Source organism: Pseudomonas sp. DR 5-09, assembly GCF_001655595.1.
GTDB lineage: Bacteria > Pseudomonadota > Gammaproteobacteria > Pseudomonadales > Pseudomonadaceae > Aquipseudomonas > Aquipseudomonas pharyngis.
On record NZ_CP011566.1, the window covers coordinates 4,281,750 to 4,397,092 of the forward strand.

General features: G+C 59.3%; 95 protein-coding genes, 2 tRNA genes and 3 rRNA genes (2 of these 100 cut by a window edge). 33 read left to right on the top strand and 67 right to left on the bottom strand.

What is annotated here, in order from left to right:
• Window positions 1-666 carry the 3' portion of a hypothetical protein gene (locus tag PDR5_RS19155; protein WP_064598053.1) on the top strand. 264 nt of this gene lie to the left of the window's left edge, so the window shows 666 of its 930 coding nt (coding positions 265-930); its start codon lies off the left edge, out of view; it ends in the stop codon at window positions 664-666.
• 765 nt (window positions 667-1,431) lie between these two features.
• A complete protein-coding gene (locus PDR5_RS19160; RefSeq protein WP_064598055.1) occupies window positions 1,432-2,997 on the top strand; it encodes an SIR2 family protein in 1,566 nt (521 codons plus the stop codon).
• A 194-nt stretch (window positions 2,998-3,191) separates the two neighbouring features.
• Here the strand turns inward: PDR5_RS19160 and PDR5_RS19165 are convergent, their stop codons facing one another.
• Entirely contained in the window at window positions 3,192-3,755 is a 564-nt protein-coding gene (locus tag PDR5_RS19165) for a hypothetical protein (RefSeq protein WP_064598060.1), read from the bottom strand.
• Window positions 3,756-4,172: 417 nt separating this feature from the next.
• Window positions 4,173-4,832, bottom strand: coding sequence for a hypothetical protein (locus PDR5_RS19170; RefSeq protein ID WP_082934429.1), 660 nt, complete (start codon window positions 4,830-4,832; stop codon window positions 4,173-4,175).
• 171 nt (window positions 4,833-5,003) lie between these two features.
• On the opposite strand from PDR5_RS19170, the gene dusA reads away from it, so the two are divergent.
• Window positions 5,004-5,999, top strand: coding sequence for a tRNA dihydrouridine(20/20a) synthase DusA (gene dusA / locus PDR5_RS19175; RefSeq protein ID WP_082934430.1), 996 nt, complete (start codon window positions 5,004-5,006; stop codon window positions 5,997-5,999).
• Window positions 6,000-6,074: 75 nt separating this feature from the next.
• Window positions 6,075-6,455 carry a DUF2388 domain-containing protein gene (locus PDR5_RS19180; protein WP_064598064.1) on the top strand — a complete coding sequence of 127 codons (381 nt, stop codon included), beginning with the start codon at window positions 6,075-6,077 and terminating at the stop codon, window positions 6,453-6,455.
• Here the strand turns inward: PDR5_RS19180 and PDR5_RS19185 are convergent, their stop codons facing one another.
• Entirely contained in the window at window positions 6,456-7,289 is an 834-nt protein-coding gene (locus PDR5_RS19185) for an undecaprenyl-diphosphate phosphatase (protein ID WP_064381048.1), read from the bottom strand.
• Window positions 7,290-7,795: 506 nt separating this feature from the next.
• On the opposite strand from PDR5_RS19185, the gene PDR5_RS19190 reads away from it, so the two are divergent.
• From PDR5_RS19190 to PDR5_RS19200, 3 genes are all read left to right on the top strand, one after another.
• Complete coding sequence (locus PDR5_RS19190) at window positions 7,796-8,536, top strand: winged helix-turn-helix domain-containing protein (protein WP_039772760.1); 741 nt, start codon at window positions 7,796-7,798, stop codon at window positions 8,534-8,536.
• 290 nt (window positions 8,537-8,826) lie between these two features.
• Window positions 8,827-9,486: a winged helix-turn-helix domain-containing protein gene (locus PDR5_RS19195; protein ID WP_039772761.1), complete on the top strand. Its 660-nt coding sequence runs from the start codon at window positions 8,827-8,829 to the stop codon at window positions 9,484-9,486.
• Between the two features lie 382 nt (window positions 9,487-9,868).
• Entirely contained in the window at window positions 9,869-11,263 is a 1,395-nt protein-coding gene (locus tag PDR5_RS19200) for an undecaprenyl-phosphate glucose phosphotransferase (protein ID WP_064598067.1), read from the top strand.
• A 361-nt stretch (window positions 11,264-11,624) separates the two neighbouring features.
• Here PDR5_RS19200 and PDR5_RS19205 read toward each other — a convergent pair whose 3' ends face one another.
• The 6 genes from PDR5_RS19205 to galE form a co-directional block, all read right to left on the bottom strand.
• Window positions 11,625-13,703 (bottom strand): YjbH domain-containing protein, encoded by a 2,079-nt coding sequence (locus tag PDR5_RS19205; protein ID WP_064598071.1) that lies wholly within the window; start codon window positions 13,701-13,703, stop codon window positions 11,625-11,627.
• A complete protein-coding gene (locus PDR5_RS19210; RefSeq protein WP_371855520.1) occupies window positions 13,700-14,464 on the bottom strand; it encodes a capsule biosynthesis GfcC family protein in 765 nt (254 codons plus the stop codon). Before PDR5_RS19210 ends, PDR5_RS19205 begins: the two co-directional genes overlap by 4 nt.
• The gene (locus PDR5_RS19215) at window positions 14,461-15,126 is read right to left on the bottom strand and encodes a YjbF family lipoprotein (protein ID WP_080770671.1); all 666 of its coding nucleotides are present in this window, start codon (window positions 15,124-15,126) and stop codon (window positions 14,461-14,463) included. The genes PDR5_RS19210 and PDR5_RS19215 overlap by 4 nt, the downstream gene beginning before the upstream one ends.
• A gap of 11 nt (window positions 15,127-15,137) precedes the next feature.
• Window positions 15,138-16,253 carry a polysaccharide biosynthesis/export family protein gene (locus PDR5_RS19220; RefSeq protein ID WP_172829496.1) on the bottom strand — a complete coding sequence of 372 codons (1,116 nt, stop codon included), beginning with the start codon at window positions 16,251-16,253 and terminating at the stop codon, window positions 15,138-15,140.
• A gap of 90 nt (window positions 16,254-16,343) precedes the next feature.
• Window positions 16,344-16,580, bottom strand: coding sequence for a hypothetical protein (locus PDR5_RS19225; protein ID WP_003226528.1), 237 nt, complete (start codon window positions 16,578-16,580; stop codon window positions 16,344-16,346).
• A gap of 227 nt (window positions 16,581-16,807) precedes the next feature.
• Window positions 16,808-17,824, bottom strand: a complete 1,017-nt coding sequence (gene galE / locus PDR5_RS19230; protein WP_064598080.1) for a UDP-glucose 4-epimerase GalE — start codon at window positions 17,822-17,824, stop codon at window positions 16,808-16,810.
• Window positions 17,825-18,203: 379 nt separating this feature from the next.
• Between galE and galU the strand changes: the two genes are divergently transcribed.
• Both galU and PDR5_RS19240 read left to right on the top strand, forming a co-directional pair.
• Window positions 18,204-19,037 carry a UTP--glucose-1-phosphate uridylyltransferase GalU gene (galU, locus tag PDR5_RS19235; protein WP_007951629.1) on the top strand — a complete coding sequence of 278 codons (834 nt, stop codon included), beginning with the start codon at window positions 18,204-18,206 and terminating at the stop codon, window positions 19,035-19,037.
• 47 nt (window positions 19,038-19,084) lie between these two features.
• Window positions 19,085-19,492, top strand: coding sequence for a mannose-1-phosphate guanylyltransferase (locus PDR5_RS19240; RefSeq protein WP_039772767.1), 408 nt, complete (start codon window positions 19,085-19,087; stop codon window positions 19,490-19,492).
• Between the two features lie 3 nt (window positions 19,493-19,495).
• On the opposite strand, the gene PDR5_RS19245 is transcribed toward PDR5_RS19240, so the two are convergent.
• From PDR5_RS19245 to PDR5_RS19280, 8 genes are read right to left on the bottom strand one after another with little or no spacing between them, the layout of a single operon-like run.
• On the bottom strand, window positions 19,496-20,644 hold the full coding sequence (locus PDR5_RS19245; RefSeq protein ID WP_064598084.1) for an SGNH/GDSL hydrolase family protein: 1,149 nt from the start codon (window positions 20,642-20,644) through the stop codon (window positions 19,496-19,498).
• Window positions 20,645-20,656: 12 nt separating this feature from the next.
• Entirely contained in the window at window positions 20,657-21,700 is a 1,044-nt protein-coding gene (locus PDR5_RS19250) for an acyltransferase family protein (protein ID WP_064598086.1), read from the bottom strand.
• A gap of 12 nt (window positions 21,701-21,712) precedes the next feature.
• Entirely contained in the window at window positions 21,713-22,816 is a 1,104-nt protein-coding gene (locus PDR5_RS19255; RefSeq protein WP_039772770.1) for a hypothetical protein, read from the bottom strand.
• Window positions 22,807-24,039 carry a polysaccharide biosynthesis C-terminal domain-containing protein gene (locus PDR5_RS19260; protein ID WP_064598088.1) on the bottom strand — a complete coding sequence of 411 codons (1,233 nt, stop codon included), beginning with the start codon at window positions 24,037-24,039 and terminating at the stop codon, window positions 22,807-22,809. The genes PDR5_RS19255 and PDR5_RS19260 overlap by 10 nt, the downstream gene beginning before the upstream one ends.
• Entirely contained in the window at window positions 24,036-25,148 is a 1,113-nt protein-coding gene (locus PDR5_RS19265; protein ID WP_039772772.1) for a polysaccharide pyruvyl transferase family protein, read from the bottom strand. The genes PDR5_RS19260 and PDR5_RS19265 overlap by 4 nt, the downstream gene beginning before the upstream one ends.
• Window positions 25,149-25,162: 14 nt before the next feature.
• Window positions 25,163-26,239 (bottom strand): glycosyltransferase, encoded by a 1,077-nt coding sequence (locus PDR5_RS19270; protein ID WP_064598090.1) that lies wholly within the window; start codon window positions 26,237-26,239, stop codon window positions 25,163-25,165.
• Window positions 26,240-26,280: 41 nt separating this feature from the next.
• A complete protein-coding gene (locus tag PDR5_RS19275; protein WP_064598092.1) occupies window positions 26,281-28,503 on the bottom strand; it encodes a polysaccharide biosynthesis tyrosine autokinase in 2,223 nt (740 codons plus the stop codon).
• Window positions 28,504-28,541: 38 nt separating this feature from the next.
• Window positions 28,542-28,982, bottom strand: a complete 441-nt coding sequence (locus PDR5_RS19280; protein ID WP_064598094.1) for a low molecular weight protein-tyrosine-phosphatase — start codon at window positions 28,980-28,982, stop codon at window positions 28,542-28,544.
• 290 nt (window positions 28,983-29,272) lie between these two features.
• On the opposite strand from PDR5_RS19280, the gene PDR5_RS19285 reads away from it, so the two are divergent.
• Both PDR5_RS19285 and tal read left to right on the top strand, forming a co-directional pair.
• Window positions 29,273-30,217 carry a hypothetical protein gene (locus tag PDR5_RS19285; RefSeq protein ID WP_064598096.1) on the top strand — a complete coding sequence of 315 codons (945 nt, stop codon included), beginning with the start codon at window positions 29,273-29,275 and terminating at the stop codon, window positions 30,215-30,217.
• 188 nt (window positions 30,218-30,405) lie between these two features.
• The gene (gene tal / locus PDR5_RS19290) at window positions 30,406-31,332 is read left to right on the top strand and encodes a transaldolase (protein ID WP_039772777.1); all 927 of its coding nucleotides are present in this window, start codon (window positions 30,406-30,408) and stop codon (window positions 31,330-31,332) included.
• Between the two features lie 73 nt (window positions 31,333-31,405).
• On the opposite strand, the gene rssC is transcribed toward tal, so the two are convergent.
• The 3 genes from rssC to PDR5_RS19305 form a co-directional block, all read right to left on the bottom strand.
• Entirely contained in the window at window positions 31,406-31,888 is a 483-nt protein-coding gene (rssC, locus tag PDR5_RS19295) for an anti-sigma factor antagonist RssC (protein ID WP_003226553.1), read from the bottom strand.
• On the bottom strand, window positions 31,888-33,069 hold the full coding sequence (gene rssB, locus PDR5_RS19300; RefSeq protein WP_041475374.1) for a two-component system response regulator RssB: 1,182 nt from the start codon (window positions 33,067-33,069) through the stop codon (window positions 31,888-31,890). Before rssB ends, rssC begins: the two co-directional genes overlap by 1 nt.
• A gap of 322 nt (window positions 33,070-33,391) precedes the next feature.
• Entirely contained in the window at window positions 33,392-34,081 is a 690-nt protein-coding gene (locus tag PDR5_RS19305) for an MlaA family lipoprotein (protein WP_011335174.1), read from the bottom strand.
• Window positions 34,082-34,267: 186 nt separating this feature from the next.
• On the opposite strand from PDR5_RS19305, the gene PDR5_RS19310 reads away from it, so the two are divergent.
• Together PDR5_RS19310 and PDR5_RS19315 are read left to right on the top strand one after the other, a co-directional pair.
• Window positions 34,268-34,888, top strand: coding sequence for a hypothetical protein (locus PDR5_RS19310; protein WP_064598098.1), 621 nt, complete (start codon window positions 34,268-34,270; stop codon window positions 34,886-34,888).
• Window positions 34,889-34,996: 108 nt separating this feature from the next.
• The gene (locus PDR5_RS19315; protein WP_039772780.1) at window positions 34,997-35,260 is read left to right on the top strand and encodes a DUF4404 family protein; all 264 of its coding nucleotides are present in this window, start codon (window positions 34,997-34,999) and stop codon (window positions 35,258-35,260) included.
• 64 nt (window positions 35,261-35,324) lie between these two features.
• Here the strand turns inward: PDR5_RS19315 and queF are convergent, their stop codons facing one another.
• Window positions 35,325-36,155 (bottom strand): NADPH-dependent 7-cyano-7-deazaguanine reductase QueF, encoded by an 831-nt coding sequence (gene queF / locus PDR5_RS19320; RefSeq protein ID WP_064598100.1) that lies wholly within the window; start codon window positions 36,153-36,155, stop codon window positions 35,325-35,327.
• Window positions 36,156-36,216: 61 nt separating this feature from the next.
• Entirely contained in the window at window positions 36,217-36,750 is a 534-nt protein-coding gene (gene copI / locus PDR5_RS19325) for a copper-resistant cuproprotein CopI (protein ID WP_007951609.1), read from the bottom strand.
• 154 nt (window positions 36,751-36,904) lie between these two features.
• Here copI and PDR5_RS19330 point away from each other — a divergent pair, with 154 nt between their 5' ends.
• The gene (locus tag PDR5_RS19330; RefSeq protein WP_011335179.1) at window positions 36,905-37,585 is read left to right on the top strand and encodes a heavy metal response regulator transcription factor; all 681 of its coding nucleotides are present in this window, start codon (window positions 36,905-36,907) and stop codon (window positions 37,583-37,585) included.
• Window positions 37,585-38,967 (top strand): heavy metal sensor histidine kinase, encoded by a 1,383-nt coding sequence (locus tag PDR5_RS19335; protein ID WP_064598102.1) that lies wholly within the window; start codon window positions 37,585-37,587, stop codon window positions 38,965-38,967. The genes PDR5_RS19330 and PDR5_RS19335 overlap by 1 nt, the downstream gene beginning before the upstream one ends.
• Here the strand turns inward: PDR5_RS19335 and PDR5_RS19340 are convergent.
• The 3 genes from PDR5_RS19340 to PDR5_RS19350 form a co-directional block, all read right to left on the bottom strand.
• Window positions 38,958-40,202 carry a lipoprotein-releasing ABC transporter permease subunit gene (locus PDR5_RS19340; RefSeq protein ID WP_064598104.1) on the bottom strand — a complete coding sequence of 415 codons (1,245 nt, stop codon included), beginning with the start codon at window positions 40,200-40,202 and terminating at the stop codon, window positions 38,958-38,960. The genes PDR5_RS19335 and PDR5_RS19340 overlap by 10 nt on opposite strands.
• A 63-nt stretch (window positions 40,203-40,265) precedes the next feature.
• The gene (gene lolD / locus PDR5_RS19345; protein ID WP_162831788.1) at window positions 40,266-40,949 is read right to left on the bottom strand and encodes a lipoprotein-releasing ABC transporter ATP-binding protein LolD; all 684 of its coding nucleotides are present in this window, start codon (window positions 40,947-40,949) and stop codon (window positions 40,266-40,268) included.
• 7 nt (window positions 40,950-40,956) lie between these two features.
• Window positions 40,957-42,207, bottom strand: coding sequence for a lipoprotein-releasing ABC transporter permease subunit (locus tag PDR5_RS19350; protein ID WP_039772786.1), 1,251 nt, complete (start codon window positions 42,205-42,207; stop codon window positions 40,957-40,959).
• Window positions 42,208-42,301: 94 nt separating this feature from the next.
• Between PDR5_RS19350 and PDR5_RS19355 the strand changes: the two genes are divergently transcribed.
• Window positions 42,302-42,883, top strand: a complete 582-nt coding sequence (locus PDR5_RS19355; RefSeq protein ID WP_064598106.1) for a PilZ domain-containing protein — start codon at window positions 42,302-42,304, stop codon at window positions 42,881-42,883.
• A 14-nt stretch (window positions 42,884-42,897) separates the two neighbouring features.
• Window positions 42,898-43,620: a glycerophosphodiester phosphodiesterase gene (locus PDR5_RS19360; protein ID WP_064381085.1), complete on the top strand. Its 723-nt coding sequence runs from the start codon at window positions 42,898-42,900 to the stop codon at window positions 43,618-43,620.
• Between the two features lie 42 nt (window positions 43,621-43,662).
• On the opposite strand, the gene sthA is transcribed toward PDR5_RS19360, so the two are convergent.
• Both sthA and PDR5_RS19370 read right to left on the bottom strand, forming a co-directional pair.
• Complete coding sequence (gene sthA, locus PDR5_RS19365) at window positions 43,663-45,057, bottom strand: Si-specific NAD(P)(+) transhydrogenase (protein WP_007953019.1); 1,395 nt, start codon at window positions 45,055-45,057, stop codon at window positions 43,663-43,665.
• Between the two features lie 197 nt (window positions 45,058-45,254).
• The gene (locus PDR5_RS19370; RefSeq protein WP_172829497.1) at window positions 45,255-46,304 is read right to left on the bottom strand and encodes an FAD:protein FMN transferase; all 1,050 of its coding nucleotides are present in this window, start codon (window positions 46,302-46,304) and stop codon (window positions 45,255-45,257) included.
• Window positions 46,305-46,357: 53 nt separating this feature from the next.
• Here PDR5_RS19370 and PDR5_RS19375 point away from each other — a divergent pair, with 53 nt between their 5' ends.
• Complete coding sequence (locus PDR5_RS19375) at window positions 46,358-47,650, top strand: MFS transporter (RefSeq protein ID WP_039772790.1); 1,293 nt, start codon at window positions 46,358-46,360, stop codon at window positions 47,648-47,650.
• A gap of 65 nt (window positions 47,651-47,715) precedes the next feature.
• Here PDR5_RS19375 and PDR5_RS19380 read toward each other — a convergent pair whose 3' ends face one another.
• Window positions 47,716-49,179 (bottom strand): glyceraldehyde-3-phosphate dehydrogenase, encoded by a 1,464-nt coding sequence (locus PDR5_RS19380; protein ID WP_039772791.1) that lies wholly within the window; start codon window positions 49,177-49,179, stop codon window positions 47,716-47,718.
• Between the two features lie 354 nt (window positions 49,180-49,533).
• Between PDR5_RS19380 and mfd the strand changes: the two genes are divergently transcribed.
• From mfd to PDR5_RS19395, 3 genes are read left to right on the top strand one after another with little or no spacing between them, the layout of a single operon-like run.
• Window positions 49,534-52,983: a transcription-repair coupling factor gene (mfd, locus tag PDR5_RS19385; protein WP_064598107.1), complete on the top strand. Its 3,450-nt coding sequence runs from the start codon at window positions 49,534-49,536 to the stop codon at window positions 52,981-52,983.
• Between the two features lie 10 nt (window positions 52,984-52,993).
• On the top strand, window positions 52,994-53,560 hold the full coding sequence (locus PDR5_RS19390) for a CsiV family protein (protein WP_064598109.1): 567 nt from the start codon (window positions 52,994-52,996) through the stop codon (window positions 53,558-53,560).
• Between the two features lie 11 nt (window positions 53,561-53,571).
• On the top strand, window positions 53,572-56,262 hold the full coding sequence (locus tag PDR5_RS19395) for a DEAD/DEAH box helicase (RefSeq protein ID WP_064598111.1): 2,691 nt from the start codon (window positions 53,572-53,574) through the stop codon (window positions 56,260-56,262).
• Window positions 56,263-56,376: 114 nt separating this feature from the next.
• On the opposite strand, the gene PDR5_RS19400 is transcribed toward PDR5_RS19395, so the two are convergent.
• The 3 genes from PDR5_RS19400 to psrA form a co-directional block, all read right to left on the bottom strand.
• Window positions 56,377-57,114 carry an S-methyl-5'-thioinosine phosphorylase gene (locus PDR5_RS19400; RefSeq protein WP_064598112.1) on the bottom strand — a complete coding sequence of 246 codons (738 nt, stop codon included), beginning with the start codon at window positions 57,112-57,114 and terminating at the stop codon, window positions 56,377-56,379.
• A 13-nt stretch (window positions 57,115-57,127) separates the two neighbouring features.
• Window positions 57,128-58,126 carry a beta-N-acetylhexosaminidase gene (nagZ, locus tag PDR5_RS19405; RefSeq protein ID WP_172829541.1) on the bottom strand — a complete coding sequence of 333 codons (999 nt, stop codon included), beginning with the start codon at window positions 58,124-58,126 and terminating at the stop codon, window positions 57,128-57,130.
• A 170-nt stretch (window positions 58,127-58,296) separates the two neighbouring features.
• Complete coding sequence (gene psrA / locus PDR5_RS19410) at window positions 58,297-59,004, bottom strand: transcriptional regulator PsrA (protein WP_064598116.1); 708 nt, start codon at window positions 59,002-59,004, stop codon at window positions 58,297-58,299.
• Between the two features lie 230 nt (window positions 59,005-59,234).
• Here psrA and lexA point away from each other — a divergent pair, with 230 nt between their 5' ends.
• Window positions 59,235-59,843 carry a transcriptional repressor LexA gene (gene lexA, locus PDR5_RS19415; RefSeq protein ID WP_007953044.1) on the top strand — a complete coding sequence of 203 codons (609 nt, stop codon included), beginning with the start codon at window positions 59,235-59,237 and terminating at the stop codon, window positions 59,841-59,843.
• A gap of 10 nt (window positions 59,844-59,853) precedes the next feature.
• Window positions 59,854-60,327 (top strand): SOS-induced cell division inhibitor SulA, encoded by a 474-nt coding sequence (gene sulA, locus PDR5_RS19420; RefSeq protein ID WP_007953046.1) that lies wholly within the window; start codon window positions 59,854-59,856, stop codon window positions 60,325-60,327.
• 86 nt (window positions 60,328-60,413) lie between these two features.
• Here the strand turns inward: sulA and PDR5_RS19425 are convergent, their stop codons facing one another.
• The 7 genes from PDR5_RS19425 to PDR5_RS19455 all read right to left on the bottom strand — a co-directional run bounded on the left by PDR5_RS19425 (window position 60,414) and on the right by PDR5_RS19455 (window position 68,861).
• Entirely contained in the window at window positions 60,414-60,647 is a 234-nt protein-coding gene (locus PDR5_RS19425; RefSeq protein WP_007953047.1) for a hypothetical protein, read from the bottom strand.
• A 105-nt stretch (window positions 60,648-60,752) separates the two neighbouring features.
• The gene (locus PDR5_RS19430; protein WP_064598118.1) at window positions 60,753-61,277 is read right to left on the bottom strand and encodes a DUF6586 family protein; all 525 of its coding nucleotides are present in this window, start codon (window positions 61,275-61,277) and stop codon (window positions 60,753-60,755) included.
• A 174-nt stretch (window positions 61,278-61,451) separates the two neighbouring features.
• Window positions 61,452-64,082, bottom strand: coding sequence for a type I DNA topoisomerase (gene topA, locus PDR5_RS19435; RefSeq protein ID WP_064598120.1), 2,631 nt, complete (start codon window positions 64,080-64,082; stop codon window positions 61,452-61,454).
• Between the two features lie 114 nt (window positions 64,083-64,196).
• Window positions 64,197-64,433, bottom strand: a complete 237-nt coding sequence (locus tag PDR5_RS19440) for a DUF1653 domain-containing protein (RefSeq protein ID WP_007953059.1) — start codon at window positions 64,431-64,433, stop codon at window positions 64,197-64,199.
• Window positions 64,434-64,531: 98 nt separating this feature from the next.
• Window positions 64,532-65,707 (bottom strand): acetyl-CoA C-acyltransferase FadA, encoded by a 1,176-nt coding sequence (fadA, locus tag PDR5_RS19445; protein WP_064598122.1) that lies wholly within the window; start codon window positions 65,705-65,707, stop codon window positions 64,532-64,534.
• Between the two features lie 29 nt (window positions 65,708-65,736).
• On the bottom strand, window positions 65,737-67,884 hold the full coding sequence (gene fadB / locus PDR5_RS19450; protein ID WP_064598124.1) for a fatty acid oxidation complex subunit alpha FadB: 2,148 nt from the start codon (window positions 67,882-67,884) through the stop codon (window positions 65,737-65,739).
• A gap of 539 nt (window positions 67,885-68,423) precedes the next feature.
• Window positions 68,424-68,861, bottom strand: a complete 438-nt coding sequence (locus PDR5_RS19455) for a hypothetical protein (protein WP_064598126.1) — start codon at window positions 68,859-68,861, stop codon at window positions 68,424-68,426.
• Between the two features lie 103 nt (window positions 68,862-68,964).
• On the opposite strand from PDR5_RS19455, the gene PDR5_RS19460 reads away from it, so the two are divergent.
• A complete protein-coding gene (locus PDR5_RS19460) occupies window positions 68,965-69,402 on the top strand; it encodes a universal stress protein (RefSeq protein ID WP_011335197.1) in 438 nt (145 codons plus the stop codon).
• A 75-nt stretch (window positions 69,403-69,477) separates the two neighbouring features.
• On the opposite strand, the gene PDR5_RS19465 is transcribed toward PDR5_RS19460, so the two are convergent.
• Window positions 69,478-71,400, bottom strand: coding sequence for an ATP-binding cassette domain-containing protein (locus PDR5_RS19465; protein ID WP_064598129.1), 1,923 nt, complete (start codon window positions 71,398-71,400; stop codon window positions 69,478-69,480).
• A 215-nt stretch (window positions 71,401-71,615) separates the two neighbouring features.
• Between PDR5_RS19465 and PDR5_RS19470 the strand changes: the two genes are divergently transcribed.
• A complete protein-coding gene (locus tag PDR5_RS19470; protein WP_064598131.1) occupies window positions 71,616-73,544 on the top strand; it encodes a transglycosylase SLT domain-containing protein in 1,929 nt (642 codons plus the stop codon).
• A 93-nt stretch (window positions 73,545-73,637) separates the two neighbouring features.
• Here PDR5_RS19470 and PDR5_RS19475 read toward each other — a convergent pair whose 3' ends face one another.
• Complete coding sequence (locus tag PDR5_RS19475) at window positions 73,638-75,431, bottom strand: ABC transporter transmembrane domain-containing protein (RefSeq protein ID WP_172829498.1); 1,794 nt, start codon at window positions 75,429-75,431, stop codon at window positions 73,638-73,640.
• A gap of 259 nt (window positions 75,432-75,690) precedes the next feature.
• Here PDR5_RS19475 and PDR5_RS19480 point away from each other — a divergent pair, with 259 nt between their 5' ends.
• Window positions 75,691-75,870 carry a PA1571 family protein gene (locus tag PDR5_RS19480; protein WP_064598133.1) on the top strand — a complete coding sequence of 60 codons (180 nt, stop codon included), beginning with the start codon at window positions 75,691-75,693 and terminating at the stop codon, window positions 75,868-75,870.
• Window positions 75,871-75,927: 57 nt separating this feature from the next.
• On the opposite strand, the gene pdxB is transcribed toward PDR5_RS19480, so the two are convergent.
• Window positions 75,928-77,070, bottom strand: coding sequence for a 4-phosphoerythronate dehydrogenase PdxB (gene pdxB, locus PDR5_RS19485; protein ID WP_064598135.1), 1,143 nt, complete (start codon window positions 77,068-77,070; stop codon window positions 75,928-75,930).
• Between the two features lie 179 nt (window positions 77,071-77,249).
• Between pdxB and PDR5_RS19490 the strand changes: the two genes are divergently transcribed.
• The gene (locus tag PDR5_RS19490; protein WP_064598137.1) at window positions 77,250-78,659 is read left to right on the top strand and encodes an MATE family efflux transporter; all 1,410 of its coding nucleotides are present in this window, start codon (window positions 77,250-77,252) and stop codon (window positions 78,657-78,659) included.
• A gap of 50 nt (window positions 78,660-78,709) precedes the next feature.
• On the opposite strand, the gene tusA is transcribed toward PDR5_RS19490, so the two are convergent.
• Both tusA and rlmM read right to left on the bottom strand, forming a co-directional pair.
• Entirely contained in the window at window positions 78,710-78,961 is a 252-nt protein-coding gene (gene tusA / locus PDR5_RS19495; protein ID WP_007953079.1) for a sulfurtransferase TusA, read from the bottom strand.
• A 65-nt stretch (window positions 78,962-79,026) separates the two neighbouring features.
• Window positions 79,027-80,100, bottom strand: a complete 1,074-nt coding sequence (gene rlmM, locus PDR5_RS19500; RefSeq protein WP_064598139.1) for a 23S rRNA (cytidine(2498)-2'-O)-methyltransferase RlmM — start codon at window positions 80,098-80,100, stop codon at window positions 79,027-79,029.
• 222 nt (window positions 80,101-80,322) lie between these two features.
• Here rlmM and acnA point away from each other — a divergent pair, with 222 nt between their 5' ends.
• Window positions 80,323-83,064 carry an aconitate hydratase AcnA gene (gene acnA, locus PDR5_RS19505; RefSeq protein WP_064598142.1) on the top strand — a complete coding sequence of 914 codons (2,742 nt, stop codon included), beginning with the start codon at window positions 80,323-80,325 and terminating at the stop codon, window positions 83,062-83,064.
• Between the two features lie 290 nt (window positions 83,065-83,354).
• Here acnA and PDR5_RS19510 read toward each other — a convergent pair whose 3' ends face one another.
• Window positions 83,355-84,170: an aminoglycoside phosphotransferase family protein gene (locus PDR5_RS19510; protein ID WP_082934432.1), complete on the bottom strand. Its 816-nt coding sequence runs from the start codon at window positions 84,168-84,170 to the stop codon at window positions 83,355-83,357.
• Window positions 84,163-84,651: an SRPBCC family protein gene (locus PDR5_RS19515; protein ID WP_064598144.1), complete on the bottom strand. Its 489-nt coding sequence runs from the start codon at window positions 84,649-84,651 to the stop codon at window positions 84,163-84,165. Before PDR5_RS19515 ends, PDR5_RS19510 begins: the two co-directional genes overlap by 8 nt.
• Before the next feature lie 196 nt (window positions 84,652-84,847).
• Between PDR5_RS19515 and PDR5_RS19520 the strand changes: the two genes are divergently transcribed.
• Entirely contained in the window at window positions 84,848-85,768 is a 921-nt protein-coding gene (locus PDR5_RS19520; protein WP_064598146.1) for an ADP-ribosylglycohydrolase family protein, read from the top strand.
• Window positions 85,769-85,823: 55 nt separating this feature from the next.
• Window positions 85,824-86,228, top strand: a complete 405-nt coding sequence (locus tag PDR5_RS19525) for a lysozyme inhibitor LprI family protein (protein WP_064598148.1) — start codon at window positions 85,824-85,826, stop codon at window positions 86,226-86,228.
• A 78-nt stretch (window positions 86,229-86,306) separates the two neighbouring features.
• On the opposite strand, the gene PDR5_RS19530 is transcribed toward PDR5_RS19525, so the two are convergent.
• The 6 genes from PDR5_RS19530 to PDR5_RS19555 form a co-directional block, all read right to left on the bottom strand.
• A complete protein-coding gene (locus PDR5_RS19530; protein WP_064592530.1) occupies window positions 86,307-87,269 on the bottom strand; it encodes an IS110 family transposase in 963 nt (320 codons plus the stop codon).
• A 242-nt stretch (window positions 87,270-87,511) separates the two neighbouring features.
• On the bottom strand, window positions 87,512-88,633 hold the full coding sequence (gene peaD, locus PDR5_RS19535; RefSeq protein ID WP_064598149.1) for a quinohemoprotein amine dehydrogenase subunit beta: 1,122 nt from the start codon (window positions 88,631-88,633) through the stop codon (window positions 87,512-87,514).
• A 23-nt stretch (window positions 88,634-88,656) separates the two neighbouring features.
• Window positions 88,657-88,980, bottom strand: coding sequence for a quinohemoprotein amine dehydrogenase subunit gamma (gene qhpC, locus PDR5_RS19540; protein WP_008016081.1), 324 nt, complete (start codon window positions 88,978-88,980; stop codon window positions 88,657-88,659).
• A 1-nt stretch (window position 88,981) separates the two neighbouring features.
• Complete coding sequence (gene peaB, locus PDR5_RS19545) at window positions 88,982-90,412, bottom strand: quinohemoprotein amine dehydrogenase maturation protein (RefSeq protein WP_064598151.1); 1,431 nt, start codon at window positions 90,410-90,412, stop codon at window positions 88,982-88,984.
• Window positions 90,413-90,492: 80 nt separating this feature from the next.
• Window positions 90,493-92,073 carry a quinohemoprotein amine dehydrogenase subunit alpha gene (gene peaA / locus PDR5_RS19550; RefSeq protein ID WP_064598153.1) on the bottom strand — a complete coding sequence of 527 codons (1,581 nt, stop codon included), beginning with the start codon at window positions 92,071-92,073 and terminating at the stop codon, window positions 90,493-90,495.
• Between the two features lie 603 nt (window positions 92,074-92,676).
• On the bottom strand, window positions 92,677-92,874 hold the full coding sequence (locus PDR5_RS19555; RefSeq protein ID WP_007953098.1) for a hypothetical protein: 198 nt from the start codon (window positions 92,872-92,874) through the stop codon (window positions 92,677-92,679).
• Between the two features lie 356 nt (window positions 92,875-93,230).
• On the opposite strand from PDR5_RS19555, the gene PDR5_RS19560 reads away from it, so the two are divergent.
• Window positions 93,231-94,721, top strand: a complete 1,491-nt coding sequence (locus PDR5_RS19560; protein WP_064598156.1) for an aldehyde dehydrogenase family protein — start codon at window positions 93,231-93,233, stop codon at window positions 94,719-94,721.
• Between the two features lie 185 nt (window positions 94,722-94,906).
• Here PDR5_RS19560 and qhpG read toward each other — a convergent pair whose 3' ends face one another.
• The 7 genes from qhpG to PDR5_RS19595 form a co-directional block, all read right to left on the bottom strand.
• Window positions 94,907-96,208: a flavin-dependent monooxygenase QhpG gene (qhpG, locus tag PDR5_RS19565; protein ID WP_064598158.1), complete on the bottom strand. Its 1,302-nt coding sequence runs from the start codon at window positions 96,206-96,208 to the stop codon at window positions 94,907-94,909.
• On the bottom strand, window positions 96,205-96,882 hold the full coding sequence (gene qhpE, locus PDR5_RS19570) for a subtilisin-like serine protease QhpE (protein ID WP_064598160.1): 678 nt from the start codon (window positions 96,880-96,882) through the stop codon (window positions 96,205-96,207). The genes qhpG and qhpE overlap by 4 nt, the downstream gene beginning before the upstream one ends.
• Window positions 96,872-98,590, bottom strand: a complete 1,719-nt coding sequence (locus tag PDR5_RS19575) for an ABC transporter ATP-binding protein (RefSeq protein ID WP_064598162.1) — start codon at window positions 98,588-98,590, stop codon at window positions 96,872-96,874. Before PDR5_RS19575 ends, qhpE begins: the two co-directional genes overlap by 11 nt.
• Window positions 98,590-100,494 carry a sigma-54-dependent Fis family transcriptional regulator gene (locus PDR5_RS19580; protein ID WP_064598164.1) on the bottom strand — a complete coding sequence of 635 codons (1,905 nt, stop codon included), beginning with the start codon at window positions 100,492-100,494 and terminating at the stop codon, window positions 98,590-98,592. Before PDR5_RS19580 ends, PDR5_RS19575 begins: the two co-directional genes overlap by 1 nt.
• 123 nt (window positions 100,495-100,617) lie before the next feature.
• Window positions 100,618-101,643 (bottom strand): histone deacetylase family protein, encoded by a 1,026-nt coding sequence (locus PDR5_RS19585; RefSeq protein WP_064598166.1) that lies wholly within the window; start codon window positions 101,641-101,643, stop codon window positions 100,618-100,620.
• A gap of 3 nt (window positions 101,644-101,646) precedes the next feature.
• Window positions 101,647-102,885 carry a Zn-dependent hydrolase gene (locus PDR5_RS19590; protein WP_064598169.1) on the bottom strand — a complete coding sequence of 413 codons (1,239 nt, stop codon included), beginning with the start codon at window positions 102,883-102,885 and terminating at the stop codon, window positions 101,647-101,649.
• A gap of 22 nt (window positions 102,886-102,907) precedes the next feature.
• Window positions 102,908-104,218 carry an MFS transporter gene (locus tag PDR5_RS19595; RefSeq protein WP_064598171.1) on the bottom strand — a complete coding sequence of 437 codons (1,311 nt, stop codon included), beginning with the start codon at window positions 104,216-104,218 and terminating at the stop codon, window positions 102,908-102,910.
• Window positions 104,219-104,380: 162 nt separating this feature from the next.
• Here PDR5_RS19595 and PDR5_RS19600 point away from each other — a divergent pair, with 162 nt between their 5' ends.
• Window positions 104,381-105,316: a LysR family transcriptional regulator gene (locus tag PDR5_RS19600; protein ID WP_064598173.1), complete on the top strand. Its 936-nt coding sequence runs from the start codon at window positions 104,381-104,383 to the stop codon at window positions 105,314-105,316.
• Here the strand turns inward: PDR5_RS19600 and PDR5_RS19605 are convergent.
• Genes PDR5_RS19605 through PDR5_RS19615 form a run of 3 tightly spaced genes read right to left on the bottom strand, consistent with a single transcriptional unit; the run spans window position 105,310 to window position 108,289 of the window.
• A complete protein-coding gene (locus tag PDR5_RS19605) occupies window positions 105,310-106,239 on the bottom strand; it encodes a 2-hydroxyacid dehydrogenase (RefSeq protein ID WP_064598175.1) in 930 nt (309 codons plus the stop codon). The two genes, PDR5_RS19600 and PDR5_RS19605, sit on opposite strands and share 7 nt — an antisense overlap.
• Entirely contained in the window at window positions 106,236-106,991 is a 756-nt protein-coding gene (locus PDR5_RS19610) for a class II aldolase/adducin family protein (protein ID WP_064598177.1), read from the bottom strand. The genes PDR5_RS19605 and PDR5_RS19610 overlap by 4 nt, the downstream gene beginning before the upstream one ends.
• The gene (locus PDR5_RS19615; RefSeq protein WP_064598179.1) at window positions 106,988-108,289 is read right to left on the bottom strand and encodes an MFS transporter; all 1,302 of its coding nucleotides are present in this window, start codon (window positions 108,287-108,289) and stop codon (window positions 106,988-106,990) included. Before PDR5_RS19615 ends, PDR5_RS19610 begins: the two co-directional genes overlap by 4 nt.
• A 144-nt stretch (window positions 108,290-108,433) precedes the next feature.
• Here PDR5_RS19615 and PDR5_RS19620 point away from each other — a divergent pair, with 144 nt between their 5' ends.
• A complete protein-coding gene (locus tag PDR5_RS19620; protein WP_039772832.1) occupies window positions 108,434-109,393 on the top strand; it encodes a LysR family transcriptional regulator in 960 nt (319 codons plus the stop codon).
• Between the two features lie 12 nt (window positions 109,394-109,405).
• Here PDR5_RS19620 and mrdA read toward each other — a convergent pair whose 3' ends face one another.
• From mrdA to PDR5_RS19650, 6 genes are all read right to left on the bottom strand, one after another.
• Complete coding sequence (gene mrdA / locus PDR5_RS19625) at window positions 109,406-111,298, bottom strand: penicillin-binding protein 2 (RefSeq protein ID WP_064598181.1); 1,893 nt, start codon at window positions 111,296-111,298, stop codon at window positions 109,406-109,408.
• Window positions 111,299-111,520: 222 nt separating this feature from the next.
• Window positions 111,521-111,636: ribosomal RNA gene (gene rrf, locus PDR5_RS19630) — 5S ribosomal RNA — on the bottom strand.
• Window positions 111,637-111,790: 154 nt separating this feature from the next.
• Window positions 111,791-114,681 (bottom strand): 23S ribosomal RNA (locus PDR5_RS19635).
• A gap of 244 nt (window positions 114,682-114,925) precedes the next feature.
• Window positions 114,926-115,001: transfer RNA gene (locus PDR5_RS19640), tRNA-Ala, on the bottom strand.
• Between the two features lie 30 nt (window positions 115,002-115,031).
• Window positions 115,032-115,108, bottom strand: a tRNA-Ile gene (locus PDR5_RS19645).
• Window positions 115,109-115,189: 81 nt separating this feature from the next.
• Window positions 115,190-115,343, bottom strand: a 16S ribosomal RNA gene (locus tag PDR5_RS19650); it runs 1,383 nt beyond the window's last position.
• The 16S, 23S and 5S rRNA genes sit together here with 2 tRNA genes alongside, the layout of an rRNA operon.

The following is a 115,343-nucleotide window of genomic DNA, read 5'->3' on the forward strand; positions in this document are numbered from 1 at the left end:
TCTGCATACTTACTCAGCATTCGACTGGCACAGAACTCAATATTAAACATTCTGGGAAAGAAACTTGGCCTATCAATACCTCAAAGCATGAATGGTATTGCTGAATGGAAAAGGAAGAACAAAATCCCCAAGAGAACTCTTGACCTTATCATTTTGTATTGGGAACAATCCGGCTTCGAAATTAAGCAGTATCGAGATCTAGATCAGCACTACGGACTCGTAGCACGTGATGCTTGGATTGTGAGATCCAGTCAAGGCGTAGATCTGAAAGTATATTTGCCTGATGATCCAGCAATTCAATCTGAATCTAAGTTCACCTTCACTCTAAAGCGTGACGCATTCGATTATGCCGACAAGTCATTCGAGCTTTTTCACAGTTTCGTAAATGAGTTGAGCGCGAGCTTAGGGTATACCAGCGAGCGTGATTTTGATTACAATATGAGCCTACCAATTAATTATGGAGTTTCAGTTCATATCACTTCAGACCCATACCAGAAAAAACTTTGCGCCACAGAGTTAAATGTATCTACCAAAGAATTTGAGATTCATGAAAGCTTAGAGCGATTTGATAGCTATACCTACATCAAAATTAATAAACACTTTCCAATTAAACATAGCTTCCTTAAAGAAACACCACAATCAGGCAAAACCGTTTCATTAGACTAGCTTCATCAACTTCCCCCCCCGGAAAGTTTCCCACATCTTTTAGATAAAGGGTGTGGGACCGACGAAATCACGCTCACCACAAGCTATCCCGCAAGTGACTACAGCCATGAGGGCTAGCCATCCCGGTGCGAACCAAGGGCTGATGAGCTCAGTCGTGGTCAATCCGCCTTGCCTCCAGCCGCGTTCGCCCCATATTGACTTCAGTCCAGGTAAAAAAGGGCCCATTGTCAGCTCGTAAGCAGTCCCTAAAGAGCATCCATTAGGCTGATAGTAGGTTTTAGCCATAACGGTTAAGATCACAGCTCTCATGGCTCCAACCTGAACCTAGGAGGCAGTACCCATTTGGTGTGCATAAGGATGAAGGTTGATGGTTCAGATAGGAAAAAGATGGTGGAAACTCGACTTTCATACGCATACGCCAGCCTCGATGGACTATGGGCGCCATGAGCCTCATCTACGGACTAACAATGGGGACAGATTTATTTAACTCTACAAAATAACGAATGAATCCGTCACCTTTCTTTGGTCGCCTTTCTTTTGCGGTGAAGCCTCAATGCTCCTCAGATCCCCGCTGGCTTTGGCGACGTCTTGATCCGCAATGCCACCGCCCTTTGCACCAGAAAAGGATGCGAAGCTCGTCGGGAGAGGGAGACAAGTGTTTTTTTCACTTTTCTGTTGACACTATTTTTTTAAGCTGGTGATATTCAGAGCAAGAAAACCTCCAATACTAAATGAAACACCTAAATACCAGCTAAGGAAAAGCGCATGGAATTCAAAGCGTCCCTTAAGGAGCATTTCAAAAAATTTGAAGCATCTCCTATGCTATTCATTGGGTCAGGTATGTCTAGACGTTACCTTGGCACGGAAAACTGGGAGCAACTGCTTCTAAAGTTTTGTAATGAAATAGGTGAAAACCCGCTCAGACTGAGAACAAGTTCTGGGGGAGATCTTACAAAGTACGCCCACTTATTGGCAAAAAGCTACGAAGAGCGGTGGTGGGAGCGACCAGACTCAAAAGAAGTATCAGAACAGTTTTCTGAACACTTCCTCAACGACAGTTCAATTCTGAAAATTGAAATCTCTCGATACCTACAAAAAGCTCATACAAACGTAAAAACCGAAACTGCTGAAGAATTAAATCTACTAAAAAAAGCCAACATCGATGGAATCATTACAACGAATTGGGACTGTCTTCTCGAAGATACATTTCCCAACTTCACTACATTTATAGGCCAAGACGGCCTCATAGCCGGAAGAAGTCATGGCATAGCTGAAATTTATAAAATTCACGGGTGTTCGACTCAGCCGAACTCTTTGATTCTTACTGAAGGAGACTACACCGAATACAGAAGAAAGAACCCATACCTTTCCTCAAAACTTCTGACAATTTTCATTGAGCGCCCAGTAATTTTTTTGGGTTACTCACTTGCCGACCCGCATATCGCAGAAATCTTAGAAGATATTATTGGTTGTTTCCCGGAGAAGAGTCTAGATTTCCTTCGTGACAAACTCGTTTTTGTAGAATGGCATAACAACCTCGAAGCACCTTCAATTACTGATTCAGTTATTCACAAACGAATACCAGTTAAGCTTGTAAGAGCCAGCAACTTCATTGACCTATTCGAAGTCCTTGCTGAAACAAAGAAAAGGATCCCAGCTCATATATTCAGAAAAATAAAAGACCAACTTTATGAACTCGTCATTACCGACGACCCTAAGGGACAACTCTATGTTAGAAATGAAAGCGACCTAGAAAAAAGCGACTCGTTAACTGAATTTGTCGTGGGCTATGGAGCCATTTCTACATTAAAGAAAGGCGAAGCCATTTCAAAACAAGGTTTAATTGGGCTTGAGCGATCCGATCTTGTTCGAGATATTATTTTTGAGACTGAAAAGTATGATGCATCTGATGTCGTGGCTACGGTATTCCCCAAATTAGCCAAAGGCAACCAAAAGCTTCCAATCTTTCACTACTTGAAGAAAGCAGGATACCTTCTATCAGATGGGAGCCTGAACCCGGTTTCGCCTCCACTTTGCCCTGGCGCAAGATCTCGATTTGACGGCAATTTATTTGACGAAACAAACGACGGCGAATTGAGGAGATCAAAAACTGTCCCGGAAGTCGTTATCGGCATCAATGAACTGTATCAACGACAGGGGTTTGAGCTTTTCGTGAGAATGGTACCTTACATGGCGCCAGCCCTTATAAAAGATGGGCTTGAGGACTTGTGCGAAATCCTAAAAAAGCATATTGACACTTCTTCCAAGCACAGCGGCTTTTTCAAACTTGTCTGTTTTTATGACTTAGTAAAAAACAGCGAGCGATACTGAAGCAGAAAAAAGGGGCAGATTTATTTAAAGCCAAAAGACAAAAAATAAATCAAGCCCCTTCTCATTTTTTAAATCAGAAATATTAAGCCATTACGTTTCCATTAGAACAACCCCGCAACAACCATGATAGTTTTGGCTGGGGTAATATGCAGAAAGGATCCTTTCCTTCGACATTGAAGAATTCAAGAACCCCATCAGAGCAAATATTCAATTGCCTTCTTGAGGAGTGCACTGAAGGCCCCGGCAGTGACAAACTTCCCTCCCACTTTTAGCCACTTTATCGCGATGTAGCGGCCCCCACTACCGCTTTTGCTGGAGGACAAATACTCCTCCACAACCCCAGCAAGCTCTCTAAACCCATGGACAAGATCAGCACTATCGAGCTGAGCAACGTTTACCTCAGCAACATTTCCAGCGTCTACTTTGAAAAACACAACGCAAGGAAGATCTGCTTTACCCTCAACACCCAGCACACTGAGAAAGTTCTGATTGAAACTTTCTACTTCACCACGACCACCACCATGGAGGTAAAAAAGGCTTAACTGCTTCCCTGAAATTCTATCTAACGCAGCAAAAACCCCTTGATCTCTCAGTATTTTCCTTAACGCTTTGTTATTGAAATCATAGAACACAAAAGCGAAAGAACGAGCCCTCTTTTTTTCGAGATGCTCAGCGCATATTTCGTCAAAACGTTTTATGAACTGCTCACGGCCATGACCTATTCCCTGACCACTTCCCTGCTCGTAAATTGGAATCATATAAGTCCCTTACGCCACTAATAATTTACAACTATTAAAACTAGGCCAGTTCCCATGGCAGATCTGTCCTACCATGCACAGCCTTTAAAATTCCAGCCTTCCTCAAGGTAGTGGCAGCCCACCGTGCATCGTACTGCCAAGTGTAAAGCAGAGAGCCTGAACGCCTTATCTCAACTTCATAATTATCCCAAATATACTTCGCCACATCCTTAGGCCAAGCTGTTCCACCTAAGGACTTCAGTGCCGCAACAACCCATTTCTTCATATCCGTTCTGGTTGCCATCGCCATCCATCTCCACAATTCGCCGATCGCGTGGCCCGAAGAACTGGAAATCTTTGGAATATCCCAGTTCATTTCTAAAAGCCGACTGCCCCCTCTTATCACTTGCGCATGCTACGAAGCACTCATCCAGCTTACTAAAACGACTCAACCGGCTTCTTAGCCTCAGCCAAAATCTTATTCGCCTCTAACCGCGGAAACGTAAACCGAATAATCATCCCCGAATCCGCACCTTGCCCCGCCATCACCAATTCCGCAGACCGAATATTCTCCGGCGCAGCAGCCAACGCACTAACAGCATTGGTCTGCCCTTTAGCGTTCAACCCTTCAAGAAACGTGTAAGTCAGATTCCCAGACGCCAGACCAACCTGTTCAAAATTGGAAATCTTCGTCGTCAGCTCTTCAGTGCTTCTCGATTTTCTCGCGGTATCAAACATATCCAGGATGGATTTCTCATCGCTCATGGAAACCAGCGTGAATGATTTGGAAAGCCCCGCGATGGCTTTGACGTACAGGTTCTGATCGAACGGGCTGATGAGTGACACCATCATCAGCTTGTCACCGGAGAAGATCAGCGCGACGGTGAATTTCTCTTCCAGGAAATCCACATCGTCGATGCACCTCGCGGTTCCGCCGACGTCCTCGGAGCAATCGTAGTAACCGGCGGCTTCGGTGAATTTTGCGAGTGGGGTTTGGTAGACGTAGTTCTTGAACAGCTTTTCTTCGGCGAAAGCCCCTTGGGCGGAGGCAAGCAGGGTGCCGGCGACGAGAACAGATGATGCGAGTTTTTTCAGCATGGGATCCCTTCCTCACTCTTATTGATAGCCCGATGCTATCAGTCCATTTCATGGCTGTCTTGCTTAATCCCACACTTGATGAGGTTGTATTTCCGCCGGATATCACTGAGCCCGACCGGTCATTCCTGATAAACTCCCCCACCTCCCAGCCACACCGATTCCGTACCCCCAATGCCCCCAATCTCCGCTACACCCGCCCCACTCTCCCGCCGTTTCTCCGTCGCGCCGATGATGGATTGGACTGACCGTCACTGCCGGTACTTCCTACGCATCCTGTCGAAAAACGCCCTGCTCTACACCGAGATGGTCACCACCGGCGCGCTGCTCAACGGCGATCACGAGCGTTTCCTCCGTCACAACGAAGCCGAGCACCCTCTGGCGTTGCAGTTGGGCGGTAGTGTTCCGCTGGACCTGGCTGCCTGCGCCCGCATGGCGCAGGAGCATGGTTACGACGAGGTGAATCTGAACGTTGGCTGCCCGAGTGATCGAGTGCAGAACAATATGATCGGGGCGTGCCTGATGGGGCATCCGCAGTTGGTGGCGGATTGTGTGAAGGCGATGCGTGATGCGGTGTCGATTCCGGTGACGGTGAAGCATCGGATCGGGATCAATGGGCGGGACAGTTATGAGGAGCTGTGCGATTTCGTCGGCACGGTGCGGGATGCCGGGTGCACCAGTTTTACGGTGCATGCGCGGATCGCGATTCTGGAGGGGTTGTCGCCGAAGGAGAACCGGGACATTCCGCCGTTGCGTTATGACGTGGCGGCGCGGTTGAAGGCGGATTTTCCGGAGCTGGAGTTCATTCTGAACGGCGGGATCAAGACAATGGAGGCCTGCCATGAGCATTTGCAGACCTTTGACGGGGTGATGCTGGGGCGCGAGGCGTATCACAATCCTTATCTGCTGGCCGAGGTGGATCAGCAGTTGTTCGGCAGTACCGCGCCGGTGATCAGCCGGGCCGAGGCGCTGGCGCAGTTGCGGCCTTATATAGCCGAGCATTTGCTGGCCGGCGGCGCGATGCATCACATCACCCGGCATGTGCTGGGCCTGGGCACCGGTTTCCCGGGGGCGCGCAAGTTTCGTCAGTTGTTGTCGGTGGATATCCACAAAGCCAAGGATCCGCTGGCGTTGCTGGATCAGGCGGCGGAGTTGCTGGCCGGGCGTTGATCGACGCGTTGAGCGTGTGGGCAACGAATGAGCGTTGCCCGGAGTTTTGTTGTACTGACAGGATGTCTTTTGGTTATGCCCGCGTTCAGCTGTGTTTTATTCAAGCGTTTCACCCTCCTCGCTTTACTCTCGACTCTCTATGCAAGCGCCTACGCATCCTGTGATTTTTTGAAGGGGTGCGGTAATGGGGAAGATGGCCCTTTTCAATCTACCCAAATGTCTGGTTTTCTGGTTTTCACGACGACGATGGCCACAGTCGACGGGATGTCGGACATTTCCGGACTGAAAAAACGTGTGTATTCGGTAGAGGAAATTGAAGCGGCACGTTATTTCCTCGCCAGTGACGGCATGCTGCAAGCCGCGTATTTCACCTCGGCGTTGCAGCGGTTTCGTCAGGATTCGCCCGACTCTGAATTGAATGACCTCGCCGTCGCTGCGCAGCTCAGCAGCCAGTAATCAGCTTGCCGCCGCAGCCGTCCAGTTAACCCAGCCGAACTGCCAGGTGGCAAGGATCAGCAAGCCGAAGCCGATCCGATACCAGGCGAAAGTGGCGTAGCTGTGGTTCGCAATGAACTTCAGCAGGCCGCGCACGGCGATCATCGCGAAGATGAACGCTACGACGAAGCCCAGGGCGAAGACCGGCAGGTCGCTGCTCTGGAACAGTTCGCGGTACTTGTAGCCGGAATACACCGCGGCACCGACCATGGTCGGCATCGCCAGGAAGAACGAGAACTCCGTGGCGGCTTTGCGTGACAGGCCGAACAGCAGACCGCCGATGATGGTGGACCCGGAGCGCGACGTGCCTGGAATCATCGCCAGGCACTGTACGCAACCGATCTTCAGCGCGTCGGCCCACTTCATGTCGTCCACATGGTCGACACTCACTACATGATCGCGCTGCTCGGCCCACAACATCACGATGCCGCCCACGACCAATGCAACGGCAACGGTGATCGGGTTGAACAGGTATTCATGAATCGTGTCGGCGAATAACACGCCGAGAATGACCGCCGGGAAAAAGGCGATCAGCAGATTGCGGGTAAAACGCTGGGCATTGCTTTGGGTCGGCAGGCCTTTGACGATCTCGAAGATCTTCGGGCGAAACTCCCAGACCACGGCCAGAATGGCGCCCAGTTGAATAATGATGTTGAACGCCATGGCGCGTTCACCGCCGAATTCCAGCAAGTCGGCAACAATAATCTGGTGGCCCGTACTGGAAATGGGCAGGAACTCGGTCAGGCCTTCTACCGCCCCAAGAATCAGCACCTTGAACAAGGTCAGTAAATCCATTAATCCTCCGTCAGAGCGCTCTTTGCGGGCGCCCTGTTAAATGCATTCAGGCATTGAGTATCTGAAGTAAAACAATTGGCAGATGAACACCCATTGCCCGACTCGGGGACGGAGAATATGTCTTATCAAAAGCCACACTCAAGGCATGTTAATAAACGTCCGTGTGTGAACTTGTCGACGTTATAGCCAAAACACAGGCCTCCCCATAAAATGTGACCCACCTCACAGTGCTCTGATACGTATGCAGTTGAGTGATGGCCAAGGGACATAAAAACAGCTCGCGATAATTACAAAATAGTGGCACCATTCCATATTGCCATCATCTAACGGCCTCTATTCCGTTAGTTCACAGCCCCGAAAAAATCAACTAAAAGCTTGAATCGCTTAATTATTGTTAGAAAACTCGGGAGCCACGTCTAAAATTCGTCCAAATGTTACCAATTGTCAGTCACAGATGAGAACCGGTGCTTTAACATCCCGATGTCAGCACCTTTTCGAGTCAATGCATGATGCTCACAGGTAACTTAGCGACTAGAAGCCCGCGCCGCACAAGCGACGAACCAGGTGTTCTCACCCTGGGTCGTACCCGTGGCGTGGCTGAACACTTTAGCGCGCTAATCGCAAAGCATGTGCAGAGCGGTGTGGCTGTTGAAGCCGACGCCTACATTAGTTCATATCAGCACAACGAATATCACGGCCTGTATCGGGCGATCTTCATTATCATCGACAGCCCTCAGGCACTCGAAGATAACCTTGCGCTGGTGGAAAACCTGCGCAACGACAACTTGAAGCCGATTATTTGTGCAGTGATCACAGGTCGCGGCGCCCACAACAAGATCAAGTACTTTCTGGCCGGTGCCGACTTCTGTATCAAACTCAATACCTTGTCCGATGAAAGCGCGGAACTGCTGGGTGAGTTCTTCGACAGCGAAGAATGGCAGCGGGATATCAGCCTGGTGCTGGACCCCACCCGCATCTGCCTCTCGGACACCAGCAAGAAACTCGATATCTCCTTTGCCGAAATGAAGATCCTGCAAGCCTTTGCGCAGACCGGCAATCACATTCTCAGCCATGATGAAATCGCCAGCATCATGGGCCTGAACACCCAATTCTACGACCCTCGGGCGCTGGAAAAATCCATCAGCCGCTTGCGTGGGAAAATCAAGGACGTGTACGGTACGAACGCCATACAGAGCATTCGCGGGTATGGCTATCGTCTGATGAGGGGGTTGATCTCAACCCCCTGATTCAGGGAAACACTCTTTTGCAGCATACGAGGGAACGTCTGATGCAACGCTTCAAACATCCGCTTTCTCATAGTTTTAACCGCGTCACATATCTAATAAAAAGCTGTCAATTGCATGAGCGCTGCAACACTTAAACATAACAATAAACCATTACTCTAACGCAGACCGAGTGGAACTTATCGAGGCCATCTTTGGGCCCAGACCCTGCCTGATCGATTAATTCCGAGGAAAACATTGCTCGCCTGCCATTATTTTTTCGCCAAATTTGGTGTGTACTTTAGGAGAGAGACATGGAAACCAGCACGACCCTCCCAAGAAAATACTTTGTTGTCGTGACTAACAGCTCAGCGTCGCAACGCGAACTCGAGAGCATTCTCTCCAGTGAGCGTTTCAATTCGTTTGGCACGTCTCAGGCACAAATGTTTATTGAAGGTGTTGCTTCGCCCTCTTCCACTCCGATGCTGATGGAGTTCACTTACCCACGCGGCACAAGGAAGCATGTCGCACGTAGCATCGAACATGATACCCAGCGCATATTGGCCACCCTCGAATCGGAATGGCTGGCAGCACAATCGGCGCATTCATTCCACAATTCCACGGCCATGTCCGAAAACCCCGCTGATACTTCCCGAACGATCGAATCCGACGCGCCCTGCACCCAAGCCTGGCATCTGGACAATGATCAGGGTGCATTGACGAAAGAAGGCGTCGAAATCAGTCTCACCGGGCTTGAAACCGCACTGGTCCGCAAGATGCTGCACCATGAAGATCGCGTTGTCAGTCGCGACGATCTGATTCTCAGCATCGGCCGCGAGCCGGAGCAATACCGGGGACTGGAAATGTGCCTGAGCCGTCTTCAAGACAAATTCAAGAACGCCAGCAACGGTGAACGATTGTTTCGTGCCGTGCGCAATCGCGGTTATTGCCTGATCCAGGAAGTTGTTGCCTAAACAACATCCCCCACTACAAGACAAACAGATACAAGTGCGATTACAAAAATAAAAAAGCACTCTGTTTGGTTTCACCCCTCCCTGGTTATACCCGCCTCCTGACCCCACCTACGATAGCAAACACAATATTGATTATTCACCCCCTGCCTTTCGACCTTTTCTAACGTTTGCATATTGGAAATTTAAACAAGTTGGCACTGTGCCATCTTGTTAGAACTCGTCAGACAGCATCCCCAGCAATAACTTAGTCTATTGACTGACGACAGTTCCGCATTCCGGCGTTGTTACCTCAGGACACTGGCTCAAACAACAATAACAAGTCTGCTTAACAACTCGGTTTTCTACTGTCGAAACCTGAATGGACGTCTTTTGGGGATATCGTATGGATCTTTCTCTTCGTATCAATCGAAACACCGGCCTCAAGGGACTGACCTTTTGGGGCCAATGGGCGCTGGCACAGAGTTTCATTGTTTCCCTGTTGTTCATACTGGCCGAACAGCACACGGGCACCGTCGAGTTCTACTATCGGATGTGCACGATCCTGGCCGTACTGGCCTCGGTGCCGGCTTATACCTTCAGCGGCGCGTATCGAAAGCGAGACAATTACCTGACCGGGCTGGGTCGACTGTTCATGGGCTGGTTCATGACCATGGCCGGGCTGGCGTTCATCGCCTTCATCTGCAAGGCCGATGCGCTGTTCTCCCGCCAGGTCATTCTTGAATGGGCGGTGTACGGTTTCCTCGGTCAGGCGCTGTTGTACGCACCGCTGCATGCGTTCTCGAAGTTCTACCAGCGGTCGCGCAAAAGCGAACACAAGACCCTGATCGTCGGCACTGGCGAACTGGCGTTGGGTCTGGCGAAGAAGCTGAGCCAGCATGAAAACCTGCCGCTGGTCGGCCTCGTCAGCAACGGCGATACCCCGTCGCTGGAAGCGGACGCCCCGCGCGTTGTCGGCGCTCAGGACGAACTGCTCGAGCTGATCCAGAACCACGACATCCGCCGCCTGTACATCACGCTGCCGCTGTCGGAAGCCGCCAAGATCGAGGCGATGTATGTGGACTTGCTGGATGCCAACGTTGACGTGGTCTGGGTGCCGGATCTGAACAGCCTGACGCTGCTCAACCACTCGGTGAAAGTCGTGGACGGCCTGCCGGCGATCTACCTCAACGAAAGTCCGCTGACCAGCCGCCCGACCGCTGCGCTAAGCAAGAGCCTGGTGGAGAAAGCCGTCGCCCTGCTGGCCATCATCCTGTTGAGCCCGGTGCTGCTGGCCGTGGCCCTGGCGGTGAAGCTCAACTCGCCGGGCCCGGTGTTCTTCAAGCAAGATCGCCACGGCTGGAACGGCAAGGTGATCAAGGTCTGGAAATTCCGCTCGATGCGCGTTCACGATGACCGTGACGTCAAGCAGGCCAGCCGCAACGATTCGCGCATTACCGCGGTCGGTCGCTTCATCCGTCGCACTTCGCTGGATGAGCTGCCGCAACTGTTCAACGTGCTGCAAGGGCACATGGCACTGGTCGGCCCACGTCCGCACGCCGTGGCGCACAACAACTACTACTCTGGCAAGATCCTCGCCTACATGGCCCGCCACCGAATCAAACCGGGTATCACTGGCCTGGCGCAGATCAGCGGTTGCCGGGGTGAGACAGACACCCTCGACAAGATGGAAAAGCGTGTTGAGATCGACCTGAAGTACATCAACAACTGGTCGCTGTGGCTGGATCTGAAAATTCTGGTGAAGACGCCGTTCACCCTGTTGTCGAAGGATATTTACTGAGACGCAGCGCTTGAGAAGGCAACACCGCAAGGGGACGAAAGTCCCCTTTTTTGTGGGCGGGATTTGGGGTTGGCCGGGGCTCTGCGGACAAGGTGTGTCAGATGTTTTGATGTCGGCTGAGCAGACGCTTTCGCGGGCAAGCCCGCTCCCACAGGGATTAGGGAAATGCTGAAGATTGCGACCTCACCCACTAACCTGTGGGAGCGGGCTTGCCCGCGAAGGCGCCGGATCATTCACCATCAGGTATGAACCTGGAACACACCGACTCCCCCAGCAATCACGGCTGCATCAAGATCCCCCTTCACCACAAACCAAAACGGGAGCCATCAGGCTCCCGCTTTAACTCCCCGCTCCCCCGAACCTACTCGGTAATCTTCCCGAAGTTCCGATAGAACATGTCCCCTTCCCGACTGTCCGTCATCGAATGCAGCTGGAAGCTGCGATTGAGCCGCGCGCCACCGTCACGGGTCAGCGGTGCCCACACCAGGTTGGCGCGGCGCATGGTCGACATGCTCATCATTTCGTCGAACGGGATCGACAGGTACAGCCCCTTGTCGAAACTACCCTCGCCATACTCGGCGCTGCCGGCGGTGGTGATGGTCGCCCAGGCGCCAAAGCGCACGCCGTTGAAGAACTCGCGGGAGATATCCACCGTGCCGCCAAAGTCGCCCGCCAGGTAACGCCCGACACTGACCGCGGCCAGCGTGTCGAACGGCAGGTCGGTGTAGCCGGTGATGTGGCCGGTCCAGACCGAGTAATCCTGCAGGCCGAAACCCTGGTCGAACTCACGCTGACGCACGTAGTTCAGGTCCGCACCGATCGACCAGCGCTTGCCGGTCGGACGAAACAGCACCTCGCCCCCGACCCCGGCGAACATCGACTCCAGATAACCGCCGTAGACCATGCCGTACAAATCCTTGTCCAGTTGCTCGGCGTGGCTGACCTGGAACAGCGGCATGGTGGTGTCCGACGTGGTCAGGTACTGACGCAAGTCGGTGCGCACACGCGGCAGGCCGCTCGGTGCGTCGTAGGTGAATTTGTCGAAGTTGTTGATCAGGTTCTGACTGAGCAGACCGTTCCACCAGGTGTTGCGGTTGAAGCGGTACTCGGCATCCAGATCCGCCGTGAACTGATAGAGCAAACCATCGGGGCCGCCGACGTTCTGTTTGAAGCCCAGGCCGACGCCGTAATTGAAGTGCTGCGGAGCTTCGGTGTAGAGGGTTTTCTCGTTGCGCGGCATCGCCGGGTTGATCTCGGTGGTGCGGTGCAGCGATTCCAGCGGCTCTTCGTTGTTGATCACTTCGCGGAAGGTCTGCCGGGGCACGCTGGTTTCTTCCAGCGGCAGGTCGTAGCGCTTGTTGACCACGGTAAACCAGTCGATGTCGTCGTTGACGCTGTTGTCGAGGATCCGGCTCGCGCGGCCGACAGCCTTGGGCGAATGGAAATAGCGCTGCTGCTCGCCGTACACGATCAGTTCGGAATCGCGCTGGGTGATGCGCTCGACCTTGTAGCCGGCGTTCTGCTGCAAGCGGCGGGATACGTCGGCCCAGTTGACCTCCTCCATCGTCGTGCTCGGCGCCTTCGCCGGCAGCGGTTCGGCCGGTGGGTCGAAGGTCTTGGCCGGGGCCTTGCGACTGACGAAATTGGTGTGGAACGTGATGCCGAACATCGCCGTGTTGCCGCGCTCCCAGGCCGCGCTCAGATCGACGGAATCGGTCACCTTGAACACCGCGCCAAGGTTGATCGGCGAGTCCTGCTTGATGATGTTGTCCTTGGGCTCGTGCTTGTAGTCGTTGCCTTCGTATTCGAGTTTCAGGCTGAGGCGGTCCCAGGGCGTCTGGTAACTCACACCGCCGAAAAACGATGGCTTGCCGCGAAAGTACGAGCCGGCGTTGACGTCACCGGTGCCTTCCAGATCCGGGCGGGTGTTGAAGCGGTCACTGATCGAACCCAACGGGTTGTCGACATCGCCGCGATTACCGATGTAACCCCAGGCGATGCCGGCACTGAAATCGAAATTGTCGTAGCGCTTGTTTGCGACGAAGAATTCACTGGCAAACAAACCGGTACCACCGATGTCTCGAAAGCCCAGCGCCACTTCCGGCGCCCAGTGGCTTTCCTGCCACAGCCGGACCTTGGCGTCGACCGCCTTGTCCTTATAGCTCTGGCTGCCGCTCAGCGCTTCGGAACCGTACGGACGGTTGGTGATGGCGGTGTAGCGAAACGAACCTTCCAGCCAGTCGAGCGGCTGCAACGAAACGCTGTATCGGCTGTACGGCTCGGTACGGTTGGCGTTGACGCTCAACTCACCGGCGGGCGACATGCGCGCGGTCGGGGTCTGCAACAGACCGACGCCGCCGAAGTCATTCTGGGTAATCCGTGGCTCGGCATGCACCAGGCCACATGGCAATAACAACACAGCTGCAAAACGCAAATTCAACGAACCACCTCAGCCAACTGCGTGGCAATCAATTCGGCCAACTGCTGATTCAGTTCAGGGACAGGCGGATCCAGATCATCGTTTTTCACCGGCACCAGAATCTTGCTGCCGGCCACGGGCATCTGCCCGCTCTCGCGGTTCCAGTGGGCGATGCCGACCCGCCGCGATTCGCCGTTGGGCTGGATCAGCCACAGATAATCGGCATCGGCGTCCGCCGTCAGCAACGTGCAGCCCTGCAGGTATTCGCGGGCCTCCTGCAACGGCTGATAAGGCAAACGGCACGGCTCGGCGACGGCGCCCAGCACTTCGACTTCGTCGACCCGTTTCGGGTAGATCAACTGATCGCCATCGTCGAGGCGGATGTTGCGGGCGAAACCGACTTCCACCGCCACCGGATCGAGATCGGCGATCTGCCGCCCGGTCACCGGCATCTGCCGGACCTGCTCGGCCAGGCGCTGTGCCAGCGCCGCACGACTCGGCTTGTCGAACAGCATGGCCATGCGCTGCAGCACATCCAGATCGAACAGCACGCCGACCTTGAGCCGCGTCTGTTCCTCCAGCAGCGACTGACGCAACAGAACGCCCGCCAGCCAATAACCTTCGGCATTCGGTACAGCCTCGCCGATCACATCGCGCAAACGTCCGCCCGCCGGCAATTCGATCGGGCCCGGATTGGCGACATCACCGCTGACGATGACCGCGGCCTCGCTGGCACCGGCAAGCAACATCAGGCACGCCGAGAGCGCTCTTAGCCGCTTCACGGGACATGCCTGCGGTCAGGGGTCAGCTGCACGATCCTGACCCGCAACTGCGAGGTCAGTTGCTGTTCACTCTGCACAATGAAACCGTCCACCGGATCGACCCAGTAACGGTTGGTCGCGCGCAGGCCGATGGCCGGCGCGTCAATCTGCTCATCGACGCGCAGCACGGAGTATTCCTTGTCGAGAATGTCGAGGGTTTCCAGGGATTTTCGGGAGAAGCGGCTGTTGACGATGATCCCGACTTCCTGGCCCTTGTAGAGGTCGATCCAGCGGCGGCTGGTGTAGCCGTCGGTGATGCGATGCAGGCCCTGTTTGAACGGCGAGTCATCGGACAGACGCGTGCCGTCCAGATCACCCTCCACACCCAGGCCGACAGTGCGCATGGCCAGGCCGTCGCGCATCAGCAGCACCTGCTTGCCGGAGGCGACCCAGAACTGTAGGTCCTCGCGCTCGCGCACCAGCGCCAGCACCCCGGAACCGGACGGCGTGGTCAGTTTGAGTTGGGGATACTTGACCCCCGCGACCTGCTCCGCCGACACGTCCAGTTCATCCGGCCCGATGACGGCGGACTTGAGGTTGTTCAACGAAGCGCTCATCAACGGATTGCAGCCACTCAACAACACGGCCGCCATCAGGCACACGCCCACTTTCAACGTTTTCACAGTCGGCGGCCTTATTTGCTGTTGTTACTGTATTCGCTCCAGTTCTTCGCAGCGGAAGCCCCGGTCCCGACAATCGATGCCGACGGCACCAACTGGCTGATCAGGCGATTCCAGCGAGTCACGTTGGCAGGCCCGACGTAGACCACGTCCTGAGGCCGCACTTCGAAGTGCGAGGCGAGCGCCATGGCGGTCGGCGATTCGGCTTCCAGCTGATAGATTTTCGCCGGCTCCACGTCGAGGTTTTCCACCCCGCGAATCACGTACACAGCGTTGCCGTTGGAGGTGGTCTGGCTCAGGCCGCCGACCGAGCCGAGCACGTCGGACAGGTTCATGGTGGCGGTCTTGAAGCTCAGCGCACGGGGCTGGTTGACCTCGCCCATCACGTAGATGCGCTTGTTGTCGTTGTACGGCAGATACAGCTGATCGCCTCCCTTGAGGTAGACGTTCTGCAATTCGGAATCCTGCTGATTCAGCGCGTCGAGATTGAGCGGATAAACCCGCCCGTTGCGCGTCAGCATCAGCCCCGACAAGTCGGCATTGTTGGTATCGACACCGGCCGAACCGAGGGCCTCGACCACGCTCAGCGGGTTGGTCGAAATCGCCTGGGGGCCGGCCTTGGTGACAGCGCCCGAGACCACGACTTTCTGGCTGGCGAAACGCAGCACCGCGACATCCACTTGCGGCTCGGCAATGAACGCCGAGAGACGTTGCTCGATGTCCGAACGCAGTTGCTGGATGGTTTTGCCGGCGGCCTGGACTTCCTTGATGTACGGGTAATACAAGGTGCCGTCGGAGCGCACCAGACGGCCGTTGGCGTCGATCTGCTGTTGCGCACCCGAAGGGGCGGTCAGCTCGGGGTGATCCCAGACCGTGATGTACAGCACATCGTTGCTGCCGATGCGGTATTCGGCCGGGGTCGCCAACAACTCCGCCGGCACCGACTCACGTTTGTACGTGGCGCGGTTCATGGCGATGAGCTTGGGGGTGATCGGAATGAGCTCGACCCGGCTGCTTTCGCTGGCGCCCTGGCGCGTGATGCTACTGGTGCTCAGGTACTGGCCGGGGGAGAACATGCAACCTTGCAAAGCGATACTTGCCAACAATAAAAGAGAAAAACGACGGGTCATAATGGCACTACGCTATTCAAGGGCGAATCCAAAAACAAAGTCACCCGACTTTCGTCGGGCGACCCTGTACTGCACCAACAGATACTTCAGTTAGTTGTGCGTGCCGGTTGTACCCGTGGTACCGGTGGTACCCGTTGTACCGCCGTTGGCACTTCCACCACTGTTGGACGCCGCTACAGCACTGGCGACCATGGCAGTACTGGCAGCAGGCGCTGTAGAAGCCGCGACACTGCCAGATACATTGGTCACTGCTGTAAGCGGCGCTTCAGCTGCGGAGGCCCAGTTGCTCAACATCGTCAACAGGGCGATCGCCATCACTTTCTTCATATCAACTCCTTTCTAACATCGCACCTGAACATCGGGTGTTGGTTAGAGGTGGTAGAGTTCAAGTCGCAAAAAGCGCGAACAAGATCCGTTGTTCTTTCACAGTCTTACGCAACTGATAAAAGTCGAACGGCAGGTTTATATCTACGGACTTGCAAAAGGCATTGCCAGTCTAATTTCCCGACGATATCTAACAACCTGACTGAAACTAACATTGCACTAAAACGCCATCATCCCTGATAACCCCGGGGATGATTCGATTGCCAGCGCCAGGTGTCGGTGACCATGTCCTGCAAGTTGCGTGTGGCTTTCCAGCCGAGTTCCTTGGCGGCCTTGGAGGCGTCGGCCCAGCTCTCGGCAATGTCCCCGGAACGCCGTGGCATTACCCGGTAAGGCACCGGCTGCCCGCAGGCCTGCTCGAAGGCCCGCAGCACCTGCAACACGCTGTAGCCGTCGCCGGTGCCGAGGTTCCAGGTATGAATGCCGGTACGGTCGGCGATGGTTTGCAGGGCTTTCAAGTGCCCGTCCGCCAGATCGACGACGTGGATGTAATCACGCACGCCGGTGCCGTCGACCGTCGGGTAATCGTCGCCGAAGATCGACAATTCCTTGAGGCTGCCAACCGCCACCTGGCTGATGTAAGGCACCAGATTGTTGGGAATGCCGTTGGGGTCTTCGCCCATCTGGCCGCTGTGATGCGCGCCGATCGGGTTGAAGTAGCGCAGCAGCGCGATGCTCCAGCGCGGTTCGGACTGGCACAGGTCGCGCAGCACGTTCTCGACGATCAGCTTGGACTGGCCGTAGGGATTGGTCGGAGTGCCGGTCGGGAAATCCTCGCGGATCGGCATCTGCGCCGGCTCGCCGTACACCGTGGCGGACGAGCTGAACACCAGCCGGAACACCCCCGCCGCTGCCATCGCCTGGCACAGCGTGATGCTGCCGCTGACGTTGGTTTCGTAGTATTCGAGCGGCTTGCGCACGCTCTCGCCGACAGCCTTGAGCCCGGCGAAGTGCAGTACGGCATCAATGGCGTGCTGCTGGAAAATCCGGTCCAGCAGGGCCCGGTCACAGACATCCCCGCGAATCATCAGCGCACTTTTGCCGCAAATGGCTTCCACCGCGTGCAAGGCGGCGTCGCTGCTGTTGCAAAGATTATCCAGAACTACAACTTCATAACCTGCTTCAAGTAGTGCAAGTGTGGTGTGCGAGCCGATATAGCCGGCGCCACCCGTTAACAGAATCTTCATAGCGCGGTCCATAAGTGGGAAAAGTGCCAACTCGCGTGTCAAGCGCTGCTTGTTTAATGTGTGTCTTGATTCACACAAACAGCGCGACAACAACCAGAAACAAAAACAGTTCAATCACTGGCTATAAATATTTTTACAAGCCAAACTGTATTGCCTGGTACTTATTAGCACTCCCGCGCATTCATCACTATCAACGGATGCCGACTAAAAATAACCAATAACTGTCAAACCGACATCTCATAACATTGTCGTGTTTTACACTCATTGCTATTTGCCACTCATCTCCCGAGTCAGGTATTAAAGTACAGCTTCAATAACTTGCAACCTTCGTTATTGCAATAAACGATGGCAGTGCGCCATGAATGACCAGGAAACTTTTATGATCCGTAAATGTTTGTTCCCCGCTGCCGGTTATGGCACGCGTTTCTTGCCGGCCACCAAAGCCATGCCCAAGGAAATGCTGCCGATCGTCAACAAGCCGTTGATCGAATACGCCGTTGAAGAAGCACGGGACGCCGGCCTGCAACACATGGCCATCGTCACCGGCCGGGGCAAGCGCGCACTGGAAGACCACTTCGACATCAGCTACGAACTCGAACACCAGATTCGCGGCACCGAGAAAGAGAAATTCCTGGCCGGCACTCGCGAGCTGATCGACACCTGCACGTTCTCCTACACCCGTCAGGTGGAAATGAAAGGCCTCGGCCACGCGATTCTCAGCGGCCGCCCGTTGATCGGCGACGAGCCTTTCGCCGTGGTACTGGCGGACGACCTGTGCCTGAACCTCGAAGGCGACGGCGTACTGACGCAGATGATCGAGCTGTACAAGAAATTCCGCTGCTCGATCGTCGCCATCCAGGAAGTCCCGCGCGACCAGACCCACAAGTACGGCGTGATCGCCGGCGAAGCGATTTCCGAGGGCATCTACCGGGTCAACCACATGGTGGAAAAACCGGCCCCGCAAGACGCACCGTCGAACCTGGCGATCATCGGCCGCTACATCCTCACGCCGGACATCTTCGACCTGATCGCCGACACCGAGCCGGGCAAGGGCGGCGAAATCCAGATCACCGACGCCCTGATGAAACAGGCGCAGAACGGTTGCGTGCTGGCCTACAAGTTCAAGGGTCTGCGCTTCGACTGCGGCGACGCCGAGGGTTACCTGCAGGCGACCAACTTCTGCTACGACAACGTTTACCTGAAGGGTCGCTGAGCGGCCCCCACTGATTCATCGCAGCACGCACATCCAACGAGGCAACCATGAACATTGCACAACATTCCGCAGAGATTGAACGTGAGGTGGACAACCTCGGGGTGATGAGCTGGTTATCCCGCCATCAGCCATTGCCCAGCGCCAATGGCCCGTGGCTGGGCACCCTGCTGCTGGTCGACCGCCTCGGCGTGTTTCCCTCGTCCGGGGACATACGCCGACCGATGCGCGATCCCTATCCTCTGCTCGCCCACCTGAAACGGATTTACGGCGAGCAGGCGCTGGAGGTCGATGACCGCGACGGCCTGAAGATGATCTTCAGCGACTGGCGTTTTCGGGTGCGGATCTGCTGCAACGACCCGGCGATCATCGTCAATGTGGAAACCCGCTGCGTGACGCAGTTGATGCCGCAGAAAACCGCAGAGCTGCTGAGCCATCTGGATCTGTTCGACAACTGACGGCTACTTCGAAGTCTCGCCACAGTTGTCCTGTGGCGAGACTTTTTGTTGCCCGCCCACGACCCAACGATAGAAGTAATCGGCAATCACCCGCCCGCCCGTGGCCGGCAGCGGATGAATCTTGTCCGGTCCGATCATGGCCGCCGCGTAGCGTTTGACGTCGGTGCCAAACGCACATTGCAGGTTGGCATAACCCAGACGCTGCTCACGGGCCCAAGGCTCGATGACCTGCGCATAAGCCGACATCGGATAGGCGCTGGAGCGGGTGGTGTCCTGACGCAGGATCAGGTTGATGCTCGCCGCCGGTTGAATCTCGCGGAGCATGCCGACCAGACCCTGAACGTTATGCAGATACTGCTCGGGCTTCACGCCGAAACCCTGATCGTTGCCACCGAGCATGATCAGGTAAATGTCTGCGGGAATCTTCGAAACCACGGCTTTCCACTGCGCCTGCCAGCGGGCATCGTCGTGGTAGAAATCAGCGGACGCCGCGCCGGACGCCGCCAGTTTCGAGACCCGAACCCCGTTCTGATCGTTGCTCAGCCACAGACCGAACAGGGTCGGCGCGCCTTTCACCACTTCCAGCCTGAAGGCCCAATCGGTCGCGGCCGACGTACCGGGTAGCGGGACTTCCTGTACGCCCTCGCCCGCGAGTTTCAACGGCTGCCAGTCGGCGGAGGGTGACCAGCGATAACGCAACTCACTGGACTCGCCGTTGCCGAGGTAGAGCAGTTTCGCCTGAGTGACTGCGGTGTTGATGGCAGGCGTCGGGCTGGCCTCGACTTGCAGCCAGGCGCCGGGGTGGCCGGTCACCGTGCGGCTGTCGGGGCTGGCCTGGCCGAGGCCGGAGACCTGCCAGTCGCCGCCGAAGTATTTTTCGCTGCTGCGGGTGTACTTGAAATGCGTGCCGCCGAGGGCTGCGCCGTGGTTGAACCCGACATACCCCGGCCCGGCAAACCCGACCTCCCCGGCCACGCGCTGCACCAGTTTGTTCAGGTAGAAATCCTGCCCCGCGCTGTAGCTGTCGCCGATCACCGAGATCGACAACACCTTGCCGGCCTTGCCTTCGCGCCACTGGCCAAACCGCTCGCGAGCGTCGCCGACCTGCACCACCGACGCCGCCACCGGCGGCACATCATCAACAGCCAGCATGAATCGCTTCCTTCATCGGGTCTGCGCCACCGGTGCGATGGTCGCCGCCGGTTTCTTTTTCGTCGCCGCACGTTCGCCGAGAAACAGCACGGAAGTGAAGTTGAACCGACTGAAAATCATCGACAACACCACCGGCCCGAGCAAACCACACGTCAAACCGCAGAACACCAGCACGCTTTCGTCTTTCACACCCAGGCGGCCGAGGATCGAACGCGACGTAGCGGCGAACAATACGTGAAAGAGGAAAATCGCGTAGGAGTAACCGCCAAGCCAGGTCAGCGTCTTCGAGCGCATGTCACTCGACAGTAACGCGATGCAGGATACGCAGCCCACGGTCAGGCCGATCAGGCTGCGGCGGTCGACAATCAGCTCGCGATCCACCGCCGCCACGTACAGCAGCGTCAGCGAGATCAGCACAAATACCAGCGGGCCGATCACCTTGAACGTCTGCTTCAGCTCGCTGACTTTCTCCTGGCCGATCATGCCCGCCACGAAGAACGGCAGCAGATAAATCGCCCCGTTGATGCCGAACACGTCCACGGGAAACGGCGGCAACAGGAACACCGCCGCCGCGAAGGCAAACAACAGGTACAGGCGCGTCGGTGTACGCAACAAACCGCGCCACTCCAGCAGGCCGACGAACATGAAAATGATGAACACCGCCTGCAGAAACCAGAAGTGGTTGATCGGCACGTAGAACGACAACAGCGCATCCATCACGCTGACGTCCTTGTTCACGCCCGGCCCCACCGCCTGCAATACCGAGAACGGCACCCCCACGCAAAACAGCGGCACGATCAGGCGCCGCACCTTGCCGCTGAAGAACGCGGAAAAGTCATTGCCGCGAATCTTGTAGAGGGAATAGATGTAGCCGGAGATGAAGGTGAACAGCGGCATGCGCACGTACACCATCGAATCGGCGATCACCCGGAACGGCGAGCCGATGTCGATTTTCAAACCACCGCCCAACGGCCCGATCACGTGATAGAGCACCAGCAACAGGCACGCCAGGCCGCGCAGGGTTTCGATCTCCAGGGACTTTTTCTTGCTCGACATAAAGCACCCGCCTCAATTCAGAATTCTTGATTCAACCTTCGCCGGTTTGTTCGCCCGCAGCATCAACCCCAGGCCCACGAACAGCACCGGCACCACCATCGAAAAGTGCCGGGCGAACGAACCGAAGTCCGGTTCGAACAAGCCCTGAACCAGCAGAAACGCCAGCGGAATCGCGATCAGTTCCTTGGGTTTGGTCTGGATCGGTGCGCCCTTGTAATCGGTCGAGGTAATGACTTTGAACAGCAGCAGCGCGGTCATGATCATCAACGCCACGAAGATCACCTGGCCCGGCCCCGACAGCAGGATCAGCTCAACGGGGAACGACAAGCGGAAGAAAATGATCATCGAATCCAGGGCCTGCGAGACGAAGTCGCTGCCGCTGAGCCACGAGACGATCAGCGATTTGGAACCCTCCTCGCCCGCCGTGCGCAGTTCGTTGTTGCTGGCGCGAATCGACGACACCGGAAAGCCCAGCGCCAATTGGATCGCCATTGCAACCGCGAGATAGAACAGGAACAGCATCAGGAAGAAGGTGGTGCGCGAGACGTATTTCTTCATCACGCAGACGCCGACCCAGGACAGCGAAAACAAAATCCAGTAGGGCCGGATCAGCACGCCGTAGATCACCGCCGAAAGGAAAAATCCGCCGCGATATTTGCGCGTCAGCGAGCTGAACAGAATGCTCAGCACCGCCACCGACACGATGATTTCCTTGGTCAGGTTTTCCAGGAAAAACGAACGCACGATGCCCCACAGGCACAGGGTTCCGAAGATGGTCAGCGGCATGCGCCGGAACACCACCACGGGAATGGCCGTGAGGAAAAAGTTGCAGAACATCCCGTAGGCCCAGGCGTTGGTCAGGTTGATCCCGGTGGGCCGCAGCAGGAACGCCGAACATTCGTAGGACGAGCGATCCGGCGAGAACGGGTTCCAGAAATTACAGTTGTCGGCCCGGGCATAGGACGACCACAGGGTCATCGCGTCCGGGCCCGGATCGCGCGGCACCAAGAGCGGCATCGCCACCGACAGAAACAGCCCGGTGAACAGGATCAGGAACGACAGCGAGGAGTCGAGACGGCGACCACGAAACTCGATGCACGGCAGTTTCAGGCCCATGACACGACAGCCTTTTTCGCGCGCGTGGCGCGAGTCAGCAGCGCAATCACGCCGAGCTGCACGGTGATCGCGAAGACGTTGCCCCAGGCCGCGCCGTAGATCGAATAATGCTTGATCAGCAGGTAACTGACCGGCACTGAAACCAACAGGCAAATGGCCGCACTGGCAAGGGACACCCGACTGTTTTTCGACGCGATCAAGCCGCCCCAGACGATGTCGCCAATGGCGCGCAGGGCGAAGGAGAAAATCAGCACGCCGAGAATGCCGTTGTCCGGACGCGGAACGCTGGTGGCGACGTAATCGAGCACCACGTTGAAGAACAGATAAATGCCCACCGCGACCGCCGCCGACACCACCAGCGAACGCGCGACCCATTTGTTCACGAACAACTGCCGGACCGTGAACGGTTGCTGATCGGCCTGATAACGCTTGGCGAGCAGCGGAATGCCGACCACCGCCACCACCGCGTAAGACAACGCCTGCAAGGTGTTGGCCGCCGACCACGCGTACACGTATTTACCGAGGCTGGCGTAGGGTTCGAGGTCGATGATCAGAAAGCGCTCGGCGTACTGACTCAGGGCGATCAGACCCGTGCCGAGGTAAAACGGCAACCCGGCTTTCCACACGGCGGCGGTGGCCAGCGTTCCCTCTTCCCGCCCGCGATGAACATTCACCACGATCAGGTAACCGGCGACGATCACCAGCACGTTGGCGATGACCCACAGCCACAGCACGCTGGCGATTGCGGACACCCAGCCGAGCGCCATGCCGCCCACGGCCAGCAGCGCCCAGAGCCCGGTCTTGATGAAGAACAGCAACGCACCCGCCGTGGCTTTCTGCGCGGAAAACACGAACGAGTTGATCTCGAACGACAGGTGTTCGGTGAGCAGTACCAGCGTCACGCAGGCGATCAGCGCAGCCGTCGCTTCCACCGACTGGAACAGCGAATAAATCACCACCGTCAGCACCGACAACGCCAGCCCTACGGCCAGGTACAGCAGCAGCACCTTGTCCACGACCCGGCGCGAACTGCCGCCCACGCTGATCAGCCGGTTGATCTCGGAACTGAAACCGACGCTGTAGAACTTCGACGCGATCAACGACGCCGCGACCACCACGCCGTAAAAACCCAGCGCCTCGTAACCGAGGTAATGGGTGATGGCGAGCACCAGCAGGAACTTCGCGCCCAGTGCCCCGCCACGCAGCAACAGCCGGAATATCATCGAATGACGCCCTTGATGATGTCGTCCATGGCCACGGTTTTCGCCTCGATCTCGCGGCAGGTGTCGGTCAGGCGTTTGCCGAAATTCGACAGCGCGTCAGGCGCGTAAACCGTGTCGATGATGGTGTCGACATTGATATCGCCGCCGTTGATGACCCAGTCCTCGACGCCCATGTCCTGATAGGCGCCGAAGCCTTTGCGTTCGTAGCTGATGTGGTACGCCGGCACACCCGAGAGCAGTGATTCGATCGCGCCGTGCAGGCGCACGGAAATCACCAGGTCCGGTTGGTATTTGGCCAGCGTTGCCTTCAGCGGCAACAGGTCTTCGGTGATGCCCAGTTCGCGATAGAACGCGCCGTCATCGTTACCACGCACGGCGCTCTGTACGGCGCAGACCACTTTGCTTTTGTTCTTCAAGCGCTGCAGCAGCACCTTCAGGTTGGCCACGTAGGCGAGCTTCTTTTCCTTGCTCCATGCCGGCGGTTTACGCAGCACCACGCACACCGTGGCCGGCGTCGAAGCGCAGCGGGTGAACTTGGGTTGCTGGAGGATCTTGCCGGCCAGGGCCTGCACCGCGAGGTCCGGCGCGCGGTAGACATTTTCACAAGCATCGAACAGCGCCGAGGACCGGTTATCGCGCACGAACACCGCGTCGGCGCTGGCGTAGTGGCCGACGATCTTGTCGCTGTCGCCGTGGAACGGCCCGATGCTTTGCGGCAGGTACACCGACGGCACTTTGCTGAGGATCGCGGTTTCCAGCTGCTTGGCGTGGCCGAGTTTCAGCTTGATGTGCTCGAAGGCGCTCTTCGAACGCATGTAGCCGCCGCCGACGCCGACGATCAGATCGGTTTTCTTCAACAGATCCGCCAGCCCCGCGTAGGACTGATTGAGGAACACCGCCTGCTTGACCCGGCCCAAGCCCTTGGCCGCCATGACTGGCGCATCGAAGCGCGGGTGCGGCAGGTACTTGAAAGAGTCCGGATCGGAAGCCACCACACTGATCGCGGTGTCTTCGCCAAAGTTGCGCTGCACCAGCGCAATGGCCAGATCGACCAGCAGACCATCGCCGGAGTTGGAGGCACTGTAGCCGTGCAAAATCGTTACGTTCATGAGCGGAGTTCTACTTAATAAGAGGGAGCGGAATACACGTCGTAGGTCTGGCGGATCATCAACGCGGCGCTGAAACGCTCGCGGACGATGCGCCGACCTTCGATGCCGAGGGCCGACAACGCAGGCTTCTGGATTTTCTTCAGGCGATCGGCCAGCGCCTGGTGATCACCGGCAGGGAACACGTAACCGGACACACCATGGGTGACCAGTTCGGGCAACGACGTGCAGTCGCTGGCAATCACCGGCAGGCCCAGCGCCATGCCTTCCAGCGGCACCATGGCAAAGCCTTCCCAGCGGCTCGGCACGATCAGGGCATCGGCTTTCTGATACAGCGCGTGTACTTCGGTTGGCGTCACCCAGGGCAGGTATTCCACCCCGTCCAGCGGCGGACATTCGACCACGTCCTCGTTCACCGCACTGCCCACTACCGTCAGTTTCAGGTCGCTGCGCTTTGCTTCGCTGTAAGCCTTGAGCAATACGTCGAAGCCTTTCTGGTAGTCGAGGCGACCGACGAACAGCAGATGAATCGGTGCCGGATCGTTGGCCTTGCGTTCTTCATGCTTGTGATCGATGCCGTTGTAGATCAGCGTCATGCGCTTGCGCTCGATGCCAAACTTCGCGGCCTTGTCCAGCTCGAACTGGCTGACGCAGATGATCGTGTCCGTGACCTTCTGCAGCACCCGTTCGATCCCCGCATAGACTTTCTGCTTGATCGGCGAGCTTTCCATCAGGAACGAGAACGCATGGGGGCAGTAGACGATTTTCGGCTTGCGCCACGGCCGCAGGAGCACGCACACGCAACGGCCGATCACCCCGGAAAAGGTGCTGTGCAAATGCACCACGTCGGGTTTTTCCTTGAGCAGGACCCGCGCCAGTTGCCAGGCAAAACGCAGCAGCGACGGCACATTCCGCCCGCTTCGGGCAAAGGTGCGGATCTGCTGTGGATCGATGCCGTGCAGTTCTTTCTTCTGGTCGAGCGGGACCAGATACACCAGCTCATAGCGCCCGTCTTCGGGAGCCGCCGAAATTGTGCGGATGACCGTCGCCACCCCACCTTTGATCGTTTCCGCCACGTGCAGTATTTTTTTCACAACTCACCCACTTTCATGCCTGTAAGAACCGTCGCTGAATTTCAGGACTGGTCGGACGCGTATTCGTAGTTGTAATAGCTGCCGTTGCCGTAATAGCTGGCCGCGCGCTTCTCGACGCCGTTGAACACCGCGCCTTTCAACTCGATACCGTTCTGGGCGAAACGCCGGATCGTCATTTCGATTTCCTTGGCCGGGTTTACCCCGAACCGCGCGACGATCAGGCTGATGCCGGCTTCGCGACCGACAATCGCCGCATCGGTCACGGCCAGCAGCGGTGGCGTGTCGATGATCACCACGTCATAGCGCTCGCTGAGTTGCGCCAGCAGGTCGCGGAAATTGGCGTGCATCAACAGCTCGGAAGGGTTGGGCGGGACCTGGCCACGGCTGATGAAGTGCAGGTTGTCGACTTCGACCTTGTTGATCGCCTGTTCGAGGGTGCAGCGCTTGACCAGCAGATCGGACAAGCCGTTGGTGATCGGCGTGTTCAGCGTTTTGTGCAGATGCCCCTTGCGCATGTCGGCGTCGATCAGCACCACGCGCTGCCCGCTCTGCGCCATGACCGCCGCGAGGTTGGAAGAGACGAAGGTCTTGCCGACCTGCGGGCTCGGGCCGGAAATCATGATGCGGTTGTTGGTCGAATCCAGTGCGGCGAAGTGCAGGCAGGTACGCAGGCTGCGGATCGATTCGATAGACAGGTCCGTCGGGTTGCGCAGGGCCAGCAGATACGCCGGCGTGTCCGCCGCGACTTTGGCCCGGACTTTTTTGCTGTCCTCTTCCTGTTGCAGAGCGCTGTAGGGAATCGACGCGTAGACCGGCAAGCCGAGCTGCTCGATGCCTTCCGGCCCTTCCAGGCCCTTGCTCAGGGATTTGCGCAACAGCACCAGCGCCACGCCGACGAAGGCGCCGAGGAAGGTGGCGATCAACACGATCAGGGCTTTTTTCGGTTTGACCGGGCTGGTCAGGTCGACATCCGCCGTATCCACCAGACGCACGTTACCCACAGCGCCCGCGCGAACGATGTCCAGCTCCTGGGATTTGTTCAGCAACTGGGTGTAGATCTGCGAGGCGACTTCGACATCGCGGGTCAGGTTGAGCAGTTCCTGCTGCGTGGCTGGCAGGTCCTGAACCTTGCCTTCCAGCGAGCGCTGTTGCTGGGTCAGTTCACCGATCTGGGTCATCAGCGCGCGGTAGGCCGGGTGCTGTTTGGTGAATTTGCGGTCCATCTCCGCCTGTTGCAGCTTCAGCTCGGAAATCCGCGTTTCGAGCGCCACGGACTGGCCGAGCACCGATTGGGTTTCCATGGAGATGTTCACGGTCTTGCCGTGGGTCTGGTAGGCGTTGAGCGCATCGCTGGCCTTGGCCAGGTCACGCTTGACCTGCGGCAACTGGCTTTGCAGGAAGGCCAGGCTTTGCGCCGCTTCGGCGGAGGTGCGGCGCACGTTCTGATCGACGTACAGCGCGGCGATCTTGTTGAGGATCTTCACCGCTTCGGCGGCGTCGCTGCTGGCCAGGGCCAGACGGATGATGCCGGACTCCTTGCCTTGCTCGGAGATGTCCAGCGCGTCCTGATAACCCTGGATGGTCACGATTCGTGGGTTGCGCACCACTTCGAAACGGGTTCCGGGATTGGCCAACAGTTGCGCGACCTGCCCTTCTACACCGTCCTGGGCGAAGGCTTCGCCCGCCACGCCGTCGACCAGCAGGTTGTCGTTGTCGTCCAACAGCTGAAAGCGATGTTGTTCGCCGGCAATCAGGGTGAGTTTCTTGCCCAGCAGTTCCTTGGGCAGATTGAGCTTGGCAAACTCCAGGCGTTCACCGCCCCAGGCGTAGCTGCTCAGGCCGAAACGCGGCGGCGCGACGCTGAGTTCTGTCTCACCGCGATAGCGCCGGGAAAGAAAGCCGCCGATCAGCGGGAAGGTGTTGGGGGTGACGTCGATGTCCAGGCGCAGATCGTCGACCGTTTTGCCGATCACCGCGCGGGATTTGATGATGCCGATTTCGGTCACCGACGGCGATTGCCCGCCGAGCATGCTGTTGAGGTCGGAAAAACCGAGCATGTCGTTCTTTTTCGGTTCGACCTGCACCAGCGCGTTGGCCAGGTACACCGGCGTGGCCAAAATCGCATAGGCCACACCGGTCATCATGAACGCGCCGGTGAACGCCCCGATCAACCATTTCTGATCGATCAGGCTGCCGAAGATGCCGAGAAGATCAATACTGTCTTGATCGTTGTCGCGGGTGCCGATTACTGACGGTAACTGCATAAGTCTTTCTTACCATTCACTGAACTGAAGAATATTCATCAACGCGCCAGGCGTTGTGCCCATGAGCTAACAGCATCTTCAATCAATGCATGGGCATGAATAAAAGCGGCTTGCCCCTGACGATACGGGTCCTGTATTTCTCGTTCGCTCTGCCACTTGCCCAGCAGAAACACTTTGCCCCTGGCGTGAGAGGCAATCTTCAGTACTTGATTAACATGTTGTTTTTCCATCACCAGAATCAGGTCTGATTCATTGACGATGTCCGCTGTCAGTTGCCGCGCCTTGAACCCTTCGGCACTGTGTCCGCGGTCTTCCAGCACCCGGCGCGCGGTCGACTCCATGCCTTCGCCGACCCGTGCAGACAGGCCTGCGGAGGTCACGCTGATCGCCGAGGGTGTCAGTGCATTGCGCAACAGAAGTTCCGCTGTCGGACTTCGGCAGATATTGCCTACGCAAACGACAAGAATCTTTTTGAACAAGGTTTACTTTCCCGTGTAATGTCAATCGGCCAACATGCCTTGCAAATTCGAATGAACCCGCAAGACCTTCCTTCACTCGGAAATAGATTCACCCTTAATACCGATGCATTAAGTACCACGGCCTCTAAAAGTCCCCCAACCAGAATTACCGGACTAAAAATAACTGTGATTTTCAGGCGAAAGTTTTCCGACAAAAAATAACATTCGTGCACTTAGCATCCTTATTGCCCTCGAAACCTGTGTAACGAGATAACCCTTCGCTAGATGTCATTCTCATCAGGAGAGCCGACATGAAATCAGCACATCTCAAACATCTGGGTGCCGCCGCCCTGTTGACGCTCAGTGCCACCGCGCAGGTTCAGGCCAGTACGCTGTTCCCGTCATTGCCCACCCGAACCATTGGCGTTCAGGTCAAGATCCAGAACTTCACCCCGGCGGACGCCGAGCAGATCAAAGCGGCCGGATTCAGCTTTGTGCGCTTCGGCGTCTGGAGCGACAGCCTCGGCGGCAAGACCTATCAGAAACAGATCAGCGATGCGTTTGCGACGGCGCGGTCCGCCGGGTTGCCGGTCTTGATGACCGTTCGCGCCACCAAACCGTTGACCGGTGATCTGACGACCGCCGGTGAAGCCTTTGCCAACGCGGTGAGCGGGCTTGAGCAAGCCTGGAGCGCGCAACTGGTGGGGATCGAAATCTGGAATGAGCCGGACCTCGACACCTACTGGCCCACCGGAGACTTCAAAAACACCTTCGTGCCTTTCATGACGGCCATGTGCAAGACGCTGCAGGGCAAACCGCAATCGACGCCTTTGGTGGGCTTCGGTTTTGCCCGTCCGCCGACGGCCGGCTCCGCCTCGACCGTGGCCCTCAACAGCATCCTCGGCACTTATCCTGAGTGCCTGGACGCCATTTCCTATCACCCCTACGGCATGACCGCGACGCAGATCAGTAACGCGCAGACCTTCATCCAGCAAAACTTCCGTCTGCCGGGCGTTATCAGTGAATGGGGCGTCTCGGCGCTCGCCTCCAACGGCGGACCGGAAGGGCAAGCCAGTAAAATCGCTGCGTTCATCGCCGATGTTAAAAAACTCAACATTCCGCTGACGTCGATTTACGAATGGAAGAACAGCGAGTCGGGCAGCAACGACCGGGAGAAGAATTTCGGTCTGCTGACCTCCGACGGCCAGCCGAAACCGGCACAGACGGCGGTCTCGACTCATTTGAACGCCGATTAAGCGGTACAGCGGGTCAGTTGCTTTGAACCTGTGGTTCTTTTTGGCATCGTATTGATCGATAACGCGCCCCGCCTTTCAAACAGCCGTTTTCAGGTTGTTGCCGCCGGGGCGCTCGATACGCCGACATGCCCTTGAGTGGCTGTCGGTGCTCGGGTAATGTCACCAGACCCATAGGACAGAGCACGCTCATGACTTCCAAGCTGGAACAACTCAAACAGTTCACCACCGTCGTGGCCGACACCGGCGACTTCGAAGCGATTGCCCGGGTCAAACCGGTCGACGCCACCACCAACCCTTCCCTGCTGCTCAAGGCAGCGGCCATCCCGGCTTACGCCGAACTGCTGAACGCCAGCGTCGGCGACTGCAAGGGCGATGTCGGCCTGGCCAGCGACCGTTTCGGCGTGGCGGTCGGTCAGGAAATCCTCAAAGTGATCCCGGGCCGTATTTCCACTGAAGTGGATGCACGCCTGTCGTTCGACAAGGACGCAGTGCTCAAACGGGCCCACCGCCTGATCGAGCTGTACGACAAGGCCGGCGTTGGCCGTGACCGCGTACTGATCAAGATCGCCTCGACCTGGGAAGGCATCCGCGCCGCCGAGATCCTGGAAAAGGAAGGCATCCAGACCAACCTGACCCTGCTGTTCTCCTTCGCTCAGGCCGCTGCCTGCGCCGATGCCGGCGTCTTTCTGATCTCGCCGTTCGTGGGCCGCATCTACGACTGGTACAAGAAGGCCAACGGCAACGACTACACCGGTGCCGACGATCCGGGCGTGCAGTCCGTGACGCGCATCTACAACTACTACAAGGCCAATGACTACAAGACAGTGGTCATGGGCGCGAGCTTCCGCAATCTGAGTCAGATCGAGCAACTGGCCGGCTGCGACCGCCTGACCATCAGCCCGGATCTGATCGAGAAACTGGCGGCCGACACCGGCAAGCTGGAACGCAAACTCGCTCCGGGCCATGCTGGCGAAGCGCGCCTGAGCCTCAACGAAGCGCAATTCCGCTGGTTGTCCAACGAAGACGCGATGGCCACCGAGAAACTGGCCGAAGGCATCCGTCAGTTTGCCCGCGACCAGGAAAAACTCGAGGCGCTGCTGCAAGCCAAGCTGTAATCAGCCGAGCGCAAACGCAAAAAGGGCGAACCCTCACAGGTTCGCCCTTTTTTGTGCCTTGCGGTCTGGCTGATCAGTGCCGTTCGAGGGCATTCACCAGGTCATGGAAGGCTTCGCGGTTGGAGTCGTTCAGGCCCATGAGGATCTTGTGCGCTTCGAGCACCTTGATCCGCACCACCTCTTCCGACTGATCCTGATCCGGCAGGTCATCAAGGCATTCCGGGCACGGCACGGGATGGTTGACGATATTGAACACCTGCTCGAAACCCATCGACTGCAACAGACGGGTGATGTCCTCGTGGGTGGTGACCACGGTCGGCAGCAGGCCGACCTTCTGCCGCGACAGGATCGACAGCTTGGCCAGCAGGCCCAACGTGGTGCTGTCGATGCTGCGGGTTTCGGTCAAATCGATCACGATCGCGTTGAAATTCAGCGCGGTGAAGATTTTTTCAATAGTCGCATCCAACGCCGAACACAGGGTCAGGCGAACTTCACCGACGAACTTCAGGACGAAGGTGCCGTCCTGCTCGGCGAACTGGATTCTACCGGTACTCATCAAAGATTCCTGCTCAACACCAACAGGGCGATATCATCCGGCATCTCCCCTAGCGTGGCCAATCCAAAAACCTGCCGCAGACCATCCAGGCTGCCGCCCGCCGACTTCACCTTTTGCGGTAAAGCGGCTTCTTTCTCTTTGAGTGTGGGCTCTGGCAAAAGATCCAGAATGCCATCAGACATCAGCGTCAGGCTGAACGTCGGTGGCAGCTCGAGCACGTGGTCTTCGTAGGTAGCTTCGTTGAAAAGCCCCACCGGCAGACCGCGCCCCTCGAGGTAGCGAACACTGTCAGGCGTGTACAACACAGGCAACGGCAGATGGCCGCCGATGCTATAGGTCAACAAACCGGTCTCCTCGTCGATGACTCCACCGACCATTGTGACGTGTTTACCCAGCTTACAACTGATCAGCCCCCGGTTGATATGACCGAGGACTTCCGAAGGCTTGAATTCCGGCAGCGTGCCGTTGCGCTTGGATTCGAACAGCAAGCGCGTGGTCATGAACTTCAACAGCACGGTGACGAACGCCGAAGAGGCGCCATGACCGGACACATCCGCCAGATAGAACGCCACCCGGCGCTCGTCGACCCGGAAGTAGTCGACAAAATCACCCGACAGGTACAGCGACGGGATGATCTGGTGCGCGAACCTGAATTCGTCGATGGCCCACGGACTTTCCGGCAGCATGTTCATCTGCACCTGGCGACCGGCGTTCTGGTCTTCCTGGAGCAGGTTCAGGCTGGCTTCGAGTTCGCGGTTGGCCTTTTCCAGTTTCTCGCGGTAGCGCTGGTTTTCCAGCAGCAGACGTGCACGATCCAGGGCCCGGCGCACGGAGTGCTCGAGCACAGCCAGATCTTCGAGAGGCTTGATCAGATAATCCGCCGCGCCCAGGCGCAGGGCCTCGACCGCATCGTTCATCACGCCGGCACCCGAGACCACGATCACCGGTGTCTGCGGCGACCGCTCAGTGACCTGACGGATGAGTTCGAGACCGCCCATCTGCGGCATGCGCAGATCGCAGATGACCAAGTCGGGCGTGTCTTGCTCGAATACCTGAAGACCCTGCTGGCCGTTACTGGCCTGCAAGACGCTGAAACCACTGTCTTCCAAATAGGCCGCGAGGCTCGCGCGCACTACTTCGTCATCATCGATTATCAGCAGCGTGGCACTGGTTTTTGGCATGTGGGCAAACGGCGCCAGAATTAGGTTGGCGTAGCAGGCGGGGCAATGGCCCGGCGCAGACTACTGGATTCGCTTTCTAGCCTCTCTGCTGCACCGCTTCGGAGCATTCGCGCCGCACACGGTTGCACCAGAGGTGCCCTTCTAAGGCGCAGACGGTACTCCCATCCTTCGAGCGTTTCAAGCATGCGCCGATGGTCGCTTGGAGACTTTGTTTGTCAAATCACTCGCAGTTATAAGAACGGCTTCAACCGTAACCCAATCATTGGACGCGCCCACAAAAAAGGCGACCTCGCGGTCGCCCTTTCATACCGATCAATCGAGATCAGAAATCGTCTTCAACCTGCCCGTCCTTGACCTTGAACTCGCGGTTCTGCAGGTAGGCGTTGCGGATGAAGGTGTACTTGTCGCCGCTGATCAGCTTCTCGCTGGACAACAGGCTGGCGCGGGTGTCGACGATGTTCAGGCCGAAAATCGAGTTACGCACTGGCACGTCGTTGATGTAGCGATACGGGCCGGTGAAGCTGTCGACGTACTTGGACGGCGCGTCACGCAGCGTGCTCGGGCCCATCAGCGGCAGCATCACGTAAGGACCGCTGCCGACGCCCCAGTAGCCGAGAGTCTGGCCGAAGTCTTCGTCGCTGCGGTTCAGGCCCATTTTGGTGCCGACGTCGAAGAAACCGAGCAGGCCGAAGGTGGTGTTGAAGATCAGGCGAGCGGTGTCGACGCCAGCGGCGGCCGGTTTGGCCTGAAGAATATTGTTCGCCAGGTTGGTGACATCACCGACGTTGCGGAACATGTTGTGGATGCCGTCTTCCAGGAATTGCGGAGTAACAAATTCGTAACCCTGCGCCAGCGGCTTCAGCGCATAGGTATCAACGAAATCGTTGAACTGGAAAATCGGACGATTGACGCTTTCCCAAGGATCTTCTTCCGTTGCGGCCTGAGCGGCGAACGGCACCAGCATTACGCTGGCACATACACAAAGCTGAGCAAGAGGATGGCTCCAGCGCATAGAAAACTCCTTGGATAGTACGGACGCAGCACCTGGGCCGCGGCGATTAGTGCGTCAGTATAAGACGGAAACGGCGCTTTAGGCAGTTCCCCGGTGAAACCCGCTGTAGGACGCTTCGTCATTCACCTGTCACGTAACTGTCACCGCTGACGCTTAGCCTGATCGCTATTTCAGGGACGTTTTTCCATGCCTCAAGCCGAAGCCTTGCCCCTCGCGGCACCGACGCTGACCGCCGTGCTGTTCGGACTCAGCGGCTGTCTGGTGGACTTCGGCGCCCGCGCCCGCCATCAGACCAGCATCGGCCCGGAACACGCCGACGTGACACCCGGCGCCCTCGACAGCCTGCGCAGCCTGCAGCGCCAGCAAATTCCCTGCGCCTGGCTGGATGAGTTGTCCACCGCGAGCACTCAGGTACTGGCATCGGCGCTGCCAGACTGGATCAAACCATCGCAATATTCGGCAACAATCAATCCTTGGCCGGCGCCCAACGCCTGCTGGCAAGCGTTGATGGGCTTGAATGTCGATCGCCTCGACGGTTGCGTACTGGTCAGCGGCGAACCGCGCTTGCTGCAATCGGGCCTCAATGCCGGGTTGTGGACCATCGGCCTGGCGTCCTGCGGTTCACTGTGCGGCCTGGCGCCGAGCGAATGGCAGGCCCTGAGCCAGAAGGAACGCGAACAACTGCGCGGCAAGGCGACCGTGCAACTGTTCGGCCTGGGCGTGCACTCGGTGATCGATCATCTGGGCGAGCTCGACACCTGTCTGGCGGACATCAGCCTGCGTCGCCTCAAAGGCGAAAAGCCCTGACCGGGATCATGCAGGTTGGACAAGAGTGGATTAGTCTTAAGGAGAGCCATAGACCTTTGGCGCGCGGCTGCGGTCTATGCCAGTGCCTCTCGATAAAAGGAAACAACCATGCCCGCTCAAGAACTGCAGAAACAGCTCAATGCCCTGCGCGAGCAACTGGATCAAAATCCTCCGCTGACCGAAGCCGAGCGCGCTGATCTACATGCCCTGATGGAACAGATCGAACTGGAACTTGAACTGGAAACCAAAACCAAGGACTCCAACATTGCCGATGGCGTGAACCTGGCCGTTGAGCGCTTTGAAGTTGATCACCCCACCATCGCCGGCACACTGCGCAACATCATGAATTCCCTGGTCAGCATGGGCATCTGAGACCCCGCGAATGCAAAAAAGCCCTGCCATCACTGGCAGGGCTTTTTCATGTCCGCGAGGCGGGTTACTGACGAACCAGACGGTGGTTCGGCAGTTGCACGCTTTCAGTGCTGCGGTACGGGTTGATGTCCAGCCCACCCCGGCGTACATAACGCGCAAACACCGTGAGTTTTTCCGGTTTCAGCAGGCGCTGCAGATCAAGGAAGATCCGCTCCACGCACTGCTCGTGGAAGTCCGAGTGCTGACGGAAGCTGACGATGTATTCCAGCAGGCTGGCGTGATCCAGCGCCGCGCCACGGTATTCCACCACCACGCTGCCCCAGTCGGGCTGGCTGGTCACCGGGCAGTTGGATTTGAGCAGATGGCTGTGCACGCTCTCCTCCACCACGCGCGAATCGTCGCAGCGCAGCAGTTCAGGACGCGGATGTTCGTAGTTGGTGACGCTGATGTCCAGATCGTCGATGCACACACCCGGTAACGCCACGACGCCTTCAGCTTCGACGTCTTTCAGGCTGCGAACCCGCACGCCCACCGGTTTACCGGCAGCAGCGGACAGATCCTTGACCAGCGTCGCTTCCAGGCTCGCGATATCGGCGAATGGCGTCTGGTTCAGCGAGTTCAGGTACAGCTTGAACGACTTGGATTCGATGATGTTCGGCGAATCCGCCGGAATGCTGAACTCACCGATCGCCACCACCGGTTTGCCCGACGGCAGCAGCCACGACAGCTCGAAGCAGTTCCAGAAATCCACGCCTTTATACGGCAGGGTTTCGGCGGTCAGGCCCAGCTCGGCCCATTTCGCGGTGCGCGGAATCGGGAACAGCAGGGACGGCGTGTACGTGGCGATGTATTCGCTGGATTTGCCCAGCGGCGAATGTTCGGCTGCGGGATGCATGGCGGAAACCTGACTGAAGAATCAGCGGATTCTACCAGCCTTTGCTCCCGCCTTTGAGTGCTTACTGACTGACAGTCAGTTTGCCGACCATTCCGGCCTGGTAATGCCCGGGAATGTTGCAGGCAAATTCCAGGTTCACCGCTTTGCTGAAGGTCCAGGTCAGTTCGGCGGTCTTGCCCGGCTCCACCAGCACGCTGTTGGGGTCGTCGTGCTTCATGCCATGCCCCATCGAGCCGTGATCCATGCCCGCCATGTCGTGGGACATTTCCTTCATGCCGGTCGGCGTGAGCATGCCGCTTTGCTGCATCTGTAACATTTCCTGCTGATGTTTTGCATGCATCGCCGCGTCGCCGAGGTTGAATTCGTGCAGCAACTGGCCTTTATTCACCAGCACAAAACGAACGGTCTCACCGGCCTTGATCTCGATCGCCTTCGGATCGAAGCTCATGTCGCCCATCACCACTTCAATGCTGCGGGTGGCCTTGGCCGCCGGGGCCGGCTGGCCGAAGTCATAGGTGTGCGCCGGCGACGCCCACAGCGGCGAACTCAGCGCCAGCAAACACGCGGCAAGGGCCAGACGGTTGCGCAAAAACATAGTCGTACTCCAACAATTCAAGGTTCAGCCTGTGGGAAACTCTAGCCCGCCTGCGCTGGCAGCGACCTGACAGGCAGATTACAACTTTGTCAGGTTGGCGCCCGCCGCGTTCGCCCACGGTATAACGTCCTCGTTCCCGCTACCCGAGTTGCCCATGAAACTGCTGATCGTCGAAGACCAACCCAAAACCGGCCAGTACCTGCGCCAGGGCCTGACCGAGGCCGGCTTCAACACCGAACTGGTGGCCGACGGCACCACCGGCCAGCAATTGGCGTTGAGTGGCGACTATGCGCTGCTGATCCTCGACGTGATGCTGCCCGGACGCAACGGCTGGCAAATCCTGCAAGCAGTGCGCAGCGCCGGTCTGGAAACGCCGATCCTGTTTTTGACCGCAAAGGACACCGTTGAAGACCGTGTGCATGGTCTCGAACTGGGCGCCGACGATTATCTGGTCAAACCGTTCGCCTTCTCCGAATTACTGGCCCGGGTGCGCAGCCTGTTGCGCCGCGGCAGTTCCACACCTCAGGAAACCAGCCTGCGTCTGGCCGATTTGAGCCTGGACCTGATCCGCCGCCGGGTCGAACGCAGCGGCCAACGCATCGACCTCACCGCCAAGGAGTTTGCCCTGCTGGAAATGCTCCTGCGCCGCCAGGGCGAAGTGCTTCCCAAATCGCTGATCGCCTCGCAGGTCTGGGACATGAACTTCGACAGCGACACCAATGTGATCGAAGTGGCGATTCGTCGACTGCGCCTGAAGATCGACGACGACTTCCCCAACAAGCTGATTCACACCGTGCGCGGCATGGGTTACGTCCTTGAAGAGCGTGCCGACTGATGCGCCGACTGTCCTTGAGCGGTCGGCTGGCGCTGTTGTTTGCAGGCTGCACCGCAGTGGTTTCGCTGGTGGCCGGGGTCGTTTTCAATCGGGCCAGCGAGGGCCACTTCGTCGAGCTCGACCAGCAACTGCTCGAAGGAAAACTGCTCAGCGTGCGTCAGACACTGCTGAGTGGCAGCGACGCCGCGCACATCACCGATGAGTTGAGCCAACAGGGCGACGTCTCGCTGCGCATCAGCGGCCCTGAGGGCCAGCGCTGGTTTGGGCGCTCGTTGCATACCCCCGCGAACCTGCCGCAGCAACCCGGCCTGGCCACCATCAACGACAACGGCACCGACTATCGCCTGCTCAACGCCGCGCTTGAACCGGGAAAACCCGATTCACCGCAGTTGACCTTGCTGCTGGACATCACCCACCACCAGCACTTCCTGCAACGCATGCAGCATTTGATCTGGCTGACCGTCGGCCTCTCGGCGCTGGCCACCGCGCTGCTCGGTGCTTGGGCTGCCCGCAGCGGTCTTCGTCCGCTACGCCGCATGAGTGCCGTGGCCCGTGGGATTTCGGCGCAATCGCTGAATGCCCGACTGCCGGAAGCGCGGATGCCTGCAGAGCTCGCGGAATTGGCCCACAGCTTCAACGCCATGCTCGGACGCCTCGATGACTCTTTTCAGCGGCTGTCAGCGTTCTCCGCCGACATCGCCCATGAGCTACGCACACCACTTTCCAATCTGCTGACCCACACCCAGGTCACCCTGACCCGCCCTCGCCCCCTCGAAGACTATCGCGAGGCATTGCACAGCAACCTTGAAGAGCTGCAATGGATGGCGCAACTGGTCAACGACATGCTTTATCTGGCCAAGGCTGACCACGGCTTGCTGGTGCCCAAGCGTGAACCACTGGAGCTGGCGGAAGAAGCCGACGCGTTGCTGGAGTTTTTTGCGCCGCTGGCCGAAGACGCTCAGGTCAACCTGAGTCGTGACGGTGCGGGGCAGCTCGAGGGGGATCGCCCGATGTTGCGCCGGGCGCTATCGAATCTGCTGGATAACGCGTTGCGCTTTACCCCTGCAAACGGCGAGGTGCGCATTCGGGTCACCGAGCAGGCTAAATCCTTGAGGGTGACCGTGGAGAACAGTGGCGAAGGGATTTCTGCGGACTTGTTGCCGCGTTTGTTTGACCGTTTCTACCGTGCGGACCCGGCGCGCCAGGAAGGCAGCAGCGAGCATGCGGGATTGGGGCTGGCGATTACTCAGTCGATCATCCGGGCCCATGGCGGGCAGATTCATTGCGAATCGGCTCAGGGCTGGACTCGGTTTGTGATTGAGTTGCCGAAAAGGATTGAGGCCGGCAATGCCGGCCTCAATGGGGGGGGAACTTACGAATAGCGCAACGCGTGCGCCGGTTCGATCTTTGCCGCCCGCCATGCCGGGTAAACCGTGGCCAGGAAGCTGAGGATGAAGCCCGCCGAGCAGATCAGCAGCACGTCGCCGCCCTGCAATTCCGATGGCAGGTTGCTGACGAAGTACACGTCCGAACTGAAGATGTGCTGCCCGGTCACCCGCTCGACCCAGCCCACCATTTCACTGACGTTCAGCGCCGCAATCACGCCCAGCACGCCACCAATGATGGTGCCGACGATGCCGATCACCGTGCCCTGCACCATGAAGATCGCCATGATCTGCCGTGGCGTGGCGCCGATGGTGCGCAGGATCGCGATGTCCGCGCCCTTGTCGTTCACCACCATGATCAGTGTCGCAATGATGTTGAACGCCGCCACCGCGACGATCATCAGCAGCAACAGGCCGATCATGGTTTTTTCCATCTTCATCGCGCTGAACAGACTGCCCTGGGTATGGGTCCAGTCGTCAGCCTTGAAGTCGGTGCCGAGGCCGGTGGCAATGTCCGATGAAACCTTCGGCGCAGCGTACAGATCCTTCACCGCCAGACGCACGCTCTGCACCTGATTCGGCTCCCAGTGCTGCATGGTCGCGGCGTCGGAGACGTGGATCAGGCCCATGGAACCGTCGAGTTCGGCACCGACCTTGAACACGCCGACCACGTTCAAGCGCTGCATGCGCGGAGTGATGCCGCCCGGTGCGGTGCTGACTTCCGGCACGATCAGGGTGATCTTGTCGCCGACGTTGAGGCGAAAACGCCGAGCGGTGATTTCGCCCAGCACTACGCCGAACTCACCCGGTTTCAAGGCATCGAGACGACCCTGAACAATGTGCTGAGCAACGATCGACACCTTGCCTTCCTGAGCCGGGTCGACGCCGCTGATCTGGATCGGCTGCATCATGCCCTTGTAGGACAGCATGCCTTCCATCTCGGTGAACGGCACGGCGGCGGTCACTTCCGGGTTCTTCATCGCGGCGGCGGCCACTGGCTGCCAGTCGTCGATCGGCTTGACGCCGACGATGGTCGCGTGAGGCACCATGCCGAGGATGCGCGAGCTCATTTCGCGCTGGAAGCCGTTCATCACCGACAGCACCACGATCATCGCCAGCACGCCGAGGGCGAGGCCGATCATCGAGGTCATCGAAATGAACGAAACAAAGCGATTGCGGCGCTTGGCGCGGGTATAGCGCGTGCCGATAAAGATCGATAACGGTCTGAACATTCGCTGGGGCACCGTATAAAAATAAAAGACCCGACGCCTTTTCAGGCATCGGGTTTCAAGCCGTCAGATGGGGGTCAGGCAACCTTCCTGCAGTTGCAGGACGCGGTCCATCTGGCGAGCCAGGTTCATGTCGTGAGTCACCACCAGAAACGCCGTGCGCATCGAAGTGCTGAGTTCCAGCATCAGATCCTGAATGCCTTCGGCGGTATGGGAGTCGAGGTTGCCGGTCGGCTCATCGAGCATCACCAGCCCTGGATTGTTCACCAGCGCCCGGGCGATGGCCACGCGCTGGCGTTCGCCACCGGACAGCTCTGCCGGTTTGTGCTCCAGGCGATGACCCAGGCCGACCCGTTCCAGCAACGCCGTGGCACGCTGACGTGCTTCCGGGATCGCGGTCTTGCCGATCAGCAGCGGCATGCAGACGTTTTCCAGCGCGGTGAATTCCGGCAGCAGGTGGTGGAACTGGTACACGAACCCGAGGGCGCGGTTACGCAGCAGGCCACGCTTCTTCTCGCTCAGCGCCGACAGCTCTTCACCGTCGAGCCAGACACCGCCCTTGGTTGGCGTGTCGAGACCGCCCAGCAGGTTGAGCAAAGTACTTTTGCCCGAACCGGATTTGCCGACGATCGCCACCCGCTCACCCGGATGCAACTCCAGTTGCAGGTTGGCCAGCACTTCCACCGACTCCGGGCCTTCCTCGTAGGACTTGCCCAGGTTGCGGCAGCTCAAGATTGCTTTTTCACTCATGCCCGACTCACTCATAACGTAGCGCCTCCGCCGGCTGGGTGCGCGCGGCACGCCAGGCTGGATACAGGGTGGCGAGGAAACTCAGGACCAACGCAGCGGCGCAGACCATGACCACGTCCTGGCTCTGCACCTGCGACGGCAGGTAATCGATGAAATACACATCGGCGTTGAGGAATTTGTGTCCGATCACGCCTTCGAGGGCCGAAATCGCGGCGCTGACGTTGAGCGCGGCGAAGATCCCGACCACGGCGCCGATGGCCGTGCCGACCACGCCGATCACCGTGCCCTGCACCATGAACGTGCGCATGATCGTGCCCGGCGTGGCGCCCAGTGTGCGCAGAATGGCGATATCGCCCTTCTTGTCATTCACCACCATCACCAGCGTGGAAATGATGTTGAACGCGGCCACCGCGACGATCAGCAGCAACAGCAGGCCGATCATGGCTTTTTCCATGCGGATCGCCTGATACAGGTTGCCGTGGGTACGGGTCCAGTCGCGGGCGTAGTAACGGTCTTCGCCGAGGCGTTGGGCGATGTTCCACGCCTCACGCGGGGCCTGGAACAGATCGTCGAACTTCAGGCGCAGGCCCTGCACCTGATCAGGCTTCCAGCGATGCATCTTCGCCAGATCCTGCAGGTTGGTCACGCCCAGATAGCCGTCCAATTCACCGGCGCCGACATGAAAGATGCCGACCACGGTGAAGCGCTTCATGCGCGGGAACATCCCGGCCGGGGTCACACTGACCTCCGGCGCGACGAAGGTGATCTTGTCACCGAGGCCCACGCCGAGCTTGGTCGCGGCCTTGTCGCCAATCACGATGCCGAAGCTGCCCGGCGTCAGATCGTCGAGTTTGCCCTGCTTCATGAAGTTGTCGATGATCGAGACGTTGCGCTCCAGCGCCGGGTCGATGGCATTGAGCAACACCTTGGAGACCTGGCCGTTGTTGGTCAGCAACCCCTGCATCTGGGTGAACGGCGCGACGGCCGCCACCTGCGGGTTCTGCTTGACCTTGGCGGCCAGGCTCGGCCAGTCGTTGATGGCTTCACCGGACTCGATGGTCGCGTGGGGCACCATGCCCAGCACGCGGGTGCGCATCTCATGATCGAAGCCGTTCATTACCGACAGCACCACGATCATCACGACCACGCCAAGGGCGAGCCCGATCATCGAAGTCAGGGAAATGAATGACACAAAATGATTGCGACGCTTTGCACGGGTATAACGCGTGCCGATAAATACGAAGAGAGGTCTGAACATGTCGGGGCTTGTTCGGAGGGAAAAGGAACGTCCTTGTGGCGGGGGTCGATAACCAGCTTTACACTCAGACCACCGCCGCTACCATGGGTTCGCCATGTCGACATTAGATGAAGAAGATCGCCGCGAATACTACCGTATCGAGGACACGATCGCACTGGAAATTCGGCCCCTGTCCGCTCCCGAAGCCGCAGGCCAGGAAGTGTTGCAGGATGCTTCTCCACTGTTCAACCTGCTCAGCGAACTGCACCTGAGCGAATTCGAGTCGCAGCACCTGCTGCGCCAGATCAGTGAACGCGACCGCGCCATCGCGGCGTTCCTGAAATCCCAGAACAAACGCATCGACCTGCTCAGCCAGGTGGTCGCCCTGACCGTGCTCGGCCATATCGGCGAGCCGCAACCGGTGATCATCTCCGAGGGCGGCATCGACTTTCAGCACCCTACCCCGATCGCCACCGGTGCGCACCTGTCGGTGAAACTGGTTCTGATGCCCCAGGCGCTTGGCCTGCTGCTGCGCGCCCGCGTGACCCATTGCGACCGCAAGGACGACGGCTACGACGTCGGCACCGAGTTCGAACACCTGACTGACGCCCAGCGCCAGTTGCTCGCCCGCTATATCTTGCAGAAGCAGGCCCAGGAACGACGTCTGGCCCGCGAACAGAACGAATCAGGCATCTAAATTAAGGAAGAACCGTGACCCTTATCTACGGCCACCGCGGCGCCAAGGGCGAAGCACCGGAAAACACCCTGAGCAGTTTTCAGGAATGTCTCAAGCACGGCGTTCGCCGTTGCGAGCTGGACCTGCACCTGTCCAAGGACGGCGAGCTGATGGTCATCCACGACCCGACCCTCAAGCGCACCACCGACCGGCGCGGCAAGGTGGTCGAGCACACCGCCGCCGAGCTGGTGACCTACGACGCGCGCAAGGGCGGTCCGGGCTGGATCAAGCCATGCCCGATTCCAACGCTGGAAGAACTGTTCGAAAAGTGTGATTTCGAGCACTGGCAGCTGGAAGTCAAAAGCGCTTCTCGCACCCGCGCCGCGACCACCGTGCTGGCGATCCGTGAAATGGCAGTCAGACACGGGCTGCTCGACAAGGTGACAATCACCTCGAGTTCGCGGGAAGTGTTGAAGGCTGCACTGGATCTGGTGCCCGACGTATCGCGCGGCCTGGTGGCCGAATACGCCTGGCTCGACCCGTTGAAGGTCGCACAGAGTTACGGTTGCGAGATTCTGGCGTTGAACTGGACGCTGTGTACGCCGGAACGCCTGCAAAAGGCGCAGCGTCAGGGGCTGCATGTGTCGGTGTGGACCGTCAACGAGCCTGCGCTGATGCGCAGACTCGCCGACTTCGGCGTTGACAGCCTGATTACAGACTTTCCCGGTTTGGCCACTGCCACCCTCGGGAATGGCTGAAATCGGTCTCCCCGGCCGGCTCAGGCCACCGGCCGGAGCCCGTCAAAAAAGCCGGTTGAGGCCGTCGTACGCCGCTACCCGATAGGCTTCGGCCATGGTCGGGTAGTTGAACGTCGTGTTGACGAAGTACTTCAGGGTATTCAGCTCGCCCGGCTGGTTCATGATCGCCTGACCGATGTGCACGATCTCCGACGCCTGATAACCGAAGCAGTGAACGCCCAGCACTTCGAGGGTTTCACGGTGGAACAGGATCTTCAGCATGCCTTGCGGCTCGCCGGCGATCTGTGCCCGCGCCATGCTCTTGAAGAACGCCTTGCCCACTTCGTACGGCACTTTGGCCTGGGTCAGCTCCTGCTCGTTCTTGCCGATCGAGCTGATCTCCGGAATGGTGTAGATGCCGGTCGGCACGTCATTCACGAAACGCCAGCTGCCATTGTCGACGATGCTGCCAGCGGCCGAACGACCCTGGTCGTGGGCGGCACTGGCCAGGCTCGGCCAGCCGATCACGTCACCGGCGCCGTAGATGTTCTGCACGCAGGTGCGGTAGTTCTCGTCGACTTCGATCTGGCCACGACTGTTGACCTTGACCCCGATGTTTTCCAGACCCAACTGGTCGGTGTTACCGGTACGACCGTTGCACCAGAGCAAGGCGTCGGCCTTGATCTTCTTGCCGGACTTCAGGTGCAGAATCACGCCGTTGTCCACGCCTTCGACGCGGTCATATTCTTCGTTGTGACGCACAGTGATGTTGTTGTTGCTGAAGTGATAGCTCAACGCCTGGGAGATTTCCGAGTCGAGGAAGCTCAGCAACTGGCCGCGGTTGTCTACCAGCTCGACCAACACACCCAGACCGCTGAAGATCGAGGCGTATTCGCAACCGATCACGCCGGCGCCGTAAACGATCAGTTTGCGCGGGGTGTGACCGAGGCTGAGGATGGTGTCGCTATCGTAGATACGCGGGTGATGGAAATCGATGTCCGCCGGGCGATAAGGACGCGAACCGGTGGCGATGATGATGTGCTTGGCCACCAGTTTCTCGACCACGCCGTTGGCGCAGACCACTTCGATGGTTTGCTCGTCGGCGAAGCTGCCGGTACCGAAGAACACGTCGACGCGGTTACGGGCGTAGTAGCCGGTACGCGAAGCGACTTGTTTGGAAATGACTTTCTCGGCGCTTTTCAACACGTCCGGGAAGGAGAACCAGCGCGGCTCGCCGATCGCACGGAACATCGGGTTGGTGTTGAACTGCATGATCTGCCGCACCGAGTGACGCAGGGCCTTGGACGGGATGGTGCCCAGATGGGTGCAGTTGCCGCCGACCTGGCGACGGCTGTCGACCATCGCCACCTTGCGCCCTGCTTTGGCGGCGTTCATTGCCGCGCCTTCTCCCGCCGGGCCGGAACCCAGCACCACCACGTCGTAGTTGTAGACAGCCATGCGTACTCCTCAGAACAGGCCGCGATGCCAGCAGCACCGGCGGCTAAATCACGCCGAACGACGGCGCGAAGGAACAATTGGGGGCCAGTAGAAAACCCGGACACAGTCTATAGAAGCGTCAACGCCGCGCACATTAACCCTTGGTCGCGTCGTAGGCTACTTTTGCATGCACTACAACGCCAGCTTTCGTACTGTTCTCAGTCAACTTTTGCGCCACTGAGCCGTTCGAACGCGTGACTGGTGCGTGTGACGAAACCTGTATCGGCACGAATCACAAAGAATGCACCAATGTCGTGTTTTTCGGCATAGTCCCAGGCCCTTTCAGGGCCGAGAATCAGCAACAGCGTCGATAGTCCATCGGCCATCAGCGCTGAAGGATGAATCACCGTGACCGACGCCAAGTCATGTAGGACCGGCGCACCGGTCCGGGCATCGAAGGTGTGGGAATAGCGCCGGCCATCCTGTTGAAAATAGTTGCGGTAATCGCCGGACGTGGAGAGACCGTAGCCATCGACTTTGATGACGCGCTCTGCAACCTGCTGATCGTCGCGCGGTTCTTCCAGTGCGATGCGCCATGGCGAACCGTCGGGCTTCTTGCCGGATGCCTTGAGTTCGCCGGTGGCTTCGGCAAGGTAATCATGTATGCCCAGAGCCTGGAGCCGCGCGGCAATGGTGTCGACCGCGTAACCGGCGGCAATGCTGTTGAAATCCACCTCGACCGCCGCGTCCTTGCACAACCGGTCACCGTCGATGCGCAGATGCTGATGACCGACGCGCTGCCGCACTTCGGCCAGCGCCGCCGTATCCGGGACTTTTTCTTCACGCCCCTGCGGGCCGAACCCCCACAGATTCATCAGCGGTTCGACGGTGAGGTCGTAGGAGCCTTCGCTTTGTTGCGACAGCTGCTCGCCCACGCGGACCAATTCAAGGACCGGCGCGGGCATGACCTGACAGCGATCAGCCGGCAATGCATTGAAGCGCGAGATGTCGGAGTCTGCGCGGTAAGTCGACATCTGCCGGTCGACATCCGCGAGGATTTTTTCCACTTCGACACGCACCTCCTGCGGCGCAGGCAGATTGACGTGGCGCACGTACTTGATCGAATAGGTGCTGCCCATCGTCGGGCCGCCGAAAGTCTCCAGGGAATCACCGTTGCCGCAGCCGGACAAAAACCCGGTCAGCAGCACGAGAATCACCCAGCGTCCAGTTAACAATTCTTCATCTCCCCGCAAAACCGCGCCGGCCATTATGGGCTACGAGCGCAACGCTTTCTTACAAGATTTAGAGCGAGTACCTACCCATGTCTTCCACGACCGGCAAAGGCAAGGCGATTTTTCGCGTTGTCAGCGGCAACTTTCTCGAGATGTTCGACTTTATGGTCTACGGCTTCTATGCCACGGCCATTGCCAAGACCTTCTTCCCTACCGACAGCGCCTTCGCGTCCCTCATGCTTTCCTTGGCCACTTTCGGCGCCGGCTTCCTGATGCGTCCGTTGGGGGCGATTTTTCTCGGTGCCTACATCGACCGACACGGCCGGCGCCAAGGCCTGATCATCACGCTGGCCATGATGGCGGCCGGCACCGTGCTGATTGCCTGTGTGCCGGGCTACGCCACCCTTGGGGTTGCCGCGCCGCTGATCGTGCTGTTCGGCCGTTTGCTGCAAGGCTTCTCGGCTGGCGTCGAATTAGGCGGTGTGTCGGTGTACCTGGCGGAAATCGCCACACCGGGCCGCAAGGGCTTTTTCGTCAGTTGGCAGTCCGCCAGCCAGCAAGCGGCGGTGGTATTCGCCGGCCTGCTCGGTGTCGGTCTCAACCATTGGCTGAGCCCGGAACAGATGGGCGACTGGGGCTGGCGCGTGCCATTCCTGATCGGCTGCATGATCGTCCCGGTGATTTTCGTCATCCGCCGCTCGCTGGAGGAAACCCCGGAGTTCCAGGCGCGTAAACATCGCCCCACCCTGCAGGAAATCATCCGTTCGATCGGTCAGAACTTCGGCATCGTCATCGCTGGCATGGCGCTGGTGGTCATGACCACGGTGTCGTTCTACCTGATCACGGCCTACACACCGACGTTCGGCAAGGCGGAACTGCACCTGTCGGACTTCGATGCGTTGCTGGTGACCGTGTGCATCGGTCTGTCGAACTTCTTCTGGTTGCCGGTGATGGGCGCGGTGTCTGACAAGGTCGGGCGTAAACCCCTACTGCTGGCGGCGACGATTCTGGCGATCCTGACCGCTTACCCGGCGCTGTCGTGGCTAGTGGCGAATCCGAGCTTCAGCCATTTGCTGATCGTCGAGCTGTGGCTGTCCTTCCTGTACGGCTCGTACAACGGGGCAATGGTGGTGGCACTCACCGAAATCATGCCGGTAGAAGTTCGTACGACTGGCTTCTCGCTGGCCTACAGCCTGGCGACCGCCACCTTTGGTGGCTTTACCCCGGCGGCCTGCACTTATCTGATTCATGTGCTGGACAACAAGGCGGCGCCGGGGATCTGGCTCAGTGGCGCAGCCGTATTGGGCCTGATCGCCACGCTGGTGCTGTTCCGTGGCAACAGGCACGAACTGCGCACGGCCCAAGCCGCCATCCCCCGCTAAGGCAAATCGCGCGCAAACAAAAACGCCCCGACCAGAGTCGGGGCGTTTTCAATTGCAGCTAAGGCTTAGCGCGGGAACGCTGGCGGGTTTACACCGGCCATGTCTTCCATCACGCGAACCACCTGGCAGCTGTAGCCGAACTCGTTGTCGTACCAGACGTACAGAACAACGCGGTTGTCCTGAACGATGGTCGCTTCAGCGTCGACCACACCGGCGTGACGCGAGCCTACGAAGTCGGTCGAAACCACTTCCTGCGAGTTGACGAAGTCGATTTGCTTGTGCAGATCGGAGTGCAGCGCCATGTAGCGCAGGTACTCGTTCATCTCTTCACGGGAGGCGGCTTTCTCAAGGTTCAGGTTGAGAATGGCCATGGACACGTTCGGCGTCGGAACGCGGATCGCGTTACCGGTCAGCTTGCCGGCCAGCTCAGGCAGGGCCTTGGCTGCAGCGGTGGCGGCACCGGTCTCGGTGATCACCATGTTCAGCGCGGCGCTACGGCCACGGCGATCGCCCTTGTGGAAGTTGTCGATCAGGTTCTGGTCGTTGGTGTACGAGTGAACGGTTTCAACGTGACCGTTGATGATGCCGAACTTGTCATTCACGGCTTTCAGCACCGGCACGATGGCGTTGGTGGTGCAGGAAGCGGCGGACACGATCTTGTCGTCAGCCGTGATTTCGTTGTGGTTGATACCGTGAACGATGTTCTTCAGCTTGCCCTTGCCAGGCGCGGTCAGAACAACGCGGTCGATACCCGGGCACGCCAGGTGCTGGCCCAGGCCATCGGCATCACGCCATACGCCGGTGTTGTCCACCAGCAGCGCATCTTTGATGCCGTACTGGGTGTAGTCCACTTCGGTAGGGTTCTTCGCGTAGATAACCTGGATCAGGTTGCCGTTGGCGGTGATGGTGTTGTTTTCTTCGTCAATGGTGATGGTGCCGTTGAACGAACCGTGTACCGAATCGCGACGCAGCAGGCTGGCGCGTTTGGTCAGGTCGTTTTCGGCGCCCTTGCGCACCACGATGGCACGCAGACGCAGGCCGTCGCCGCCACCGGTTTTCTCGATCAGGATACGCGCCAGCAGACGGCCGATACGACCGAAGCCGTAGAGCACAACGTCGGTGCCTTTGCGGGCCGAAGCGTTTTGCTGGCCAACCACGTCAGCCATTTCTTCACGCACGAACTGCTCGGCGGTGCGGCCGTTGCCTTCGTTACGGAATTTGTACGCCAGCTTGCCCAGATCTACCGAGGCCGCGCCGAGCTTGAGCTCGCTCATGGCCTTGAGCAGTGGGAATGTTTCGTGGACGGAGAGTTCGCTGTCGTCGGCAGAACGGTGGCGAGCAAAGCGGTGAGCTTTGAGAATCGCGATGACAGACTGGTTGATCAGGCTGCGGCCATAGATCGAGCTCACCACGTTGTTGTTGCGGTAGAGCTGACCGATAAGCGGAATCATCGCTTCTGCGAGTGCTTCACGGTCGATCCATTCACCAAGACACTGGTCGGGCTTCTGAGTCACGGTAACCTTCCACATGTAGGGGCAGAAAAAAGGGGCTACATTATGCCGCCGAGAACCTCTTGTAGCAATGCGCGCCTGTCGCGCAATCGGTAACAAAAACCCGTCCAAAAAAATAACGCCCTCCGCCAGCCCAGTAAATACGGGGCTTCCAGCGCAGTCAGTTTTTCGACGACTGTTAGACGATGTCTGTAACCCTCCGTAACACCACCAACTTTTGGCACTACATAACCGTAAAAAAAGCGCTGGTTTTTATGGTTACCACTACATTTTTCCCAAACGGTGCAGATAGACGCATCCTGCAACTGACAGGCGGCACCGGACGCCGCTACAATTACCGACTTTGTCGCAACGCCTGGAGCTCAAACTTCCGTGCCTGTTCTGCGTCTACCGCTTCTCCCTGCTGCGGCAGGTAAACAGCACTGGGGCAACCTCCCCGGTGCCGCCCTGAGCCTGGCGATTGCCGAGGCTGCCAGCGCTGCCAAGCGCTTCACGCTGCTTTTGACCGCCGACAGCCAGAGTGCCGAACGGCTGGAACAGGAGCTGAGTTTCTTCGCCCCGGATTTGCCGGTGCTGCATTTCCCGGACTGGGAAACCCTGCCCTACGATCTGTTTTCGCCGCACCAGGACATCATTTCCCAGCGCATCGCCAGCCTTTATAGGCTGCCGGAGCTGGAACATGGCGTGCTGGTGGTGCCGATCACCACCGCCCTGCATCGTCTGGCGCCGACCAAATTCCTGCTCGGCAGCAGCCTGGTGCTGGATGTCGGGCAGAAACTCGATGTCGAGCAGATGCGCTCGCGGCTCGAAGCCAGCGGCTATCGCTACGTCGACACCGTCTACGAGCACGGTGAGTTCACGGTCCGCGGTGCACTGATCGACCTGTTCCCGATGGGCAGCAAACTGCCCTATCGCATCGACTTGTTCGACGACGAAATCGAAACCCTGCGCACTTTCGACCCGGAAAACCAGCGTTCCATTGAAAAGGTCGATTCGGTCAAGCTGCTGCCGGCCAAGGAATTCCCACTGCAGAAAGAGGCGGTCACCCGCTTCAAGGCGCGCTTTCGCGAGCGCTTCGACGTCGATTTCCGCCGCTGCCCGATCTTCCAGGACCTGAGTAGCGGCATCACGCCGGCCGGTATCGAGTACTACCTGCCGCTGTTCTTCGAAGAAACCTCGACCCTGTTCGATTACCTGCCGCAAGACACGCAAGTGTTCTCGCTGCCGGGCATCGAGCAGGCGGCGGAAAACTTCTGGAACGATGTGCGAAACCGCTATGAAGAGCGTCGCGTCGACCCATCCCGTCCTTTATTGCCGCCAGCCGAACTGTTCCTGCCGGTGGAAGATTGCTTCGCCCGCTTGAAGAACTGGCCGCGCGTAATCGCCAGCCAGCAGGATGTGGAAACCGGCGCAGGCCGCGAGCGCTTCCCGGCGCAGGCATTGCCGAACCTGGCGATCGAGGCCAAGGCCACGCAACCACTGGCCGCGCTTTCCGCCTTCCTCGACGAATTCCCGGGGCGCGTGCTGTTCACCGCCGAATCCGCAGGTCGTCGCGAAGTACTGCTGGAATTGCTCGAGCGCCTGAAGCTGCGCCCGAAAACCGTCGATAGCTGGCCGGACTTTGTCGCGAGCAAGGATCGTCTGGCGATCACCATCGCCCCGCTCGACGAAGGCCTGATGCTGGACGAGCCGGCCCTGGCACTGGTCGCGGAAAGTCCGCTGTTCGGCCAGCGCGTGATGCAGCGTCGCCGTCGCGAAAAGCGCGCCGATGCCAACAACGATGCGGTGATCAAGAACCTCACCGAGCTGCGCGAAGGCGCGCCGGTGGTGCACATCGACCATGGTGTCGGTCGTTATCTCGGCCTGACGATTCTGGAAATCGACAATCAGGCTGCCGAATTCCTGACCCTCGAATACGCCGAGAACGCCAAGCTCTACGTGCCGGTGGCCAACCTGCATTTGATCGCCCGTTACACCGGCAGCGACGACGCACTGGCCCCGCTGCACCGCCTCGGCTCCGAGACCTGGCAGAAAGCCAAGCGCAAGGCCGCTGAACAGGTCCGCGACGTGGCTGCCGAACTGCTCGACATCTACGCCCGTCGCGCCGCCCGCGAAGGTTATGCGTTTGCCGATCCGAAGGCCGATTACGCGACGTTCAGCGCCGGTTTCCCGTTCGAAGAAACCCCGGACCAGCAATCCACCATCGAAGCCGTGCGCGAAGACATGCTCGCGCCGAAGCCGATGGATCGCCTGGTCTGCGGCGATGTGGGTTTCGGCAAGACCGAAGTCGCCATGCGCGCCGCGTTCATCGCCGTGCACGGCGGCAAGCAAGTGGCGATCCTCGTGCCGACCACCCTGCTCGCCCAGCAGCACTACAACAGCTTCCGCGACCGCTTCGCCGACTGGCCGGTGACCGTGGAAGTGATGAGCCGCTTCAAGTCGGCCAAGGAAGTGAACGCTGCAGTCGCTCAGTTGGCCGAAGGCAATATCGATATCGTGATCGGCACTCACAAGCTGCTGCAGGACGACGTCAAGATCAAAAACCTCGGACTGGTGATCATCGACGAAGAGCACCGTTTCGGTGTCCGCCAGAAGGAACAGCTCAAGGCTCTGCGCAGCGAAGTCGACATTCTTACGCTGACCGCCACGCCGATTCCGCGCACGCTGAACATGGCGGTGTCGGGCATGCGCGACCTGTCGATCATCGCCACACCACCGGCGCGACGCCTGTCGGTGCGCACCTTCGTCATGGAGCAGAACAAGAGCACGGTCAAAGAAGCCCTGCTGCGTGAGTTGCTGCGTGGCGGTCAGGTCTATTACCTGCACAACGACGTGAAAACCATCGAGAAATGCGCCGCCGAACTGGCCGAACTGGTGCCGGAAGCGCGAATCGGCATCGGCCACGGGCAGATGCGCGAACGCGAACTCGAACAGGTGATGAGCGACTTCTACCACAAGCGCTTCAACGTGCTGATCGCCTCGACCATCATCGAGACCGGCATCGACGTGCCGAGCGCCAACACCATCATCATCGAGCGTGCCGACAAGTTCGGTCTGGCGCAGTTGCACCAGTTGCGCGGCCGCGTTGGGCGTAGCCACCACCAGGCTTACGCCTACCTGCTGACCCCACCGCGCCAGCAGATCACCGGCGATGCGGAAAAACGCCTGGAGGCGATTGCCAATACTCAGGACCTAGGCGCTGGCTTCGTACTGGCCACCAACGACCTGGAAATCCGTGGTGCCGGCGAGCTGCTGGGCGACGGCCAGAGCGGTCAGATTCAGGCCGTTGGATTCACCCTGTACATGGAAATGCTCGAGCGCGCGGTGAAGTCGATCCGCAAGGGTGAACAGCCCAACCTCGACCAACCGCTCGGCGGTGGCCCGGAAGTCAACCTGCGGGTGCCGGCGCTGATTCCGGAAGATTACCTGCCGGACGTGCACGCCCGCCTGATCCTTTACAAACGCATCGCTTCGGCCACCGACGAGGAAGGTCTGAAGGATCTGCAGGTCGAGATGATCGACCGCTTCGGTCTGCTGCCGGAGCCGACCAAGAATCTGGTGCGCATCACGGCGCTGAAATTGCAGGCCGAGCAGCTGGGCATCAAGAAAGTCGATGGCGGCCCGCAAGGTGGGCGCATCGAGTTCGCGGCGCAGACGCCGGTCGACCCGATGACCCTGATCAAACTGATCCAGAGTCAGCCAAAACGCTACAAATTCGAAGGCGCCACGATGTTCAAGTTCCAGGTGCCGATGGAGCGCCCGGAAGAGCGCTTTAATACTGTGGAGGCGCTGTTCGAGCGCCTCATCCCGAAAACTGCTTGAAGGACGCCGCATGCGCCTGTTTCGCTCATTGACCTTGCTACTGACGCTTGTAGCACCGACGGCGTTTGCCGATGACCTGTATCAGGTCGAAATGATTCTGGTACGCCAGAACGCTGTACCGGCGATTATCAGCCGCGCCGCACCGGAAGACTGGGCGGCAGGCGCCCAGCGGCTGGGCGATGACAGCAAACGCACGCCGGCGCTGAACGACGTTGTGACCAAACTCACCGCCAGCGGCGAGTACAGCGTGCTGATGCATAAGGCCTGGCAGCAGACCCTGGGCGAGACGCCTGCCAAAGTGGCGGTCAGCGAAGGTCAGGAGCAGTTCGGCCAGTTCCCGATCGAAGGCACGATTGAAATGAAGCTCGGGCGCTTCACCGACGTGAACGCCGACTTCTGGGTCAACCAGATCGACGCCAACGGCATGGTCACCGCCAGCGAGCGCCTGAAACAGGACAGCCACACCAAGAACGGCCAACTCAACTACCTCGATAACGGCCACCTGGCCCTGCTGATCAAGATCACTTCACTGACGGCGCCCGCGCCTCGGGAAGCGCCTGAAGTCGTTCCGGACTGATCGAAGTCCTTATGCCCCCGCCACTGAGTAAACCGCTGGCCTCCTCCTGGGTCAGCCGATTCAAGGAACAAAGCCTGGAGCGCGGCCGCCGCTACGCACTGGAAAACCGGGTGCGATTCGTGCAGGTCGGCGACGCGACCATTACCGCCAGTTGCGAAGGCTCTGGCGGTAACGTCTACCGTCAGACGATTCACCTGCGCGAGTCAGCCAAAGGCACGCTGCTGATGGTCGACGCTACCTGCACCTGCCCGGTACACAGCAATTGCAAACATTGCGCGGCGGTGTTGCTGCAAGTGCAGGAAACCCTCGAATACCCCGCCGCTGCCAAAGACGCCGAACTTCTGGAAAAACTCCAGGCTGTGCTGGAAAACCGCAGCCCGAAAGCGCCGCCGCAAGTGCTGGTGGACAACGTGCAACCGGTGCCGCGTTTGTGGCTGGCCAGCGTCGAATTCAGCGCGTTCGAACCGCGCAACGGCAAGATGCAGCGTTACATCCAGCATCGTGCGGCGCTGTCCTTCAGTTACCTCGACGAATACGTCAGCGGCCAGAAGAACAGCGACATTCTGATTCGCCAGGAAGCGCAGACCCTGCGGGTCAAGCGCCATCCGGACGTCGAGCAAAGCTACCGCGAGCAGCTGCGAATTCTCGGTTTCCGCATCGCCACCCGGCAGAGCAAGGCCCTGCCGGAAAGCGCCGGCGAACTCTACGAGATGGTCAACGACAGCGCCTGGCTGACGTTCACCCTCAACGATCTGCCGAAACTGCGCACCCAGGGCTGGGAGTTGCTGGTCGACGATGAGTTCGGCTTCGACCTGACCGCCGTTGACGATTGGTACGCCACCGTCGAGCAGACGCCGGAGCGCGACTGGTTCGATCTGGAGCTGGGGATCATCGTTAACGGTGAGCGCCTGAGCCTGCTGCCGATCCTGCTCAATCTGATGCGCTCGCACACGGAAATCCTCAACCCGGAACGTCTCGCCCGCCGCCGCGACGACGAATTGATTCTGGTGAACATCCCGCAACGCAACAGCGAGCACGGGCCGCTGCAAGTCGCCCTGCCCCTCGGCCGGCTGAAACCGGTGTTGGCGACCTTGGGCGAGTTTTATTTGCAGGAACCGGGCGAAACCACCCTGCGCCTGAGCAAGGCCGACGCCACGCGCCTGAATTCGCTGGAAGGCATTCCCCTGCTCTGGGAGGGTGGCGAGCAGATTCGCAGCTTCGCCCAGCGCTTGCGTGATATCCGCGATTACAGCGCCAAAGCACCGAAGGGACTGAATGCGACGCTTCGTCCTTATCAGCTCGAAGGCTTGAGCTGGATGCAGTCGCTGCGGCAACTTGAGGTCGGCGGGATTCTCGCGGACGACATGGGGCTGGGTAAAACCCTACAGACACTGGCGCATATTCTCAGCGAGAAGAACGCCGGACGCCTGGATCGCCCGAGCATGGTGGTGATGCCTACCAGCCTGATTCCCAACTGGCTGGACGAAGCAGCGCACTTCACGCCGCAGCTCAAGGTGGTCGCCCTGTACGGCGCAAGCCGCAAAAAGCATTTCGAGCATCTGGCCGATTACGACCTGATCCTCACAACCTATGCGCTGCTGCCCAAGGATGTCGAACGTCTGGCCCAGCAGCCGCTGCACGTGCTGGTGCTGGATGAAGCGCAGTACATCAAGAACCCGAACAGCAAAGCCGCCCAGGCTGCCCGTGAACTCAATGCGCGTCAGCGCCTGTGCCTGAGCGGGACGCCACTGGAGAATCACTTGGGCGAACTGTGGTCGCTGTTTCACTTTCTGCTGCCCGGCTGGCTCGGCGACGTCAAAAGCTTCAACGCCGATTACCGCGTGCCGATTGAAAAACGCGCGAGCGAAGTCAGACTTCAGCACCTCAACGGTCGGATCAAACCGTTCCTGCTGCGCCGCACCAAGGAGCAGGTTGCGACCGAGCTGCCGCCGAAAACCGAAATCATTCATTGGGTCGAGCTCAACGAAGCGCAGCGCGACGTGTACGAAACCATGCGCCTGGCCATGGATAAAAAGGTTCGCGACGAAATCACCCGTAAAGGCGTGGCGCGCAGTCAGATCATCATTCTCGAGGCGCTGCTCAAGCTGCGTCAGGTCTGTTGCGATTTGCGCCTGGTCAATGACGCCACCCTGCCCGCTCGCGGCAGCACGTCGGGCAAGCTCGACAGTCTGATGGAAATGCTCCAGGAGTTGTTTGAGGAAGGCCGGCGGATTCTGCTGTTTTCGCAGTTCACTTCGATGCTGTCACTGATCGAGGACGAGCTGAAAAAACGCAATGTCGCCTATGCGCTGTTGACGGGACAGACCCGTGATCGGCGTACACCGGTGAAGGAATTCCAGAGCGGCAAGCGTCAGATCTTTCTCATCAGCCTGAAGGCTGGCGGCGTGGGTCTAAACCTGACAGAAGCGGACACCGTGATTCACTACGATCCGTGGTGGAACCCGGCGACCGAAAATCAGGCAACCGACCGCGCGTATCGCATTGGCCAGGAGAAGCCGGTGTTCGTCTACAAGATGATTGCCCGGGGCACGGTCGAGGAGAAGATTCAACACTTGCAGCGGGAAAAATCCGACCTGGCGGCCGGCGTGCTGGATGGGCGCAAGGCCGGGGACTGGAAATTGCAGAGTGATGATATCGAGGCGCTGTTTGCGCCGCTGCCGGACAAATTCGACAAGCGCTGAAGTCTTTGTCGTCTACCAGATCGATTCGCGGGCAAGCCCGCTCCCACAGAGATAGCGCTTAACCTGTGGGAGCGGGCTTGCCCGCGAATGGCTCGACTCGGTTTCGAGCCAGACTCAGCCCTTCAGCACCCGCGCCAACGTCGACTTCACTTTGCCCATGCCGTCGTGCAACGCCTGCTCGATCTCGGCCATGGTGATCACTTCCGTGGTCTTGCCCGCCGCCGGATTCACCACCAGCGACAGACACGCGTAATCCAGATCCAGCTCGCGAGCCAGCGCCGCTTCCGGCATGCCGGTCATGCCGACGATGTCGCAGCCGTCACGCTCCAGTCGCACGATCTCGGCCACGGTTTCCAGACGCGGGCCCTGGGTGCAGGCATAAACGCCTTGATCGCTGTACTCGCACCCTTCCGCGGCCAATGCAGCAATCAGTCGCTGACGCAGCGGTTCGCTGTAGGGAAAGCTGAAGTCGATGTGTGTGACATGTTCCAGATCATCGGCGAAATAGGTGTGCTCGCGACCGCTGGTGTAGTCCACGATCTGATGCGGCACGCAGAAATGTCCGGTGCCCATTGCAGGATGAATCCCGCCCACGGCGTTGACCGCAATGATTGCTTCAGCCCCTGCCTGCTTCAATGCCCAAAGGTTGGCGCGGTAGTTGACCTTGTGCGGCGGGAAGCGATGCGGGTGGCCGTGACGAGCGAGGAACAGCACTTCCTTACCGGCGTACTCGCCAATCTGGACCTCGGCCGATGGCGCGCCATAAGGCGTATCCACCGCCAGCGACTGACGAATGCTCAGGCCTTCCAGCTGGGTCAGGCCGGTGCCGCCAATGATTGCGTAAACCGTCATAGCGAAAAAATCCTTAATCGATCAGTTGAGCGTCTTTGAGCGCGCCGACAGCGGTCAGCCAGCGCGGATCCTGACGGTATTCGGTATTGGCGAATGCCTGACCGCGCATGCGTGCGATGCGCGGCGACGGCTTGACCTTCATGCGCTGCGCGGCGCTCAGGGCCAGCTCGGCGGCTGCGCGGTCGTTGCAGACCAGACCCATGTCGCAACCGGCACTCAGTGCCGCTTCGATACGGCTGGCGGCGTCGCCGACCACGTGGGCGCCGGCCATCGACAGGTCATCGCTGAAGATCACGCCGTCGAACTGCAACTCTCCACGCAGGATGTCCTGCAGCCAGCGCCGGGAGAAACCGGCAGGTTGTGTGTCGACTTGCGGATAAATCACGTGAGCCGGCATGACCGCGGCCAGTTGCTTGCTGAGTCTGGCGAACGGCACCAGGTCGTTGGCGCGGATCTCTTCGAGGCTGCGCTCGTCGTTGGGGATCGCGACGTGGGAGTCGGCTTCCGCCCAGCCATGGCCGGGGAAATGCTTGCCGGTGGCGGCCATGCCCGCGCTGTTCATGCCTTTGATGAAAGCGCCTGCGAGCAGTGCGGCGCGCTCCGGGTCACCTTCAAACGAGCGGGTGCCGACCACGGCGCTGCGCTGGTAATCCAGATCCAGCACCGGCGCGAAGCTCAGGTCGAGTCCGACTGCCAGTACTTCAGTGGCCATGATCCAGCCACATTGTTCGGCCAGGTACTCGGCGTTCGGGTTGTCAGCAATGGCACGCATGGCTGGCAAACGGACGAAGCCCTGACGCAGACGCTGGACGCGACCGCCTTCCTGATCCACCGCCAGCAGCAAGTCCGGACGAATGGCACGGATCGCCGCGCTCAGCTCGCGTACCTGACGCGGATGCTCGATGTTGCGGGCAAAAATGATCAGGCCGCCCACTTCGGGCTGGCGCAACAATTGGCGATCTTCGGCCGTCAGCCAGGTACCGGCGACGTCCACCATCAACGAGCCTTGCAGGCCAGCAGTCATAGAGATTCCTTGAAAACGAAAAACCCGTCGCCCACGAAATCACCACCAGGGACATTGCCCGGCGGGTCGGTGATTTCAATGAGAAACGGGTTCAGAACGAGAGTCGACATGGGCGGCTAGCTTAGCGGATGTCAGCTGCCGCGCCCACCCATGAACGGTCAAACCTTGGCAGATACCGGCGCGGATTTGCTGCGTGGACGCAACTGCGCTGTGGCCATGGCCGTGTCCGTGACGCCGGTTTCGGCACGCATGCCGGCCGCCAGGAACGGCACCATCAGACGCATCACCTGCTCGATGGAGGTGTTGACGCCGAAATCGGTCTCGGCAATCGCACGCAAGGCCTTGATCCCGGACATGCTGAACGCCGCAGCGCCGAGCATGAAGTGCACGCGCCAGAACAGTTCGATTGGAGGAATACGCGGCGCAGCTTCATTTACCAGCAACATGTAGCGGCGGAATACCTTGCCGTACATGTCTTCCAGATAACGGCGCAAGTGGCCCTGGCTCTGACTGAAGGCCAAACCGAGCAAACGCATGAAGATCGACAGATCGTTGCCGCTGCGTGGCTGTACCACCAGCGCCTGCTCGACGAGGATTTCCAGCAGCTCTTCGAGCGAAGGCTTGTTCTCTGGTTTGGCTTGGCGGCGCTCCAACTCTTTGTCGAGGCTGGTGCAGAACGGACCGAGAAAGCGCGAGAAAACCGCCTGGATCAGCGCCTTCTTCGAGCCGAAGTGATAGTTCACCGCAGCGAGATTGACCCCTGCCTTGCTGGTGATCAGACGCAATGAGGTTTCAGCAAAACCTTTTTCCGCGAACAGCTGTTCTGCAGCATCAAGAATGCGTTCAACGGTTTCCGACTGGGCCATGGCTACTCCGCCTGACAAACACTTGTTTGAAACATACGTTTCAGTCTGTGCCTTGTCAAGCCTGCCGGTTCGTTTTGGGAATGGTCAGTCAGATATTTAACCACAACAAGGACGCCACATTAATCAGGGTCGTCACTGACCGTCCGGCGGCATGGCAAAAAACGATCATTGCCAAGACCGCTCCACTGTATATAATCCCAGTCACTGTATAAAAAGACAGAGCGATCAATATGCTTAAGCTGACGCCACGCCAAGCCGAGATTCTGGCCTTTATCAAACGCTGCCTCGAAGACAACGGCTACCCGCCGACCCGTGCGGAAATCGCTCAGGAACTGGGTTTCAAATCGCCCAACGCGGCCGAAGAGCACCTCAAGGCGCTCGCCCGCAAAGGCGCTATCGAGATGACACCTGGCGCCTCTCGCGGCATTCGAATCCCTGGCTTCGAAGCCAAGGTCGACGAGTCCACCCTGCCGATCATCGGTCGAGTGGCTGCCGGTGCGCCGATCCTCGCCCAGCAACACATCGAAGAGTCCTGCAACATCAACCCGGCCTTCTTTCATCCGCGCGCCGACTATCTGTTGCGCGTCCACGGCATGAGCATGAAGGACATCGGTATTTTCGACGGCGACTTGCTGGCGGTTCACACCACCCGCGAGGCACGCAACGGTCAGATCGTGGTTGCCCGTATCGGCGACGAAGTCACCGTCAAACGCTTCAAGCGTGACGGCAGCAAAGTCTGGCTGATTGCCGAAAACCCCGAGTTCGCCCCTATCGAAGTCAACCTGAAAGACCAGGAACTGGTTATCGAAGGCTTGAGTGTCGGCGTCATCCGCCGCTAAAGGAGGCTTTATGCAGTTCCCACACGCACCTCAGCAAACACAACTGCCGTTGTTCGAAGCGTTTCTGGCGCAACCGATCGCCCCCATCCTCAAGGATGTCGTCGAGCGTCCGTGGAATACCGAACCTGAAGCGTTCAGCGAGCTGTCACTGCGCGGTGCGGCCGGGAACTGCCTGAACCTGCTGGCGCCGATTCTTCGCGAACTGAGCGAGGATCAGGACGCACGCTGGCTGACCCTGATTGCACCGCCTGCCAGCCTGACCCAGACCTGGCTGCGGGACGCTGGATTGAATCGCGAACGCATCCTGCTGTTACAGCCGCGCGGTGCCCAAAGCGCTCAGCAACTGGCCTGCGAAGCATTACGCCTGGGCCGCAGCCACACAGTCGTCACGTGGCTGAATCCACTGAGCGCAGGATCACGGCAACAGCTGATCAGCGCCGCCCGCACCGGGGACGCTCAAAGCCTGAACATTCGTTTGGGGTGATTCAGCAACAATGTGCGCCACGTTAAGCGCAGGGCTTCTCCAGGGATAGAGAAGCCGGTCTGGAGCAGTAGCTGACAGACAGCGAATCAATGAAGAACCCGCGGCCCCTCATCTTTATCGAATTCGCCTTCAACCATACGCCCCGCCATTTGCACGCCAACGCTCAACATCGCTTTGGCAATTTCAACGTGCTGGCCCTGCAAAAACGCCTTGGCATCCTCGGAGAAATCCAGAGTCACCAGAGAACCCTCGTCCTCGGCCCTGCGCAGTTCGATTCGGCCGTCTGGTAGCTCGACAATTTCTAGAAAGGACGTTGGCATATAGGTCTGATCTCCACGAAAGGCAGGGATTATATAGACATCATTCAGGCTTCGCTCGGGATCTTGACCAGCAGCACGCCTCTCGTCGCCGCCAACCCACGCCCCTCAGCACTCGCTCAAGCCTTCACGGAAACGGAGCGCCAGCCCCTTGAGGTTCTGCCGCCAGCTCTCGAGCTCTTCACGGCTCAACTCTTCAACCACCTCTTCTTCATCCAGATTCACTGCCTGAATCAATGGCTGCGTCACATCGCCCTTCGGCTTGTGTGGCACGCGTGGCGGCTGAAACAACGCCGAATGCGCGGCCAGTAACTTAGACAGCCAGGTCTCCGGATTGCCCGCCAGCTCAATCATCTCTGCCAACTCTGGAATGGCGATCGACTCCAGCACTTCGCGGGTCAGCAGGGCTTCCGCTCGCGCCGCATTGGCTTGCGGCAGACGGTAGAAACCGGCAATTTCATGACACAAACCCAACAACGCACCATAGAGATGAAACAATGCGGATTCGCGCCCGGCCTGAATCAGCGCCAGCGAGTTCATCGCCCGCCCCTCTTCCGCCCTGGCCAGCGCTTCCAGCGACAAACCCGCGAAATAGATCTTCTGATTGGTACGGGTATAGAGTTCGTTGGCCATGTCGGCACTCTCCACAACGAAATAATTGCTTCACACAGGCCGGACAGTGTCGTGGATCAGCCGATCCGACCGCAAGCATTAAACAAAAAGGCCGCATGAAAACCCGAAGGTTGTCATGCGGCCTTTTGTCGTATTGGGCCGATAACATCAGCCCATCGCAAGGTCGGAGTCAGCTCACGCCTTGGCTTTCGCCGGACGCTTGTCCTCGACCGTCCACTTGCCACCGTCAAAGAACGCTTTCCAGCCAGTCGGCTTGCCGTCAACTTCGGTCTGAACATACTGTTCTTTGGTCTTGCGGCTGTAGCGGATCACGGCTGGCAGACCATCCGGATCCTTCTGCGGCGCTTCGCACAGGAAGTGGTACTTCGGATCGATCTCGTCCTTGTGCGGCAGAATCTCGATCACCAGCGGAGCACGGGTCTCGCGGTTTTTCGGGAACTGACTGGCCGCCAGGAACAGGCCGGACGCTCCGTCACGCAGGATGTAGGTGTCGTTGACCTTCTCGCATTTCAGCTCAGGCATCTTCACCGGATCCATCTTCGGCGGCGCCGCATCACCGCTTTTCAGCAGCTTGCGGGTGTTCTTGCACGTCGGGTTGGTGCAACCGAAGAACTTGCCGAAACGGCCGGTCTTGAGCTGCATCTCGCTGCCGCACTTATCGCATTCCAGGCTCGGCCCTTCGTAGCCCTTGATGCGGTAGCTGCCCTCTTCGATCTCGTAGCCGGCGCAATCCGGGTTGTTACCGCAGATGTGCAGCTTGCGCTTCTCGTCGAGCAGGTAAGCGTCCATAGCCGTGCTGCAGATCGGGCAGCGGTGCTTGCCGCGCAATACCAGGGATTCCGACTCACCTTCGTCATCAGCCGCGATTTCATCGCCCGGCACCAGGTTGACGGTCGCCTTGCAGCGCTCTTTCGGCGGCAGGCTGTAACCCGAGCAGCCGAGGAACACTCCGGTCGATGCAGTACGGATCTGCATTGGACGGCCGCAGGTGGTGCACGGAATATCGGTCATCACCGGCTGATTGGCACGCATGCCGGCTTCCGGATTCTCTGCTACTTCAAGTTTTTTCTTGAAGTCGCCGTAGAATTCATCCAGCACGTTTTTCCAGTCGCGCTCGCCCTGAGCCACGTCATCGAGATTCTCTTCCATACCGGCGGTGAAACCGTAGTCCATAAGATTGGAGAAGCTCTCCGACAGACGCTCGGTAACGATGTCGCCCATCTTTTCCGAATAGAAACGACGGTTGTGCAGGGTCACGTAGCCGCGATCCTGAATAGTCGAGATGATCGCCGCATAGGTCGAAGGACGGCCGATGCCGCGTTTTTCCATTTCCTTCACCAGGCTGGCTTCCGAATACCGGGCCGGCGGCTTGGTGAAGTGCTGGGACGGATCGAGCTTGATCAGCTTCATCACGTCGCCCTGCGCCATGTCGGGCAGAACGTCGTCATCGCCAGGTTTGGTGATTTGCGGCAGCACACGGGTGTAACCGTCGAACTTCAGGATGCGGCCCTTGGCGCGCAGCTCGAAATCGCCGGCAGCGACGCTGACAGTGGTCGACAGGTATTGCGCCGGCAACATCTGGCAAGCCAGGAACTGGCGCCAGATCAGCTCGTAGAGGCGCTCAGCGTCGCGCTCCATGCCAGCCAGCTTGCTTGGTGTGGTGTTGGCGTCGGAAGGGCGAATCGCTTCGTGAGCCTCTTGTGCGCCTTCTTTGCTGCTGTAGACGTTCGGCGACTCCGGCAGATACTTCTTGCCGAACTCGGTCTCGATGTAATCGCGCGCCATCGTCACGGCATCAGCCGAGAGGTTGGTCGAGTCGGTACGCATATAAGTGATGTAGCCGGCTTCGTAGAGACGCTGGGCCATCATCATGGTTTTCTTCACACCGAAGCCCAAGCGGTTGCTCGCGGCCTGTTGCAGTGTGGAGGTGATGAACGGTGCCGATGGCTTGCTGCTGGTCGGTTTGTCTTCACGCTTGACGATGCTGTAGCTGGAGGACTTGAGCTTCTCCAGCGCGGCCGTCGCCTGCGCTTCGTTCAATGGCTTGAAGGCTTCGCCTTTCTCTCGAGCCACTTCGAAACGCACGGTCGAGCCTTTGGCGGTGCCGAGATCGGCATGCACTTCCCAGTACTCTTCCGGGTTGAACGCGCGGATTTCACGCTCACGCTCGACCACCAGTTTCACGGCAACCGATTGCACGCGACCGGCGGACAGGCCACGGGCGATCTTGGCCCACAGCAGCGGCGAGACCATGTAGCCGACGACGCGGTCGAGGAAACGACGGGCTTGCTGCGCGTTCACTCGATCGATGTCGAGTTCGCCCGGCTCCGAGAAGGCTTCCTGAATCGCCTTCTTGGTGATTTCGTTGAACACCACGCGCTTGTAGCGGCTGTCGTCACCACCGATGGCTTCGCGCAGGTGCCAGGCAATGGCTTCCCCCTCGCGGTCCAAGTCGGTTGCGAGATAGATGGTGTCAGCATCCTTGGCGAGCCGGCGCAGCTCTTCGATGACCTTTTCCTTGCCCGGGAGGATCTCGTACTTGGCTTTCCAGCCGTGTTCGGGATCGACCCCCATACGCGAGACCAGCTGCTTGCGCGCCTTCTCTTTCGGCGACAGCGCTGGCGCTTCGCCCGCAGCAGCCTTGCCGCGCTTGGCGGCTGGCTCCTTGCTGGCGCTAGCCGAACCGCTGGTGGGCAGGTCTCGGATATGGCCGATACTCGACTTCACCACGTATTGGTTGCCCAGATACTTGTTGATGGTCTTGGCCTTAGCCGGGGATTCCACAATGACCAGCGATTTGCCCATGGATCAGAAAATTCCTGAATTCTAGAAGTGAAAGGCGGTTGGCGCCTGACGCGGCACCGCTATATATAGTGGCTGCAAGGTGAGGTCAAGCGCAGGGTTTTGCGCGCACTCGCCTTACGGCTTCGAAAAAAGGCTCGGTTCGGCTTGCACCAAAGCAAAGCGTGGGACCTGCTCGCCGTCAACCTCGACGGACTCCAGGAACATGCTCAAGGGACGTACCCAAAAGCCGTAATCGCCATACAGGGCTTGGTAAAAGACGACTTCTTCTTCGGTCTCGGAATGCCGCGCGACACTGAATACGCGGTACTGCGGACCTTTGTAATGTTGGTAGAGCCCAGGTTGTATCGGCATGCTTTGGCCCTCACTCAAATATTTTCAAAATAAAAACAAAATAAATCCGCAAAAACAAAAACCGGGGCACTTGGCCCCGGCTTCCATCGACGAGACGCTTAAACGCGTTCGAAGACGGTGGAGATGCCTTGGCCGAGGCCAATGCACATGGTGGCCACCCCGAAGGTGCCGCCATTCTGCTTCATCACGTTCAGCAAGGTGCCGGAAATACGGGCACCGGAGCAACCGAACGGGTGACCCAGGGCGATCGCGCCGCCGTGCAGGTTAACCTTCTCATTCATCTTGTCGAGCACTTTCAGGTCTTTCAGCACTGGCAGGGCCTGTGCGGCGAACGCTTCGTTGAGCTCGAAGAAGTCGATATCGTTGATACCCAGGCCGGCACGTTTCAGTGCTTTCTGAGTAGCCGGAACCGGACCATAGCCCATGATCGCCGGGTCCACACCCGCTACCGCCATCGAGCGAATCACCGCCATAGGCTGGATGCCCAGGTCCTGTGCGCGCTGTGCCGACATCACGATCATGCACGAAGCACCATCGGTGATCTGCGACGAAGTACCGGCCGTCACGGTGCCGCCCTTTGGATTGAACGCCGGCTTCAGAGCCGCCAGACTTTCCAGGGTGGTTTCCGGACGAATGGTTTCGTCATAGTTGAAGGTTTTCAGGAAACCGTTCTCGTCGTAACCCTGCATCGGGATGATTTCGTCCTTGAACTTGCCTTCCACAGTCGCCTTGTGGGCCAACTGGTGGGAACGCACGCCAAAGGCGTCCTGCTGTTCGCGAGTGATGCCGTGCATTTTGCCCAGCATTTCAGCGGTCAGGCCCATCATGCCCGAGGCTTTCGCCGCGTACAGGGACATGTGCGGGTTCGGATCGACACCGTGCATCATGCTCACGTGACCCATATGCTCGACGCCGCCAACCACGAACACGTCACCGTTGCCGGTCATGATCGCTTGCGCCGCTGTGTGCAGCGCGCTCATCGACGAGCCGCACAGACGGCTGACGGTCTGGCCGGCCGAAGTATGCGGGATCTGGGTCATCAGCGACGCCATGCGCGCGATGTTCCAGCCCTGCTCCAGGGTCTGGTTGACGCAGCCCCAGATCACGTCCTCGACTTCGGCAGGATCGACCTTGGTGTTGCGTTCCAGCAATTTGCTGATCAGGTGCGCCGACATGTCTTCGGCGCGGGTGTTGCGGTGCATGCCGCCCTTGGAGCGGCCCATCGGAGTACGACCGAAGTCGACAATCACGACGTCTCTAGGATTCAAGCTCATAAGTTCACTCTCACTCTAGTTGGGGGCGCTTAACCGAAGAAGCTCTGGCCGTTCTTGGCCATTTCGCGCAGCTTCGCGGTCGGGTGGTACAGCGCGCCCAAATCAGCGTACTGGTCGGCCAGGGCAACGAACTCGGCAACACCGATCGAGTCGATGTAGCGCAGCGCACCGCCACGGAATGGAGGGAAACCAATACCGTAGACCAGACCCATGTCGGCTTCGGCGGCGGTTTCGACGATGCCGTCTTCCAGGCAACGCACGGTTTCCAGGCACAGCGGGATCATCATCCAGTTGATGATGTCTTCGTCAGTGACTTCGCGCTGCTCGTAGACGATCGGCTTGAGTACTTCCAGTACCGACGGATCGGCGACTTTCTTCTGCTTGCCTTTCTTGTCGGCCTCGTAGGCATAGAAGCCCTTGCCGTTCTTCTGGCCCAGACGCTTGGCTTCGTAAAGCACGTCGATGGCCGAACGACGGTCGTCCTTCATGCGATCCGGGAAGCCTTCGGCCATCACGTCACGACCGTGGTGACCGGTGTCGATACCGACCACGTCCATCAGGTACGCCGGGCCCATCGGCCAGCCGAATTTTTCCATGATCTTGTCGATACGGACGAAGTCCACACCGGCGCTGACCAGTTTGGCGAAACCGCCGAAGTACGGGAACAGTACGCGGTTGACCAGGAAGCCCGGGCAGTCGTTGACGACGATCGGGTTCTTGCCCATTTTCTTGGCGTAGGCAACGGTGGTGGCGATTGCCAGCTCGCTCGACTTCTCGCCACGGATCACTTCCACCAGCGGCATCATGTGCACCGGGTTGAAGAAGTGCATGCCGACGAAGTTTTCCGGACGCTTGAGGGCCTTGGCCAGCAGGCTGATGGAAATGGTCGAGGTGTTGGACGCGAGGATGGTGTCCTCTTTGACCTTGTCTTCGACTTCCGCCAGAACGGCTTGCTTGACCTTCGGGTTCTCGACCACGGCTTCAACGACCAGGTCAACGTGACCGAAATCGCCGTAGGACAGGGTCGGACGAATGCCGTTGAGCACTTCAGCCATTTTCGCGGCGGTCATGCGGCCTTTATCAACGCGACCGACCAGCAGCTTGGCGGCTTCAGCCAGACCTTGCTCGATGCCGTGCTCGTTGATGTCCTTCATCAGGATCGGCGTACCTTTGGAAGCCGACTGATAGGCGATACCGCCACCCATGATGCCAGCGCCCAGTACGGCAGCCTGCTTCACATCCTTGGCGATTTCGTCGTAGGCCTTGGCCTTTTTCTTCAGTTCCTGATCGTTCAGGAACAGACCGATCAAGCTCTGCGCGGCAGAGGTCTTGGCCAGTTTCACGAAACCTGCGGCTTCGACTTCCAGCGCCTTGTCACGACCGAAATTCGCGGCTTTCTGGATGGTCTTGATCGCTTCGACCGGGGCCGGGTAGTTCGGGCCCGCCTGGCCAGCCACGAAACCTTTGGCGGTTTCGAAAGCCATCATTTGTTCAATGGCGTTCAGCTTGAGCTTTTCCAGCTTCGGCTGGCGCTTGGCCTTGTAGTCGAACTCGCCGGAAATGGCGCGCTTGATCAGTTCAAGGGCAGCATCCTGCAGTTTTTCCGGTGCAACCACGGCATCGACGGCGCCGACTTTCAGCGCGTCTTCAGGACGGTTTTCCTTGCCGGCGGCAATCCACTCGATGGCGTTGTCGGCACCGATCAGGCGCGGCAGACGCACGGTGCCGCCGAAGCCAGGGTAGATGCCCAGTTTGACTTCCGGCAGACCGATCTTGGCCTTGGTCGACATGACGCGGTAGTCCGCTGCCAGGCACATTTCCAGCCCCCCGCCCAAAGCGATGCCATTGATCGCGGCGACGGTCGGAACGTTGAGGTCTTCGAAATCGCTGAAGATCTTGTTGGCTTCGAGATTGCCAGCAACCAGCTCGGCATCCGGCAGCTTGAAGTTGTCGACAAATTCGGTGATGTCGGCGCCGACGATGAACACGTCCTTGCCACTGCTGACGATCACGCCCTTGATCGAAGCATCTGCCTTGATGGTGTCTACGGCCTGACGCAGTTCGTTCAGGGTAAGACGGTTGAACTTGTTGACGGACTCACCCTTGAGGTCGAATTTCAATTCGACGATGCCACTTTCAAGAGCTTTAACCGTGATGGCTTTACCTTCGTAAATCATCAACTGATCTCCACGATATGGAAGCTGAACAGTACACGTCGGACGCAGGCGAATGGCTCGGCAGGACGCTTTTTCGTCAATGCTGACACCAATCCACCCGGCACACCCGCCAACGCGATAGTCGGGATTCTGTAGGAGCAGTCTGCAATACAAACGCTCAATTCATACGCCCGTTTGATTTGGGTACGCCACCTTCACGGAATTTCCGACAATTGTCAATCGCCCTAAATACGGGTTGAAATGCGACTTTGCGGTCATTTCTGTAGGACGCAGCCCGGCCACACACGCTTGCATGTGAGGGCATTCATAAGATTAATAGTTAGAAAAGTCGCCCTAATTCACGGCACGCCTTGTTTAACAGGCTACGCTGGCTGGACTACGAAGGAAAACAGGCGCACGTTTGTTGACCGGATCACCCGATTCAACGCCAAAAAGACTTTCCGGCCTGCCTGGCCAACCCCGCCCGATGAATCATGTCGGGCTTTTTATTGCTCGTCTGCCGGACATTTCGCGCCGTTGCAGCGCGAAAATTCCGCTAATCATGCCAGCGCTTTCAGCGTGGCATCAATGTCCAGCAAAACCGATGCTTCACCCTTCTCGCCCCAATAGAGGGCGATCATCTGCTTGTCCGCCTCGACCTTGAAAACATTGCCCGGCAATTTTTCGAAATGATTCAGCAACAGTGGATCTTCACAGACTTCCTGCCACTGATTGACCCACACTCCCGGTGATTTCTGCCAGTACGTCCAGCACGCCGGCTGCTTGCCACGGCGTGGCCGATGGTATTGCGCGCACGGGTTTGGCGGTTCCTGAGACAGCCAGTGCGGCCATTCCTGAGGTGCCAGCTGCATGGCCAGCCCGATACGCCGGGCCTCCGTACGCAAGGCTATCCGGCCACTCTGTGCACGGGACGGGCGCAACCACGCCAGCGGACTCAACACCACCAGCAGGATTGACACCACCAGCCAGACCGTCATATCTCTACTCCCGAATCCTGATGAGCCCATTGCGTCACTTTGGAACCAATGCGCTTGAAACCAGCCATACTTACCAATATTGATCCCTCACGAGGAGCACCTCATGCCCTACCACCATATCCTGGTCGCCGTAGATCTGACCGAAGAGTGCGACCCTGTGATCCACCGCGCCCGAGAGCTGTCGGTGAGCAATGGCGCCAAGCTGTCGCTGGTGCATATCGTTGAACCGATGGCCATGGCCTTCGGCGGTGACGTGCCGATGGATCTGTCACAACTGCAACAACAGCAGTTCGACCAGGCCAAGGAACGACTCGAACGCCTGAAGCACAAGTACACCGAGCTCGAAGGCGCCAACTGCCACCTGACCTATGGCCAGCCACGTCAGGAAATCCACCATTTTGCCAAGGAACAGCAGTGCGACCTGATCGTGGTCGGCAGTCACGGCCGGCATGGTCTTGCATTGTTGCTGGGCTCGACCGCCAATGACGTGCTGCACGGCGCACCATGCGATGTGTTGGCGGTGCACCTGGTCAAACGCTGATACCAGTCACTTATGAAAAGCTGAAAAGCCCGGCGCCCATCACTGGACGCCGGGCTTTTTCATGCCTGGAATCAATCAGGCGTCGAGCTCGGCCCAGCGCTCGACCAAGGCATCCAGCTCCGCCTGCAATTGCTCCAGAGAAGCAATGACCTTGGCCGTCTCGGCCGGCGGACGCTGATAGAAACCGGCCTCAGCCATTTCAGCCTCGACAGCAGCAATCTGCTGCTCTTTGGCGTCGATATCGCCCGGCAAGGCTTCCAGCTCGCGTTGAAGCTTGTAGCTCAGCTTCTTCTTCGCAGCCGGGGCCGCAGCAACAGGTGCGGCAACCGGAGCCGGCTCAGCAGTGACCACCGCCGAGTTCAGGTCAGCCTTGCCGGATTTGCTTTCCGTCACGCCCAGCAGACGCGGCGAACCGCCCTGACGGATCCAGTCCTGATAGCCGCCGACGTATTCGCGAACCTTGCCTTCACCTTCGAAGACCAGGGTGCTGGTGACCACGTTGTCGAGGAATGCCCGGTCGTGGCTGACCATCAGCACGGTGCCGTTGAAGGTCAGCAGCACTTCTTCGAGCAGCTCGAGGGTTTCCACGTCGAGGTCGTTGGTCGGTTCGTCGAGTACCAGCAGGTTCGCCGGCTTGCTGAACAATTTGGCCAGCAACAGACGCGCACGCTCGCCACCGGACAACGCCTTCACCGGCGTGCGGGCACGCTGCGGGCTGAACAGGAAGTCGCCGAGGTAGCTCAACACGTGGCGACTCTGGCCGTCGATATCGATGAAGTCGCGACCTTCGGCGACGTTATCGATCACGGTTTTTTCCAGATCCAGCTGATGACGCAACTGGTCGAAGTAGGCCACGTCGATCTTGGTGCCCTCTTCCACTTTGCCGCTGGTCGGTTGCAGACCGCTGAGCATCAGTTTCAGCAGGGTAGTCTTGCCGGTACCGTTGGCGCCGAGCAGGCCGATCCGGTCGCCGCGTTGCAGCACCATGGAGAAATCGCGGATCAGGAACGGACCGCCCGGATGCGCGAAGCTCACGTTATCCAGCACCATCACCTGCTTGCCGGACTTCTCCGCTGTTTCCAGCTGGATGTTGGCCTTGCCGGTGCGCTCGCGACGCTCGCTGCGCTCAACACGCAATGCTTTCAGGGCACGGACGCGGCCTTCGTTACGGGTACGACGAGCCTTGATGCCCTGGCGAATCCACACTTCTTCCTGGGCCAGACGCTTGTCGAACAGCGCGTTCGCGGTTTCTTCGGCAGCCAGTGCGGCTTCTTTATGGACGAGGAAACTGGCGTAGTCGCCGTTCCAGTCGATCAGGCCACCGCGATCCAGTTCGAGGATGCGGGTGGCAAGGTTTTGCAGGAAGGAACGGTCGTGCGTGATGAACAGCACAGCGCCCTGGAAATCCTTCAGCGCTTCTTCAAGCCAGGCAATCGCACCGATGTCCAGGTGGTTGGTCGGTTCGTCGAGCAGCAGCAGATCCGGTTCGGACACCAGCGCCTGCGCCAGCAACACACGACGACGCCAGCCGCCGGACAGTTCGGCGAGGGTCTTGTCGGCCGGCAGTTGCAGGCGGCTCAGGGTGCTGTCGACCAGGGTCTGCAAGCGCCAGCCATCGCGGGCTTCGAGGTCGTGCTGAACGTGCATCAGCTTGTCCAGATCGGCATCGGTGACGATGTTCTGGCTCAGGTGATGGTATTCGGCGAGCAAGGCGCCAACGCCGTCGAGACCTTCGGCGACCACGTCGAACACAGTCCGCTCGTCGGCCAGCGGCAATTCCTGCGGCAATTCACCGATTTTCAGACCGGGGGCACGCCACACCGAGCCGTCATCAGGCTTCTGGTCGCCCTTGACCAGTTTCATCATGCTGGATTTGCCAGTGCCGTTGCGGCCGATGATGCACACCCGCTCACCACGGGCGATCTGCCAGGACACCTTGTCCAACAACGGCATCGCGCCGAATGCAAGGGACACATCGCTGAATTTGAGCAGGGTCATGAGCTTCTCCAAAAACCGGGCGCGCATTCTACCTGAATCGAGGCCCGAACAGGCCGGCAATTTCGCCGCTGACGCACTCTGCACAACAATTGTTGCGAACTTGTGCTGCAAGGCCGGCAAAGCTTTCGCCCCTTGCTGGCAAAAGGCTAAGCTACAGGCAATTCAGTGCCGGCCTTGAGCCGGCACTTGTCATGATTTCTCTGCCCGGATGTCTCATGCGCAGTCGCCTCTTCAGTGTTTTGTCATGTTTGCTGCTTTCCGCCGCTGCCGTTCAATCCGCCCAGGCGGTGGACCTGTCCACCCAACGCCAGTATTACGATGAAGCCAAGCGTGCCCTGGCCAAAGGCGACAGCGGCCCGTATTTCCGTTACAGCCAGGCCCTCGCCGATTATCCGCTGGAGCCGTACCTCGCCTACGACGAGCTGACCGCCCGGCTGAAAACCGCCAGCAACGCGGAGATCGAAAAATTCCTCGCCGAACACGGTGACTTGCCCCAGGCCAACTGGATGAAACTGCGCTGGCTGCGCTGGCTGGCCGATCGCGGCGACTGGGCGACGTTCGTCAAGTATTACGACCCCAAACTGAATTTCACCGAACTGGACTGCCTCAACGCGCAGTACCAGATCAGCCACAACAAGAAGGCCGAGGGCTACGCCAACGCCGAGAAGCTGTGGCTGACCGGCAAATCCCAGCCCGCCGCCTGTGATGCGCTGTTCGGCATGTGGGCCGCCGAAGGTCAGTTGACCGAACAGAAACGCTGGGAACGCGCCAAACTCGCCGCCCAGCACCGCAACTACCCACTGGCCAACAGCCTGGTCAATGGCCTGACCACACTCGCCCCGCGCGGCCGCCTGCTGGTGGACGTGGCGCAGAAACCGGAACTGCTCAACCAGCCTTCGCGCTTCACGCCGGCCGATGAACCGATGTCGGACGTGGTCAGCCTCGGCCTGCGCCGCCTCGCGCGTCAGGACCCGGACAAGGCCATGGCCCTGCTCGACGGTTATGCCAGCAGCATGCATTTCTCCCGGGATGAAAAAGTCGCGATCGCCCGGGAAATCGGCCTGACGCTGGCCCGCCGCTTCGACAGCCGCGCGCTGGACGTGATGACCAAGTACGACCCGGAGCTGCGCGACAACACTGTGTCCGAATGGCGCCTGCGTCTGTTGTTGCGTCTGGCGCGCTGGGATGACGCCTACCAACTGACCCGCCGTTTGCCACAGGACCTGGCCACCACCAACCGCTGGCGCTACTGGCAGGCCCGCAGCCTGGAACTGGCGCAACCGCAGAACCCGGAAGCACAGACGCTGTACAAGAACCTGTCGCGGGAACGTGATTTCTACGGCTTCCTCGCCGCTGACCGCTCGCAATCGCCGTACTCGCTGAACAACAAGCCGCTGGTGCTCAGTCAGACGCTGATCAACAAAGTGCGCAACACCCCTGGCGTACGTCGTGCACTGGAGTTCCACGCCCGTGGGCAGATCGTCGACGGTCGCCGCGAGTGGTATCACGTCAGCCGGCATTTCAACCGCGACGAGATGGTCGCCCAGGCAAAACTGGCCTACGACCTGAAATGGTACTTCCCGGCTATCCGCACCATCAGTCAGGCGCAGTACTGGGATGATCTGGACATCCGGTTCCCGATGGCTCACCGCGACACTCTGGTACGCGAAGCCAAGGTGCGCGGCCTGCATTCGAGCTGGGTGTTCGCCATCACCCGCCAGGAAAGTGCGTTCATGGACGACGCCCGCTCCAGCGTCGGCGCCAGCGGCCTGATGCAACTGATGCCCGGCACCGCCAAGGAAACCGCGCGCAAGTTCAGCATTCCGTTGGCCTCGCCGCAGCAAGTGCTGGATCCGGATAAAAACATCCAGCTCGGCGCCGCCTATCTGAGCCAGGTGCACAGCCAGTTCAACGGCAACCGCGTACTCGCCTCCGCCGCCTACAACGCCGGCCCCGGCCGCGTGCGCCAATGGCTGCGCGGCGCAGACCACCTGAGCTTCGACGTGTGGGTGGAAAGCATCCCGTTCGACGAAACCCGCCAGTACGTACAGAACGTGTTGTCCTATTCGGTGATCTACGGCCAGAAACTCAACTCGCCACAGCCGCTGGTGGACTGGCATGAGCGGTATTTCGACGATCAGTGATCGGGGCGCGTATCGCCGATAGATCGACGTAAACAAAAATGCCCGCATCAAGAGATGCGGGCATTTTTTATGGCGCTCTACTAGGTCGGTTACTTAGTCGGTTACTTGGTCGGTCAAAGCCTGATGACCATCACTGAACTGCAACGCCGCCAGCCGCGCATAGAGCGGATTGCTCGCAATCAGCTCCTGATGCGTACCAATCGCCACCAGTTTGCCCTGATCCATCACCGCGATCCGGTCGGCGTTTTTCACCGTGGCCAACCGGTGGGCGATGACCAGCGTGGTGCGGTTTTGCATCAGGCTCGGCAGCGCTTGCTGGATCAGGTGTTCGCTTTGGGCATCGAGGGCGCTGGTGGCTTCGTCGAGCAGCAGGATCGGCGCGTCGACCAGCAACGCCCGGGCAATGGCCAGGCGCTGGCGTTGTCCGCCTGACAGGCCGAGGCCACCGTCGCCCAGATGGGTCTGGTAGCCGTCGGGCATCTGTTCGATGAAGTCGTGGGCGTGGGCGATTCTGGCCGCCTCCCGCACCTGCTCCAGCGTGGCGGTCGGGCAGCCGTAGCGAATGTTCTCTTCGACACTGCCGAAGAACAGCGCCGGGGTTTGCGAGACCAGCGCGAAGCAGCGACGCAAGTCCAGCGGATCAAGGCTCGTCAGCGGCACGCCATCGATCAGGATCCGCCCTTCCCGGGGATCGTAGAAACGCAGCAGCAGGTCATACACCGTGGACTTGCCCGCGCCGGACGGTCCTACAAGCGCGAGGGTTTCTCCGGCGTTGATCTTCAGACTCAAGCCATCGACGGCAAGACTTTCGGGACGCGAAGGGTAGGAAAAACGCACATCCTGTAATTCCAGCTCGCCTTTGACCCGCCCCGGCAACGTCACCAACCCTGTGGTCGGTGGCTGAATAATGTTCTCCGAACGCAGCAGTTCCGCAATTCGCTCCGCGGCGCCGGCCGCTCGCTGCAACTCGCCAATTACTTCGCTCAACGTGCCAAACGCACTGCCAACAATCAGGCTGTAAAACACGAACGCCGCCAGTTCACCCGCCGAAATCCGTCCCGCGATCACGTCCATGCCGCCGACCCACAACATCACCGCGACGGCGCCGAGCACCAGCACGATTACCAGCGTGATCAGCCAGGCCCGCTGGAAAATCCGTTTGCGCGCGGTCTCGAACGCCTGCTCGACGGTGCTGGCGAAACGCTGTTCATCCTGCACCTGATGGTTGTAGGCCTGTACGGTCTTGATCTGGCCGAGGGTTTCCGAGACGTAGCTGCCAATGTCGGCGATCCGGTCCTGACTCAGCCGGGAGAGGTTGCGCACGCGACGGCCGAAAATCAGGATCGGCGCAATCACCAGCGGCAGTGCGATCACCACGATGCTGGTGAGTTTGGGGTTGGTGATGAACAGCAACACGACACCGCCAATGACCATCAGCAGATTACGCAGGAACAGCGACAGCGACGAGCCGATCACCGATTGCAGCAATGTGGTGTCAGCGGTCAATCGTGACTGGATTTCCGAACTGCGATTGTCTTCGTAGAATCCGGGGTGCAGGTACACCAGATGGTTGAACACCTGCCGGCGGATATCCGCCACCACGCGCTCACCGATCCAGGACACCAGATAAAACCGCGCAAAGGTGCCGACCGCTAGGCCAACCACCAACAGCATGAACAGGCCGATGGATTGATTGAGCAAGTGCGGCGACTGGGTCATGAAGCCTTGATCGACCAGCAACTTGATGCCCTGCCCCATCGACAGGGTGATGCCGGCCGTGACGATCAGTGCCAGCAGCGCGCCAAAGGCCGGCCAGCGATAAGGGGCAAGGAAAGAACTGGTCAGGCGCAAGGCCCGGCGGTGGCGCGAGGAAAGCATCGAGATCATTCAGGTTCACGTCGTGTGCTGATGGATAGGGCCAGCCTACAGAGTCAAATGGGGTGGAACTCTGCAAATCACAATGAGTCAGGTTAATTATGACCGGCAAGACTACCCCCTAGACGCTATTGGTCTAAGGTCCGGGTTGAGACAGACGGTCATTTCTGTTTGAGTGGAGATGCCGTTCCGGACCGACCGCAGGGAGTTGTCACAGCCTGGTCACCTGACGGTTTTAATCTAGGCACACAACCTGATGAGGAGACAGGCCATGTCCTTGCAACACAGCAGCGATGACAAAATTGAAGTGATCCGCACCAAGCCCGGCCAACCTCTGGGTTGCTCGATCATCGATAAGGATGGGCGCGAAGTGCCAATCACTGAAGACATGATCCAGGACGCCTGCCGCGAACTGGAGAAGCGATTGGTCAAGCCTGCCGAACAAAAGTGATATCGCCACCGTCTTCCTGACCCGGCCCCTGCAGGCCGGTTTTTTTCTGCCCGCTGTTTATACCGCCACAGCCCCCAGCGCGGTCACGATCTGGCGCAAGACGGGCGAATCCCCCTCGATCCGCACCTTCAAGCCTTCGATTTCGCGTCGCGAAGGATACTGTTTGCGCAGCACATCAAACGCGGCGCGTTGCTCACCGACACTGCCCAGCAGCGTACGACGGAAATCCGCATCGTCCCGGCGCGGGTCGTACACACCGCGGCACAACATCGCCAGCGCCCAAGCCGGATCGCTGTCGGCATGCAGGGAAACTTCCGACAACCACGGCGCCGGCAGCAGATCACCGAGTTGAATGCTGGCGGGCTCACCAATAAATTCGCAGTACGCCTGATAGATCTGCGCCGTGCCGCGCTGTTTGCCATCGAGGCTATAACCGGCGATGTGCGGCGTTGCCAGTACACAGAGTTCAGCCAGCGCCACATCGACTTGCGGTTCGGCCTCCCAGACATCGAGCACCGCTTGCAGGTCTTCACGCTCCAGCAGCACTTCGCGCAACGCGGCGTTATCCACCACCGGACCGCGCGCCGCGTTGATCAGCCAGGCGCCAGGCTTGAGCTGCTGCAAACGCTGCTCGTCGAACAAATGCCAGGTCGCGCCGTCGCCGCTGCGGGTCAGCGGGGTATGCAGGCTGATCACATCGCACTGCGCGATGATCTGCTCCAGGCTGACATAGTCGCCGCCCTCGGCCGCCTGACGTGGCGGGTCGCAGACTTTCACGTTCCAACCCAGACCTTTCAACACCTTGATCAGGCGACCGCCGACTTCACCGGCACCGATCAAGCCGTAAGTGCGCTCACGCAAATCGACGCCTTCGATTTCAGCCAGGGTCATCAGACTGCCAAGCACGTAATCGACCACGCCCCGGGCATTGCAGCCGGGTGCGCTGGACCAGGTGATGCCGGCCTCGCTGAAGTAATCGAGATCCAGATGATCGGTGCCGATGGTGCAGGTGCCGACAAAACGCACCTTGCTGCCTTCGAGCAGTGCGCGGTTGACGTTGGTCACCGAGCGCACCAGCAGCACATCGGCGTGTTCGACCGTGGCCCGGTCGATGGAACGGCCCGAAACCCGGCGGATCTCGCCGAAACCGGCAAAAAAGGCATCGAGCAGCGGGATATTTTCGTCGGCAACAATCAGCATGGCGGGGCTCCTTGGGCGGATCGGCAGTGTAGGCGCTGGGACTGCGATGAGCCAGCAGGCTGTGATTTCTTGATGAGGCGCCTCGATTACAAATACGCAACAGAGGATTTTTCCTGACCGTTACGTCAGCGGCGTAGAATGCCCGGCCTTGCGCATCAACCCCTGTGGACGCTTTGCCTGTGAATTCCGTGACTGACCGCCCTGCCGCCGTTTCCCTCAACCGCCCTGCCCGGGTTCGCCTGGAGCTGAAAAATCTGCTCGGCCTGGCCCTGCCGATCATGATCGCGCAACTGGCGACCACCGCCATGGGCTTCGTCGATGCGGTGATGGCCGGGCGCGTCGGACCCAAGGATCTGGCGGCCGTGGCGCTGGGCAACTCGATCTGGGTGCCGGTGTTCCTGCTGATGACCGGCACTTTGCTGGCCACCACGCCGAAAGTCGCCCAGCGCTTCGGCGCCGGCACCCACAGTGAAATCGGCCCGATCGTGCGCCAGGCCCTGTGGCTGGCACTGGTGGTGGGCCTGATGGCAACCTCCATGCTGTTCAGCGCCGAACCGATCCTGCATCTGATGAAAGTCGATCCGGAACTGATCGGCCCGTGCATGCAGTACCTACACGGCATTGCCAGCGGTCTGCCAGCGGTGGCCTTCTATCACGTGCTGCGCTGCACCAGTGACGGCCTCGGTCGCACCCGCCCGGCGATGGTGCTTGGCCTGTGCGGTCTGGCGCTGAACATTCCACTGAACTACGTGTTCATTTATGGCCACTTCGGCGTGCCGGCCATGGGCGGCGTCGGTTGCGGCTGGGCCACGGCGATCGTGATGTGGGTGATGGCGCTGGGCCTGGCCGGTTATGAGCGCTGGGCGCCGGCCTACAAATCGAGCGAACTGTTCAGCCGCTTCGACTGGCCGCAATGGGCGGTGATCAAGCGTTTGCTGGCCATCGGTCTGCCGATCGGCGTCGCGGTGTTTGCCGAGTCGAGCATCTTCGCGGTGATCGCGCTGCTGATCGGCAGCCTCGGCGCCACGGTGGTGGCCGGGCACCAGATCGCACTGAACGTCAGCTCGCTGGTGTTCATGATTCCGTACTCGCTGGGCATGGCCGTGACCGTGCGGGTCGGCCAGGCCCTGGGCCGTGAAGAACCCCGTGAAGCGCGATTCGCGGCGGGCGTCGGCATGGGCACTGCACTGGCTTACGCCTGCCTGTCGGCGAGCATGATGCTGCTGATGCGCGAACACATTGCGGCGATCTATACCTCTGACCCGATGGTGATTCACATCGCGGCGATGCTGATCGTGTACTCGGCGCTGTTCCAGTTTTCCGACGCGATTCAGGTTACCGCCGCCGGCGCCCTGCGCGGGTATCAGGACACCCGGGTGACGATGATCCTGACCCTGTTCGCCTATTGGGGCATCGGTCTGCCGGTGGGTTACGCCCTCGGCCTGACCGACTGGCTCGGCGAGCCACGCGGCCCGAGCGGCTTGTGGGAAGGTTTGATCGTCGGCCTCAGCTGCGCGGCGCTGATGCTGTCGATCCGCCTGACGCGCAGCGCACGCAAACGCATTCGCATCAGCCGTTCGATGGGCTGACCGGCCATAAAAAAAGACCTGCATTTGCAGGTCTGTTTTTTGCCTTGCGATCAACCGGACTTCTTGCGGATCCAATAGAGATAGGTCCCGGCTTCTTCGTGCTGCCCCACCAGTTCATGGTCGAGAAACACGCAGAACTTGGGGATGTCGCGGCGGGTCGACGGGTCGGTGGCGATCACCTTGAGCAGGCCGCCGGGCACCAGGTCACGGATGTGCTGGTGCAGCATCATCACCGGCTCCGGGCAGTTGAGGCCCGTAGCATCGAGGGTGCCGTCGACCGGCGTATCGATCATTTCACTCATGATTCACTCCTGAAACTGGCCGGCATTGTCGCCCAATGCCGGGTGTTCGGTCACCTGTCGTGCGCTCAGCGGGCTTTGGCTTTCTTCACGTCATGGCGGCGCAGATGGCAGGTCACTTCCTCACGGTCGTGGTACAGCTGCTTGCAACCGATGTCGACCTTGATCCCACGGGCCTTGAAACCGTCGGCGATACGCTCGAGCAAGCGCTTCACTTCGGCGTAACGCTGCTTCATCGGCAGCTTGAGGTTGACCACTGCTTCCCGACAATGCCCCTCGCCGATCCACTCTTCGAGCATCGCGGCGTTGCGCGCCGGTTTCTCGACGATGTCGCAGACCATCCAGTCCACCGGTTGCTTCGGTTTGAAAGTGAAACCGTCAGCCATCAAGTGCTGCACCAGACCGGTGTCCATCAGGCTTTCAGCCATCGGGCCGTTGTCGATGGCGGTCACCAGCATGCCGCGATTGACCAGTTGCCAGGTCCAGCCGCCCGGCGCAGCGCCGAGGTCGACGCCGGTCATGTCGCTGTGCAGGCGATCTTCCCACTGATCGCGGGGGATGAAGTGGTGCCAGGCCTCTTCCAGTTTCAGGGTCGAACGGCTCGGCGCCTCGCGTGGGAACTTCAGGCGCGGAATGCCCATCGGCCACATCGCCGAGTTGCCGGCGTCGGCCAGACCGAGAAACACCTCACGACCGCTCTTGAAGGTCAGCAGCAGGCGCGGCTTGCTCGCGTCCTCCACCAGTTTGCCGGCGCCGGTCAGCGCCTTGCGCAGTGGGCCTTCGAACTTCTTGCAGAAATTCGACAATTCCTTGCCGTCGTTGGTGTCGACGACTTCCAGCCACAGGCTGCCGCACACCGGGAATTCAGCCATGTGCGCGAGGATCACGCTGATGCGGTCGTTTTCCGGCAGATCGATGAAAAACCCGCGCGCCCACTGGCGCGGGAAGATCAGCTCAGCGAAACGCTGGCCGCGCATCAGGCGCTCGGCGCCATCTTCTTCGGTGCAGACGAACTCGGCGCAAGCGGTGGCCGGTTTGGCCTTGGCATAGCCGGCCACGTTGAGTTGGGCGGCGAGGTCGGAAATCTCCGAGCAGACTTCGCCTTCGAAGCCTGGCCGGCAATGCATGAATAGGGTGTTCATTCTTACTCCTGGGCAGAGGGCGATCATTCATCCCCTGCGCGATGCCCAGACCCTGCGTTGAAGCAAAGCCTGTCACGAAAACCGGCGCATGATAGCCCATGTCGGAACCTTGGACTTGCCCATAGAGTCCAGTTATTAGCCAGCTACTGAAAACAGGGCTACGTTGATAGCTCTGCCCGTCCCCTCAGTCCGTAGCCGTGCGGACTCAAAGGAGTGATCGTAATGCCGTCCCTCGATAGTCTGAATTCACTGAAAACCCTGAAAGTCGATGACAAGACTTACCACTATTTCAGCCTGCCGGATGCCGCCAAGACCTTGGGCGATCTCGACAGGCTGCCGATGTCGCTGAAAGTCCTGCTGGAAAACCTGCTGCGCTGGGAAGATGAAAAAACCGTCACCGGCGCCGACCTCAAGGCGCTTGCCGCGTGGCTCAAGGAGCGCCGCTCCGACCGGGAAATCCAGTACCGCCCGGCCCGCGTGCTGATGCAGGACTTTACCGGCGTACCCGCCGTGGTCGATCTGGCCGCGATGCGCGCCGCCATGGCCAAGGCCGGTGGTGATCCGCAGCGGATCAACCCGCTGTCACCGGTGGATCTGGTGATCGACCACTCGGTGATGGTCGACAAGTTCGCCAGCGCCAGCGCCTTCGAACAGAACGTCGACATCGAAATGCAGCGCAACGGCGAACGCTACGCCTTCCTGCGCTGGGGCCAGAGCGCCTTCGATAACTTCAGCGTGGTGCCGCCGGGCACCGGGATCTGCCACCAGGTCAACCTCGAATACCTCGGACGCACGGTGTGGACCAAGGACGAAGACGGCCGCACTTATGCCTTCCCCGACACCCTGGTCGGCACCGACTCCCACACCACCATGATCAACGGCCTCGGCGTACTCGGCTGGGGCGTCGGCGGGATCGAGGCGGAAGCGGCGATGCTCGGGCAGCCGGTGTCGATGCTGATTCCGGAAGTGATTGGTTTCAAACTTACCGGCAAACTAAAGGAAGGCATCACCGCCACCGACCTGGTGCTGACCGTCACCCAGATGCTGCGCAAGAAAGGCGTGGTCGGCAAATTCGTCGAGTTCTATGGAGACGGCCTCGCCGACCTGCCGCTGGCCGACCGCGCAACCATCGCCAACATGGCCCCGGAATATGGCGCGACCTGCGGCTTCTTCCCGGTGGATGACGTGACGCTGGACTACCTGCGCCTGTCCGGCCGTCCGCCTGAAGTGGTGAAACTGGTCGAGGCCTACACTAAGGCTCAGGGCCTGTGGCGCCTGCCCGGTCAGGAACCGGTGTTCACCGACAGCCTGGCGCTGGACATGGGCAGCGTCGAAGCCAGCCTCGCCGGGCCGAAACGCCCGCAGGACCGCGTCTCGCTGCCGAATGTCGGCCAGGCGTTCAGCGACTTCCTCGACTTGCAGTTCAAACCCACCAGCAAGGAAGAAGGACGTCTTGAAAGCGAGGGCGGCGGCGGTGTCGCCGTGGGCAATGCCGACTTGGTCGGCGAAACGGATTACGAGTACGACGGCCACACCTATCGCCTGAAAAACGGCGCCGTGGTGATTGCCGCGATCACCTCCTGCACCAACACCTCCAACCCGAGCGTGATGATGGCCGCCGGCCTGCTGGCGAAAAAAGCCGTGGAAAAAGGCCTGACCCGCAAGCCGTGGGTGAAAAGCTCATTGGCACCGGGGTCGAAAGTGGTCACCGATTACTACAAGGCCGCCGGGCTGACGCAGTACCTCGACCAGCTCGGGTTTTCACTGGTGGGTTACGGCTGCACCACTTGCATCGGCAACTCCGGACCGCTGCCTGAACCGATCGAAAAAGCCATCCAGAAAGCCGACCTGACCGTGGCTTCGGTGCTGTCCGGCAACCGCAACTTTGAAGGCCGGGTGCATCCGCTGGTGAAAACCAACTGGCTGGCGTCACCGCCACTGGTGGTCGCCTACGCCCTGGCCGGCACTGTGCGCACCGACATCAGCAGCGAGCCGCTGGGTAACGACCAGCAGGGCAATCCGGTTTACCTGCGAGACATCTGGCCGAGCAGCAAGGAAATCGCCGACGCGGTGAATCAGGTCAATACGGCGATGTTCCACAAGGAATACGCCGAGGTGTTTGCCGGTGACGAACAGTGGCAAGCCATCGAAGTCCCGCAAGCCGCGACCTACGTCTGGCAGGCGGATTCGACCTACATCCAGCATCCGCCGTTCTTCGATGACATTGCCGGGCCATTGCCGGTGATCGCCGATGTGAAAGGTGCACGAGTGCTGGCGCTATTGGGCGATTCGGTGACCACCGACCACATCTCCCCCGCCGGCAACATCAAGGTCGACAGCCCGGCCGGACGTTACCTGCGCGAGCAAGGCGTCGAGCCACGGGACTTCAACTCCTACGGCTCGCGCCGGGGCAACCACGAAGTGATGATGCGCGGCACGTTTGCCAATATCCGTATCCGCAACGAAATGCTCGGCGGCGAAGAAGGTGGCAACACCCTCTACATTCCGACCGGCGAGAAACTGGCGATCTACGACGCGGCCATGCGTTATCAGGCCTCAGGCACGCCGCTGGTGGTGATTGCCGGGCAAGAATACGGCACCGGTTCCAGCCGCGACTGGGCGGCCAAGGGCACCAATCTGCTGGGCGTGAAAGCGGTGATCGCCGAAAGCTTCGAGCGCATCCACCGCTCCAACCTGGTGGGCATGGGCGTGCTGCCGTTGCAGTTCAAACTGGATCAGAACCGCAAGAGCCTGAACCTCACCGGCAAGGAAACCCTGGATATCCAGGGCCTGAGCGGTGTCGAGCTGACGCCACGGATGAACCTGAGCCTGGTCATCACCCGTGAAGACGGACGGCAGGAGAAAATCGAAGTGCTGTGCCGCATCGACACCTTGAACGAGGTGGAGTACTTCAAGTCCGGCGGGATTCTGCATTACGTGTTGCGCCAGTTGATCGCCTCGTAAGACCTGCAGATGCAGAAACACCGCCAGATCGGCGGTGTTTCTGTTTGAGCACGGCACTTTTCTGCAGACGAAAAAAAACCCGCCGAAGCGGGTTTTTCCCAAGACCATTATCGACTCCCTGTCGGCAGCGATCCTTGCTAATGGTCGATCATCCGTGATCCTGAAACACTCCCTGTGCTTCAGTTGATGAGGCTAGATTACGCTGTGGATCCAATCGGCAATAGTCGAAAAAGCTACTATCGCGTGTAAGACATTCGCCATAGCGCGCCTTCCGAAAACCCTTAGGCGTGTCAGGCATTGAGCGCGGAAGCCGCCAGTTGTGCGACTTTCAGCTGCCCGGCGGCGGCTTTTTGCTCGTCATCCTCCATGAACCATGCGGCAGACAGTCCGGCAAAGGCCAATACCCATTGCAGCAAGCGGCTTCGCTCGATGCCCGCTGTTGCGCAGATCACCTCGACTTGCCGCTGAAAACGCTCCGGTTCGGTGGCCGTCGGCAGTTCCGGGTTGCAGATCAGGTTGGCGTAGTCATAACCACGCTCGCCCCGCACCCGCTTGGGGTCGATGGCCAGCCAGCCCCGTGGGCCGAAATCGAGGACATTGTCGTGGTGCATGTCGCCGTGCAGCACCACCACGTCCTGCGGTTCGGCGAGCAAGGTCTCGGCGATTTGCAGGCATTCGGCGTATTGGCCGCCGTATCGGGCCGCGGCCATTGTTAATGATGCAAACCATGGCGCCAGCTCCACCAACGGCGGTGGCGGCGTCGGTCGCGGTGCGTGCAGGTGCGCCAGCGCTCGACACATGATCCGTGTGGCTTCGTCGTCTTCGCCGTTGAGCGCCATGTGCATCAGCGAACGCTGGCCCATGGCCCGCTCCAGCAACAGGCTCTCGTCGTGATGGGCGAGCACCCGGGCGGCACCGTCGCCGCCCCACCAGGTCATCAGCAGGTTGCCGTACTTTTCCTCCTCGTCCACCGCGACTTTCAGCATCGCCGGAGTATTGCCCTGACGCACAGGTAACAGGCGGCTGCCCGGGGTGATGATTGGCTCACCGTCCGGCGTCAGCGCCCAGCGTTCCAGCCACGGCGTGAACAGGCCGAGATCAGCCACCCTCACGCTCGCGGGCCCGTTCGCTCTCCGTGAGGAAGTGTTCAAGTCGACTCAACTGTTCCTCCCAGCCCCGGCTGTCCATGTAATACGCCTCTTTCTGGCGCACGTCGGGAATGTGCGCGAAACCGGATTCGGAGACTTTCAGCAACGTACCGTTCTCGTAGTCCTGCAATTCGAATCTGACCAGCGTGGTCGGTTCCTGGGAGTAGTCGATTTTCGGGTTCACCGCGTAGGGGTGCCAACGGAAGGAGAACAACTGCTGCGGCTCGACCCGCTCCACCAGCACGTTCCACAACACATGTTCATAACCGGGGTATGTGACCTGCCCTTGCGTCCATTCGCCCGCGATAAACCGCCGGCCCTCCAGCGCAACGCCGAACCACTGGCCGAACGCCTCGGCATCGACCAGGGCGCGCCAGACATGGGAGCGCGGCGACCTGAGCATGATCTTACGTTCAAAGCTGTTGGGTACTGGTTTCATACGTCACCTCCTGTTTTGAACAGTAGGCTTGTATGACCACATGTCCAATCCGAAGTTGTATCAATCCAGTGCAACGGTCGGGTCTGATTGAAATATCCGGCAGTATTTTGGATCACCGGTTCGTCAGAATGCGCACGGATCGGCGCGGCGAAACTGCTAACGTTCCCAGCGAATTGAACGACACAAGGACGTCATCATGCAGCCCTCCCTCCCCGAACGTTACCGCGGCGCCCTGCTCGGCCTGGCCTGCGGCGATGCCGTGGGAACCACCGTCGAATTCCAGCCTCGCGGCAGCTTCCAGCCCCTGACCGACATGGTCGGTGGCGGGCCTTTTCACTTGAAGCCCGGACAATGGACCGACGACACCTCGATGGCGTTGTGCCTGGCTGAAAGTCTGCTGAACAAGAACGCATTCGATGCCGCTGATCAGATGGGCCGCTATCTGAACTGGTGGCAATGGGGTTATCTGAGCTCGACCGGCGAATGCTTCGACATTGGCATGACCGTGAGCCAGGCGCTGGATCGCTATCAACACACCGGAGAGCCGTTTGCCGGCTCTACTGACCCGCACAGTGCCGGCAATGGCTCGTTGATGCGACTGGTGCCCGTGGTGCTGTTCTATTTCCCCGATGCCCGGCAAATCAGGCGATTCGCCGCCGACAGTTCACGCACCACGCACGCGGCGCCCGAGGCCATCGAATGTTGCCAGTTGTTTGCCGAACTGCTCTGCAAGGCCCTGGAAGGCGCATCGAAAGCGCAACTGCGCACTCTGCCGCAAACATCCTTCAACCAGCCCAAGGTGGCGGCGATTGCCCGGGGTAACTACCTGCACAAGACCGAGCGCGACATTCGCGGCAGCGGCTACTGCGTCGAATCCCTGGAAGCGGCGTTATGGTGCTTCCAGCACACCGACAGTTTTGCCACCGCCGTCCTGCAAGCGGCGAATCTGGGCGATGACGCGGACACCACGGCCGCCATCGTCGGTCAGTTGGCCGGTGCCCATTACGGCGTGCAGGGAATCCCGTCCGCGTGGCTGGAAAAACTGCATGACGGAGAGGAAATTGCCGCGACTGCCGAACGGTTGCTCAACGCATCCAGACATCGCACACCTTGTTAGCGCGACGAAGCCGCTAAACTGCCCGGCAAGTTCATTCATCAAAGCGAGATGACTCATGTCCCCACGCCTGCTTTTGGCCCTGACACCCTTTCTTTTCACTTCCGTCGTCCACGCCGCCGTGGACTGCGCCAATGCCAGCGATCAGGCGACGATGAATCAGTGCGCCGCGCAGGAAAACAAGACGGCGGACAAGGAGTTGAATACGGTTTATCAACAGATCACAGCTCGGCTGAAGGACAACCCTGAGGGCAAAAAAATGCTGGTGAGCGCGCAACGGGCATGGATCGGCTTTCGCGATGCCGAGTGCAAGTTTTCGGCATCCGGCGTGGCAGGCGGGAGTGTTTATCCATTGATCTACAACAATTGCATCGCCTCGGTGACAAAGACGCGAACCGAGGCGCTCAAGCAATATTTGAAGTGTGAGGAAGGTGACATGAGCTGCCCGGTGCCCGGGGCCTGATTTTCGGGGCGGTTTAGAGAGCCCCTTCGCGAGCAAGCTCGCTCCCACATTTGAACCGCATTTCAAATGTGGGAGATTCTATGTTGCAGGGGAACCCTGCAACCTTAAATTGGGTTGGTATTCGCTCTGATTTTTCATGAGGGCGAATGCCACCCGGCAAAGCTTACGGGCGAGGATGACCAAGGCCTGGGTTCTGGCTAGACCTCTTGCCAGATAGGATTCATAGAACGGTTTCCAAACAGGGGACCGACAAGCTGCCATAGCTGCATTGTGTGCAAGACGCCGTAATTCCCCGTCACCTTTTTTGCTCAAGTGGCGAGGACTGTGTTTCTTGCCTGAGTCCTTTGCCTTCAAATCCATTCCCAGAAAGGCGATGAACGCATCGGCGCTGGCGAACTCACCTCGCATGTACGTAGTTGCCAGTCCCGTTGCCGTGAGTTCACCAATCCCTTCAATCGCTTTGCAGCGTCTGATGTTTTCGCTAATGCCGGCCTCTTGGCTGACTTTGCGAAGTAATTCCTGAATGGCCTGATCAAGCTGTTTGAAATGCTCCAACCCATGGGCCAAAAGATCTTCAAGGAGAGGTTCGTTTGACCAGCTCAGCATGATACTGACTCGGGCCTTCATCAGCTGCGCACGCTTGTTAAGCAGACTTTTCAACACCGTGTAGTGCCGTGGTGGTGGGCTCCAGACCCGCAGCCGGTGCTGTTCACTGGTTAGATAACGCGCCAGAAGACGTGCATCACAAGGGTCGGTTTTTGCACGCTGACCGATGCTTTCGCGGTAATGGCTCACCCGGTAAGGGTCCACGACGTAAACCCGATGCCCCATACCATGGGCCAGTTCGGCCGTATCCAGGTGGTAGAGATTAGTGGCTTCCAGGGAAATCGAGCTTTGTGCGGGCAGGGTCTTCAGCCAACGACCTATAGACGTACGGTCGTTGTTGATGACCTGAATGTTTTTCAGATCTTCGCGATAAGCGACGATTTCGGCTTTGGCCACATCGACACCAATCACCGTTGGCGAGGTAAGGATTGTCATGACGAATCCTCGGAGCTAGGGTTTAAGAGCTTGTCGGGGTCTACCGTAGCGCTGGCTTGCCTCTATCGTCGGTTTTACCGATGAATTCCTTATCGGCGCTTTAGGTAGAAAGGGCGGGACGAGAAGTCTCCCACGGTCCGTACTGGCTAGAGTCGGAATCGAGCTTTTAGTCCCGCCCACCCCTTCAAGTCTAAACATACAAGCGAGCTTGCTCGCGAAGGCGTCATCCCTGACGCCGCTAATTACCGGACGAAGATCTGCGCCGTGGTAATCGCCATATCCCCACCCGGCAATTTGATACTGCCGGTCTGTTTCATGGTCTCGGCATCAAAGATCGCCACGTCGTTGAACGTCCCGGCCAAATAGATCTTGCTCCCTTCCTTGTTGAACGAAATGCAGTAGTAGGAATGATCCAGTGTCGCCGCCTGAATCAGCTTCTTCTGCTTGATGTCGTACTTGGCCAGACGATTGAGCACGCCGAACATCAGGTTCGGATCCTTCGGCGAGCGCATGCCGCTGAAGTAGATCTCGGTCAACGGCCCGAAATCGGTGGTTTCGGTCTTGCCGGTTTTCAGATCGACGCTGAACAAGCCGTACAAATATTCAGCGGTGGCCGGATCCTGCTTCTTGTCCTTGAACTTGGCGGCGGTGTACAGCAGAGAGAAATCGTGGCGGTAAGTCTGCTGGTTCCACACGTAAAGCACGTCCGGCGCGCTGTAGTTCGGGCGTTTCCAGTGACGGCTGGGGATCAGCACGTCGAACTTGCCGCTCTTCACATCGACCTTGTACACATCAGCACCGGCCACATACAGCGTGCCGTCATCGCCGCTCTGCATGATCGTCAACTGCCGTGGCGCCGGGAAGCTGCGCACTGGTTTGGCGTCCATCCCGGCGTCGGTGGCGTACACGTCCAGACGCGGCTGTTTGACCTCGTATCGGTCATTGAGCATCTGGGTCGGGTTGGCGATGGTGTACAGCTCCTTGCCGTCATGGCTGACGGTAAAGGCGAACATTGACCGCGCTTTCTCCCCCGGCTGCTGGGTGATGCTGGCGTGGAACACCTGCTTGCAACTGTCCAGTTCAACACCGTAGACATCGGCGTAATGGTTGTTCAGCACATACGCGGTCTTGCGATCCGGCGAAAGCTGCACAGTGCCGGGGCCAAAGGCATCGGGCATCTTGCAGGTCTTGTACAAACTATCGGTCGCCAGGTCGATGACGTGCAGGTTGTTCGGGTAATTGGTGGTCAACATGTACTCGTGACCGTCTTGCAGCGCGGTGTTTTCATCGGCCAGAACCGCGAGCGAACAGGCGCTCAGAACCGCGAGTGCGGCAACACCGCAGGCTTTGTTGAGGCTAGGCATGCTGGAATCCTTCTTCTTAGGGATCACTTGTCTTTCGGGAAGACAGTGCCGAGGTTGCGCCAGTTGTCGTTGGACGCCTGGGCATCCTTGTTCCAGTCCGGGTAGGTGCTCATCATGTCCGGCACCTGGGCTGGCCACCAGCACGGATCGGAGCAGCCGTAGAGGTCAGCTTCCATCGGCTGGCACAGCGACGACACCCCGCCGAACGCATCGATTTCCCAGCCTGGGTCGGTGGTCGAGGCGCAACCGGCAACGGAGCTCATCGCCACCACCTCTTCGATGCGGTTCTCGTCCGCGGCCTGATCCAGCTTCAACGCTTTGTTATTGATTGCCTTGAGATGTTTCATATCAGTGAGCCTTGCGCGGAGTGATGTAGCTGCTGATGAACGCAGGGTTGTTGGCCATGATCCGGGTGTAGACCTCGATGCCGAAGTCGACCCAGTCACGCATCAGTTCGCAGTAGTGATAAGTCGGGTGGGCCGGGTCGCCATAGCGGGCGTAGCTCTCGTGGTAGCAACCGCCGGAACACAGGTTGCGGATCTGACAGTCATGACAACCGGTGTTGGTGCGATCCAGGCGCTGGGACAGGAAGTCGTTCAACTCGACCTGTTTAACGCCGCTGTGGACGTTGCCAAAGGTCGGCAGCGACGATCCGGTGAAGCGATGGCACAGGTTCAGTTCGCCTTTGTGATCGACCGCCAGCATCTTCAGTCCGGCACCGCACGGCAGGGCTTTTTTGTGGCCTTCGTGGATATCGGTGATCAGTTGATGCAGGTTGGAGAAACCGATATTGCGGTGTTCCAGCGCGGCTTCCAGATAACGCCGACCGAGGCGTTTCATGCTGGCGAACACTTCGATCAACTCGTCAGTGGTCAGGTTGAAGCTGCTGATATCACCGGACGTCACCGGAGCAAATCCGACTTCGGCAAACCCCAACTCGTTAAACAGGTGATCCCAGATGGTTTCAACGTCGGTGACGCCGGTGGTCAGGGTCACCCGCGCGCCGACCGGACGGCTGTTGTAGCGCGACAGCAGCATTTCGGCCTTGCGCCGCACCACGTCATAAGTGCCCTGCCCGCCCACCGTGATGCGATTACGGTCGTGCACGGTTTTCGGCCCGTCGATGCTCACTGACAACCCGAAGCGGTGGGCATTCAGGTAGTCCACGGTTTCTTCGGTGAGCAGCGTGGCATTGGTGGTCATCACGAACTCGACGAACTTGCCGGCCTCGGCAAACCGCTTCTCGCAGTAATCGACCATGTACTCGATCAGCTTGCGATTGCTCAACGGCTCGCCGCCGAAAAACACCACGGTGAAACGTTCTTCTTGGGGGGACTCACGCAGCAACATTTCCACCGAAGCGATGGCGGTTTCGACGTCCATTTTCTTGCCGGCGGACGGCTTGTCGAGGTCTTCCTTGTAGCAGTAGGTGCAGCTCAGGTTGCAGCCGGTGTTGACGTTGAGCACCACGGTGTTGATCGCCGTGCGCTCGACGCGTTTGACTGCGATGTCCGGCGTCAGCGGCGAGCCGTCGCTGACCAGTTCCAGCGAAATCAGCTCACGCAGGGTCTCGTTAATTTCCTCGCCGTTGAACCGCGCGCCGAGGCGCTGGATCAAGTCCTCCGAGGAGCAGCCGGGGCCGCGCAATGCATCGATGATGGTGCCGGTCAGTTCATCGCTGGCGAACAGCGAACTGCTGGGGATGTGGAACAGCATGCGGTCGGCGTCGACGTGCACTTCGTGCAGATTACGTTCGACCAGATTCAAGATAGCGCCCATTGCAAACCTCCTGTGCAAGCCCCGCTTGGGGGACTTGCGGTCATTCCGAAAAGTGTCTGAATCGCTGCGATCAGTTCAACTCATGGAATGGGTGGATTGTTCCAGCGTTGTACGGTGACGATCAGGTGGCCTTCGCCGGTCAGGGATTTCCCTGCGTCGTCGACGGCGGCGATCACCTTGAGGTTGCCGGCATTGTTGGTGGACATCTTGCGTGCCGGATTCGGCCCGGCATCGCCCGGGGTGAACACGCCCGCGTCGGTCTGCATGGTACCGGCGAACTTGACGTCCTCGTCCTCTCTGGCGCGCTCGTCGAAGGCTTCGACTTTCCATTGCGCCGGGAACACGCCGATGCGATACGGCTTGCCGTCGGCACCCTTGCCCCAGGCTTCGGCATCGAAGCGGCCCTGGACTTTCGGCGTCGAACCGCCGCCCTCGCCGATCCGCGCCACCGAGAATTCCGGCACCACTTTGACCGAGGCGATCTTGCTGTACACCGACAGACTCGGGCCTTTCAGGCTGCCGACGCTGACCGCGCGCAGACCCGGCTGGGCATTGGCTGCCGCTTTGACTTTGACCTTGATCCGGTCGGCGTTCTGCTCGACCACTTCGACCACGTCCACGCCTTTGCCGAAGTTCGGTTTGCCGCTCAGACCGCTGCCGATCAGGGTCACTTCGGTTTCGCTGCCTGCCTTCATATAACCTGGCTGCACCGCCAGCAAACGCTGCGAACCCTGTTTGGCGGCGACAAAGTCCAAACCGCGCTCATCGTGCTCGGCCTCGAACATCCGGCCCTGCATGGCGTTGCCTTGTGCGGCGAAAACCTGACGCATAGTCACGCCATCGACGGTCACGTTGCCGCGCCATTCGTAGCCGCTGTAGAGGATCGCACTGCCATCGCCGTTGAACGGGCTGCCGTCGGCGTACTGACCTTTGACGGCGACCTTGAAGGTGTCACTGCCATCGGTGGTGACGCTCATGGTGCCGGCCAGTTCACCCTTGCCTGGCAAATGGCCGCTGAAGCTCCAGTCGCCCACCAGCGCCTCGGCTTTCGGTGCGGTTTTGATCCAGGACTGCCATGCCGGGTTATCCAGCGGATAACGCTTGGCCAGCAGCGGGACCATTTCCTTGCGGGCGATATCGAACCAGTCACGATCGCGGGACATGGCCTGATATTCCAGCGACGGCCATTGACCGAGGTGGAAATTCACCAGTCGTTCCCATTCCTGAGCCGGACGCCGTTGCAGGGCGATCCGCGCACCGGAGTGGCAGCGTCCGCACATCTGCGCGGTTTTCTCGTCGAACTGCTCGACGGTGTTCAACCGCCGTTCCAGCGCGTAACGCACGCCATCGGTTTCGCTGGGCGCCAGGCCCTGGGTGTCGGCGAGGTATTTGACCAGCGTGCGACGGTCGTCATCGCTGATCTGCAAACCGTGCATGGTCTGCATCCGGGCGATGCTCATCAGCCAGCCTTCCGGGGTCTTGCGCTGGTGGCTGATGCGGCTCAACTGGTCGCCGGCTTCAGGGGTGTGACAGCCCTGGCAGGTTTCCTTGAGGATGGTCTGGGCATCGCGGGCTGCCAGGCTGTACGGCGAATGCAGGGCCACACAAGCGGCCACGGCCAGCAGGCTGGCGCTCATGCCTGATCGGAGTTTTCTCTTCATCAACGTCGAACCTCGCACGGTGCTTTCTTATTGTTGTGGCTTATCGTTTTTATGGTTTCTGCCGTTCGTGGCGATTCACGAACGGAGGCAAGCGAAACGTCTGCTGTGAGCAATACACGGAGCGTGCCAGCTTGCCGATAAGCTTTTCAATCAAGCAGTTACGTGAAGATCAAGGCAAAGTGGCGGTGCCGGCGGTGCTTGCCGGCGTCCAATTTCGCGACAGCTGTTGCAGTCTGAGACAAGCATAGTTGTTGCGGCGTCAGCGACATTGCGTCGCGCGACAGATGACCCGGAGCTGGCAGCATCCCCCATGAAAAACCTCCAGAAGAGTGACGCCTGCCGAACCCACACGAAAACAAGCCCCGCCAATGACGGGGCTCTCGTATTGGTTGTTTACCCGCGCCTAGCGAACAGAGTTGTCCGGGTGAACCTTGTAACGCCCACAATGGTTGCAAACCATCGAGCATTCACAGTGGGCGCCGGCCTTGGCTGCCAATGCCGCGGAATCACGCTGGGCCGCTTGAATTCGACGATCCCGGTGATACCCATACGCAAGCAGCAAACTGACACCCATACACCACAGCCCCACAATTAAAGCCGCCATCATTTTCCCTCCATCATGGCAACACCGAATGAGGTAACGATTACGAAAAAACTGGTTGAAGCCATCCACGCACCTGCCCGAATCGTATCGACATCGGTCAAGTCGCCGATCAATAGCGCCGCAATCCCTGTCACCAGAAATCCAGTCCCAACGCCCATCGTAAAATTGGTTAGCCATCGAATGGTTAAGTTGTTCATCGACATCCCTGTGAAGACACTGACCCGCCAAATCCATGGCAGGAAAACCCTATACACCAAGCAACTTAGCTCGTACTTCATGCCTCCACCAGTCGGTAAAAACTGTCAGACGCGCGGCTTTTCCTACACCTGAAACGGCCCGATTTCGCCAAGGCCCCGTGACAGCTGGATTGGCTTTGTAGGACGCGTATCCTGCATCTCAACGGGTGTCGCGTTTTGAGACAAATTCACCCTCATTGCCACTCAAACTCTTCCTCCCTCAGCCCGTGTAACCGGGCTGTGCGCCTCCTTCGAGCATTTGGCACAACCATTGCGAAAGCCCCTCTCGATCCCATCGAACAACAAGAGGTTTCGCCATGCCCCTGCCTTATCTGCTCCCTGCCACTTCGGCCTTTATCCAGCGCCCGCCACGCATGCTGATCGGCGGCGACTGGGTCGAAGCCGCCGACGGCCAGACCATGCCGCTGCACAACCCGGCCACCGGCGAAGTACTGTGTGTGGTGCCTCGAGCCACCCCGGAAGATGTCGATCGCGCGGTGCTCGCCGCCCGGCAAGCCTTCGATGATTCGGCCTGGAGCCGCACCCGCCCGCGCGAGCGGCAGAACCTGCTGTGGAAACTCGCTGACCTGATGCAGCGCGACGCCGAACTGCTGGCGCAACTGGAATGCCTGAACAACGGCAAGAGCGCGGCGGTGGCGCAGGTGATGGACGTGCAACTGGCCATCGACTTCCTGCGTTACATGGCCGGTTGGGCGACCAAGATCGAAGGTTCCAGCGTCGACGTTTCGTTGCCGCTGATGCCCGGCGATCAGTTCCACAGCTTCATCCGGCGCGAGGCGGTGGGCGTGGTCGGCGCCATCGTTGCCTGGAACTTCCCGTTGCTGCTGGCCTGCTGGAAACTCGGTCCGGCACTGGCTACCGGTTGCACCGTGGTGCTCAAACCCGCCGACGAAACCCCGCTGACCGCGCTGAAACTGGCGGAACTGGTGCTGGAGGCGGGTTACCCGGAAGGCGTGTTCAACGTCGTCACCGGCACCGGCATCACCGCCGGATCCGCCCTGACCCACAATCCGCTGGTCGACAAGCTGACCTTTACCGGCTCCACTGCCGTCGGCAAGCAAATCGGCAAGATCGCCATGGACTCCATGACCCGGGTCACCCTGGAACTGGGCGGCAAATCCCCGACCATCGTCATGGCCGACGCCGACCTGAAAACCGCCGCGGCGGGTGCGGCCAGTGCAATTTTCTTCAACCAGGGCCAGGTCTGCTGCGCCGGTTCGCGTCTGTATGTGCAGCGCAAGCATTTCGACAATGTGGTGGCCGATATCAGCGACATCGCCAATGCGATGAAACTCGGCAACGGCCTCGACCCGAGCATCGATATGGGCCCGCTGATTTCCGCGCGCCAGCAGGAGCGGGTCTACAACTACATCGAAATGGGCCGGGAAAGCGGCGCGACCATCGCCTGCGGCGGTGAGCAGTTCGGGCCGGGGTTCTTCGTCAAGCCGACGGTGATTATCGATGTCGATCAGCGGCATTCGCTGGTGCAGGAAGAGATCTTCGGTCCGGTGCTGGTGGCGATTCCGTTCGATGACGAGGCCGATGCGCTGCGCATGGCCAATGACAGCCCTTACGGTTTGGGCGCCAGCATCTGGTCGAACGATCTGACGGCGGTGCACCGGATGATCCCGCGGATCAAGTCGGGATCGGTGTGGGTCAACTGCCATAGCGCGCTGGATCCGGCGTTGCCGTTTGGCGGCTACAAGATGTCCGGGGTCGGGCGCGAGATGGGGTATGCGGCGATCGAGCATTACACCGAGTTGAAGTCGGTGTTGATCAAATTGTAGGAGATCAAGATCAAAAGCCGACCCTCACCCCAGCCCTCTCCCGGGGGGAGAGGGAGCAAACCGAGGTGTCTGACGCTGTACATCGACCTGACAGATCCAGTCGATTGTGGATTCGGTAGAACTCCCTCACGTCGGTGTCATTCTTCAATATCCCCCAATCAGTCCCCTCTCCCACTGGGAGAGGGTTAGGGTGAGGGCCGAAATCCCTGACTCAACAACCACCCCCTGATCACACGTCCCTGCTCTTCACTCAACCCCGCCAACACCTGATCCGCCGGCTCATCGCGCAACCGCTGCACCAGCGAAGCCAGCTCGACACCTTGCACATGCCAGATCCCCAGCGGCTGATCCGCCGTTATCACCACCTCGGCTTCATCGACAAACCCGTCACGCAACACCGGCATCCGCTCGATGCGCAACGCGGCAAAGTCCGCTTGCGCATGAGCCACTTCAGCATCTGGCCACTGCCGCCGCGCCTGCCAGAACGGCTGATCGAGCCAACGCTGTTCATCGGCATAAAAGTCCCGGCCGATCCGCGCAAAACGCAGGAATAGTTGCTCCACACGCTGACGGTGAAAACGCTGGGCTAGCGCCGCTCGTTCCGGTTTGCGCAACAGCGTGTTGATCACCACCGGCGCCTGCAACGCCGAGGACAGCGACTGAAAAATCCCGTTACCCGACAGCGGGTCCACTGCCATCGCGGCATCGCCGACACGAATCCAGTTATCACCGCAGACCTGGGGCGCAAGAATCGCGGTGCTGCTGCGAGCGTGCAGTTGCAACTCCAATTCCTGCCCGGTGGCAAAGAAGGCTTGAGCAAAATCCGAGGCCTTACGCCGCGCGCGACAGTAGTCGAGCAACTGCGCCTTGCCCGGTAATTGGGCGCTGGCCACATCCACCGTCCACTGCCAATAACACTGGCCATCGTCCCGTCGGGCCATCCACGCCCAGCCGTCTTCAAGGCTTTCCACGGCGCTGGCAGTCACACCCGGCGCGCCTTGCCAGCGATTGAGCAGGCTGACCGTCTCCGGCCCGCGCAGACCTTTACCGGACGCCGGCGCCTGTCGCCCACGTGCTTCCACCAGAAAATCCGCCGTTAGCGTCTGGCCGCCATCGAGTTCAACCCGATGCCCCACAACCGAGGAATGAACATTCAGGACTCGCCCTTCAATCACCTCGACCCCGGCCACCCGCAAGTCTTCACGCAAGCCACGATCAAAAGTCGGACGATCCAGCAGAAACTCGATGTTCTGCGCATGCTGCTGGCCGTTCCATGAAACCTGCCTTTGGGACGGCGACGTGGCATTCGACAAAGCATGATTCAACCCGGCCCCACGCAACGCCTCAAGCACCCGTTGCGACACGCCTTCAAGCGCCGCAAACCGCCGCCATTCGCTGACCAGCGTCACGGAGTAACCCAACCGCCGTAATCCCAGCGCCACTGCCGCGCCGGCCGGTCCGGCACCGAGAATCAGGATCGAAGTCACGGATCGAAACGCCGTTCAGGGCCGCGATAACTAGCGTGCTGTTTCAGCCAGTCAATAACTTCGACATTGCTCGCCTGCGGATGCTCCAGCAGATAGCCGGCAATATGCCCGCTCAACGCGGCACACCCCAGACTGGCCCCGGACTGCCCCGGATAAGTGCCGCGAACACACGCGGCAAAATCCGCCTGCGCACTGTCGAGCCATGACCATTGCTCATCGGTACAACGCGCATCGCCGGTCACCCGCAACACCTGCGAATAACTCGCTGGAAACACCGCCGCGCCCTGCGCCGGGCTCGATGCACACAGCAACACTCCATGGGCCACCGCCGCCGCGCAGGCCTCGCGCAACAGGCTGCGATCCTGGCGCAGGCCGAGGCTCAGATTGATCAGCCGCACGTCCTGCGCCACCAGCCAGTCGATGGCCGAGGCGATCTGCAAGGCGCTGGTAACGCCGCGCTGATCGAACACTTGGGCCACGCAAATCTGTGCGGCCGGTGCCCGACGACTTATCGCCTCGATCACCGCGCTGCCATGCCCGAGGGGATCATCGCGCAACTCCGATTCGGCCAGGCCATCCTCCAGCAAAGAGAATCGCCGCCCGGCAATCACCTGCACCCGTTGCGCCGCCGAGTGCCCACTGTCGACCACACCAATCCGCAACTCAGGCTTCATGCAGCACCGTTTTCGAAATGAGCACACCGTCGAGCAATTCAAAGCGCAGATCGGCATCGGCCAGGGTCGACGGACGATGGCTTATGAGGATCCGCGTGCGCCCGGCAAACAACCGGTCGATGGCTTCGATCACCTCGCGCTCGGTAGTTTCGTCGACGGCCGATGTAGCCTCGTCGAGCACCAGAATCAGCGGATCCTGCAACAGCGCCCGGGCAATCGCGATCCGCTGTTTCTGTCCGCCGGACAACTGCTGACCGCGCTCGCCCAATGGGCTGTCGAGGCCTTCGGGTAACGACGCGATCAGGCTGTCGAGTTGCGCCAACCGTGCGACTTCGGCGATGGCTTCGCGGCTGGCGTCCGGCACTGCGTAAGCCAGGTTGTCGGCGAGGCTGCCGCGAAACAGCACGATGTCCTGACTGACCACGGCGATGCGTCGGCGCAGTTCGAACAGTTCCAGTTCACGCAAGTCCACTTCGCCGAGCAACACCCGCCCGGCCTGCGGATCGTGATGCCGTTGCAGCAGGTCGATCAGCGTCGATTTGCCAACGCCGGAGCCGCCGCTCAAGGCGACTTTCAAGCCGTAGGGAATCGTCGCCTCGATCCCGCTCAACGTACTCGCTCGGCCCGGGTGGCTGAAGTGCACCGCGTCGAAACGCAGCTCGCCCGAGGTCGGAAACAGTTTCGGCGTGACCGGTGAAAACACCGTGGGTTCTTCGCCGCGCAACTCCATGACCCGACCGAGGCTGACGGTCATGCGCTGGATCGCCACGTACAACCCTAACAGGCTCTGCACCGGCCCGACCGCCATCCCCAAGTAGGTGGAAAACGCGATCAGTGCACCGAGTTGCCAGGTGCCCTGCACCACCCAATAACCGCCGATCAAAAACGCACAGGCGCGGGACAGCGAGGTCAGCGTGCCAGGCACGGCCTGGGTGAAAAACTCGGTGACCTGCAGGCGCAGCAACTGGTTCATGTAGCCTTGCCCGAGGCTTTCCAGACGCCGCGCTTCACGCTGCTGCTGGCCGGCGGACTGGATGAACTTCATCACCGGCAGGGTCTCGACCATGAACGACGACATGTCCGCCGAACGCTCGCGCAACTGCCGCACATCGCGCTCGACCTTGCGCCGCATCCAGCGCAGCCAGAGCACGTCGAGCGGGATCAGCACCAGCGCCAGCAATGACAGTTTCCACGACAGCGTAAACAGCATCGCGATCGCGACCACCAGGCCGATCACACTCGACACCGCCGAGAACAACGAGTCCACGGCAAAGCGCTGAATCTCCGCCACATCGCCGTCGAGCCGCGACATCAGATCGCCGATCCGCCGCTGCCCGTAGAAGCTCGGCGACAGTTTCTGCAAATGCCGGTAAAGGTCATCACGCAGGGCAAACAGAATCCGTCCTGACAGCCGCGTGTGCAGATAACGGTTGATCCCCGACAACGCCGTGCCGAGCAGTCCCGCGATGATCATCAGCACCGCAATCATTACCAGCATCGGGAAATTGCGCGCCAGCAAGCCATCGTCGATCAACAGCTTGACGAGCCACGGCTGCACCAGCACCAGCAGCGACGCGCACACCGAAAGACCGAGCAGGCCGGCAATCGCCAAACGCTGCGGCCGCACGAAACCGTACAGCCAACGCAACGCCGCTTGCAGCGCGGCGGGGTTCTGGCTGTCGATCAGCCGCACGAACAGGCGCTGCATCACGAGCGCAACTGTTTGAGTTTGCGGTACAGGGTCGCGCGGCTGATGCCGAGCGCGTCGGCGGCGGCCGAGACATTGCCCTGATGGGTGTCGAGGGACTGGCGGATCATCTCCAGCTCGTTCTCGCGAATGCTGCCGGTCTGGGGTTTCTCGGTGGCGGAGAGTTCGTCGAGCATGCTGTCGGGCAGGTGATCGAGGGTCAGCACGGTTTCCCCCGGCTCGCGCATCGCCAGCGCAGTGCGCAAGACCATTTCCAGTTGGCGGATGTTGCCCGGCCAGTGATAAGCACCGAGCAGGCGATTGAGGTCGTCGTGCAGCACGGCGTTCGGTGCGTCGAGTTTGCCCAGCAGCTGAGTGACCAGCGCGCTGAAATCATCGCGCTCGCGCAGGGCCGGGAGCATCACGCTGATGCCATTGACCCGGTAAAACAGATCCTCGCGAAATTGCTTGTCCTCGACCTGACGCTTGAGGTCGCGGTGGGTGGCGCAGATCAGTGCGACGTCGATGTCCTGTTCTTCCCCGGCCCCCAGCGGCGCGACTTTTCGGTCCTGCAGAACGCGCAGCAAACGCGCCTGCAAGGCCAGCGGCATATCGCCGATTTCATCGAGGAACAACGTGCCGCCATGGGCCTGTTGCAGGCGCCCGATCATGCCACCACGGCGCGATCCGGTGAACGCGCCTTCGCGGTAGCCGAACAGTTCCGACTCGATCAGGCCTTCAGGGATCGCCGCGCAGTTCACGGCCACAAAGGGTTTGTCGCTGCGGCTGCCGGCCAGGTGCAGGGCGCGGGCGATCACTTCTTTACCGGTGCCGGTTTCGCCGAGCAACAGCACCGGCAACTCATTGGCCAGACCTTGGCGGGCCATGCGCAAGGCGCGGGCGTAGCGGGTGTTGTTGCCGGCCAGGGCTTCCAGATCCGGTTGCGCCTTGGCGGTTTTCGCCACGCTGCGCGGCGGGCCGCCGAGGTTCACCGAACGCGCCGGGGCTCGCAGGGTTTTGTAGAAAAACTCGCCCTTGGCGGTCTGCACACTGCCGACGCCGCCCTGTTGCAGACGGGTCAGCAATTGCACGCCATCGACGCCGAGGAACTCTTCGCAACGCCGTCCGACCAGCGCCGAACGTTCGGCCCGCAGCAACTGACACGCTTGAGCGCTTACCGCGAGAATCTGCCCGCCAAGACTCACCGCTAGCAGCCCTTGCCATGGCGACTCCAGATACTGCCGGCGACTATGGAAGGCGAGGACGATCTGATCGGGAAAACTGTTGTTGAACACCCGGCTCTCGATCTGGCTGACCGCCATGCTCAGCAGCGCGGTGCTGTCATGGACGCGGCCAAGAGGGCCTTCGCGGGTCAGGTCGAGGACGCCGAGAATTTCGCCTTGGGGGCAATGGATCGGCACTGAGGTGCAGGAGAAGTCGGTGAGGCGGTCGAGGTAGTGTTCGCCGCAATCGATCAGGGTGGGCCGCGCTTCGACCAGCGCCGTGCCGAGGGCGTTGGTACCGCGAGCGGCTTCGCTCCAGCAAGCGCCGAGGGTGATGTCCTGCAGGCCGCTGCCCTTGAGCCGGTCGGCACGTCCCTCGACCGCAAGAATGGTGGCGTCGGAATTGGCGAGGATGATCAGGCCTTCCTTGCCCTGACGTTCGGCCAGGTAATCGATGGCCGGTATCGCCGCATCGATCAGCAGGCGATTGCTCGCCAGCAACACATCGAGACTCGCGCTCGACTCCAGCGCCAGCTCATGTTTGCCATTGAAATGCACGCCGTGGCTCAGGCTGCGCCGCCACGAAGCATCGATCTCCGCACGCAACACGCCATCCGGGACCTGCCCTTCGAGATGGAGTTTTTCCCGGGCCAGCCGGGCTTCGTGGTGAGACTTGGGATCGGTTGTTTTTATAAGAGTCATCAAGCGCTCCGGAGCGGTCCGCTTTGCGCTTTTTTACATCAGCGCCCTGACGCCAATGTTTACGTTAACGTCAGGGCGATGGCAAGCACCGTAGGGCGCTTGTGTTCCGGCAGGCGGATTGCCTCAGCGCTGCCACACCTCGGTATTCACGAAAAACGCCCGGGCATTGTCTTCGAGACTTTCCAGGTGATAACCGCCTTCCTGCACGATCAGGCATGGCAGGCCCAGGCTGCGGATTCGCTCGCCCAGTGCTGCAAAACCTTCACGGGTCACGGCGACTTTGCTTTGCGGGTCCAGCTCATAGATATCGAAGCCCAACGACAACACCAGCACCTCCGCGCCGAACTCGCGTACCGCGTTCAATGCGACTTCAAGTTGCTCAAGGAAATCCGCTTCGCTTGAACCATGGGCCATCGGCAGATTGAGGTTGAAGCCCTCCCCCGCGCCACTGCCACGTTCGTCGGCGAACCCGGCGACGCCCGGATAGAAGTTGGTCGGATCGCCATGCACCGAGACATAGAGCACGTCATCGCGATCGTAGAAGATTTCCTGGATGCCCTGGCCGTGGTGCATGTCGGTGTCGAGCACCGCGACTTTATCGAACTTGTCACGCAGCACCTGCGCCGCCACCGCCGCGTTGTTCACGTAGCAGAAACCACCCGCCGCCTCGGCCCGAGCGTGATGCCCCGGCGGACGGCACAAGGCGTAGGCTGCCGGCTCGCCGTCGATCAGCGCCTGAGCCCCGGCCACTGCGCTTTGCGCCGACCAGTAGGCGGAACGCCAGGTCTGCTCGCCGACCGGGCAACTGCCGTCCGCCAGATAGCGCGCCGCCTGGGCGAGGATGCCGCGCAAGGCGTTGGGCTCGCGGACGAAGATGTTCGACATCACTTCATCGCCCCAGTCTTCGGGGATTTCTTTCCAGCGTGCATGCGCTTCCTGAAGGAACGTCAGATACGGCGCACTGTGTACCGCCAGCAACGGTGCGAGGCCGGCATCGATCGGCTGCTCGACACTGAAACCCAAACCGTGGGCGGCCTGCACCAGACGTTGCGCACGCTCGGGGACTTCCTGCGGCGTGCGCATCTGCCCCCGCGAGTAATAGCTGCGCGGATGGTGGAGCAATTGTTCGGGGTGGAAAAAACTGCGCATGGTTCAGGCTCCCTGTTCGATTCGACCGGCGCGGGCCAGCACGGCGTTGAGCAATACATCGGTGCCCTGCTTCACGTCTTCGGGCAACACGTCTTCGGCTTCGTTGTGGCTCAGGCCGCCAACGCACGGGATGAACACCATCGCCGTCGGGCAGTAGCGCGCGAGGTGAATCGCGTCATGCCCGGCGCCGCTGACAATCGACTGCTGAGCGTAGCCCAGCGCATCTACCGCTTCTTGCACCGCCGCCACGCACTCGGCGTCGAACGGTGTGGCCGGGCTGATCCAGTGCGGGGTGATCGTCAGGTTCAAGCCTCGGCCATCGGCAATCGCCTGCAACCGGGCGCGGACTTGTTGTTCCATTGCGGCAATCGCTTCGTCACGGTGATGACGCAGATCGACGGTGAAATTCACCAGCCCCGGAATGGTGTTGCGCGAGGACTTGTTGATACTCAACTCGCCGACCGTGGTCAGGCCTTCGGGGGCAAAATCCGTGGCCAAGCCTTCAATCGCCTGAATCATCCGCGCCACCCCGTACAGCGCGTCTTTGCGCAGCGGCATCGGCGTGGTGCCGGCGTGAGCGGCCATGCCTTCGACACGCACATCGAGCCAGCGGATCGCCTGACCGCCCGTGACCACGCCGATGCTTTTGGCGTTGTCCTCGAGGATCGGGCCTTGTTCGATGTGCGCTTCAAAATACGCGTCCACCGCGCCTCCCAACGGGCGATCACCGGCGTAACCGGTACGCTGCAAAGCTTCTGCGACGCTGATGCCATCGACATCACGCACCGCCAGCGCAGCGTTCAGATCCATGATCCCGGTGAACACCGCCGAGCCGAACATGGCCGGGGTGAAGCGTGCGCCTTCTTCGTTGGTCCATACCGCCACTTCCAGCGGTTTGCGGGTCTGGATGTTCAGATCGTTGAGGCAACGTACCACTTCCAATCCTGCGAGTACGCCGTAGACGCCGTCGAAACGCCCGCCTTCGGGCTGGGTGTCGAGGTGGCTGCCCATCATCACCGGTGCGGCGTCCGGGTCAGTGCCGGCGCGACGGGCAAACAGGTTGCCGATGGCATCCACGCTCAGGGTCATGCCGGCTTCGCGGCACCAGTGGGCGAACAGTTCGCGTCCGGCCTTGTCTTCGTCGCTCAGCGCCAGGCGGCAGCTGCCGCCTCGGGCTGTGGCACCGATTTCGGCCATGGCCATCAGGCTCGCCCACAGGCGTTCGCCATTGATTTTCAACATGAGGTTCTCCTGAAATTCCGGGTTAGGCACGGGCCATTTCCGCGCGATGGGCACTGGCGTGACGACGGGCGAGGGACAGCACGCAGACCAGCGAAATGCCGGCGATCAGGCTGTAGAACACCGCCATCGGCCACCACTGCCCGGTGAATTTGTGCGCGAGCATGGTGCCGATCAGCGGCGTCAAACCACCAGCCACCGCGCCGCAGATCTGATAGGCCAGCGAGATCGCGGTGTAGCGCACACGAGTCTCGAACATGCCGCTGACGTAACCGGCGATCACCGCATAGAACGAGGCCATGCACACCACCGCCAGCGCGATGCCGAGGATGATCAGCGGCGCCTGGGCCGTACTCACGAGCACGAACATCGGGTACGGCGAGGCCATCGCCAGCAGCGACACCAGACACAGGAAACGCGTCGCGCCGATCTTCTCCGCCGTCCACGCCGCCAGCGGTTGAATGCAGAACTGGATGATCGCGACGAAGAACAGGCATTCGAGAATCAGCGAACGTGGCAGCGCCAGTTGCTGAGTGGTGTAGGCGATCATGAAGGTGTTGGTGAAATACACCCCGGCGATACCCAGCGTGTTGGCGCCGATGCACAGCAACAGTGGGCGCCACGCGGTGCGCAGGACTTCCATCACCGGCGCCTGCTCTTTCTTGATTTGCTTGCTGGCCTGCTCGCGGCTGGCGAGGAATTCCGGTGACTCGTTCACGCCCAGGCGAATCGCCAGGCCAACCAGCAGCAACAGCGCACTGGCGAGGAACGGCAGGCGCCAGCCCCAGCTCATCAGGTCTGCTTCCGGCAAACGGGTCACGGCACTGAAGGCCAGCAGTGACAGGATCAAGCCCGCCGGGCTGCCCAGTTGCGCGAACGAGGCGAAGAAATTGCGCCGGCCCTTCGGCGCATGCTCGCCGGCCATCAACACCGCCCCGCCCCACTCGCCACCGACGGCGATGCCTTGGACGATGCGCAGCAGAATCAGCAGCACCGGCGCCGTCGCGCCGATCTGCGCGTAGGTCGGCAGCAGACCGATGCACACCGTGACCACCCCCATCATCAACAGCGTGATGATCAGCGATTTCTTGCGGCCGATGCGGTCGCCAATATGGCCGAAGATGATCCCGCCCAATGGCCGGGCAAAGAAGCCTACGGCGAAGGTTCCGAACGCCGCCATGGTGCTGAACAGCGGATCGTCGGAAGGAAAGAACAGCGCGCCGAACACCAGCGCGGCGGCGGTGGCGTAGATGTAAAAGTCGTACCACTCGATCATGGTGCCGATGAAGGCTGCGGCCGCCGCACGGCGCGGCTGGTTCGAAGCGTGGGGCTTCATGGGGTCGGGCTCCTTTGATTGTTTTTTTGGCAGGAGGAAAACGTAAATCCAAGGCGCTCTGGCGGCGCCTGTCGTGGGGTGATTTATCGTCCCGGGGCTATGATTAGTCAATTTTCTATTTATTATTCCGAGTATTACCTCACCTTATAATCGAGAGCCGCCATGGCCGAACGCGATGTCCAACGCCTGCTCAACGACCGCCTGGACTGGAACCTTTTGCGCACCTTCCGGGTGATCGGCCAGGAGCTGAGCATCAGCCGCGCCGCCGCGCGTCTGCACCTGACGCAGCCGGCGGTGAGCCAGGCACTCAAGCGTCTGGAGGAGCAACTGGGTCGCCAGCTAATCGCCCGGCGCGGCCCACGCTTTGCCCTCACCGAAGTCGGCGAGCAGATCTTCGAACTGGCCGGCGAGATCTACGGGCAGATGTCCCAGGTCAGCAGCCTGCTGGAGCAACCGGCTGACGAAGTGATCGGCAAGGTGCGGCTGCTGATCATCAGCCGGATCTTTTCCGAGCGCTTCGATGACTTCCTCGCTGACTTTCATCGGCAGTATCCACGGGTGGATCTGGAGGTCGATGTGATGCGCAGTTCGGACATCGTCAGCGCCCTTCAGGAGAAAACCGCGACGCTCGGCCTTAGCCTCAATCGCCGTCCGCAACCGCGTCTTGAACAGCGCCTGTTTCTGCGTCAACGCTATGCGTTCTTCTGTGGCAAACACCACGCGCTGTTTGGCCGACAGGACATCGGCGAAGGCGATTTGCAGCGTGAGAATTTCGTCAGTTTCACCAGCGACCAGATTGGCGGCATGCTCTCGCCGCTGACGATTTTTCGCGATCAACAGGGCTTCAGCGGACGCATCGTTGCGTCATCACCGAGCCTGGAAGAAGTACGGCGACTGGTGATCGCCGGGTTCGGTATCGGTTGCCTGCCGGAGCACGTGGTGGCAGCGGACGTCGAGGCCGGATTGCTCTGGCGCCTGCCGCCCCACGAGGGTATTGCCGATGTCGACATTCATCTGCTGTGGAACCGCGACCAGCGCTTGAGCCGCGCCGAAACGCTGTTCATCGAACGCTTGCAGGCCTGCCTGGCGGATCAGTAACCGAGCAGGCGATCCGCGCTGTTGAGCAGCGGCTCGCCGGCATTCAAACGGCGAAAGTTCTCGGCGATCTGCTCGGCGATGCAATCGTGGGAGGCTGCCGAAGCCATGTGCGGAGTGATGGTCACGCCCGGGGTTTTCCACAGTGGATGATCGGCGAGCAGCGGTTCCTGTTCGAAGACATCGAGCAGTGCACCGCGCAGGTTTCCACGGGCCAGTGCCTGTTGCAGATCGTCGATGTTCAGATGCCCGCCGCGCCCGACGTTGACCAGCGCCGCGCCGTTTGCCAAGTGCTCGAAAGTCTGGCGATTGAGGATGCCGCGAGTCTCGTGAGTCAGCGGCAACAGATTGATCAGCAATTCCACACCGTCGAGGAACGGGTGGAAGGCACCGGTGCCGGCAAAGGTCTGCACGCCCGGTAAATCCTTTTTGCTGCGCGCCCAGCCACGCACGTCATAACCGGCACTGGCCAGGTCTTGGGCAATCGCGCTGCCGAGCGAGCCGAGTCCCATCACACCGATCCGGAACTCACGGGCCGGGCGTTGCAGCGGTCGCTCCCAATGCTGTTGGCGTTGTTGCTCGAGCACTTGATCGAAGCCGCGATGAAAGTGAATCACCGCCCAGCGCACATACTCGGTCATGCCTTTGCGATGGCCGGGATCAACTACCCTGCACACTGGCAAATCCGGGCACGACGGATCGTGCTCCAGGTGATCAATGCCGGCGGCGACCGAGTGAATCACTTGCAGATTAGGCAACGCGGCAAGGCTGTCCGGCAGCGGAAACCAGCACGCCGCGATCTGCGCATTCGCCGCCCGGGGATCGTCGGCCAGCACCGCCGAAAGCTGCGGCGCACGGCGGGCAAAAGCTTCCTGCAATTGTTTGAGCAACAGCGTATCGCGGGACATCAGTGCAACGGTGTTCATGACAGATAGGACTCGCGCTGGGATTCGATCAGGGTCAATGCGGCCTCCCAGGCCAGGTCGATGATGTTGTCCTGCTCATCGCGGTCGAACTGTTCGGCGGTGTGGGCACAGACTTCCGGCGACGGGAAATGCAGCTCGCAACCGCCGGCCAGCGCTTGCACTTGAGCCTGGCAGGCGCGCTCCAGAAAGTGGATTTCCTGGAATGCCTGGGCCACGCTCGAACCGCCGACCAGCAGGCCGTGATTGCGCAGGATCATCGCCCGGTGCGGGCCGAGGTCGGCGATCAACCGATCGCGCTCGTCCAGCGACAGAGCGATACCTTCGTAGGTGTGGTAAGCGAGTTTTCCGTAGAACTTCAACGCGTGTTGACTGATCGGCAGCAGGCCTTGTTTCTGAGCGGCGACAGCCATGCCGGCGGCGGTGTGGGTGTGAATCACGCAGTTCAGATCCGGGCGCGCCATGTGGATCGCCGAATGGATCACGAAGCCGGCAGCGTTGACTCGATGCCCGGCGTATTCAGGGTCGACGATGCGTCCGTCCTGATCGATGCGCACCAGATCGGAAGCGCGCATGCGGTCGAAAATCACGCCGTAGCGGTTGATCAGGAAATGATGCTCCGGCCCCGGAATTCGTAGGGTGATGTGGGTGTCGATCAGGTCGGTCATGCGAAAGTGCGCGATCAAACGGTACAACGCCGCGAGCTCGCAGCGGGCTTGCCATTCGATCGGGTCAATGTGGGCGGGCTTACTCACGAATACACCTCTTTGCTGGTATGAAGGACGACCGGGTTGGCCCGCAGACGCGCGAGGCCGCAGACACCGATCAGCGACAGGGCCGACAGCAGCGTGAAGAACACCGCCAATGGCAGCCACTGTCCGGAGAACTTGCTGGCCAACAGCGTGCCGATCAGCGGCGTGGTACCGCCGGCCAACGCACAGCTCAACTGGTAAGCGATGGAGATCCCCGAGTAGCGCAGGTGCACCGGGAAGGCCTGGGTCATGTACCCGGCGATCACCGCGTACAAGGCCGAGAGAATCACCACCGCGACAGCGATGCCGAGGGTCATCAACAGAATGTTTTGAGTGCCGACCAGCAGGAACATCGGATAGGGCGTGACCATGCACAGCAACGCCACCAGCATCAGGAATCGCCCTTCGCCGATGCGCTCGGCGAGCAGCGCCGACAATGGTTGCGAGAGCAACTGAATGACCGTCACCAGGAACAGGCAGTCGAGAATGGTCGCGCGCGGAATGCCCTGATATTGGGTGACGTAGGTGATCATGAAGGTGTTGGTGAAGAAGAACCCGGCCGAACCGATGGTGACTGCGGCCGCGGCGAACAGGATCTGCCGCCAGCACTGACGGATCACGTCTTTCACCGGGTATTTAGCGGTTTCGTTGTTGTCCTTGGCCTTGGCGAATTCCGGCGATTCATGCACCCCGGAGCGGATCATCAGGCCGACCATCATCAGCACGCCGCTGGCAAGAAACGGTAGACGCCAACCCCAGGCGAGGAAGTCTTCCGGCGACAGCGACGTCACCAGTCGAAACGCGATCAACGCCAGCAGCAAACCCGCCGGGCTGCCGAGTTGTGCAAAGGAGGCATAGAAGGTTTTACGCTTGGCCGGGGCGTGCTCACTGGCCATCAACACTGCCCCGCCCCACTCGCCGCCGACGGAGATGCCCTGAATCAGGCGTAATACGATCAGCCCGATCGGCGCCCAGATGCCGACGCTGGCGTAGCTCGGCAACATACCGATACCCGCCGTGGCCAAGCCCATCAGTGCCATGGTCACCAGCAACATTTTCTTGCGGCCGAGGCGATCACCCAAATGGCCGAACACCATGCCGGCCATCGGACGGGCGATGAAGCCGACGGCGAAACTGCCGAACGCGGCGAGCGTGCTGGTCACTGGATCGCTGCTGGGAAAGAACACTTGCCCGAGTACCAATGCAGCGGCGGTGGCGTAGATGTAGAAATCGTAGAACTCGATGGTCGTGCCAATGAAGGCAGCGGCCGCGGCGCGACGCGGCTGAGCGGTGGTGTGCATGCAAGAACCCTGTGTATTTATAGTTTTGGGCAGGTGTCGAGGCGGCTGACGGTCGCGCTCTGTGGCGCTTGTGGGCTTTATCGCTTCCGTGAAAGGATTAGTCAATTTTCAAAAACTTATCTTTACTATTAGCGTGGCTACTACATGACTTCCTCCGCAAATCCTTGGATTGGCCGGCGTTTTCTCAATGACCGGCTGGACTGGAACCTGCTCCGCACGTATCTGGTGATCGGGCAGGAAGGCAGCATGAGCCGTGCCGCTGCCCGCTTGCACATCACCCAGTCGGCAGTCAGCCAGGCGTTGAAACGTCTCGAAGAACAACTGGATTGTGTGTTGATTGCGCGCAGTGGAAGGCGCTTTGATCTGACGGAAACCGGGGAAGAAGTCCTGCGGATTGCGGCGGATATCTACGGCGATATTTCCCGTTTGGGCACGGTGGTCGAGAACCGCCATGACGACGTTGTCGGCAAGATCCGCATCCTCACCGTCAGTGGCGTGCAGGCGCGGCATTACGACGAGTTTCTTGCGGATTTCCACGAAACTCACCCGAAAATCGAGCTGGAAGTCGAGGTGATGGGCAGCTCGAACATCATCAGTTCATTACTGCAAAAGACCGCTACGGTAGGTGTCGGATTGTGTCGTCTACCGCAGCCGAGGCTGGAACAACGGGTTTTGTTTCGTGAGCGCTATGCGTACTTTTGCGGACAGCGGCACCGGCTGTTCGGGCAGCAGAATCTGACGCTGGAGCAACTCGCGGCAGAAAACTTTGTCAGCTTCACCAGTGATCAGCTCGGCGGCAATCTTTCGCCGTTGACGCTGTTTCGTGATCAACAGGGCTTTACCGGCAAGATCGTCGCATCCTCCACCAGTTTCGAAGAGATTTACCGTCTGATCTGCGCAGGCTTCGGGATTGGCTGTCTGCCGATTCACCTGGTTCGGCGGGATGTCGAACAGGGCTTGCTATGGCGCTTGCCGCCGAAAGACGGAGTGGTCGATTTCGATATCCAGCTGCTGTGGAATCGCGAACAGAAGATGACTCAGGCGGAAACGGTGTTCCTCGACAGCTTCCAGCACATGCTCAGCTTGCGTGAGCCTGTGCTGTGAAGCTGTGACGGATTACACGTGGGGATCGCCCGGCGCTTTGGTCGGCGCCGCGTATTGCGGCTTGAGGTGACCGTCCTGGTCGAGTAGCCAGGCGTCCATGATCTGCCGCACTACGGGACCTGCAACGCGGCCACCGGCCTCGCCGTTTTCGATCATCACCGAGATCACGATCTTCGGATGTTCGGCGGGCGCAAAGCCAACGAACAAGGCGTTGTCACGGTGACGTTCGAGGGTTTTCTCGCGGTTGTAGCGCTCGCCCTGCTTGATCGCCACCACCTGCGCCGTACCGCTCTTGCCGGCGATGCGATATTGCGCACCGGCCGCCGCCGCACGGGCAATGCCTCGGGCATCGTGCATCACCATCTGCATGCCATGATTGACCTGTTCCCAGTCACGGGGATCCTTTAGCAGGATATTCGGCATCGGGTGTTCGTCCACCGGTGCTACACCGTCGACGGTCTTGGCCAGATGCGGACGGTTCCAGACGCCCTTGTTGGCGATCAACGCGGTGGCCTGGGCCAGTTGCAGTGGCGTGACTTGCATGTAGCCCTGGCCGATACCGAGAATCACCGTCTCGCCAGGGAACCAGGCCTGACGACGAGTTGCACGTTTCCAGGCTTGGGACGGCATCAGGCCGGGTGACTCCTCGAACATGTCGAGCGAGACTTTCTCGCCGAGGCCGAACATCGCCATGTAGTCGTGCAGGCGATCGATGCCGAGCTTGTGCGCCAAGTCGTAGAAGTAGGTGTCGTTGGAGCGCATGATCGCGGCGTCCATGTCCACCCAGCCGTCGCCGCTGTGGTTCCAGTTGCGGTACTTGTGATCGAAATCAGGCAGTTGGTAGTAACCCGGATCGAAGACGCGGGTCTGAGGCGTGACCACGCCGGCGTCGAGCCCGGCAATCGCCACCTCTGGCTTGATCGTCGAACCGGGCGCGTACAGGCCGCGCAACACGCGGTTGAACAGCGGGCGGTCAATGGAGTCACGCAGCGCGGAGTATTCCTTGGAGCTGATACCGGTCACGAACAGATTGGGGTCGAAGCTCGGGTTGCTGACCATGGCCAGCACTTCTCCGGTCGAGGGGTCCAGTGCAACGACCGAGCCGCGACGGTCGCCCAGTGCGGCTTCGGCGGCTTCCTGGAGTTTGACGTCAAGGCTCAGAACGATGTTTTTGCCGGGTATCGGATCGGTGTGTTTCAGCACGCGCAGTACGCGGCCCTGAGCATTGGTCTCAACTTCCTCGTAACCGACGTGGCCGTGCAGTTGCGGCTCGTAGAAGCGTTCGATACCGGTCTTGCCGATGGATTGGGTGCCACGGTATTCGACAGAATCGAGAGTCTTGGATTCTTTTTCGTTGATACGGCCGACATAGCCGATCGAGTGTGCGAAGTGTGCGCCCAATGGATAGTTACGAACGAATTGCGGCTCGACATCCAGACCCGGCAGGCGGAACTCGTTGACTGCCAGCACGGCGATCTGTTCTTCGGTCAGCTCGTAGAACAGCGTCACTGGTGTAAACGGGTGACGCGACTGCTTCATGGCCTTGTCGAAGACTGCGCGGTCTTCGGCGGGCAGGTGCAGGAGGTTGATGACTTCATCCAGCTCCCGGTTGACGTCCGTCGCACGTTCTCTTGTGATCGTCAGGTTGTAGCTGGGACGGTTGTCGGCCAGCAACACGCCGTTGCGATCGTAGATCAGGCCGCGTGTCGGCGGGATCGGCAGGACATGGACGCGATTGTTTTCGGAGATGGTCGAGTGGTAGTCGAACTCGACGACTTGCAAGATGTACAGGCGCACCACCAAGGCGCAACTAATGGCGAAGACGAACAAGGCACAGGCGATCAGGCGTTTGTTGACCAGCCGCGTCTCTTTTTCGTGATCTTTGATTGGGATGGGTTCGGGCATTTCTGCAGCCACTCTTTGACAAAAAAATGAGCGCCGATCCTTGGGCGTGACATCAGTCCGTTAAAAAACGAGCTGCACCATACCAAAAACCGGGCGGTCATTTCAGAGGGATTTCCCCAATGGTTGCGATCGTGACGGTTGGAGCTTCAGCTTCCTCCAGGCACTTTCCTGCGGACAAAACAAAACCCCAACTGCTTTCGCAATTGGGGTTTCGGAATTTAATCTTGACGATGACCTACTCTCACATGGGGAAACCCCACACTACCATCGGCGATGCATCGTTTCACTTCTGAGTTCGGGATGGGATCAGGTGGTTCCAACGCTCTATGGTCGTCAAGAAATTCGGGTACTGACTCGTGACCGGATGGCCTCGCTTCAGCAAATTGGGTATGTGACAGCTAGGTGTTTTGTGAGCATCGAACTTTCGGTTCATTGCGTCTTCACACACCGCAATCTGGTCTCTTTCGAGTCTACAGATTGCTTGGGTGTTATATGGTCAAGCCTCACGGGCAATTAGTATTGGTTAGCTCAACGCCTCACAGCGCTTACACACCCAACCTATCAACGTCGTAGTCTTCGACGGCCCTTCAGGGAACTCAAGGTTCCAGTGAGATCTCATCTTGAGGCAAGTTTCCCGCTTAGATGCTTTCAGCGGTTATCTTTCCCGAACATAGCTACCCGGCAATGCCACTGGCGTGACAACCGGAACACCAGAGGTTCGTCCACTCCGGTCCTCTCGTACTAGGAGCAGCCCCTCTCAAATCTCAAACGTCCACGGCAGATAGGGACCGAACTGTCTCACGACGTTCTAAACCCAGCTCGCGTACCACTTTAAATGGCGAACAGCCATACCCTTGGGACCGGCTTCAGCCCCAGGATGTGATGAGCCGACATCGAGGTGCCAAACACCGCCGTCGATATGAACTCTTGGGCGGTATCAGCCTGTTATCCCCGGAGTACCTTTTATCCGTTGAGCGATGGCCCTTCCATACAGAACCACCGGATCACTAAGACCTACTTTCGTACCTGCTCGACGTGTCTGTCTCGCAGTCAAGCGCGCTTTTGCCTTTATACTCTACGACCGATTTCCGACCGGTCTGAGCGCACCTTCGTACTCCTCCGTTACTCTTTAGGAGGAGACCGCCCCAGTCAAACTACCCACCATACACTGTCCTCGATCCGGATAACGGACCTGAGTTAGAACCTCAAAGTTGCCAGGGTGGTATTTCAAGGATGGCTCCACGCGAACTGGCGTCCACGCTTCAAAGCCTCCCACCTATCCTACACAAGCAAATTCAAAGTCCAGTGCAAAGCTATAGTAAAGGTTCACGGGGTCTTTCCGTCTAGCCGCGGATACACTGCATCTTCACAGCGATTTCAATTTCACTGAGTCTCGGGTGGAGACAGCGCCGCCATCGTTACGCCATTCGTGCAGGTCGGAACTTACCCGACAAGGAATTTCGCTACCTTAGGACCGTTATAGTTACGGCCGCCGTTTACCGGGGCTTCGATCAAGAGCTTCGCGTTAGCTAACCCCATCAATTAACCTTCCGGCACCGGGCAGGCGTCACACCCTATACGTCCACTTTCGTGTTTGCAGAGTGCTGTGTTTTTAATAAACAGTCGCAGCGGCCTGGTATCTTCGACCGGCGTGGGCTTACGCAGCAAGTGCTTCACCCTCACCGGCGCACCTTCTCCCGAAGTTACGGTGCCATTTTGCCTAGTTCCTTCACCCGAGTTCTCTCAAGCGCCTTGGTATTCTCTACCCAACCACCTGTGTCGGTTTGGGGTACGGTTCCTGGTTATCTGAAGCTTAGAAGCTTTTCTTGGAAGCATGGCATCAACCACTTCGTCGCCTAAAGGCAACTCGTCATCAGCTCTCGGCCTTGAAACCCCGGATTTACCTAAGATTTCAGCCTACCACCTTAAACTTGGACAACCAACGCCAAGCTGGCCTAGCCTTCTCCGTCCCTCCATCGCAATAACCAGAAGTACAGGAATATTAACCTGTTTTCCATCGACTACGCTTTTCAGCCTCGCCTTAGGGACCGACTAACCCTGCGTCGATTAACGTTGCGCAGGAAACCTTGGTCTTTCGGCGTGGGTGTTTTTCACACCCATTGTCGTTACTCATGTCAGCATTCGCACTTCTGATACCTCCAGCAAGCTTCTCAACTCACCTTCACAGGCTTACAGAACGCTCCTCTACCGCATCACTTGCGTGATACCCGTAGCTTCGGTGTATGGTTTGAGCCCCGTTACATCTTCCGCGCAGGCCGACTCGACTAGTGAGCTATTACGCTTTCTTTAAAGGGTGGCTGCTTCTAAGCCAACCTCCTAGCTGTCTAAGCCTTCCCACATCGTTTCCCACTTAACCATAACTTTGGGACCTTAGCTGACGGTCTGGGTTGTTTCCCTTTTCACGACGGACGTTAGCACCCGCCGTGTGTCTCCCATGCTCGGCACTTGTAGGTATTCGGAGTTTGCATCGGTTTGGTAAGTCGGGATGACCCCCTAGCCGAAACAGTGCTCTACCCCCTACAGTGATACATGAGGCGCTACCTAAATAGCTTTCGAGGAGAACCAGCTATCTCCGAGCTTGATTAGCCTTTCACTCCGATCCACAGGTCATCCGCTAACTTTTCAACGGTAGTCGGTTCGGTCCTCCAGTCAGTGTTACCTAACCTTCAACCTGCCCATGGATAGATCGCCCGGTTTCGGGTCTATTCCCAGCGACTAGACGCCCTATTAAGACTCGCTTTCGCTACGCCTCCCCTATTCGGTTAAGCTCGCCACTGAAAATAAGTCGCTGACCCATTATACAAAAGGTACGCAGTCACAGAACAAAGTCTGCTCCCACTGCTTGTACGCATACGGTTTCAGGATCTATTTCACTCCCCTCTCCGGGGTTCTTTTCGCCTTTCCCTCACGGTACTAGTTCACTATCGGTCAGTCAGTAGTATTTAGCCTTGGAGGATGGTCCCCCCATATTCAGACAAAGTTTCTCGTGCTCCGTCCTACTCGATTTCATGACTAAGAGACTTTCGCGTACAGGGCTATCACCCACTATGGCCGCACTTTCCAGAGCGTTCCGCTAATCTCAAAGCCACTTAAGGGCTAGTCCCCGTTCGCTCGCCACTACTAAGGGAATCTCGGTTGATTTCTTTTCCTCAGGGTACTTAGATGTTTCAGTTCCCCTGGTTCGCCTCTTGCACCTATGTATTCAGTACAAGATAACCATCTTGTGATGGCTGGGTTCCCCCATTCAGACATCTCCGGATCAAAGTCTGTTTGCCGACTCCCCGAAGCTTTTCGCAGGCTACCACGTCTTTCATCGCCTCTGACTGCCAAGGCATCCACCGTATGCGCTTCTTCACTTGACCATATAACCCCAAGCAATCTGGTTATACTGTGAAGACGACATTCGCCGAAAATTCGAATTTCTCAACTAAGAGAACTCACAAATTTTACCTTAGCCTGATCACCACCAGTGAAAGTGGCCATCAGTCTATCTTTCTATCACATACCCAAATTTTTAAAGAACGAACTAGTCAAAGACTAGAAATCAACATTCACCATCACAGCGATGGAATGCTCATTTCTAAGCTCTTACTTTAGAAGCAGTAGTGGTGGAGCCAAGCGGGATCGAACCGCTGACCTCCTGCGTGCAAGGCAGGCGCTCTCCCAGCTGAGCTATGGCCCCGTATTTCTACAGGCGTTTCCCACACAAAATTGGTGGGTCTGGGCAGATTCGAACTGCCGACCTCACCCTTATCAGGGGTGCGCTCTAACCAACTGAGCTACAGACCCAATTTCGGGCTGCTTCTTTCGTCTTCTTCAATGAATCAAGCAATTCGTGTGGGAACTTATGGAGCAGCTGATGTCGTCGATTAAGGAGGTGATCCAGCCGCAGGTTCCCCTACGGCTACCTTGTTACGACTTCACCCCAGTCATGAATCACACCGTGGTAACCGTCCTCCCGAAGGTTAGACTAGCTACTTCTGGTGCAACCCACTCCCATGGTGTGACGGGCGGTGTGTACAAG

Excerpts from the sequence above, each read along its gene's own strand:
- PDR5_RS19595 (WP_064598171.1), bottom strand. The coding sequence starts at position 104,218 with ATGAAGCCCCACGCTTCGAACCAGCCGCGCCGTGCGGCGGCCGCAGCC.
- PDR5_RS19480 (WP_064598133.1), top strand. The coding sequence starts at position 75,691 with ATGTCCTTGCAACACAGCAGCGATGACAAAATTGAAGTGATCCGCACC.
- PDR5_RS19355 (WP_064598106.1), top strand. The coding sequence starts at position 42,302 with ATGTCGACATTAGATGAAGAAGATCGCCGCGAATACTACCGTATCGAG.
- lexA (WP_007953044.1), top strand. The coding sequence starts at position 59,235 with ATGCTTAAGCTGACGCCACGCCAAGCCGAGATTCTGGCCTTTATCAAA.
- tusA (WP_007953079.1), bottom strand. The coding sequence starts at position 78,961 with ATGAGTGAAATGATCGATACGCCGGTCGACGGCACCCTCGATGCTACG.
- galU (WP_007951629.1), top strand. The coding sequence starts at position 18,204 with ATGATCCGTAAATGTTTGTTCCCCGCTGCCGGTTATGGCACGCGTTTC.
- PDR5_RS19455 (WP_064598126.1), bottom strand. The coding sequence starts at position 68,861 with ATGACGGTCTGGCTGGTGGTGTCAATCCTGCTGGTGGTGTTGAGTCCG.
- PDR5_RS19310 (WP_064598098.1), top strand. The coding sequence starts at position 34,268 with ATGCCTCAAGCCGAAGCCTTGCCCCTCGCGGCACCGACGCTGACCGCC.
- lolD (WP_162831788.1), bottom strand. The coding sequence starts at position 40,949 with ATGAGTGAAAAAGCAATCTTGAGCTGCCGCAACCTGGGCAAGTCCTAC.
- dusA (WP_082934430.1), top strand. The coding sequence starts at position 5,004 with ATGCCCCCAATCTCCGCTACACCCGCCCCACTCTCCCGCCGTTTCTCC.
- psrA (WP_064598116.1), bottom strand. The coding sequence starts at position 59,004 with ATGGCCCAGTCGGAAACCGTTGAACGCATTCTTGATGCTGCAGAACAG.
- rssB (WP_041475374.1), bottom strand. The coding sequence starts at position 33,069 with ATGCCAAAAACCAGTGCCACGCTGCTGATAATCGATGATGACGAAGTA.
- topA (WP_064598120.1), bottom strand. The coding sequence starts at position 64,082 with ATGGGCAAATCGCTGGTCATTGTGGAATCCCCGGCTAAGGCCAAGACC.
- PDR5_RS19620 (WP_039772832.1), top strand. The coding sequence starts at position 108,434 with ATGACTTCCTCCGCAAATCCTTGGATTGGCCGGCGTTTTCTCAATGAC.
- pdxB (WP_064598135.1), bottom strand. The coding sequence starts at position 77,070 with ATGCTGATTGTTGCCGACGAAAATATCCCGCTGCTCGATGCCTTTTTT.
- PDR5_RS19255 (WP_039772770.1), bottom strand. The coding sequence starts at position 22,816 with ATGGGCCTGAAACTGCCGTGCATCGAGTTTCGTGGTCGCCGTCTCGAC.
- peaA (WP_064598153.1), bottom strand. The coding sequence starts at position 92,073 with ATGAAGAGAAAACTCCGATCAGGCATGAGCGCCAGCCTGCTGGCCGTG.
- qhpE (WP_064598160.1), bottom strand. The coding sequence starts at position 96,882 with ATGAAGCCTGAGTTGCGGATTGGTGTGGTCGACAGTGGGCACTCGGCG.
- PDR5_RS19275 (WP_064598092.1), bottom strand. The coding sequence starts at position 28,503 with ATGCAGTTACCGTCAGTAATCGGCACCCGCGACAACGATCAAGACAGT.
- peaB (WP_064598151.1), bottom strand. The coding sequence starts at position 90,412 with ATGGGCGCTATCTTGAATCTGGTCGAACGTAATCTGCACGAAGTGCAC.
- PDR5_RS19285 (WP_064598096.1), top strand. The coding sequence starts at position 29,273 with ATGAAATCAGCACATCTCAAACATCTGGGTGCCGCCGCCCTGTTGACG.
- PDR5_RS19425 (WP_007953047.1), bottom strand. The coding sequence starts at position 60,647 with ATGCCAACGTCCTTTCTAGAAATTGTCGAGCTACCAGACGGCCGAATC.
- PDR5_RS19370 (WP_172829497.1), bottom strand. The coding sequence starts at position 46,304 with ATGGCCGGCGCGGTTTTGCGGGGAGATGAAGAATTGTTAACTGGACGC.
- PDR5_RS19245 (WP_064598084.1), bottom strand. The coding sequence starts at position 20,644 with ATGCTGGCTGTTGATGATGTGCCGCCGGTGGCGGCGTCGGTGGTGCAG.
- PDR5_RS19375 (WP_039772790.1), top strand. The coding sequence starts at position 46,358 with ATGTCTTCCACGACCGGCAAAGGCAAGGCGATTTTTCGCGTTGTCAGC.
- PDR5_RS19200 (WP_064598067.1), top strand. The coding sequence starts at position 9,869 with ATGGATCTTTCTCTTCGTATCAATCGAAACACCGGCCTCAAGGGACTG.
- PDR5_RS19520 (WP_064598146.1), top strand. The coding sequence starts at position 84,848 with ATGCAGCCCTCCCTCCCCGAACGTTACCGCGGCGCCCTGCTCGGCCTG.
- PDR5_RS19600 (WP_064598173.1), top strand. The coding sequence starts at position 104,381 with ATGGCCGAACGCGATGTCCAACGCCTGCTCAACGACCGCCTGGACTGG.
- PDR5_RS19225 (WP_003226528.1), bottom strand. The coding sequence starts at position 16,580 with ATGAAGAAAGTGATGGCGATCGCCCTGTTGACGATGTTGAGCAACTGG.
- PDR5_RS19560 (WP_064598156.1), top strand. The coding sequence starts at position 93,231 with ATGCCCCTGCCTTATCTGCTCCCTGCCACTTCGGCCTTTATCCAGCGC.
- PDR5_RS19525 (WP_064598148.1), top strand. The coding sequence starts at position 85,824 with ATGTCCCCACGCCTGCTTTTGGCCCTGACACCCTTTCTTTTCACTTCC.
- mrdA (WP_064598181.1), bottom strand. The coding sequence starts at position 111,298 with ATGCCCGAACCCATCCCAATCAAAGATCACGAAAAAGAGACGCGGCTG.
- sthA (WP_007953019.1), bottom strand. The coding sequence starts at position 45,057 with ATGGCTGTCTACAACTACGACGTGGTGGTGCTGGGTTCCGGCCCGGCG.
- PDR5_RS19170 (WP_082934429.1), bottom strand. The coding sequence starts at position 4,832 with ATGCTGAAAAAACTCGCATCATCTGTTCTCGTCGCCGGCACCCTGCTT.
- PDR5_RS19575 (WP_064598162.1), bottom strand. The coding sequence starts at position 98,590 with ATGCAGCGCCTGTTCGTGCGGCTGATCGACAGCCAGAACCCCGCCGCG.
- PDR5_RS19530 (WP_064592530.1), bottom strand. The coding sequence starts at position 87,269 with ATGACAATCCTTACCTCGCCAACGGTGATTGGTGTCGATGTGGCCAAA.
- PDR5_RS19440 (WP_007953059.1), bottom strand. The coding sequence starts at position 64,433 with ATGCCGATACAACCTGGGCTCTACCAACATTACAAAGGTCCGCAGTAC.
- queF (WP_064598100.1), bottom strand. The coding sequence starts at position 36,155 with ATGCATCCCGCAGCCGAACATTCGCCGCTGGGCAAATCCAGCGAATAC.
- fadA (WP_064598122.1), bottom strand. The coding sequence starts at position 65,707 with ATGAGCTTGAATCCTAGAGACGTCGTGATTGTCGACTTCGGTCGTACT.
- PDR5_RS19395 (WP_064598111.1), top strand. The coding sequence starts at position 53,572 with ATGCCCCCGCCACTGAGTAAACCGCTGGCCTCCTCCTGGGTCAGCCGA.
- fadB (WP_064598124.1), bottom strand. The coding sequence starts at position 67,884 with ATGATTTACGAAGGTAAAGCCATCACGGTTAAAGCTCTTGAAAGTGGC.
- PDR5_RS19330 (WP_011335179.1), top strand. The coding sequence starts at position 36,905 with ATGAAACTGCTGATCGTCGAAGACCAACCCAAAACCGGCCAGTACCTG.
- PDR5_RS19160 (WP_064598055.1), top strand. The coding sequence starts at position 1,432 with ATGGAATTCAAAGCGTCCCTTAAGGAGCATTTCAAAAAATTTGAAGCA.
- PDR5_RS19315 (WP_039772780.1), top strand. The coding sequence starts at position 34,997 with ATGCCCGCTCAAGAACTGCAGAAACAGCTCAATGCCCTGCGCGAGCAA.
- peaD (WP_064598149.1), bottom strand. The coding sequence starts at position 88,633 with ATGCCTAGCCTCAACAAAGCCTGCGGTGTTGCCGCACTCGCGGTTCTG.
- PDR5_RS19615 (WP_064598179.1), bottom strand. The coding sequence starts at position 108,289 with ATGCACACCACCGCTCAGCCGCGTCGCGCCGCGGCCGCTGCCTTCATT.
- PDR5_RS19430 (WP_064598118.1), bottom strand. The coding sequence starts at position 61,277 with ATGGCCAACGAACTCTATACCCGTACCAATCAGAAGATCTATTTCGCG.
- PDR5_RS19250 (WP_064598086.1), bottom strand. The coding sequence starts at position 21,700 with ATGTCGAGCAAGAAAAAGTCCCTGGAGATCGAAACCCTGCGCGGCCTG.
- PDR5_RS19180 (WP_064598064.1), top strand. The coding sequence starts at position 6,075 with ATGCCCGCGTTCAGCTGTGTTTTATTCAAGCGTTTCACCCTCCTCGCT.
- PDR5_RS19400 (WP_064598112.1), bottom strand. The coding sequence starts at position 57,114 with ATGACGGTTTACGCAATCATTGGCGGCACCGGCCTGACCCAGCTGGAA.
- PDR5_RS19340 (WP_064598104.1), bottom strand. The coding sequence starts at position 40,202 with ATGTTCAGACCGTTATCGATCTTTATCGGCACGCGCTATACCCGCGCC.
- tal (WP_039772777.1), top strand. The coding sequence starts at position 30,406 with ATGACTTCCAAGCTGGAACAACTCAAACAGTTCACCACCGTCGTGGCC.
- rlmM (WP_064598139.1), bottom strand. The coding sequence starts at position 80,100 with ATGAACACCCTATTCATGCATTGCCGGCCAGGCTTCGAAGGCGAAGTC.
- PDR5_RS19190 (WP_039772760.1), top strand. The coding sequence starts at position 7,796 with ATGATGCTCACAGGTAACTTAGCGACTAGAAGCCCGCGCCGCACAAGC.
- PDR5_RS19475 (WP_172829498.1), bottom strand. The coding sequence starts at position 75,431 with ATGATCTCGATGCTTTCCTCGCGCCACCGCCGGGCCTTGCGCCTGACC.
- PDR5_RS19470 (WP_064598131.1), top strand. The coding sequence starts at position 71,616 with ATGCGCAGTCGCCTCTTCAGTGTTTTGTCATGTTTGCTGCTTTCCGCC.
- PDR5_RS19335 (WP_064598102.1), top strand. The coding sequence starts at position 37,585 with ATGCGCCGACTGTCCTTGAGCGGTCGGCTGGCGCTGTTGTTTGCAGGC.
- sulA (WP_007953046.1), top strand. The coding sequence starts at position 59,854 with ATGCAGTTCCCACACGCACCTCAGCAAACACAACTGCCGTTGTTCGAA.
- rssC (WP_003226553.1), bottom strand. The coding sequence starts at position 31,888 with ATGAGTACCGGTAGAATCCAGTTCGCCGAGCAGGACGGCACCTTCGTC.
- PDR5_RS19515 (WP_064598144.1), bottom strand. The coding sequence starts at position 84,651 with ATGAAACCAGTACCCAACAGCTTTGAACGTAAGATCATGCTCAGGTCG.
- PDR5_RS19220 (WP_172829496.1), bottom strand. The coding sequence starts at position 16,253 with ATGACCCGTCGTTTTTCTCTTTTATTGTTGGCAAGTATCGCTTTGCAA.
- acnA (WP_064598142.1), top strand. The coding sequence starts at position 80,323 with ATGCCGTCCCTCGATAGTCTGAATTCACTGAAAACCCTGAAAGTCGAT.
- PDR5_RS19350 (WP_039772786.1), bottom strand. The coding sequence starts at position 42,207 with ATGTTCAGACCTCTCTTCGTATTTATCGGCACGCGTTATACCCGTGCA.
- PDR5_RS19195 (WP_039772761.1), top strand. The coding sequence starts at position 8,827 with ATGGAAACCAGCACGACCCTCCCAAGAAAATACTTTGTTGTCGTGACT.
- PDR5_RS19585 (WP_064598166.1), bottom strand. The coding sequence starts at position 101,643 with ATGCGCAGTTTTTTCCACCCCGAACAATTGCTCCACCATCCGCGCAGC.
- PDR5_RS19465 (WP_064598129.1), bottom strand. The coding sequence starts at position 71,400 with ATGACCCTGCTCAAATTCAGCGATGTGTCCCTTGCATTCGGCGCGATG.
- PDR5_RS19185 (WP_064381048.1), bottom strand. The coding sequence starts at position 7,289 with ATGGATTTACTGACCTTGTTCAAGGTGCTGATTCTTGGGGCGGTAGAA.
- qhpC (WP_008016081.1), bottom strand. The coding sequence starts at position 88,980 with ATGAAACATCTCAAGGCAATCAATAACAAAGCGTTGAAGCTGGATCAG.
- PDR5_RS19580 (WP_064598164.1), bottom strand. The coding sequence starts at position 100,494 with ATGACTCTTATAAAAACAACCGATCCCAAGTCTCACCACGAAGCCCGG.
- PDR5_RS19605 (WP_064598175.1), bottom strand. The coding sequence starts at position 106,239 with ATGAACACCGTTGCACTGATGTCCCGCGATACGCTGTTGCTCAAACAA.
- PDR5_RS19590 (WP_064598169.1), bottom strand. The coding sequence starts at position 102,885 with ATGTTGAAAATCAATGGCGAACGCCTGTGGGCGAGCCTGATGGCCATG.
- PDR5_RS19460 (WP_011335197.1), top strand. The coding sequence starts at position 68,965 with ATGCCCTACCACCATATCCTGGTCGCCGTAGATCTGACCGAAGAGTGC.
- PDR5_RS19380 (WP_039772791.1), bottom strand. The coding sequence starts at position 49,179 with ATGTGGAAGGTTACCGTGACTCAGAAGCCCGACCAGTGTCTTGGTGAA.
- galE (WP_064598080.1), bottom strand. The coding sequence starts at position 17,824 with ATGAAGATTCTGTTAACGGGTGGCGCCGGCTATATCGGCTCGCACACC.
- copI (WP_007951609.1), bottom strand. The coding sequence starts at position 36,750 with ATGTTTTTGCGCAACCGTCTGGCCCTTGCCGCGTGTTTGCTGGCGCTG.
- PDR5_RS19390 (WP_064598109.1), top strand. The coding sequence starts at position 52,994 with ATGCGCCTGTTTCGCTCATTGACCTTGCTACTGACGCTTGTAGCACCG.
- PDR5_RS19555 (WP_007953098.1), bottom strand. The coding sequence starts at position 92,874 with ATGAACAACTTAACCATTCGATGGCTAACCAATTTTACGATGGGCGTT.
- PDR5_RS19240 (WP_039772767.1), top strand. The coding sequence starts at position 19,085 with ATGAACATTGCACAACATTCCGCAGAGATTGAACGTGAGGTGGACAAC.
- PDR5_RS19265 (WP_039772772.1), bottom strand. The coding sequence starts at position 25,148 with ATGAACGTAACGATTTTGCACGGCTACAGTGCCTCCAACTCCGGCGAT.
- PDR5_RS19305 (WP_011335174.1), bottom strand. The coding sequence starts at position 34,081 with ATGCGCTGGAGCCATCCTCTTGCTCAGCTTTGTGTATGTGCCAGCGTA.
- PDR5_RS19165 (WP_064598060.1), bottom strand. The coding sequence starts at position 3,755 with ATGATTCCAATTTACGAGCAGGGAAGTGGTCAGGGAATAGGTCATGGC.
- PDR5_RS19260 (WP_064598088.1), bottom strand. The coding sequence starts at position 24,039 with ATGATATTCCGGCTGTTGCTGCGTGGCGGGGCACTGGGCGCGAAGTTC.